Here is a 114,135-nt window from a genome sequence, read left to right as displayed (position 1 = left end):
ACGGAACCGTAAGTTACGAATCAGTGCGGACCGAGAAGCGGTCAAGAGTGGCCATCATCTCACGGCGGTCGGCGGTCGGCGTATACCGCGCAAAGAAACGGTCACTTGAACCCTAGGTGCACGCAAATAAACGCGTCGCACACAAAAGAGACGTGACGATCCCCACTCCGCTCACCTGTGAGGCCCTCTGGACATATGGGCACTTGCGTCGGATGATCAAATGAGTGCGGTCGGCACCGGATGAGCGCTGAAGATCCAGCCACGAAGCATCCGGGCCGCAGCCCCCACGGGGCCTCCAAACACAAAATCCCTCATTTAGGAGCAATCGTGGCGCGCGACAACGCGGCTCCCCCCGTCATTCCCACCCAGCATCAGGAACTGGTCTCGTGGGTGAACGAGATCGCCGAACTGACCCAGCCGGACAACGTGGTCTGGTGTGACGGATCCGAGGCCGAGTACGAGCGCCTGTGCGAGGAGCTCGTCGCGAAGGGCACCTTCAAGAAGCTCGACCCGATCAAGCGCCCCAACTCGTACTACGCGGCCTCCGACCCGACCGATGTCGCGCGCGTCGAGGACCGGACCTTCATCTGCTCGGAGAAGGAGCAGGACGCGGGCCCGACCAACCACTGGAAGGACCCCGCTGAGATGCGGGAGATCTTCTCCGGCGACAAGGGCGTCTTCCGCGGCTCGATGAAGGGCCGGACGATGTACGTCGTCCCGTTCTGCATGGGCCCGCTCGGCTCGGACCTCTCCGCGATAGGCGTCGAGATCACCGATTCCGCCTATGTCGCGGTGTCCATGCGGACGATGACCCGCATGGGACAGCCCGTCCTCGACGAGCTCGGCTCGGACGGCTTCTTCGTCAAGGCCGTGCACACGCTGGGCGCCCCGCTCGCCGAGGGCGAGGCGGACGTACCGTGGCCGTGCAACTCCACCAAGTACATCTCGCACTTCCCCGAGACCCGCGAGATCTGGTCCTACGGCTCCGGGTACGGCGGCAACGCCCTGCTCGGCAAGAAGTGCTACGCCCTGCGCATCGCGTCCGTCATGGCCCGCGACGAGGGCTGGCTGGCCGAGCACATGCTGATCCTGAAGCTCACCCCGCCGACCGGTGAGTCCAAGTACGTCGCCGCCGCCTTCCCGAGCGCCTGCGGCAAGACCAACCTCGCCATGCTGGAGCCCACCGTCTCCGGCTGGACCGTGGAGACCATCGGCGACGACATCGCCTGGATGCGCTTCGGCGAGGACGGCCGGCTGTACGCCATCAACCCCGAGGCCGGCTTCTTCGGCGTCGCGCCCGGCACGGGTGAGCACACCAACGCCAACGCGATGAAGACCCTGTGGGGCAACTCGGTCTTCACCAACGTGGCGTTGACGGACGACAACGACATCTGGTGGGAGGGCATGACGGAGGAGACCCCGGCCCACCTCACCGACTGGAAGGGCCGGGACTGGACGCCGGAGTCCGCCGAGCCCGCCGCGCACCCCAACGCCCGCTTCACCGTGCCGGCCTCGCAGTGCCCGATCATCGCGCCCGAGTGGGAGGACCCGAAGGGCGTGCCGATCTCGGCGATCCTCTTCGGCGGCCGGCGCGCCTCCGCCGTTCCGCTGGTGACGGAGTCGTTCGACTGGAACCACGGTGTCTTCCTGGGCGCCAACGTGGCCTCGGAGAAGACCGCGGCCGCCGAGGGCAAGGTCGGCGAGCTGCGCCGCGACCCGTTCGCGATGCTGCCGTTCTGCGGCTACAACATGGGCGACTACATGGGGCACTGGATCGACGTGGCCAAGGACAAGGACCAGTCCAAGCTGCCGAAGATCTACTACGTCAACTGGTTCCGCAAGAACGACGAGGGCAAGTTCGTCTGGCCGGGCTTCGGCGAGAACAGCCGGGTCCTGAAGTGGATCGTGGAGCGGCTGGACGGCAGGGCGGAGGGTGTCGAGACGCCGATCGGTGTCCTCCCGGCCAAGGGCGCCCTCGACACCAAGGGGCTCGAACTGTCCGAGTCCGACCTGGAGTTCCTGCTCACCGTCGACAAGGACGTGTGGCGGGAGGAGGCGGCGTTGATTCCCGAGCACCTCAACACGTTCGGGGACCACACGCCGAAGGAGCTGTGGGACGAGTACCGGGCGCTGGTGCAGCGGCTGGGCTGACGTCCGGCTCGTGAGGCTCCGCGGCCGGTTGGGATGTGCCCTGACCAGTGATCGTCACGGCCGGCCGCGGTGTTGTACGGCGAGGCCGCGCACAACGGCGTGCGCGGCTCGGGCCTGCCCTTGTCCTTCCGTCCGCCCCGACGGGAGGGAAGGGGCAGGCCTTCGCCGTTGCCTCAAGGAGAACGTTCTTCGAGATAGCGGGTGTGCGTCTCCTGGCGGCGGGCCTCGGTCTCTCTCAGTGCCGTCGCCAGTCTCTCCGCCTCCTCCTGCAGCAGCGTGAGCTGGCGTTCCAGGTGGCGTTCCGGGGGTTCGGAGCCCGGGGTCATACGGGTCCACCAGCGGGTGCGTACGTAACTGTCGACCGCTTCCGGAATGTCCTGGCGGACCGTCCGGGACAGGGTGTGGACGCCCTCCGGGTCCTGGGCCAGGACCTCGGCCACCCAGCCCGGGTCCAGCAGCGCGGTCAGCAGATCGGTCAGCTCGGTGAGGCGGCCCGCGGCGGCCGGAGGGAGGTCGACCTCCGCCAGATAGGTGCCCAGCTTGTCGAAGTCGGCCCGCAGTTCCTCCAGTTGGGCCGACGGGGACGGGAAGTCCGGCAGGGGCGGTCGTTCCGGCGGGGCGATGAGCGCGCCCGCGCCGTAGAGCCCGGCCACGACCACCGGCCAGTACGGCCCGGCGACCCCCGTGAACGTCAGTACCAGGCCCGCCAGACCGCCCGCGCTTCCCGCGATGTTCTTGCGGGACTCCAGGAACCTCATCAACCTACTGGTAGCCACGGATCTCCTCGAAGGCGCCGTCCAGTGAGCCGTGTTGCGCGTCGAAGAGGCGGCCTCCGGTCAGGTCGGCGATGTGGGTCAGTTCCCTGCGGTCGGAGTCGCCGAAGAGGATCGGGAAGACCGGGGTGTCCCGCTGGGCGCCGGTCAGCGAGCGGTAGAAGGTGTCGAAGTCCTTCGGCTTCACGCCGGTCGTGTTCTCGCCGTCCGTCATCAGCACGATCGACGTGAACGTGTCGCCGCTGGTGCCGAGATGCTCGTACGCCTTCTCCAGGGACGTGTAGATCGCGGTGTCGCCGTCGGCGGACAGCTTCTTGGTGTCCTTGCGGATCGCCTTCAGGCCGGCCTGCGGATCGGCCGGGTCGACCACATGGGTCCGTACGCTCTTCACGTCCGAGCCGAAGGGCATCAGCGTCACCTCCTCCCGTTCGCGGAAGTCGCCGGTCAGGTCCGAGAGGGCCTTCTTCAGCCGGCTGAGGCGGTCGCCGTCCATCGAGCCGGAGGTGTCGAGGACGTAGACGGTGCGGGAGGGGCGGCGCAGTTCGTTCTCGTAGGAGTGCAACAGGCCGTCGGCGACCGAACGCGTGCCGGGGAAGGCGAGTTCGCGGCGCCGGGAGGTGTCGAGGCCGGGTGCGGGAGGCACCGAGGGGATCACCGGGCGGCGGTGGGTGTCGGCCGTGATCTCGCGCTGGATCCGCGGCGTGCGCAGGGCCTCGGTCAGGCGCCGGACCTCCTCACGGGTCGCCGCGTCGGTGTCGGCGAGGGAGGAGAGCGGGTAGTCGGCGGTGACCACCCCGTCCTTGGGGCGGATCACGGTCAGGCCCGGGATGCCCTTGAGGACGGACTCGTAGTTGAGGAGCGCCTCGACGTTCCCGCGCCGCTTGTAGGCCGTCGCCAGCCAGCCCGACGAACCCGACGTCAGCTTCTGCCCCTTGAAGAACTCCTTCAGACGGGGCGTCGCCTTGGCCACGTCCGCGTCGGTGAGCGCCGACTGGGCGCCGGAGAGGGCGGAGGCGACCGAGATGAGCGTGGAGAAGCCGGAGTTGGAGCGGGCCGGGTCCGTCATGCCGTACGTCAGTTTTCCGTCCTGTACGGCCTTCTCCACCTGGGACCAGGTGACGTTCTCCGGCGTCCAGCCGAGCGCCTGCGCGGAGGCCGTCCTGACGCCGATGGCCACCGGGCTCGACATGACCGGCGTCTCGGAGACGACCTTCTTCGCCGCCTCCGGGCGCAGCCGCAGATAGTCGTTCGAGGACAGCCACACGGCGTCGTAACGGCCGTCCGCCCTGCCGGACGCCAGCAGGTTCACGGCGTCGAGAGTGCCCATGTAGGTGGGCCGGACCGTGAGGCCGATGTCCTTGCGGACCTGGTCCAGGACCGGGGCCATGTCCGCGAGTTCGCTGGAGGCGAGGACCCGCAGGGTGCCGGGCCGTGGGGCGTCGGGGTCGGTCTTGTGCGCCGAGGAGCAGGCGGTCAGCAGGGCCGCCGCCGACACGACGGCGGTGAGGGTCCGTCTCATGCGAGACCCCCTTCCAGCGCGCCCCGCGACCGGCTGCGCTCCAGGTAGGCGCTGGCCGACTGGAGTTCGGCCGTCAGGTTCTCGACGGTCGTCGCCATCGCCTCGGTCGCCTGGACCTTGTAGGTGTCGATCGCGTCCAGCGTCCGGTAGATCTGCTGGAACGCCGAGCGCAGGGTCTCGGCCCCCACGGCCGGGTCCGCGGCGATCCGCTGGATCTCCCCGCTCTGCGTGGACAGCATCTCCGCGTTGCCCCGGATCAGGTCCTCCGTGGTCCCGCGCAGGGCGTTGACCTGCTCGACGACCTTCTTCTGGTTGTCCAGCGCGGACGCCAGCATCACCGAGATGCGCAGGGCGGACACGGTGGTCGTGGCGGCCCGGTCGACGCCCTTGATCAGCTCGTCGTTGTTGCGGCGTACGACGTCCATGGCGAGGTAGCCCTGTGCGCACACCGCGAGCTGGGTGAGCAGGTCCTGGTGCTTCTGCCGGACCGGGAAGAGCACGTCGGCGCGGAGACCGTCGGCCTCCTGGGGGTCCCGGATCCCCGCGAGGTGCTGCTCCACGGCCGCGTCCAGGGCCTCGGTGAGCACCACGTACTCCTGCAGTTTGCCCATGGTCTCCCACAGGCGGACCCGCTCGGTCTGCAACGCGGCGTTGTCCCGGCGCAGTTCGTCCTGGCCGCCGCGCAGCGAGCCGACGATCCTGTTCAAGGTGCCCTGCGCGGAGGCGTACTTGGCGACGTGATCGCGCAGCTTGTTCCCGCCGGGCAGCCGGGAGAGGAACTTCCGGCCCTTGTTCGCGGGCAGATCCCGCGGATCCAGGTCCTCGACCACCCGCCGGAGTTCGACCAGCGAGCCGGCGACCTGCGACTGGGCGTCCCCGCCCTTGCTCGGCAGGCTCTTCACGGTCCGTTCCAGCATCCGGTTGGACTGCGTGGCCGCGGTCCGCATCTCTCCGGCGCCGAGTCCGGTGATCTCGCCGACCTTGCCGGCGAACTCGGGCGAGCGGGCGTCCAGGGCGGCGAGACCGGCGACGTAGGCGGAGGCCTTCGCGGCCATGTCGGTACGGACGCTGTCGTCCACCGGCACGAGCCCGCCGGCCTTCTCCCGCGGCACCGGCGCGACGGCCTCGGGCGGGGTGAGCGTGAAGACGTCGTCGCCGCTCAGGGTGTGCTGACTGCCGCTGTTCTGACTGGTGTTGAAGCTGTTCATGGGGTCCCCCGTGTCATCCGCGCGCCCGGCGCGCCATCTCGTGCAGCACCGCGGAGGTGGGCACGGGCGCCTGCCGGACACCGGTCAGTTCCTGCTTCAGATAGGTGGTCGCCGAGGCGAACTCGGTGGCGGTGCCCTGCGGCCGGAAACCGTGCTTCACGGCGAGCTTGCGCAACTCCGGGTCGGTGGAGAGGAGTTGGGCGAGTGCCTTGCCGTTGTCGGTGAACGGCACGACGGTGTGGTCGCTGTTGACCGTGGTGTCCGGGTAGAGCACGACGAGGTCACCGGGCTGCTGTCCGCCCGCCGGCAGCGAGGCGACCTGGGACTCGTAGACCACCACCAGCGGATTGCCGGCGCCGCTGACGAAGTCCCGGAACACCGCGTCCGAGCTGGACTGCTGGGCGCCCTGGACCTGCACCAGCTTCTTCATCAGCGGCTCGGTGCGGTCGAGGTCGGTCTTGCTCGCCACCACCCGGCCGCCGTTCGCCACGTAGGAGGCGGCGGCGAGGTAGAGGGCGCCGGAGTTGGAGGTCTCCGGGTCGGTGGAGGAGAGGAAGAGCGTGCCCGTCAACTCCCCGTACTTGCTCGCCCCCTTCAGCTGCTGCCACGTACGGTCGTGGCGGGCGGCGTCGAGATAGGCGGCCATCTTCAGGGTGCCGCGGTGCTCGGTGTCCAGGGTCGCGAGACCGTTGGCCGCGAGCACCTGGGCGGCGTTGCGGTGGGCCACGACGACGAGCGGCGAGTAGAAGGGTCGGGCGAGGGTGCCCTGCACCTTGTAGCGGGTGGCCAGTTCGACGGCGGGCGCCTGACTGGACGGGAACGCGAGGTCGTACCCCTTGAGGTCGAGCCCCTCCATGGCCCAGGACCCGGAGGTCTCGGCCTTCACGGTGAATCCCTTGGTGGCGAGGGCCTTCACCACGGCCGGGTCCGCGAAGTACTCCGCCTTCTCGGACCCGATCACCATGCGCACGGTCTTCGTTGCCGTGCCCTTGTCGTCCGCTTCCCGGCCCGCCACGACGGCAGCCACCACGCCGCCGATCAGCAACACCGCGAGGACGATTCCTGCGATACGTCTCACGCCGGGGAGCGTGCTCCCGGAACCCAACATTCCCGGATGTGTGGGGTGAACGGGGAGTGTCGCGATCGCTCCGGCCCTGCAACGCGCCCCAAGGGGCGCGGGGAACGGCGCGACAAGCCACAACCAGCCCGCAGCCGCCGAACGACACGCACCCCTACGGCGAAGCGCACCGCGGCCCACCGCACTTCACAACCCGGCGACACAAAGACCCGCGGCCCAAGCCAACGCAGTGTGTGGCGCCCGGTCCGCGCGTCGCTGCGGGTGCACGCGGACCGGGGCCGTCGGGGGAGCCCTCGTGGGGCTCAGCGGGACGCGAGTTCGCGGGGGTCGAGGGCCTCCGTGTGCGCGTCCATGCGTTCCGCGGCGAGGATCGCCGCCGCCGTGTCGGCCCGTGAGGCCGCCACGACCAGGGCGCGGCCCGCGAGGGCGTGCGCCCGCTCGTGCAGGGTGGTGAGGTCGACTTCGGTCGGTGCCACCTGCATACGCACCGGTGTCACCCCGCCTCGCAGCCGGGCCACCTGTTCGGCGAGCCGCTCGGCCGCCTCGTCCAGGTCGGCGGAGGGAGCCGCCGCCCGCAGCTCGTCCGTGACGGCGAGCAGTGCGGCGAGGTGTCCCGCGAGCTGGATGTCCAGCTCCTCCTCGCGGGAGCGGTGCGGAAAGTCGGAGCTCGTGCCGGCCATCGTGCTGTGGACCGACTTGGTGCGGATCGGTTCGTACATGGGATGGCCTCCAGAAGCTGTCAGGAAACCATCCTAGCTTAGATTTCGTCTAAAGTTGAGCGAATCCAAGAAGATCCCGGAATCCGCGGCGCGAGAGAGGTTTAGGGCTGGCCGTAGCCGTCCAGGAACCGCCCGATCCGCCCTACCGCGTCCCGCAGGTCCGTGACGGTCGGCAGTGTCACGACCCGGAAGTGATCGGGCTCGGGCCAGTTGAACCCGGATCCCTGCACGACCATGATCTTCTCGCTGCGCAGCAGGTCCAGCACCATCCGCCGGTCGTCCTTGATCTTGAACACCTTGGGGTCGAGCCGCGGGAAGAGATACAGCGCCCCCTTCGGCCGTACGCAGCTCACCCCCGGGATCCGCGTCAGCAGCTCGTACGCCGTGTCCATCTGCTCCTTCAGCCGGCCGCCCGGCAGCACCAGGTCGTTGATGGACTGCCGCCCGCTGAGCGCGGCGACCACTCCGTGCTGTCCGGGCATGTTCGCGCACAGCCGCATGTTCGCCAGGATCGTCAGACCCTCGATGTAGGAGTCGGCGTGCGCGCGCGGCCCGGAGATCGACATCCAGCCCACCCGGTAGCCGGCCACCCGGTAGGCCTTGGACATGCCGTTGAAGGTGAGAGTCAGCAGGTCCGGCGCGACCGCGGCGGTCGGGGTGTGCGTGGCGCCGTCGTACAGGATCTTGTCGTAGATCTCGTCCGAGCAGACGAGGAGGTTGTGGCGGCGGGCGATGTCCGTCAAGCCCTTGATCATCGCCTCGTCGTACACCGCGCCCGTCGGGTTGTTGGGGTTGATGATGACGATGGCCTTGGTGCGGTCGGTGACCTTGCGCTCGATGTCCGCGAGGTCGGGCATCCAGTCGGCCTGCTCGTCGCACCGGTAGTGCACGGCCGTACCGCCGGACAGGGAGACCGCGGCGGTCCACAGCGGATAGTCCGGGGCCGGTACGAGCACCTCGTCGCCGTCGTCCAGCAGGCCCTGCATCGCCATCACGATCAGCTCGGAGACGCCGTTGCCGATGAAGACGTGCTCGACGTCCGTCTCGATGCCGAGGGTCTGGTTGTGCATGACGACCGCGCGGCGGGCGGCCAGCAGGCCCTTCGCGTCGCCGTAGCCGTGTGCGGTGGAGACGTTGCGGAGGATGTCCTCCAGGATCTCCGGGGGGCACTCGAAGCCGAACGCCGCCGGGTTGCCGGTGTTCAGCTTGAGGATCCGATGCCCGGCCGCCTCGAGCCGCATCGCCTCCTCGAGCACCGGGCCCCGGATCTCGTAACAGACGTTGGCGAGCTTGGTCGACTGGATCACCTGCATGTCTGGGAGCTTACGGCCCGGTAACGCCTCTGGGACCGTGTTTTCCACCACGCGAGACGCCTGGGTTTGGGCTGTTATCGCCGGTAACTGTCTCAGTGGTCCCACCAGTCCCTAGAATGCGCGGTCATGTCCGGGTCACCTCAGCACGCGAACAGGAAGAACGGCTCCCCGCAGGATCCGCCGAACGTGTACCACCCGATCCCGGAATCGACGCCCGCGTACGAGGGCTACGCGGACCCGGCGGCCGCGCACGGCTGGCAGAACGCGTACGACCGGACGGCGGAGCTGCCCAGGGTGCCCGAGACCGACCCGGCCCTCCCCGCCGGTGGCCGGGCCGCCGCACGCCGGCGCGAGCGCGGGACGCGGGGACGGCGGCGGATGCTGGTCGCCGCGGGGGCGGTGGGTGCGCTGTCGGCGGCCGTGATCACCGCGCTGTCCCTCTCGGGCGCGTCCTCGGGCGGACCGGAGGGGAAGGGCGGACGCCCGGCACCGTCGGCGGACGCTTCCCCGACACCCACGGCGTCCCCGCGCGGCGCCGGGGCCTCGGCGGCCCCCGCCGGTACGCGGCCGTCCGCCCCCGCGACCGCGAGCGAGTCGACCGCCCGCGGCACGGCGACGACCGGGACGTCGGCCACCGCACCGCAGCCCTCGACCGGAACAGCCACCGCCCCCGTCAGCTCGGCCCCCACCACGACCACCGCGGCCCCGGGCAACTCCGGCAACAGGCAGGGGCGAGGACAGGGCGCCACGAAGCACCCCAAGTGAGGCCCGGGACACGGCCGTTCCCCAACCGGCCGGTTCCCATCGAGGAATGGATGCGGCTTCCGCAGGCCGACCAGCTGGTGCGGCGGTTGCAGGAGGGCGGCGCGGCTCCGGTCGCGATGATCCGGGAGGACGAGGAGCCGCCCGCGGGGGAGGCGCGGAGCGACTACACCGGCGTCAGCATCCTGTGGGTCGACGACTACCCGGAACAGAACTTCCAGCGGGTGCGCCGACTGCAGGGCCAGGGTGCCGCGGTGATCCTGGCCCAGGACCGGCCGAGCGCCGAGGTCTTCCTCGGCTCCTTCGGGTTCGACTTGCTGATCTCCGACGTCTCACGCGGTCCGGGCGGGGACGAAGGACTCGTCGACCTCGCGCGCTGGAGGGAGAGCGGCCTCTTCGGGCCCGCGGTGTTCTTCGTCAACCGTCTCACCCCCGCCCGCCTGCAGCGAGCCGGTGAGCTCGGTGCGCGGATCACCGACAGTCCCAGGACCCTCGCCCAGTACGTCGACACCGCCTGCGCGGAAATCCGCCAACGCCGGTCCTGAAATCGCTCCTTGCCCCACCACCCCCCTCCCCTCACAATGCCCATGACAAAATCTGTCGCAATGAGGGGACCCCCACATGAAGAAGCCTCTCGGCGCCGTGGTCACCGCGCTGGTGCTCGCCGGATCCGGCGCGGCACCGGCGGTCGCGGCGTCCGCGCCGGCCCCCGCGGTCAAGGCGGTCAACTTCGCCGGCACCGTCTCGCTCAGCAACTGCTCCGGCTCGGTCATCCGCTTCCCGAACTCCGCGGACACCGACCCGGCGCTGGTCATGACCAACGGCCACTGCCTGGAGACCGGCTTCCCGGAGCCCGGCGAGGTCATCACCGGCCAGTCCTCCAGCCGTACCTTCGGTCTGCTGAACTCGGCCGGCACCAAGGTCGCCACGCTCCGCGCCAACCAGGTCGTCTACTCGACCATGACCGACACGGACGTCACGATCTACCGTCTGACGACCACGTACTCCGCGATCAAGAGCTCCTACGGCATCAGCCCGCTCACCGTGCAGGACACCCACCCGACCGCCGGCACCGCGATCACCGTCGTGTCCGGCTACTGGAAGCGGACCTACGCCTGCAACATCGACGGGTTCGTCTACCGCCTCAAGGAGGGCGACTGGACCTGGAAGGACTCCGTCCGCTACACCTCCGCCTGCCAGACCATCGGCGGCACCTCGGGCTCCCCGGTGATCGACAACGCCACCGGCAAGGTCGTCGCCGTCAACAACACCGGCAACGAGGACGGCGAGCGCTGCACGGAGAACAACCCGTGCGAGGTCGACGCGAACGGCAACGTCACCGTCCGCGAGGGCATCAACTACGCCGAGGAGACCTACCAGATACCCGCCTGCTTCACGACCGGCAACAAGCTCAACCTCAACGCCGGCGGGTGCGTGCTGCCCAAGCCGTAGATCAGGCCCGGGTGGCGTTCCGTCGTACGGGACTACGACGGACCGCCCGTCCCGCGAGCACGTCCGTGCGCCGGCCGTCCTCGATCACGAACTTCCCGTCGACGAAGACGTGGGGAATGCCCGTCGGCAGGGTGCGCGGCTCCTCGAAGGTCGCCCCCGGCGCCACCGTCGCCGGATCGAAGAGCACCAGGTCGGCCCGGTAGCCCTCACGGACCAGTCCCCGGTCGGGCAGCCGCAGCCGCGCCGCAGGGCGTGAGGTGAGGTGCGCGACGCACTCCTCCAGCGACAGCACCCCCAACTCCCGCACATAGCGGCCGAGATACTGCGGGAAGGTGCCGTAGGCCCGTGGATGCGGCTTGGTGCCCTGCAGGATGCCGTCCGAGCCGCCGGTGTGGACGCGGTGCCGCATGATCTGCCGGACGTTCTCCTCGTGCCCGACGTGCTGGAGGATCGTCGAGCCCAGCCGGTCCGCGAGGAGCAGGCGACGGGCGGTGGTCCAGGGAGCCTCGCCGCGCGCGTCCGCCGACTGCCGGACCGTACGGCCCACGAAGTCCGCCAGCCCCGGGTCCGTCACGCCGGAGATCTCGATCGTGTCCCACTCGATGGGCACGCCGTGACAGCCGTCCGAGCCGACGACCTCCAGGTCGTGCCGGATGCGTTCGGCCGTGTCGTCGTCCTCCAGCCGCTTGAGGATCGCCTCCGGCCCGCCCTCGCTCGCCCAACTGGGCAGCATCGCCACCAGGGTTGTGCAGCCCGGGGTGTAGGGGTACGTGTCCAGGGTGATGTCCGCCCCGGACGCCAGCGCCTCGTCCAGCAGCGACAGCAGCTCGGGCGCGCGGCCCTTGTTCACGCCGAAGTTCATGGTGGCGTGGGCGAGATGCAGGGAGCAGCCCGCCTCGCGGGTCAGGGCCACCATCTCCTCGTACGCCTCCAGCGCGCCGGCCCCGTAACTGCGGTGGTGCGGGCAGTAGTAGCCGCCATACGACGCCACCACACGGCACAGCTCGGTCAGTTCGGAGTCCTTGGCGTACATGCCGGGCGTGTACGTCAGCCCGGAGGACATGCCGACCGCGCCCTGCTCCATCCCCTCGGCGACCAACTGCCGCATCCGGTCCAGCTCCTGGGGCGTCGCCTCCCGGTCCTCCCAGCCGACGGCGAGCATCCGGACCGTGCCCTGGGGCACGAGATAGGCCGCGTTGACGGCGATTCCCCGGTCGAGCCGGTCCAGGTACTCGCCGACCGACCGCCAGTCGAAGTCGATGTCGTCGCCGTGGCCGTTCCAGCCGGTGATCGCGCTGCGCACCTCGGCGAGGGTGCGGTCGTCGACGGGGGCGTACGACAGCCCGTCCTGGCCCAGGACTTCGAGGGTGACCCCCTGCGCGGCCTTGGCGCTGTGGTCGGGGTCGCGCAGCAGGGCGAGGTCGCTGTGGGCGTGCATGTCGATGAAGCCGGGGGAGAGGACCAGCCCCTCGGCGTCCAGCTCCCGCACGGCCTTGGGCCGCAGACAGCCGGCCGCGGCCGCCTCCTTGACGATCGAGACGATCCTGCCGTCGTCGATCACCACGTCCGCGCGGTACGACGGCTCACCGCTGCCGTCCACGACGTCCGCGTCCCGGATGACGAGCTCCTCCATCGCGGGCTCCCTCTAGAAGAACGTACGGATGTAGTCGACGACCGTGCCGTCCGCCTCGACCAGCGGGATCAACTGCCACTTGTCGAAGGACGTGCACGGGTGCGACAGCCCCATCCCCACCCAGTCTCCGACCTCCACGTCCGCCTCGCCGGTCGTCCGCAGCCATGCGTGCTGGTCGGACAGACCGGTCACCTCGATCCCGGTGGCCGGGCGCTCGGTGCCGTCCCGGCGGACCACCTGGGCGAAGGGCAGGTCGAGGTCGTGGGCCGCGTCCCGCTTGCCCGCGTTGGCGAAGGCCTGCTCGGCGGAGGGCCGCGAGACGACCTGCGCCCAGAGCCGGAACGCCGGCTCCAGGGCGCCCTCCTCGGGCACCCGGTTGAAGGGCGTGACCTTCCGGTAGTGCCCGTCGTCGTGCGAGACATAGGCGCCGGAGCGCAGCAACTTCAGAACGGGGGAGGACAGTTCGGGGATCCGGGCGAACACGTCGGACACCGCGTCGAACCAGGCGCTGCCGCCCGCGCTGACGACGATCTCGTCGAGGCCGGTGAAACGCCCCGCCTTGTCGAAGTCGACGGCGAGCGCGACCAGCCGCCGCAGCCAGGCGTGCACCCGCTCCGGATCGGCCCGCGGCACCTCGCCCTCGTAGCCCGCCACCCCGACGAGCCGCAGCGTCCGCGTCCCGGCCACCGCGTCGGCGACGGCCGCGCACTCCGCCTCCGTACGGACACCGGTACGGGCGCCCTCACCGGCGCCGAGCTCCACCACGACGTCCAGTGGGCGGACGGCCCCCTTGAGCGCCGCGTCCATGAGCTCGACCCCGCGCACGGAGTCGACGTAACAGACGAACCGGAAGTCCGGGTCGGCGTCCAGCTCGCCGGAGATCCAGCGCAGGGCGGCGGCGTCCACGAGCTCGTTGGCGAGGAAGACCCGCCGGATCCCGAACCGTCGGGCCACCCGCACCTGGTGCGGCACCGCCAGCGTGATGCCCCAGGCGCCGCGCTCGATCTGCTGCCGGAACAGCTGGGGCGCCATGGAGGTCTTGCCGTGCGGCGCGAAGGAGAGGCCGTGGCGGACGGCGTACGTCTCCATGAGCGCGAGGTTGTGCTCCAGGCGCTCGGCGGACAGCGCGAGGACGGGGGTGGGGAAGCCGTCGGTGAAGAGGTTGCGGCGCTGGGCGGCCAGCTCGCCGACGGTGAGGCCCTCGGCGTCCGGCGGGAGGCCCTTGAAGCGGTGGTCGACACGTTCCCCGGAGAGGCTCGCAAGGGCTTCGGAGGGACTGTCGGCTGTCATGGAAGCCTCCCTGATCTGGCCTGTTGCAGTGGGTGCAACATCCATTGCGTATATCGCTCACCGCTGTCTAACATCTCGGCCAACGCGGGGTCAACGGAGCCGTCCCCGCATCCGACCCGGGAGCCACCACCATCGTGACCGCCAGCGGACCCAGCAGTACCGGCGACGGCGTGGACGTCGTCGCGCTCGGCGAGTCCATGGTCGCCTTCCTGCCCTCCCGCCCGGGCCGCCTCGCCGACGTCCCCTCCTTCGACCGCGCCATCGGCGGCGCCGAGTCCAACGTGGCGTGTGTCCTGGCGGCCGCCGGTCATGCCGTGCGGTGGGTGAGCAGAGTGGGCGCCGACGGCTTCGGCGACCACCTCGTCGATACCGTCGCGAGCCACGGCGTCGACGTCTCCGCCGTGCACCGGGACCCGGCCCGCCCGACCGGCGTCTACTTCCGCACGGCCGGCGACCGGGCGACCGACGCGCACGAGGTGGCGTACTACCGCGCCGGCTCGGCCGCGTCCGCGATGACCGTCGAGAACGTCGACCTGGCGGCGGTGCGGGCGGGCCGGATCCTGCACCTGTCCGGGATCACGGCGGCACTGTCCGACGGCTGCCTCGCCCTGATGCGCGAGCTGACCGCACCGCGTCCGGCGCGCCCGCTGATCTCCTTCGACGTGAACTACCGCGCGGGACTGTGGCCGGACGCGGACGGCGCGCGCGTGCTGCGGGACCTGGCCCGCCGGTCCGACCTCGTCTTCGTCGGCGAGGACGAGGCCGAGCACGCCTGGGGCGTCACGGGCGGACCGGCGGCCGTCCGGGAGACGCTGCCCGAACCGGCGGTCCTGGTGGTCAAGCAGGGGGAGCGGGGAGCGACGGCGTTCACCGGCCCGACGACCACCTTCGTGCCCGCCCTCCACGTCGACGTCGTCGCCACCGTCGGCGCCGGTGACGCCTTCGCCGCCGGGTTCCTCTCGGCCACCCTCCGCGAACTGCCCGTGCCCGCCCGCCTCCGCCACGGCCACCTCGCGGCCGCCGCCGCACTCACCGTCCCCGGCGACCTCGCCGCACCCCCCTCCCGCGACACCGCCGACCGCCTCGCCGCCCTCGACGACGACACGTGGGGGAGACTTCGACTCGGCCCCGGCTGGACCCGAGCCGAGCAGGCCCCGGAGGAGGAACGCACCCCATGAGCCAGACCGTCGACCGAGCGCTCAGCATCCTGCCACTGCTCGCCGAGGGCCCCGCCGACCTCGGCCAGGTGGCCGACCGCCTCGGCGTGCACAAGTCCACGGCTCTGCGCCTCCTGCGCACCCTGCACGAACACGGCATGGTCTACCGCCAGTCCGACCAGCGCTACCGCCTCGGCGCCCGCCTCATCGCCCTCGCCCAGGAGGCGATGGAGAACCTCGACATCCGCGAGATCGCCCACCCCCACCTCGTACGCCTCAACGAACAGTGCGGACACACCGTCCACCTCGCCGTGTACGAGGAGAACGAGGTGCTCTACATCGACAAGGTGGAGAGCCGCTATCCGGTACGGATGTACTCCCGGATCGGCAAACCCGTCGCCATCACCGTCGCCGCCGTCGCCAAGCTGCTCCTCGCCGACCTGCCGGAGGCCGAGCGGCGGGCCCTGGCCGACAAGCTGGACTACCCCGCGTACACCGCCCGCTCCACCCCCAACGCCCCCGCCTTCCTGAGGGAGTTGGAGAAGGCCCGGGAGCAGGGCTGGGCCACCGACCTCGGCGGCCACGAGGAGTCCATCAACTGCGTCGCGGCCCCCGTCCGCGGCGCCGACGGCCGGGTCGTCGCCGCGATGTCGGTCTCCGCGCCCAACGTCGTCGTCACCGCCGACGAACTCCTCACCCTGCTCCCCCTGGTGCGGCGCACGGCCGACGCCATCAGCGGCGAGTACTCCGGCAGAACCCCCGTGAAGGACAGCGAAGCGAAGGACCCCGTATGACCGACAAGATCGCGCTCACCCCCAAGACCCACACCACCCCGCCCGCGAAGTTCTCCCACGGCGTCAAGAAGGGCAACATCCTCCAGGTCGCCGGACAGGTCGGCTTCCTGCCCGCCGAGGAGGGCAAGCCCCCCACGCCCGCCGGCCCCACCCTGCGCGAACAGACCCTCCAGACCCTGGCCAACGTCAAGGCGATCCTCGAGGAGGGCGGCGCGAGCTGGGACGACGTGATGATGATCCGCGTCTATCTGACCGACGTCGACCACTTCGCCGAGATGAACGACATCTACAACGCGTACTTCGAGGAGCAGGCGCTCACCGCCCCGCCCGCCGCGCGCACCACGGTCTACGTCGGCCTGCCCGCGGGTCTCCTCATCGAGATCGACGCGCTCGCCGTCCTCGGCTGACGGCCACTCAACTCCCGCACGCAGTACACGGCACGGCACCCAGGACTTCCTGGGTGCCGTGCCGCGATCCCCCCTGCCCGAAAGCCCGATGCACTGACCCAGAGGACCCCCATGTCCCTCCCGCTCGCCGCGACCACCCCCACCCAGGCCCCACCCCACACCGGTGGCCTGCTCCTCCTGATCGACGGAACACCCGGCCTCCTCACGGTCGCCGCCCTCGGTATCGCGCTCCTCCTCTTCCTGATCATCAAGGTCAGGCTGCAGCCCTTCGTCGCCCTGCTCGCCGTCTCCATAGCCGTCGGCCTGCTCGCCGGGCTCTCCGTCACCGAACTCTTCGGCACGGTCCAGCGGTCGGACGCCGTGTCCACCATCGAGTCCGGCATGGGCGGCATCCTCGGCCATGTCGCGATCATCATCGGCCTCGGCACGATGCTCGGCGCGATCCTCGAAGTCAGCGGCGGCGCAGAGGTGTTGGCGTCACGACTGCTCGGGCTGTTCGGCGAGAAGCGAGCCCCCCTCGCCATGGGCCTCACGGGCCTGATCTTCGGCATCCCGGTCTTCTTCGACGTCGGCATCTTCGTCCTCGCGCCGATCGTGTACGCGGCGGCGAAGCGGGGCGGCAAGTCGATCCTGCTGTACTGCCTCCCGCTGCTCGCGGGCCTGTCCATGACCCACGCGTTCCTGCCCCCGCACCCGGGTCCGGTGGCGGCCGCCGGCCTTCTGCACGTGGACCTCGGCTGGGTCATCCTGATGGGCGTCGTCTGCGGCATCCCGGCGGTGCTCGCCGCATGGGCCTACTCGGCGTGGATCGGCAACCGCGTCTTCGTGGCCGTACCGCAGGACATGGTGGAGGCGGCGGCGGAGGCCCGGCAGGCGGTGATCGACGAGCAGCGCGCGTCGGGCGTCGAGCCGCAGGAGAGGCCCGTGCCTCTGGGCACCGTCCTGGGCATCATCGGCACCCCGCTGATCCTGATCCTGGCCGCGACCTTCTCCTCCATCGCGCTGGACCCCTCCACGGGCCGCTCGGTGATCGAGTTCTTCGGCCACCCCTTCGTGGCGCTGACGATCGCCCTGCTCCTCGCCTACTACCTGCTGGGCATACGACGGGGCTGGTCCCGCAAGTCCCTCGAGACCGTCTCCACCGCCTCCCTCAAGCCGGTCGGCAACATCCTGCTGGTCGTCGGCGCGGGCGGGATCTTCGGCGCGGTCCTCAAGGCCAGCGGGGTCGCCCAGGCGCTCTCCGACACCTTCCACGACGTGGGCCTGCCGGTCCTGGTCCTCTCCTACCTGATCTCCCTCGTCCTGCGCGTCGCCCAGGGCTCGGCGACAGTCGCCATCGTCACCACGGCCGGCATCGTCGCGCCCCTCCTCGCGGGGGGCCACCACTCCCAGGCCTTCGTCGCCCTGGTCATCATGGCCATCTCGGCCGGCTCCATCTTCGCCTCCCACGTGAACGACGGTGGCTTCTGGATGGTCGCCAAGTACTTCGGCATCACCGAACGCGACACTCTCAGGACCTGGACGGTCCTGGAGTCGGTCCTGTCGGTGGCGGGGTTCGTGGTGGCGCTGGTGCTGAGCTGGTTCGTGTAGGCGTCTCATAACGAAGTTGGGGCTGGCTGTGTCGGACACAGGATCGTCGACCATACTGCCCGCTGTGGAGCAGCGCATAGGTTCGAGCAGTCAGCCCCTGAAGGCAGAGCCCGTGAAGGGCGCCGGGTTCGACCCGGCGTTCATCCCCGGGTTGACCTCACCCGTGGCCGAGGAGCCGGAGGACGCCACGTCCGAGGGTGGGGACGTCGAGGCGGAGGAGGCGGAGACCCCGGCGGTCGTGGCCGAGACCGACGAGACCGACGCCGACTCCGGTGAGGAGGAGGTCGAGGACGGGCCCGTGTTCGAGGCCTCCGACCGGCGGGCCAGAATCGTCGCCGACCGCCGGGGCATCCGTCTCAGCCTCGACGAGGAGAAGTGCGAGTTCCGCTGGGACGAGATCGGCGCCGTCGAGACGGAGTCCCCCCGCTTCGGCAAGCGGTACACCGTCACCGTCCACACCCCGGACCGCCGTTGGTATCCGATCGAGATCGAGGCGCCGGCCCGGTCACGCTTCCAGGAGTGGGACGAGCAGTTGGACGCGGTGCTCGACGCCTACTTCGACGAGGACGCGTCGGACGCGTAGCACATCGGCCACGCGCCCCCGGACGCCCGGGTGAGCGCGCGGCCGGTTTCGAGTGACTCCCGCCGCCCGGCAGGCGTGGTGGGGCCCGTACCCGGGGGGCCGGGGTCCCTCCGCGCCCGCCGGGGCCCCGGAACGCCTCCACGCGTACGGCGACCCGAGCGTCCTGCGGTGTACGAGGCCGCCCTTGAGGGTGCCCTCGACGCCCGGGCGGCTCCGGACTTCACGAGCCGTTGGCGGTCCGCGGGCGGTGACTCTCCCTCGGGACTGCGGAGTTCGCGCGGGAGCAGCCGTGGCGGCCGGTCGACCAGCGGGATCCGGTCCGCCGTCGTCGTCGCTTCCGTCACCTCCGCCACGCCGGCCTGCGTCGGGCAGCCACGGGGCGAGCGCGCTGTCGACCTTGCCCGCCACGACGTCGTGGCCGAGCCGTTCGCCGAGCATCGAGCGCCGGAAGAACAGCGAGCCGGCGATGCGGGCCATCAGCTGCCCGGCGTGCGCCTGGACACCGGGGCGCAGTTCACCGCGCCGGGCGGCGGCGTCGAGCGCGTCCGTGAAGTGCCGGCCGACGCGGCCGAACATGTCCTCGCGGATGCGAGTCGGCATCCTGGGCGGACCGCTGGGCGTGCTGATGGACTGGGGCGTCGGCGCGATGAATCGGCGGAGGCTACGACTTCAAGCGGGCCGGTGAGGCCACCGAGGCCCTCGGCGCCTTCACCCCCCACGTCGCTCCCGGCGGCACGGCGATCCTGGCCGAGGTCGAGGAGAGTGACACCCAGGTGCTCGACCTGCTGGCCATGCGCTACGACACCGTTCTCGAGCGCCGCCCGGTCGACGACGTACGTGCCGAGCTGAAGGCGATGGAGGAGGCCGCCGAGCAGGTCCGCAAGGAGGAGGCGAAGGCCAGGCGCGAGCAGAAGAAGGCCGAGGTCGCGCAGAAGTTCCGCCGGCTCACCGGCGGACGCCGGGAAGGCGAGGCGGCACCCGAGGAAACGCCCGCCGGGTGACACCGCTTCTCCGCTGCCGCGACTCGTGCCGCTGTCCGGTCGGTCCGCGCGCTCGGTCGGGCTCGGCCGGCGCTCCTCCAGCCGCCGGACAGGGGCGCGCGCAGTGTACGCGCGCCCGTTCTCCCCGCACGGACCTCCGGCAAAGTGCACTCGCGGGTGTGACCGCGACGTGCATATATGCCGAACCAAGAGGAAAGTGAGGTTCCGTTGCCAGGGGAGGCTGATCATGGGCGGATCAGCGCCGCGACGGGACCGTCAACTGCCGGTCGAGACCACTAGCTTCGTCGACCGGCGCGGCGAACAGACCAAGGGCCACGAGCTGCTCGACAGGGCACGACTGGTCACGCTGACCGGACCGGGCGGCGTCGGCAAGACGCGCCTGGCTGCACGCATCGCGGCCCGCGTCGAGCGCACCTTCCCCGACGGCGTCCGCTTCGTGCAGCTGGCCGGGCTGGACGACCCGGCGCTCGTCCCGGTCGCCGCCGCCGACGCCCTCGGCCTGCACGACCACTCCAGCCAGCCCCCGCTGGACGCCCTCGTCGAGCAGGTGCGCGACCGGCGTCTGCTGCTGGTCCTCGACAACTGCGAACACCTCCTCCAGGCCTGCGCGGACCTGTCCGCCGCCCTGCTGCACGGCACCACCGGCGTCCGCGTCCTCGCCACCAGCCGCCACCGCCTCGGTCTGACCGAGGAACACCTGCTGGAGGTACGGCCGTTGCCGGTCCCCGACCCGGACGGCGACCTCACCTCGGCCGACGGCTACCCCGCCCTCGCCCTGTTCGCCGACCGGGCCGCCGCCGTCGTCCCCGGCTTCCGGCTGACCGCCGCCAACCGTGCCGCCGTCGCCCGGCTGTGCCACCGCCTGGACGGCCTCCCGCTCGCCATCGAACTGGCCGCCGTCCGCATGCGCGTCCTCGGCGTGGAACAGCTTCTGGAGCGCCTCGACGACCGCTACCGCCTCCTCACCGCCGGCTCCACCGCCGCCCTGCCCCGCCACCAGACCCTGCGCGCCGCGGTCGACTGGAGCCACGAACTCTGCACCGAGCAGGAGCAGTTGGTCTGGGCGCGGGCGTCCGTGCTGGCCGGCGGCTTCGACGCGGAGACCGCCGAGGCGGTGTGCGCGGACGGTGAGCGGGTGCACGCGTACGAAGTGCTGGAAGCCGTCGCCGGTCTCGTCGACAAGTCCGTGCTGGGCCGGGAGGAGGGCCCCGGCGGGGTGCGCTACCACCTGCTGGACACCCTGCGCCACTACGGCCTGGAGAAGTTACGGCAGGAGGCGGGCGAGGAGGTCGCAGCGCGGCGCCGGCAGCGGGAGTGGGTGCAGCGGCGGGCCGCCGGTTTCGAGAGCGCCTGGTTCGGGCCGGGGCAGCGGGAGATCGTCGCCCGGCTCCGCGCCGACCAGGACAACCTGCGCGCCGCCCTCGACTTCAGCCTCACCGAACCCGGCGAGGCCCGTGCCGGACTGCGCCTCGCGGGCACCCTGTGGTTCTACTGGCACGCCTGTGGGGCGCCCCGCGAGGGCCGCTACTGGCTCGACCGGGCCCTGGCCGCCTGCCCCGAGCCGACCCGTGAACGGGCCCGCGCCCTGTGGATCGTGGGCCTGCTCGCCGGCTCCCAGGAGGCCCTGACCTCGGGGCTGGCACGCGCTGAGGAGGCCCGGGACCTGGCCCGCTCCCTCGGCGACGAGGCCGAGGCCGCCCACGCCGAGTACGTCATCGGCGTCCTGCGCCTGTTCAACAACGACGTGTCCGGCGCCCTGGAGCACTACCGCGCCACCGTCGCCCGCGGCCGTGTCCTCGGCCAGCACCTGTCCCTGGTCGGCCTGGACCGGGTCGAACTCGCCTGTGCGCTCGGCTTCCTGGGCGAGGCGGACCAGGCCATCGAGGTGTGCGTGGAGACCCGCCGGCTGTGCGAGGAGCACGGCGAGGAGTGGGTGCTGTCGTACGTGCTGCGGATGCTCGCCCTCGCGCACACCGTGAAGGGCGAGTGGGAGCAGGCCGAGCGGCACGCCCGGGACGCCCTGCGACGCAAACTCGCCGTCCGCGACATCATCGGCATCGGCCTCACCCTCGACCTGCTCGCTCAGACCGCCGCCCGCCGCGGGGCCGCCGAGCGCGCGGCGGTCCTGCTCGGCGGCGCCGACCGCGTCTGGGCCGACGTCGACCGGTTCCGCTGGGGCTCGCAGGCCCTCGGCGCCACCCGGCTGGAGAGCGAGTCCCGCGCCCGGGAGGCCCTCGGCAGGGCCGCGTACGAGCGGTCGTACGCGCGCGGCGCGGCCCTCGGGCTCACGGCCACCGTCGGCTATGCGGTGGGGGAGCCCACCGGTGAACTCCCGCCGCAGCGGCCCGAGCCGGCGCCGGCCGAGCGGTGCGACGCCGTCCGTCTCACCCGCCGGGAGAGCGAGGTCGCCCAACTCGTCGCCCAGGGCCTGGCCAACCAGCAGATCGCCGACCGTCTCGTCATCGCCCGCCGGACCGCCGAAGGCCATGTGGAACGCATCCTCAGCAAGCTCGGCTTCAGCAACCGCAGCCAGATCGCCGCCTGGGTGACCGCCCAGCGGTGAACCGATCCCCCTTCCCACGGAGATCCCGTCCCCACGGAGATCCCACGGAGATCCGCCCCCACGAAGGAGAACCATGACCGCTCGACCAGCCCCCACTCCGACCCCGTTCGACCACCGCATGGGCGTTTTCGGCGCCGACGACGAGTTCGTGGCCGCCGCCGTGGCCTTCCTCACCGAGGGCCTCGGCGCCCCCGGCGAACCCCCGCCCGCGGCCATCGCCGCCCCGGCCAAGCTGGACCTCCTGCGCGACGCCCTCGGCAGCGACACCAAGGAGGTCGCGCTCATCGAGCACACCGACTGGTACACCGGCTCCGCCGCCAACGCCGTCGCCCAGGGCGCCGGTTACCTCGCCGCGCAGGCCGGACCCGGCGGCCGGGTCCACCTCCTGATGGAACCCGTCTGGGACGGCCGCGCCGGGCGCTCCGCCCGGGAGACCACCGAGTGGATCCGCTACGAGGCCCTCGCGAACCTGCTGTTCGCGCCGATGGCGACGACGGTCCTGTGCGCCTACGACACCCGTACCGCCGGTGAGGCGATCGTCGAGGCGGCCCGCCGCGCCCACCCCGGCTCGGGCGTGTACGAGGACCCGGTCCGCCTCACCGCCGAGCTGGACACCGTGCCGCTCGCACCGCCTCCGCCGGACGCGGAACTCCTCCGGGAACCGTACGCCGACGCCGTACGCTCACGGGCGGTGGCCCGTGGACTGACGCGGGTGGACGCCGAGTTGTTCACCGAGGCGGTGACCGCGGCACTCGGCACGCTCGGGCCCGTCACCGCCGTACGGCTGTGGGGCGAGGCGCCCGGCTGTGTGTGCGAGCTGCGCGCCGCGCGCCGGGTCGGTGACCCGCTGGCCGGGTTCGTGCCACCGCCCACGCCCGAACTGGAGCCGGAGCAGGGGCTGTGGTTCACGCGGCAGGTGTGCACATACGTCGACGTCCGCGACGAAGAGCACGGGGCCACCGTACGGCTGCAGTACGCGTAGGGCACGGGAGGGTACGCAGGTATGGAATCAGGTAGTCCTCCCCGTGTGCCGTGCCCGGGGGGAGATCATCCTGTCCGCATGCTGCAACGCTCCGGGAGCACTCGCCCGGATCCCGACCCGCATCATGCCGCGTACCCTCAACCGCCCCTGGGTGCCGGTGACCTGAGTGTCCAGTACGGCCCCCTTCCCTCGTCCGCGCGGCGGGCCCGGTCGGAGGTGCGAAGACAGCTGGAGGCGTGGGGGATCGCGGACCGGGACGGCGAGGTGGTGGAGGTGGCGGAGCTGCTCGTCAGCGAGCTGGCGACCAACGCGCTGCTGCACTCCGGCGGCGGCTTCCGGCTCACCCTGTCCGCGGCCCACGGAGTGCTGCGCTGCGAGGTGAGCGACTCGGGCCGGCGTGTTCCGCGGGTGCTCGACGCGGGCACGGGGGAGAGCGGGCGGGGGCTGTTCCTGGTGGAGGCGCTGGCGCTGCGCTGGGGCTGGCGTCACGACGGACCGGGCAAGAGCGTGTGGTTCGAGCTCGGTACCTGCGGGGCGGACGGCTGTGGTCGGCGATAGCCGTCCGCCCGCGCGGGCTGCCGTTCGGTCCGTTACTGCCACCACTTGGGGCTGAGGGCGATCGCCCTCAGCTGCTTCATGGTCAGCGCGGGGGTCTTGCGGGTCGCGGGGGTGTCCTGGGCGCCGGAGTTGAAGGCGCTGATCACCACCCGTCGCCCGTCCTTGCGCAGTGTGTCGACGGTCCACCACACGACGCCCGCGCCGCCCTTCTCGCCGGGCCGCTGGTGCAGGGCGACCTTCGTGCCGTCGGGCAGCGTCTCGGAGTCGGAGCCGAACAGCTCGGCCCCGACGTCCGACTGGTCGGCCTGGACGTTGACCTGGACGAGGCTCCTGCCCTTGCCGTCGTCCAGGACGAGGTAGCCGAAGCCGGTGTCCTGGCCGCTGTCCTCGGACACCGTGAACTTCCCCGCGGGCAGCAGGCTCCTGAGCATCGGGGCGACGGACACCGTGCTCCGGGCGGCGGTCGCCGTCGGCTCGGCGGCCGGGGCGCTCGTGTTCCGCGGGATCGCGTCGACGGCGTCCCGCCAGGTGCCGGCCGCCGCCAGCCGCCTCAACTGCGCGGCGGACAAGGGAGGCTCGGGCCGGGTGACGGGCGAGTTCTTCTCCGCCGCCGCGTTCCATTCGCCGACGCTGATGTGCCGGCCCTCGGGCGTGACGAGTTCGGCGGTCCAGTACTTGGTGTCGACGCGGCGGTCCGGATACTCGTACCCCTGCAGCACCATCACCACCGAGCCGTCCGACAGCCGGGTCGTGCCGCACGCGTCATAGTGCACATACGCCTTGCCCGGGCACTCGGTGGTCTGCCGTGCCTCGTCGCTGCCCGGCTCGATCCGGTCGAGGCCCACCTCGATCGCGGCCGCGCCCTTCCCGTCGTCGTACACGAGGTGCACGAACGGACCCGGCTTCTCGTTCGTGCCGCGCGCCTGCGCCTGGCTGAACTTGCCGTGCGGGAGCAGCCTTTCGAGGGTGCGGATCAGCTGGTCCCCGGAGACGGGGGCGGGGGCCGGCTCGGGGGTGTGCCGGGAGGTGCCGACCGTGGCGGTGGCCCGCGGTGGAGATCCGGCGCCCGGCAGGAGCAGCGCCCCGCCCACCCCGACGAGCGCGAGGGAGGCGGCGCCGCCCACGACGGCGGCCCGGCGCCGCAGCAGGCGCCGGCGGCCGATGCGGACACCGGCGGCGACGAGTTCGGCCCGGTCGGTCGCGAAGGCGCTGCCCGCCTCGTGCAGTTCGGCGGTGAGCCGGTCCTCGAAAGGGTCGCTGTGCTGTTCGACGGGCATGGGGAGCCACCGTTTCGCTGAGGGTTGAAGTGAGGTGGGTTGAAGTGAGGTGGGTGGGCTGAGGTGCGGCGGATCAGGGGCGCGCGTACTCGCCGAGGTCCTCGCCGAGCAGCTCGCGCAGCCGCCCCAGCGCCCGCACGCACCGCGTCCGTACGGCGGCCGAGCTGGCGTTCATGACGTCGGCGGTCTCCTCGACGGAACGGTCCTCCCAGTACCGCAGGACGACCACGGCCCGGTCCTTGGCGGCCAGCCGGGCGAGCGCCTCCAGCAGCGTCAGCCGCAGCGAGGGGTCCCCGTCGGGGGCGCCGTCGGGCAGCTCGGGGAGTGTGTCGGTGGCCTGCTCGGTGCTGCTGCGCCGCCGCTGGTGGGCGAGGAAGGTCCGGGTGAGCACGGTCTGGGCGTACCCCGCGGGGTTGCCCACCCGGGACACCCGTCCCCATCTGACGTAGAGCCGGCCGAGGGTCTCCTGCACCAGGTCCTCGGCGAGATGCGTGTCCCCGGCGGTCAGCAGACAGGCGGAGCGGTACAGATGCCCGGCGCGCGCTGCCGCGAACTCGCCATACTCGTCCGCACGTGCCTGTCTCATACGTCTTCCCCCTGCCGCGGCGCCGTTCTCACTTCATTGATGCGGTGGCACCGGGGAAATGTTTCACACGGGATCGAGGGTCGGCGGGATCCGCGTCGACGGCACGTTCTGCGCGTGTGCCGTCGACGCGAAACGCCGGGAGCGGGTGCCTACGGCAGCGCGTGCACGTGTGGGCCCACCGAGCCCGACCACGAACCGCCCGCGGCAGCGTCCCAGTTGGTGGACCAGGTCATCGCGCCCCGCAGGTCGGGATACGTCTTCGACGGCTTGAAGGAACCGCAGTTCGTGCCCTTCGTGAGGCAGTCGAGGGCGTTGTTCACGACCGTCGGGGAGACATAGCCGCTGCCCGCGGCGCTGGTCGAGGCGGGCAGTCCCAGGCCCACCTGGGACGGGGAGAGGCCGCCCTCCAGCTGGATGCAGGCGAGCGCGGTGAGGAAGTCCACCGAGCCCTGCGAGTAGACCTTGCCGTCGCAGCCCAGCATGGAACCGCTGTTGTAGTACTGGGTGTTGACGACGGTCAGGATGTCCTTGACGTTCAGCGCGGTCTGGAAGTAGCCGGCCGACGTCGACTGCATGTCGATGGTCTGCGGGGCCATGGTGATGACCAGGGACGAGCCGGCCTTCGCCGACAGGGACCGCAGCGCCTGGGACATGTACGTCGGGTTGAGGCCGTTCTCCAGGTCGATGTCGACGCCGTCGAAGCCGTACGTCTGCATCAGCGAGTACACCGAGTTGGCGAAGTTCGTCGCCGAGGCGGAGTCGCTCACCGACACCGTGCCGTTCTGCCCGCCGACCGAGACGACCACCTTCTTGCCGGCCGCGTGCTTCGCCGCGATGTCCGCCTTGAACTGGTCGACGCTGTATCCGCCGAGCCCCGCCGAGTCGAGCGTGAAGCTCACCGCGCCCGGCGTGGACGTCGCGTCCGCGAACGCCACCGCGATGATGTCGTACTGCGCGGAGACGTCCGAGATCTTCTGGACCGTGGCGCCGTTGTTGAAGTTCTGCCAGTACCCGGTCACCGCGTGCCTGGGGAGCGAGCCCCCGCCCGTGCCGCTGGTCGCCGTCGTGCCCGTGACCGCCGCCGACTTCGCCGACTCACCCGCCGAGTTGGTCGCGGTGACCTGGAAGGAGTACGAGGTGGCGGCCGCGAGCCCGGTCACGGTCGCCGAGGCGCCGGTCACCGCGGTCACCTTCGTGCCGTTGCGGTAGACGTTGTAGCCGGTGGCGCCCGACACCGCGTTCCAGGACAGGGAGACCGACGAAGACGTCGTACCCGAGACCGCGAGGCCGGAAGGCGTCGCCGGGATGGTCGGGGCCGGGTCGCCGCCCCCGCCGCCGTCCGGGCCGAGGACGGACACGTCGTCGGCGTAGTAGGCCGCCTGTCCGTACCAGCCGTGGGTGTAGACCGTGACGGACGTGGTGGCCGCGCCCGTCGTGAAGCTCGTCGTCAGCTGCTTCCACGAGGACGAGTCCGGCGTCCAGGTCGACACGTCGGTCGTGCCCGTGCCCGTGACGCCCAGGAAGGCGTAGCCGCCCTGCACCCAGGCGCTGAGCGAGTACGTCGAGTTCGGTTTCACGGCCACCGTCTGGACGCACTGGGCGTCGTCCTGTCCGGCCGGCGTCGCCTTCAGCGCGGCCGAGCCGCCGTGCACCGGGGAGGAGACCGTCGTACCGCTGCCGGCGGAACAGGTCCAGTTGCTCAGGCCGGACTCGAAACCGGCGTTCTTCGCGTTGTTGACGTCCGCTGCGGACGCCTGGCCCGCGCCCGCGAGGGACAGGGCGAGGGCGGCGGTGACGGCTGCGGACCAGAGCCGTGTCGATCGTCTCAGTGGGGACATGACAACAAGTTGGTCCAGACCAATCCGACTGTCAAGAGGTCCAGACCAACTCGGCCGTCCGGCGCCGGATCGCTTCGGCACCGGCAAGATGCTCAACCTGCCCCGTTTTGACGTGTCTTGTGAAACGGCAGTTGCCCATCAGCTACAGAAACGCTGTTCTCCGGTCACAGAGGCGTGGATACAGTGCTGAGGTAGTCACGCAGTGAAGTCATATCGGTGTACCGGAGTAACCCCGCCCCGGTGGGCCGACGGCGTAACACGGGGAGCTGCGCGTGCCAACTGCCATTGCCGTGACCAGTGCCGACATGGCGCTGCCGCCGCTGGACGAACGGACCCTGCCCGCCGTCGTCCTGCCGGACCTCGACCGACAGCCGCTCGACCAGGCGCTGTCCGCCGTCCAGGCCCTCGTCGACCAGCACGGGCATCTCGTCGTCGTGTCCTCGCGCGCCGCCCCGCCCGGAGTGGAACGCCGGCTGCACACCATCCGCTCCCTCCTGGAGAGCGACCGTATCGCCCTGTTCCGGCCCGATCTGCCCCCGCTCGGACTGGCCGTCCTGGCACGGCAGTTGCGGCAGCTGGCGTCCTGCGACCTCTCCCCGGGCGTCCTGGCCTCCGCGGGCCGGCTGCTCACCCACTACATCCACGCGGGCGCGCTGCTCGGCTCCGTGGCCCGCCTGGACCGCGTCCCCGTGGGCCTGAAATCCCACGCCAAGTCCTGGGTGCCCGGCAGTCACTTCGCGGTCCTCGCCCATCCCGAGCCGCAGTTGGTGAAGCTCGGTCCCGCGGCCGCCCTGGCGGGACCGGAGTTCGGCACCTGGATGCTGGTCGGCAAGGGCCAGCTCCAGTCGGACTGGGTGAGCGCGACGCTGGCCAAGCAGTGGAACGTGCAGGGACTGAGGGAGACCGTCCCGCCCGCCGAGTCGGCGACCTGGTGGGGGACGAACAAGCTGGTCGAGTTCGCGACCTTCCTCCCCGACCTCTCGGTCCTCTACCAGCTGGTGACGTCCGTCCGGCAGGGCAGCTGCCACTGGTGCGGGATCGACGTCATCGGCGACCGCTGCGTGTTCTGCTCCGCCACGCCACCGCTGCTGGAGAACCAGCTCCCGGCCGGGTGAGTCCCGAACGCCCCCCGCACCGCCCGCCCGATCCCATTCCGCTCGACCGATATCCCCAATGAGGTTGTACGGCACATGAACTCCCGTCAGCGCCGCGGCGTGCTCCTCCTGCTCCTGTCGGTCCTGTGCGCCCTCGGCGCGTTCGCCGGCGTCCTGTCCGTCATCAGCGACGTGAAGTCCAAGGTCGGCCCCGAGGTCGCCGCGTACCAGGTGAAGGACAACATCGCGCCGTACACCCAGCTGACCGCGGGCCAGTTCGAGAAGATCAAGATGCCCAAACGGTGGCTGTCGCACAACGCGATCACCGATCTCGACGCCGTCCGGGGCAAGATCGCCGTCACCACACTGCGGGCCGGGTCCCTGCTGCAGAGCGACATGATCGTCGACCAGCCCGCTCTGCAGCCGGGTCAGCAGGAGGTCGCCATCATGATCGACGCGGCGACCGGTGTGGCGGGCAAGATCACGCCTGGTTCGACGGTCAACGTGTACGCCACCTTCGCGGGCGAGAAGGAGGGTGATCCCGCCCAGTCGAAGATCATCGTAACAAACGCGAAGGTGCTGGACGTGGGCGAGATCAAGGCACTGGACCCCTCCGCGAGCGACAAGAACAACCAGCAGCCCACCGACGAGGTCCCCATCACCTTCGCCCTCTCCACCCTCGACGCCCAGCGCATCACCTACGCCGAGTCGTTCGCCCAGCGGGTCCGGCTCGCCCTGGTGGCGCCGGGCGGCAGCACCACGGTCCCCGACAAGGACCGGACGTACCAGCTCGCGAAGGACAAGTGAGAGGCCCCCATGCCCACCAGGATCCTCCCGGCAGTCGGGGACGCGGACGCGGTCCGTTCCATCACGACGCTGCTCAGCCAGCTCCCGGACGCAGAGCCGGTGGCCCCGGTCGTCGACTCCACCCAGCTCGTCGACACCCTGGCCCGGCTGGCCGCCGAGTCCATCGACGAACTCCCCGAGGTCGTGGTCGTCCACGAGCGCATCGGCCCCGTCCCAGCCCTGGAACTCATCCGCGAAGTGGCCCTGCGCTTCCCGGCGGTGGGCGTCATCCTCGTCACCTCGGACGCGAGCCCGGGACTCTTCCAGGCCGCGATGGACTACGGCGCACGCGGGCTGGTCGCCCTCCCGCTGAGCTACGAGGAGCTGGCGAGCCGCGTCCAGGCGGTCGCCCAGTGGTCGGTGGGCGTACGGCGCCATCTGGGCTCCGGCGGTGACGTGTTCACCGGAGTCGGCGGCACCGTGGTCACCGTCAGCGGCGCGAAGGGCGGGGTGGGAGCCACCCTGGCCGCGATCCAACTGGCGCTGGCGGCCCAGGCCTCGGGCCGGAGCACGGCTCTGGTGGACATGGACCTGCAGACCGGGGACGTGGCGTCCTACCTCGACGTCCAGTTCCGCCGCTCGGTCGTCGACCTGGCCGCGATCACGGACATCTCGCCCCGGGTGCTGGCCGACGCCGTCTACCGGCACGACACGGGGATCGCCCTGCTCCTCGCGCCGGGCGAGGGCGAGCGGGGCGAGGAGGTCACGGACCGGGGCGCGCGGCAGATCGTCAGCGCGCTGCGGTCACGGTACGAGATCGTGGTCATCGACTGCGGGGCGCAGCTCAGCGGGGCGGGCGCGGCGGCCGTCGAGATGGCGGACATGGCCCTGCTCGTCACCACCCCGGACGTGGTCGCGGTCCGTGGCGCCAAGCGGGCGGTACGGATGTGGGACCGGCTGCAGATCCGCAAGGCCGAGGAGACGACCGTGGTCGTCAACCGGCACAGCCGGGCCACCGAGATCCAGCCGCAGCTGATCCAGAAGATCACCGGCACCGCGGTGGCGGGGACCGTGATCCCGGCCAACTTCAAGGAGTTGCAGGGCGCGGTGGACGCGGGCCGGGTCCATGAACTGGACAGCAGGGGCGTGGTGAAGCAGGCGCTCTGGTCGCTGGCCGGGGAGTTGGGGCTGGTCAAGGCGGCCGAGGCGGCTCACCGGGGCGGCGGGCGGTTCCGGGGCGACCGGGGCGCGGTGAGTTTCCGGCGCCGGAGGGAGGGCGGGGGATGAGGAGGCCCGGGGCCGTGCGGAGAGGGGACAGCGGTCAGGTCGCCATCGAGTTCCTCGGCATGACCCCGCTGATCATCGTGACGCTGGTGGTGCTGTGGCAGCTCGTGCTGGTGGGATACGCGTACACGCTCGCGGGGAATGCTGCGGACGAGGGGGTACGGGCGGGCACGGCCGCTCCCCGGGGGGAGCGCTTCGGCGTGTGCGAGCAGGCGGCGCTGAAGGACCTCTCGGCGTCCTGGCGGGGAGGAACCACGGTGGACCAGTGCGGCGGCACCGGCTTCGTGACCGCGGACGTGTCGATACGGGTCCCGCTGCTCTTCCCGGGCGCGGTCTCCGTCCCCATCACCGTGCACGGACACGCGGGCGCGGTGGAGGAGGTGAAGAACTGAGATGCCGTACGACCGCACACGTCGCGACCGGGGCCAAGTGGCCATCGAGTACCTCGGGTTCATCCCGGTGCTGCTGCTCGTCGCCCTCGCCGGCATCCAGCTCGGCCTCGTCGCCTACGCCGCCCAGCAGGCCGGCACGGCGGCCCGGGCGGGCGCCCGTGCCGCCTCGCTGCGCCAGGACGCGGGCGCGGCCTGCGCGGACGCCGTCAGCAGCCGGCTGACGGTGCGCTGCGAACCCTCGGAGGGAAGCGGGTCGGTCACCGTCGTCGCGCACGTGGACATCCCGAAGCTCTTCCCCGGACTGGGCAACTACCAGGCCAGCAAGGCCGCCACCATGCCGCTCGACCACTGAGGCACGCGAGGAGCACGCACCATGAGCCTGCGGGCACGCATCAACTCCCCCGAGGAGAACGGCCATCGGGGCGAGGACGGCCATATGGTCGCCTCGTACCGGGCCAAGCTCCTGGAGGAGATCGACCTCGCGGAGATGTCCTCGCTGGCCGCCGCCGAACGCCGGGCCCGGCTCGAGCGGGTCCTCGGGCACATCATCAGCCGCGAGGGCCCGGTGCTCTCCACGGTGGAACGCTCCCAGCTGATCCGGCGGGTGGTGGACGAGGCACTGGGCCTCGGCATCCTGGAGCCGCTCCTCGAAGACGCGTCCATCACCGAGATCATGGTGAACGGACCCGACGCGATCTTCGTCGAACGCGGCGGCCGGGTGGAGCAGTTGCCGATCCGCTTCGCCTCCCACGACCAGCTGATGCAGACCATCGAACGCATCGTCTCCACGGTCAACCGGCGGGTCGACGAGTCGAACCCGATGGTCGACGCCCGTCTCCCCTCCGGCGAGCGCGTCAACGTGATCATCCCGCCGCTGTCCCTGACCGGCGCGACCCTCACCATCCGCCGCTTCCCCCGCTCCTTCACGCTCCAGGAGATGATCGGCTTCGGCTCGCTCGACGAGCACATCCTGTTCCTGCTCGCGGGCCTGGTGCAGGCGAAGTTCAACATCATCGTCTCCGGCGCCACCGGCACTGGCAAGACCACCCTCCTCAACGCCCTCTCCGGCCTGATCCCGGAGGGCGAACGCATCATCACCATCGAGGACTCCGCCGAACTCCAGCTCCAGCAGTCCCACGTCATCCGGCTGGAGTCCCGCCCCCCGAACGTCGAGGGCAAGGGCCAGATCACCATCCGCGACCTGGTCCGCAACTCCCTGCGCATGCGCCCCGACCGCATCGTCGTCGGTGAGGTCCGCGGCGGCGAGTCCCTCGACATGCTCCAGGCGATGTCGACGGGCCACGACGGCTCACTGGCCACCGTGCACGCCAACAGCGCCGAGGACGCGCTGATGCGCCTGCAGACCCTGGCCTCCATGTCCGACGTCGAAGTCCCCTTCATCGCCCTGCACGACCAGATCAACAGCGCCGTCGACGTCATCATCCAGCTCACCCGCTTCGCCGACGGCGCCCGCCGCATCACCGAGATCGCCCTGCTCGACAGCCACGGCGGGGAGCCGTACCGCCTCGCCACCGTGGCCCGGTTCAACGCCCAGCCCATGGCCCCGGACGGCCGGATCTACGGCGCCTTCCAGCACTTCCCGCTCACCCGCCGCACCGCCGACCGCCTCTACATGTCCAACCAGCCCATCCCACAGGCCTTCGGCGTCGCCCGGTCCGCGGACGAGCTGGCCACCCGAGAAGCCAGGTAGGTGCCGTTCCATGGATCTGCAGAACCTCGTCACCCTCACCACCGGCATCACCCTGCTGACCTGCGTCCTGGCCGTCGTGGGCGTGCACACCTACGCCACCGGCAGGGCCGAACGGGCCGCGCTCGTCGAACGGCTCGCGCACACCGGCCAGATCCCGGTCGGCGGCCGCGCACGCCGCTTCCGCACCCTCGACCGCCGGCTGCGCCGCACCAGGCTCGGCAAGAAGCTGGAGCTGCGGCTCGCCGCCACCGGCCTCGACGTCACCCCCGGCGAGTTCTTCGCCTACATGCTCGCCACCGTCGCTGCCCTGTGGCTCATCGGCCAGGCCTCCCTCGCCCCCTTCTTCGGCCCGCTCGCCGGGCTGCTGGGCATCGGCGTGGCCGTGCAGTTCCTCAACTGGCAGCGCCAGAAACGCATCGAGAAGTTCATCAACCAACTCCCCGAACTGGCCCGCATCCTGGCCAACGCGACCCAGGCCGGACTCGCCCTGCGGACGGCGATCGGGATGGCCGCGGAGGAACTCGAGGCACCGGCCGGTGAGGAACTGGGCAAGGTCGCCGACCAGTTGGCGATCGGCCAATCCATGGACGAGGCGCTCGGCGACCTCGCCGACCGGCTGCCCTCACGCGAACTGGTCGTCCTCGTCACCACGTTGGTGCTGTCCAACCGGGCCGGCGGCCAGGTCGTCGGCGCGCTGCGCAACCTCACGGAGACGCTGGAGGAGCGCAAGGAGACCCGGCGCGAGATCCGTACCCAGCTCTCCCAGGTCACCATGACCTCGTACGCCGTCCCCGCCCTAGGCGTGGGCGCCCTGTTCCTCATGAACGGGGTCAAGGACGGCGCCCTGGACCGGATGACCGGTTCACCCGTCGGCCAGGCCTGCGTGATCATCGCCTTCGCGCTCTACGCCGTCGGCTTCGTCCTCATCCGCCGTATGTCCCGCATCGACGTCTGACCCGTCCGACAGTTCTCCGCCGAGGGGAGGAAAAAATGGCACTTCTGCTCGCGGCCGTCATGGGCCTGAGCGTCTGGGGCGTCTTCGCCGGGATCCGCATGTACCGCGCGGAGGCCAAGCTGCCCGGTGACCTGGTGCTCGCCCTGGAGGTGGGCGCCACCCGCACCGGTGCGGTCGACTCGCTCATCGACCGGCTCGGCATGCGGTACGCGCCCGCCGTCCTGCGCCTGATGGGCCCCACCCTGGTCGCCAAGTACCGCCGCAGGATCGACCTCGCGGGCAACCCCGGCGGCCTGACCATCGACCGCTACGCGGCCCGCCGCGCGGTCTACGGCTTCCTCGGCGCCGTCGGCTTCCTGGTCTTCCTGATGCGGGGCCAGTACTTCGTGGCCCTTCTCCTGCTCGCCTTCGGCGCGTTCTGGACCGAGGTCGGCATCTGGGCGGCGATCCGCATCCGCAAGGACGTGATCGAGCGGACCCTGCCCGACTTCCTGGACGTGCTCGCCGTCGTCGTCAGCGCCGGCCTCGGCTTCCGCCAGGCCCTGGACCGGGTGGCCTCCCGTTACGAGGGCCCGTGGGCCGACGAACTCCGTATCACCCTGCGTCAGATGGACCTCGGCATGAGCCGCCGCCAGGCCTTCGCCGAACTGCGCCGGCGCAACGACTCCGAGCAGGTGGCGATGTTCGTGACGGCGCTGCAACAGGGCGAGGAGCTGGGCGCGCCGATCGTCGACACCCTGGTCTCCCTGGCCAAGGACATGCGCCGTACGGACGCCCAGAACGCCCGTCGCAAGGCCGCGCGGGCCGTCCCCAGGGCCACGCTGATGATCACCACGTTCATGGTGCCGGCCACCCTGCTCCTGCTCGGCGCGGGTCTGCTGCTCGGCTCGGGCACCGACTTCGGCACGATCACGGGCAAGTAGCGGGGGAGGGCGCGGACATGGCGACGACGAGGGAGGTCACCGGGCTGCTGTGGCGCCGGCCGAGGACGCCGGAGATCACCACCCCGCCGGCCGGCACGGTACTGCCGGACCACGTGCGCACCGGCGCGCCCGACATCCCGGTCACCTCGGTGACTCCCGCGCTGCCGCCGGGATGGGCCCCGGCGGACGTGTCCCCCCTGCCGGGCGTGCCACGGCAGGCCACCCGGGCGGACCGCGAGCCGCGGACGCCCCAGGAACCGGCCTCCGAGGCACCCGCACCCGCCACCGAAGGCCGTCGCCGCAGGGCCCCCGAGGCCCCGACGCTGCCCATCCAGCTCAACGCTCTCCAGGCCATGTGCCGTCAGGTCTTCGGCTTCCGTCTGGCCATGATCAGCCTCGCGGCGCCGGCGGCCCTGCTCAACGCGTCCCCCGGCCTGGCGACCCGCCTCGTCGGCGCCGCCGTCGTCGTCACGTTCATGGGCTCCTACGTCCTCTTCCGCGACTGGGAGCGCTTCGGCCCGCTCCTGCTGCGCCACCCGTCCCTGCTCGTCGTGGACAGCCTCTTCGGCTTCCTGCTCCTGGTCTCCGCGGGCCCCGACACGACCCTCGCCTACGTCGGCGTCTGCACCCCGCTGCTGGCCGGCATCGTCTACAGCTGGCGCGGCGCGGCCTGCTTCGCCTCGCTGCAGTCGCTGATCCTGCTGATGGTCTACGCGACGAGGAAGGACCTGCACGGCAACCTGGCCGAGGCCCTGCTGCTGCCCGGCCTCTGCGTGATCGCCGGCGCGGTCGGTTCCTCCCTCCGTGGCCTGATGCTCCGCTTCGGCTCCGCGACCCAGGCCCTGACCAAGGTCCAGGCCCGGCTGGCGGTCACCGAGGCGGTCAGCGCCGAACGCGCCCGGCTGGCCCGCGAGATGCACGACTCGGTCGCCAAGACCCTGCACGGCGTGGCCCTCGCCGCCGACGGCCTGGCCGGCTCGGCCGGCACCGAACGCATGGACCCGGCCCTGGTCAGACAGCAGGCGGAACTGGTGGCCCGCTCGGCCCGCCGCGCCGCGTCCGAGGCCCGCGAACTCCTCGCCGACCTGCGCCGCGAGAACGACCCGGACCACGGCACGGACGTCCTGGTCGAACTGGCGGCCCGCACCCGCGACTTCAGCGCCCGCAACGGTCTGCGGGCGGCCTACCGCCCGATCGGAGAACACGCCGTACCCCCCGTCCCGCCCGCCGTCGCCCGCCAACTCCTCACCATCGCCACCGAGGCCATGGAGAACGCCCACCGCCACGCCGACCCGACCCGGGTGGAGGTCAGCGCGGGCGTCCACGAGGGCCTCCTGCGCATCAGCGTGTACGACGACGGCAGGGGCCTGCCTCCCGGCACAACCCTCGAACAGCTCCGCCGCGCGGGCCACTTCGGCCTGGTCGGCATGGTCGAGCGGGCCGCCTCGGTGGGCGCCCGCATCCGCATCGGCCGCGGCGGCCGCCCGACGGGCACGGAGGTCCGCCTGGAACTGCCGCTGGCCGCACTGACGACGGAGACCGAGTGAGTACGACCGAGTAGGACTGAACAGGACCGAGTGGTCCCGAGTAGTCCCGAGTACGACCGCGTAGGACCGAGTAGGACGTCCGAGTCCCCCACATCCACGAGAGGAGGCCGCAGATGCCGGAACAGACCTTCCCCCACCCCGGCGCGCCGCAGCCGCCGCCGAACCCGTTCCAGGAACGCCCGGTCCCCGCACCGTTGAAGGTCGTCGTCGCGGACGACAACCCCGTGGTCCGCGCGGGCCTCACCGCCCTGCTCTCCGGCCGCGAGGACATCACGGTCGTGGCGGAGGCGGCGGACGGCCGCGAGGCCTACGAGGCGGCCCGTCGACACCGCCCCGACATCGTCCTCCTGGACGTCCGGATGCCCGGGGTGGACGGCATCTCGGCCCTTCCGTACCTGGTGCCGATCGCGCCGGTCGTGATGCTCACGTACAGCCGGGAGTCGGAGATCGTCCAGGAGGCGCTGCGCCGGGGCGCGGTGGGTTACCTGGTCCACGGCGAGTTCACGGCGGACGAACTGGTATCTGCGGTACGGGACATCAGACAGGGTCGGCCCCACCTCACGGCGACGGCGACGGGGGCACTGCTGGCGCAACTGCGCGAGACACGCCCGACGTCGGCGGAACCGTTGCCGGAGGGCCTGGGAAGTGCGACTGCATACACTGACACTCCCTCATTCCCCTTGTCGTACAGCAATCAACCCAAAACCTCTTCGCAAACGCAACCAACTATGGCACAGTTGAGGAAGCGCTACCAACTCAGCACGAGGGAGGCGGAGATCATGGACCTCATCGCGTCCGGCATGACGAACCAGCAGATCGCCGCCACGTGCTTCATCAGCGAGAAGACGGTCAAGAACCACATCAACCGCATCTTCGCCAAGCTCCACAGCACCAGCCGCGCCGAGGCGGCGGCCAAGTGGCTCGGCACGGCGCCCGGTTCGGGCCGAGGGCTGGGGTGAGCGGCCGTGCCGGGATGGGGGAGCGCCTGGGTCCGGGATTGGGCCCGCGATTGGGCCCTGGGGCCCTCTGGTGAGCGGGGTGCCGCGGCGTACGGTTCCGGCGTCGGAAGCGAACCCGGAGGGGACCACCATGAGCGACCTGATGCTGAAGAAGGCCGTGGCGGCCAAGGTGCGTGTGAACGGCTGGAAGAACACGACGGTCGAGGCCATGCAGCGTCGCGCCGCCGACAAGGGGCAGACCGCGGTGGAGTATCTGGGGATCATCGCGGTGGTTGTGGCGATCGTGCTGGCGATCACCGGTACGAACATCGGTCAGACGATTCTCACCAAGATCACGGCGCAGATCGCCAAGGTCGCTCCTTGATCCGACCTCGTCGGTACGGCGACGCAGGGCAGGCCTTTCCCATCTACATCACTGTGGTGGGAGGCCTGCTCTTTCTTGCGTTCGCCTACTTCGCGGTCGGCCAGGCCGCGGTGAACCGGAACGGCGCCGAGACGGCGGCTGACGCGGCGGCGCTCGCGGCGGCACAGCAGACCCGGGACCAACTCGCGGGCGATTGGGTGAAGAACGTACTGGATCCGAAGAAGTGGCAGGACATCTTCGACGGTGAGGGGGCGCAGCCGATCGGTTGCGGGCGGGCGGCTCAGCTCGCCGGTCAGAACGACGCCACCGTGGACGGGTGCGCGATGCAGACCGTGCCGCTGGGCTACAAGGTCACCGTCGAGACGAACAAGCCCATCGGAGACTCCATCGTGCCCATCACGACGGACAGGCGATCGCACGCGACCGCCACCGCCGTGATCAAGTCCCTGTGCACCTTCGTCCCTCCCGCCGCCGCTGGAGACGCCGAGCTGCCACGGCTCACCTGCAAGGACGACAAGATATGGGACCTGGATCCGAACGATCTCACCGATCTACCGGAACCCCAGGACCTCTTCGATGTCCACCTGGCCGACTGACAAGCGAACGACGAGTGGTGAAGGAAGCAGAGCGATGAGCATTCGGTTCACTGCGAAGGCCCGCAGGGGGATGGTCGCGCTGACCGTAGCGGCCGGACTGGCGGTCGGGGTGGCCGGCTGCGGTGGCGGTGACAGCGGCGGCGGAGACAAGAAACCGGGCACATCCGCGTCCGCGTCGGAGAGCAGTGGATCCGATCCGAGCACGCAGGAGGGGCAGTCGCAGACACCCCTGGCGGAACTCAAGGGGACGGACGGGTTGCTCCTGCAGATCACCTCCGCCACAAGGGACACGGGCGGGTTCGTCACCGTGAACGGCACCATGAAGAACGACGGGGCCCAGTCGGTCGCCATCCCGGCTCAGGTGACCGGCGACGAGACCGAGATCATCAAGCACGGCACCTCACTCGGCGGCGCCACGCTCGTGGACTCGCAGGGCAAGAAGCGCTATTACGTGCTGCGGGACACGGACGGACGGCCGCTCACGACGATCGGGCTGACGACACTCGAAGCCGGCCAGAGCATTCCGGTCTTCATGCAGTTCCCCTCCCCGCCCGCCACCACTACCGACGTCACCCTGCAACTGCCCACCTTCTCCAGCGGCACGATCAAGATCTCAGGGTGAGGCCGACCGTGACCACCACTCCACGCCTCCCCCTCGTCGTCGCGGCGGCGGCCCTCATGGTCGCCACGAACCTGGCCGGCGTCGTCACGGCGCACGCCGACGACAGCCCCACCACCGCCCCCGACACCGAGGCCTCCGCCTCCGCCCCGGTCAAGATCGACCCCAACGACCCCGACCTCAAACTCCCCGAGGGCGCCACCCTCGCCGCCGCCAAGGTCCTCGACATCAAGTCGGTCGTCGAGGACCAGTCCGGCGACGAACGCCGGGAGGACACCAACACCGAGGTGACCTTCGCGCTGCAGGCCGAGGTGCTGTTCGCCAAGGACAGCGCCAAGCTGAACGCCGACGCGAAGGCACGCATCGCCGCGATCGCCGAGGAGATCAAGAAGCAGAACGCGACCCAGGTACGCGTCTTCGGCTTCACGGACAACCTCGGCACCCACGCCCACGGCGTCGTCCTGTCCAAGCAGCGCGCCAACGCCGTACAGGCCGTCCTGGACGACGACCTGAACGACCCGAACATCACCTTCGACGTACGCGGCTACGCCGAGCAGTACCCGATCGCCGACAACTCCACGGAGGACGGCCGCAAGAAGAACCGCCGCGTGGAGGTGACATTCCCCCGCTCGGAGAGCTGACGCCAACCATCCCCGACGAAAATCCACTCTCACGCCACGCCCCAAAGCGCAGACCGCAACCGCCCCGTTTTGGGCGCCGATTTGGGCCCCCGGACCCATCTCGGGCGCCCCGCCTCCTCCCTACCCTCGGCCAATGTCGTGGACCAACAGCGGTGCAGCCGCGGGAGGTTGAGGAGGAGGGGGCATGGCGTCGGTCGGGGGAGTGGCGGAGTGGCCGGGGATGGGGCGTGAGCCCGCGGAACGTGGGGAGCCGCCGCGTTCACTGTCGGTGGCCTTCGTCCTCCTCCACGTCCTCCTCGCCTTCACCGTCCTCGGCGCCCTCGGGATCCTCCTCACCGCCGCCTCGTACGACACCCTCGACGCCGGAGTCCTCGCCCGCGTCGCCTACGCCGCGGCCCCCGGCACCCTCGGCTGGTGGCTCGCCCGTCGCAGCCGACAGGGCGGCCCCTGGATCCGGCGCGGCCTCGTCGCCGTACAGGCATGGCTGATCCTCGGCGGCCTGGCCAACCTCGCCGCCGGTTCCGGCCGCGCGGGCCTCCAGCTCTTCCTCCCCACCGTCATCCTCTGCCTCCTGCTCCAGCCGGAGAGCAGACAGTGGTACAACACTCCCGCCCGCGACCGCGCCGACCGCCGCCCCTTCTCCCTCGCCCGCATGATCCGCTGGCGCCGCGACGACGGCCAGACGGCCGTCGAGTACGCCGGCCTGGTCGCCATAGTCGCCGCCATCATCACGGCACTGCTGGTCAGCAGCCTGGGCACGCAGATCTACGGCGGCATCGAGGCCCAGGTCTGCAAGGTCACCGGCATGGCCTGCCCGGCCCCCGCCGGGGGCGGCGGAACGGACGTCAGGGCGGGCAAGGGCGACGGCACAGGCTCGACGGCAGGCACCGGCAACGGCCAGAACCCCACCGGCGACAAGAAGACCGCGCCCACCACCGGCGGCAATGACGGAGACAAAGATCCCGGCTGCTTCTCAGGCGTCGGCGCCTTCTTCGGCTGCGCCGGAGACCAGATCAAGCAGGTCGGCGAGGGAGTGTTCGTCGACGGCGTCTGGGGCGACCTCACCGGCATCTACGACATGGCCCGCCACCCCCTCGACACCCTCAAGGGCATCGGCGACTACGGCAAACAGCTCGGCCACGACTGGATGAACAACTCCAAGGACGCCCGCGACAAGTGGTCCAAGGGCGACTACCTGGGCGCCGTCCTGGGCTGGGGCGGCTCCTCGCTCAAGACCGGCGGAACCGTCCTCTACGACATGTTCATCGGCAAGGACACGGCGAACGACTGGAACAACGGCCACAAGACCCGCGCCGTCAGCCACGTCCTGTGGAACATCGGCTCCCTCTTCATCCCCGGCTACGACGGCGCCAAGGTCGTAGAGAAGGTCGGCGACCTCGGCAAACTCGGCAAACTGGGCAAGCTCGCGGAGGAGGCGGCCGAGGCAGCGGAGGACGCGAAGCGAGCCGCCAAGGCGGGGGACGTGGCGGGCGCCGAAAAGGCGGCGAAGGAGGCCGACGAAGCAGCCGAGGAAGCCGAGAAGAAGGCCAGACAGGCCGGCTGCACGATCTCAGCACCGCGCCACCGGATCCCGTACGACGGCACATCCCCGGACGTCGGCGGTGTCCTCACCGGCTCGGCCGGCAACGGCACCACCATCCTCGCGGCCGACGGCGGCGGGTACGTCGTACTCGCCGAGGACGGCTGCGACGAGGAAGCCAAGAAGGCGGCCGAGGAGGCGCGTAAGAAGGCCACCGAAGCCGATCACGCCGCCGGCCGCATGAGCAAGGAGGAATCCGAGGCGGCCAGGAAGCCGACGGTGGGGCAGGGGGATCCGAAGAAGTTCAAGGACCATTTCCTGCGGCACAAGAAGCTGGTGGAGGACGCGCTCGGAACGAAATACAAGAAGCTCAAGGATGATGGTCCGCGTTTCCTGAACGACATCCAGGAGAACATCAAGAACGGCACCTTCAAGCTCGTAGGCAAGGGCACGCTGAAGAAGGGCGAGGCCGCAGGGCTCATCTACCGTGGCAAGGGTGTGACCATCGTGCTGCACGAGAACGGCGACTTCTGGACCGCCCTGAAGTCGGGCGAAGGCCTGGACACATCGATCGAGATCACCTTGAAGGCGCAGTGACCGAGTGACAGGAGCAGCGGTGCCCTCTTCGAGTACGACTCCCTGGAGCGGAGTCGAGGAGATCCTGCGGCGGCGGTACGTGACGGATGTCCTGGTCCCTGGACGGATCGACCGCGAGGAGCGGATCACGCGGTTCGCTCCGCAGCCGCTCGTTGTGTTCGTCGTGCTCGACGTGGGAGCCCTGCGCCTGGAATCGGTCGGAGGAAACGGCCAATTGGCGGTTCGAGTCGTGGAGTCGGTGTCCCTGGACGGTCTCGAGCTCTTCGCTGCGATCGAGGAGGAGGGCGACGAACTCGCCCTGGCCTCCCACGGCGAGCAACTCTTCGGCGACAGCTGGGACCGCTTGCGCTGCACCACGGTCCACCCCTTCACGGACACGGCGTCGAAGCCCGACGAGGGCGTCATCAAATGCCTCGCCATCGAACTCGAGTCCCGTTACTGGCTCTTCTTCGACCCGACCTGGCCCTTCGGCATCAGGATCGGAAATGCTGAGGACATGCGCCGCTGGGAACGGGAGTACGGCGACCGCGACCGAAGCCGTTGAAACAGCGAGTCGACCACCGATGTCCAGCGCGCCCTGACGAAGCGAGTCAGAGCGCGACCACATCCACTCGAACCCCGGCTGTGATCCCCCATCCCGCCATGGCCCCCGCCTCCGCCTCCAGCACATGCCGTGCCCGGACCCGCGGCAGCCCCAGCCGCCCTGGCTTCATCGTCCGTACGGCGATGACATTGAGGCGGCGGTCGAGATAGGCCACGTCGATGGGGATGCGCATACGAAAGGTGTGGATGCTGTTGGCCGGCGACAGCAGGAGAACGCCGTCAACGGAGTCCCGTCCCAACAACCCTTTGGTGCGAGCCCGATAGGAGGTGGCGATCTCCAACGCGATGGCTTCCCTACCGGGTTGACCATCCCCATACACGATCAACTGTCCCCACCCATCCTGCCAACGCCGCGCCATATCCAGGAGCCTCCCAGCCCGCGTATCGCCCTGCCCGCCCACTCGGCGAACTGACCGTATGAGCAGGGCAGTAGGACTCGCATGGGCCCAGAGACCCATGCTGCGTCGAGGATGGAGAACAGACAGCATGTCATGCTCACGAGTTTCTCTGCGATTCGAAACTATTGTGGTGTCAACTGGCCGCCCAAGGCATCCGTCCGCTTGATTCGCCCAGTTGGGACCTCGTGTCGGACGAAAACCCGGATGGTATCCCCCAGGCTCTGTCGATAGCGTTGGCAACTCATGCAAACCCTCGCCTCGCCGGGAGTCCTCTGTGAACCGCCGTCCCACCTTGTTCGCAGCCGTAGCGCTGGCCGCTGCAGCGGTCGTGTCGATGTCCGCCTGCGGGAGTGGAAGTGACGGCTCGAAGGGCAATGACAAGATCGCGGGGGCGGATGTAGGTGACGAGAAGACCGCGTCGCCCAGCGCCAGCTCGTCGGACTCGGCTGAACGCCCGGAGATCAAGCTTCCGCCGGACCTGAAGCTGACCTTCACACCGGAGGAGACCGGCGACTCCGTCAAGGACGCGATCCTTCATGACAATGCGGAGTTCCTGCGCGCGCTGGATGCGGCGATTGCCGCCCAGAATCCGCGACTTCCCGCCCTGGAGTTCTACACGGAAGGCGAAGGTGCAGCTGCTGCCCAGAAGTGGGTCCAGCAGTTCAAGAACGCGGGCTGGACAGTGACGGGCACCGTTCGGTTCTTCAACCGTACCGTCAGGGTGAAGTCCAAGACCATCGCCGCGATCGGCTACTGCGGCGACGAGAGCAAGGGCTACAGCAGAGTCATCAAGACTGGCGAGCTCAAGGGAACGAAGGTGACCAAGGACAGCTACGTCGCCTACGGCGCTCAAGTGGCCATGAACAAGCAGGGGGTCTGGCAACTCGTGAAGATCACGTCGACTCGCGGCGCCGTGGGCTGCCAGCCGTGATCAAAGCACTTCGACTCGCCGTGGTCACCGTCGCCGCGGCAACAACCTGCTTGTGCTTGGCGCCCAGCGCCCTCCCCGCGCAGGATCCCCCCGGCGGGGGGCTTGGTGGAGGGTCGGATTCGAGTTGGGACGCCAACGCATCGGCCGGGGTCGACGGCAACAAGGTCTCCTCGACCGTCTCCGCAGGGATCGTCTTCGACACATCGAAGAACGGCAGCGGTGAATCTACCGGAGCTGTCACGTCGACCACTGGTGGACTCCGCCCGCCTGCTACTACGCGCCGAAGTACGCGCCCAAGGAACTCGAGTCGCAGATGCGGCAGGTATGGGAGAGCAGCGCGCCCAGCCCCGAGTGGTCCCTGAAGACCCGGAACTACTTCGTCAACGGCATGCCGTACAAGGACTTCAACAAGGACAAGGCGGGCAAGGGCTACTGGTGGGACGCGTACGTAACCGAGGGGCGTGAGAACGCCCCGGCCTCTCAGGACTGCGACAAGTTGCCGTTCTGGGTCGACAAGGGCGACGCTCCGCCGGCTGATTACCCGCAGGCGATCACGTCCGAGATGCTCGCCCAACTCGCTTACGGCGAGATCCGCGTCCCGTCGACCAAGGTTGACCTCGCCCCGGAGGGCACCACGAAGCTGAACCTGCCGACTTGGGCGTGGCTGGACACGGCGAAGTTCAAGCCGGTGTCCGTCACAGCGTCCGTTCCTCTGCTCGGCTTGAGCGCGACCACCGCCGCCGAGCCGGCCTCGCTGAAGATCACTCCGGGTACGGACGACGCGGTCACCTACCCCGCCTTCGGCGAGTGTGCGATCCGCGACGGGAGGATCGGTGAGTCCTACGCCAAGGGCAAGACCGAAAGGACCCCGCCTTGCGGGGTGAAGTGCGTGCGCTCCTCCGGCGACGGCTCGTTCAAGCTGCAGGCGACCGTTACCTGGCTGATCCACTGGACGAGCACGACGGGCCAGGGCGGCGAACTCCCGAACGGCACGTTCGGCGCCGACCAGGACGTCGTGGTTCAGGAGATCCAGGCCGTCAACCGCTGACGGGTCAAACACGTGGAGCGAGTATGTCGAAGGGATCGGACCTCCAGGTCGACTACGACCTGCTGTCCACGAGCGCGAAGCAACTCGCGCAGATCCGCCGGGAGTTCAAGGAGCTGGACCACTGGAACCAGGACGTCAGGTCTCTGCTGGGTGACAGCCGTGTGCAGAGCGCGATGGGTGACTTCGTGGACAACTGGGACAAGAACCGCAAGCGGTTGGTCGAGGAGATCGAGGAGGTCGGGAAGATGGTCAAAACGACCAGTGACGCCTTCAAGGACCTCGACTACGACCTGGCCAACGCCACCAAGGGCAAGAAGGAGTAGTGCCATGGACGCGCGCGAACTGACGGCACTACACCGGGGGGCAACTATGGCGCGGCCGGCTGACTGGGCGCCGCTCGCAGAGGCCGATCCCGTTCCGGGCGACCCGGAAGGGATCCGGCGCGAGGTCACGCACATGAAGAAGGTGGCCGAGAAGCTGCGCACGCAGGCTGCCGCCATGCAGGCGATCGCGGACTGCGACGGGCTGAAGGGCAAGTACGCGGACGAGCTTGGCGACAAGGCGCGTGGCCTGGGGCGCAGATTGGACCTCGCCGAAGACCGGTACCGCAAGGTGAAGGGACACCTCGGCGGCTGGGCGGATGACATGGAGCACGCCCAGAAAAGGGCGGATCGTGCCCTGGACGACGCGAAGGACGCCCAGCGGATCCTCGACGCCCACAAGCCCCACGACGGAGCCAAGAAGAGCCCCGACAAGCCCGACAAGGGCGCGCCGTCCGCGGATCCGGCCGTCACGCGGGCGAAGGAAGACCTGGAGACGGCCCGTCGGAAGCTGAACTCGGCGGTGAACTTTTACGGCGATCGCGCGGACCACTACGCGGGCAGGATCCGGTCGTCGATCGACGACGACATGGAGGACAGCTGGTGGAACGTCCTCGAGGCGTGGGTGGCGGACGCAGATTGGTTGGGTGAATGGGCCGACAGGTTGAGCTGGCTCGCGACAGCGTTGTCCATTGTCGCGGTGTTCTTTCCTGCGGTGGGTGGTCTTGTCGTCGTCCTCACCGCGATCGTTGCCGGGGTGCATCTACTCATGGCTCTGACCGGCAACGGCTCCTGGCTGGACGTCGCCATGGACATCGGTGCGTTCAAACTGGCGCGGGACGGCGTCAAAGCAGCAAAAGCCGTGAAGGTGTTGCAGCAGGAATCCCGGGCCATTTCGGAGGGCCTCGCAAAAGAGGAGGCCAAGCGGACCGCCACCTGCGCGAGTGCCTCCCGCCGAGCGGCTGTCGGCGGCAGGGCGGCCAGACTCCACAGGCTCGCGGACGGAAACAAGGCGCGTGCTGCGGCGCGGGAAGTACGGGAGGCTCCGCTACCCGAGGCGACAACGGCCGGCACCGCCAGTGCGATGGGAGACAAGCTGATGAAACAGCGCATTGATGACATCCGCCGAGCCCGAGATGCCTTTCCAGGTAACGCGAGGTTGCAGAAGAACGTCACCGAAGCCGGGCGGCAACTCACCATCCAACGTGCCTCATGGGGAGTCGGAACCGGACTGGACCTCGGTGACAAGTCCTCGGACCAGTGGGACCCCCTGATCGGGGGAACGTACGGGCGGACCAAGGGTGACTTGACCACCTCAGTTGCCGGGGCGTCACAGTGGTGAGACGCCGCCCTGCGATGCGGGAACCGTCGAGCCCGGAGGCGGCCCGCGCACGGAAGGTGCGGCAGGCCCGGGGGCGCGTACGTTCTCCCGGTTCGCAGAGTCCCCGGATCGCGCCGTCCCTTTTGCGTCGTGGCAAGGCAATGCAGGGTGCGGCCGTTCAGAATCGGGAGCGGGAGGGCGGGAAACCGCAGGTGACCGAGGCAGAACGTGCGGTCATGAGGCGAGGAGAGAGACTGCGATGGCTGATCTTCGTCACGGGAATCCTTGCTCTGCTTCGCCTGTTCGTAAGTGACGGATTTCGCGGCTCGCTGGATCTGCTGCCACTGCCCACGTGGGAGTGGGATCTGGCTGCGTTCACGCCCCTGCTGGCGCTCCTCCTGCTGTGGGACGACCACAGACGCGAGCGGGTCACCCTATTGTCCGGAGAAATTCAGTGGATGAGTGGCTTCTACCTGTTCTATGCGATTCCCGCCGTGCTCACGGGGCACTGGCAACTCTGGCCCGCGGTTGCCTTCGGCATCGCTGTCTTCGGCGGTAACTGGTACCCGAAGAGGCGGGCGCTGGACCGTGGTTGAGCCGACATCACCCCCCACCGGCTACCAGCTTCTCCTGCCTTCCGACTGGGTCCAGGTCCCCCTGAGGAAAGGAGAGACGGAGGACGCCGTACGCTCCGTCGTGGCCTCCGCCTTCGCCCGCGTACCGGCCGACATTCCGCGTGACAAGCTGACGCCCCTCCGGGTGGAACTGGAGCGGCGGCTGCGAGCGGCCGTGGCCGAGGCACGGAAAGCCAATGCGCTGGAGCTGTATCTCCCCATGCGGCTTGCGGGCGATGTGAATCTCGGTGCGTCGATCATCATTTCCGAGGCGCTGCTCCCCGCACGCGCCCGCTCCGACGGCGCAGCCGACAAAGCGTCCGCCCCTGCGGAGATCGCCTTGCAACTGCTCTCCGGAGACACGGCCGCCAACATGGACGTGAGCAGTGGTGAGGTCGACGGTGCTCTGGCCTTGCGCCGGGAACGTGTTGCGCCTGCGGTCGCCGACCGAGGAGCCGAGATGGCCAGTCGGCGGGTCGACTACTTCGTGTCCGTTCCCGGCGATCCCGGCCGCTGGTTCGTGGCTGCCTTCTCGACCGTCGGGGCCGGAGACCCGCGGGACGATCTCGCCGACGCCCTGGTCGAGTGGTTCGACGCGTTGATGACGACCTTCCGGTGGAGCTGGACATGACTGAGCCCCGGGTTGAGCTGGAGCACGAGTTCAGCCTCGACATCGGATACGACCCGAACCGATGGCTGGAGCTCCCTCCACGCTGGGACACCACCGAGTGGCCGGATATCAGCGTCTGGGCGCGGCACTGTGCCCAGCTGTTCTGGCGGGCGTACCGACTGGACCCCGGCCAGTCGGGCATCCCCTTCCTCGCGGACACGCTGAGACGCTTCGCGGAAGCCTTCGCCCCGGAGCCTTTCGACACCCGGGTGCTGCTCCGCGTGTGGGAACCGACGAGCATGCCACTCCAGCTCTTCACCATGGTCAAGCCAGCACAAGGCGACCGCCAGGAAACCCTGCGGTTCCTTGTCGGAGCGGACGACCCGGACGTCGTCGAACCACCGGTCGTCGAGCCCTTCCGCACGGAACTTCTCGGTGAAGGGCTACGGTCGTTTCGCTACCTCCGCCAGGACGACGCCCCTGAGGTGATCGCCGTGGTTCGCTACGCCTGGCGCGACGAAGAAGCGGGCGCCGATGTCGTGCTGTGGACAGCCACGGACGACACCGCGCAGGTCATCCGGGCTGCTCCCGACATCGAGGAACTGGCTCACACGGTGAGCGTGGCAGTGTTGGATTTCGAACCGGGCGACGAGGAATAGCGGGACTCGACCTGTTGTCCGGGGCCGGGCTCCCGGGTAGGAACGCCCCATGACCGGACTTGGCGCTGTGTTCCGTCCCCAGCTTCCCCCCGAGCGGCTTCGGAGTGTTGCTCGTGTTGCGGATGAGTGTGGGCTGGAGCAGTTGTGGTTGTGGGAGGACTGTTTCAGGGAGGGTGGGATCTCTTCCGCCGCTGCCGCCCTCGCCTGGACCGAGCGGGTGCGGATCGGGGTCGGGCTGCTGCCCGTCCCGTTGCGGAACGTCGCCGTCACCGCCATGGAGGCCGCCGCGCTGCACCGTATGTTCCCCGGCCGGGCCATCCTCGGCGTCGGTCACGGCGTGCAGGACTGGATGGGTCAGGTCGGCGCGCGGGTGGAGTCGCCGGTGACGTTGCTGCGCGAGCACCTCGTCGCGTTGCGTGCCCTGTTGCGCGGGGAGCGGCTGACGTCCAGCGGGCGGTACGTCCGTCTCGACGACGTCGCTCTCGACTGGCCGCCCGCCGAACCCGTACCCGTCCTCGCCGGCGCCACCGGGCCCCGTACGCTGCGGCTGACCGGCGAGGCCGCCGACGGCACCATCCTGACCGCCTCCACCACCGCGGACGGGGTACGACGGGCGCGGCAACTCATCGACGAGGGACTGGAGTCGAGCAGCCGCATCGACGCCGGCGCAGGCGACGACGCACCGCACGAAGTCGTCGTCTTCCTCCTCGCCGCCACCGGCGTCGACGCCGCCGCCCGTCTGCGCGCCGCACTCGTCGACGAGGGTGTCGAGAACGTCCCCGACCTCGGCGTCGCCGGAGACGCCGGCGCCGTCGCCAAGGCCGTTCAACGGCTGGCGGAGGCCGGCGCCGACACGGTGATCCTCCAACCGACCGGGGACGAGCCCGACCCGGAGGGATTCGTACGGTTCGCGGCTACGGAGGTAAGGCCGCTCGTCCCATGACCGACAAGGCCGACAAGGCCGACAAGGCCGGCGGGGCGGCCAACACCACCAGCCCATCCCCCCAGCCTGGCACCTCCCCTTCGAGCTCGCCTGGGAAGCTCTCCAGGCCGGGAGTCGGCCCGTCGGTGCCGTCGTCGTGGACCGTGGTGGGCGGGTCGTCGCCGTCGGGCGCAACCGTAGTCAGGAGTCCGTCGCCCCGCCCGGACAGCTCGCCGGCACCAACATCGCCCATGCCGAGATCAACGCCCTGGCCCAGTTGCCGGCCCGTGGTGACACCGACGGACACCGGCTCTACACCACCCTCGAGCCCTGCCTCCTGTGCAGCAGTGCGCTTATCCACAGTCCCATCCGCCATGTGGTGTATGCCGCTCCCGACCCGGTCTGGCGTGGTATCGAGCACGTCCCGGGCGTGGGTGGGCTCATCGCCGATCGGTGGGCGCGGCGGGAGGGGCCGGTCGAAGGACCGCTCGCCGTGTTCGGCGCCCTGCTCATGCAGATGTGGGAGGTGCTGCACAACGGGGGTGGTGTCGAGGGCGACGCGGGACGCACGGTCCGCCGCTGCCTCGCCGTCGACGGGCTCCTCGACGCGCCGACAGTGCACAGGGCGTACACCCTCCTGCGACCGCACCTGTGAGAGGAGGCGGTCCGACCCAACGAAAAGCTCCGACCGAACGAAAAGCTCCGACCCAACGAAAAGCTCCGGCCCGCCGCAAAGCTCCTGCCCCCGCAAAGCTCCTGCCCCCGCAAAGCTCCGGCCCCCCAAAAGGCTCCGCCCCCGAAAAACTCCAGCCCCCGAAAAACCAGCAGCGCCGATCAGCAACTCCTTGCCAGGATCGACCCATGGCCCCTCAACACCGAACCAGTGAACCTCGCACTTTCGACGACCTCCTCGCCGAAGGCGTCGCCGTGCCCACCGACGGATGGGACTTCTCCTGGTTCGAGGGGCGGGCCACCGAGCAGCGGCCCTCGTGGGGCTACGCCGTCTCGCTCGCCGAACGTCTCGCGCGGGCCTCCGCCGCACTGGACATCCAGACCGGGGGAGGGGAGGTCCTGGACTTCGCCCTCGGGCGGGCCCCGAAGACCCCCGTGCTCACCGTCGCCACCGAGGGCTGGCCGCCCAACGTCGCCAAGGCCACCGAGCTGCTGCGCCCTCGCGGAACCGCTGTCGTCGCCGCCCACGAGGACGCGCCGCTGCCCTTCGCGGACGGTGTCTTCGACCTCGTCAGCAGCCGGCACCCCGTCACCCCGCACTGGACGGAGATCGCCCGGGTCCTGCAGCCCGGTGGCACGTACTTCGCCCAGCACGTCGGCCCACGCAGCGTCTTCGAGCTCGTGCAGTACTTCCTCGGCCCCCAGCCGGAGGCCTCCCTCAGCGACCGTCACCCCGACCGCGAACGCGCCGGCGCCGAGGCCGCCGGCCTGGAGATCGTCGACCTGCGTGCCGAGCGGCTGCGGATCGAGTTCCACGACATCGCGGCCGTCGTCCACTTCCTGCGCAAGGTCATCTGGATGGTCCCGGGCTTCACCGCCGAGGCCTACGAGCCCCAACTCCGCGCCCTGCACGAGCGGATCGAGTCCGAGGGCCCCTTCGTCGCCCACAGCACCCGACACCTCGTCGAGGCCCGCAAGCCCCTCCGCTGACCCACGCGGGGCCATGTACCAACCAAAGGGGGCAACGGTCAGCAACACCTACGCGTGCGGCCCCACCCCCACCTTCCCCACCACCAACTCCGCCGCGGTTCCCAGCACTTCGCCCAGCCGGTTCACCTGCTCGCCCAACTCCCGCTCATCCCGCGCCGAGAGCTGCCCGAGCGGCTCCACCGTCACCGTCGTACGGCGGCCCCGGCGCCGCTGGTGCCAGACGCCCGCCACCACGCCGTCGACCAGCAGCACGGGGTAGTTGCCGGCCTGCCCGCCCGCCAGGGCCCTCCGGTAGGCGTCCCCCGGGAACAGTGACTCCCGGGGTTGCGCGGCGATGCCGTACGCGTCGAAGTAGGGCAGCAGCCGGACCCCGCGCACCCGCTCCTCGGGGAACTCCGTGTCGCCGGCCGCGATCCACCAGTCCCCGGCGCCCTCGAAGACGACCTCCTCGATCGCGCCCGCCTCGGCGAGCCTGCCGAACAGTTCTGTGGCCCAACCCGGCTTCGCCGCCAGCCACTTCGCGAAGGTCCGCGGGGTCGCCGGGCCGTACGCGCGCAGGTAGCGTCGCACCAGCTCACCCAGCGCCTCGTCCGCCGGGAGCGGGGTGAAGCGGGGCGGGCGGGTGTACGTGGCCCTGCGGCCGCGGTCGGGGGCGAAGCACAGTGCGCCGGACTGGCCCGCCCGGTGCATCACCTGGCGCCAGCGCGGCCAGAGGTCCTGGAAGGCGGGCATCACCCGGTCGCCGGCCCAGGAACCGGTGCGGGCGACGACCTCCTCGCCCAGTTCGTCCAGGGTCAGACACGCCCCGTCGAGCGAGTCGGCGATCGCGGCGAGGATCTGCTCCGCCTGTTCCTCGCTCACCCGCACGTGCGGCGCGGGCGGACTCGCCGCCGAGCGCACGGCGGGCAACGCCGAGCTCCACAGGGGGAGCTCGGCGGCCGACAGCAGATGGACGGTGCCCCGCGGGCCGTACGTCTTCACGAGCGCGCGCTCCTCCCACAGCGCGCCGCGCACCTCGTCCCGTGCCACCCCCGTCGCCCTCACCCCCACCGACAGCTCGGCGGCGGACAGCACCTGCGCATGCGCGCCGAGCATCGCGGCGACGATGTCGGCGACCGGAGTGCCCCGCTCGGCAGGGTTGGCCAGGAACTGCCGCTCCAGTCGTCGTGCGCTCGCCTCGTTCCAGCTGATCCTCAGGGTCATGGGGCGACCGTACGGGCGCATTAGGACGGTTTCTGTCCTAGACCTGCCATGAGCCCGAGATCCCTCCTGGATCGCGGTTTCCGCATTGTTATGACCGCGAGTGGCATTCAGCCCCACGTGTCACGTAAGTTCAGACCAAGGTAATTCGCGTGAGCAAAGCTGCGCGGGCGGCACCGCGCAGTGGAGGGGGCTGCGCGGTGCCGTTTTCCCGGTGACGCGACCCGCTCCGGCGTCAAGCGGACGTTCGCGGCCCGGGTCACCCACCCGGGCGATGCCGACACCGTTCAGCCAAACGCCGCACACCCTTCCGCTTTCCTTCACATCCCCGCGTTTTCCCTGGGAAACCGCAGTGATCCGGCCATGAAACCCCTCCGGAACCCCCTCGCGACGACCACCCGGGCGTCGCCGTTCGATTCCGGAGAGTAGTTGTGGCACGCCGATGCACGCAGCATCACTTACGAAGGGTTATGGTGGAAACCCCCCCTCGGGCCGGTCCGTCTCCCCCCCACGGACCGGCCCGTTTTTTGTGCGCTCACCCACCCGGTTTCGTGCCCGCACCCACCCGATTTCGTGCACACACCGACCCCGGGTTTTCGCGCCCACACGGGGTACTCCCCAAGAGGGCTCCCGCCGTCGGCACCAGCAGCCCGCCAACAGGCCGCCGAGCCCTCAAATAGGCGCCTGCTACAACCACCGGTAGGCTGCGGGCCGCGGGGACCGCATCGGTACGGAGGGGCTGACGATCACGTGAACCTGCGCGACAAGCTGCGCGGCCTGTTGGTCAGGCTGTACGCACGCCGGGTGGAAGGCCACCTGGACCACGCTCAGGTGCCCAAGCACATCGGCGTCATCATGGACGGCAACCGCCGCTGGGCGAAGGCGGCCGGCTCCACGACCGTGCACGGTCACCGCGCCGGCGCGGAGAAGATCGAGGAGTTCCTCGGCTGGTGCACGGAGACGGACGTCGAGGTCGTCACCCTCTGGCTGCTGTCGACGGACAACTTCGACCGTCCGCAGGAGGAGCTCGGCCCGCTGCTCGGGATCATCGAGGACGTCGTACGGACGCTCGCGGCGGACGGCCGCTGGCGGGTGCACCACGTCGGCACCCTCGACCTGCTGCCGCCCCGGATGCAGACCACCCTGAAGGAGGCCGAGGAGGCCACCGCCGGTGTCGACGGGATACTCGTCAACGTCGCCATCGGCTACGGCGGCCGCCAGGAGATCGCCGACGCGGTGCGCTCCATGCTCCTGGACGCCCACGACAAGGGCACCGCGATGGAGGACCTGGCCGAGGCCGTCGACGTCGACATGATCGGCCGCCACCTCTACACCGGCGCCCAGCCCGATCCCGACCTGGTCATCCGCACCAGCGGCGAGCAGCGACTGTCCGGTTTCATGCTGTGGCAGACCGCTCACTCGGAGTACTACTTCTGCGAGGTCTTCTGGCCGGCCTTCCGCAAGGTCGACTTCCTGCGCGCATTGCGTGACTACGCGGCGCGACACAGGCGTTACGGCGGCTGACGTACGGATCGGGGCGTCTACCCCTTTTGGGGTGGAAGTAACAATGAGTTCACCGGAGCGCCGTCATTCGTGTCGGCATGGTGACGCATGTTCGAGGGCATAAGCCAGTCAGGTCGACACCCGAACCACGGGTGTCGGATCTCAGCGGACGGCACGGGGCCGTCCGCCCGGGAGGCCCTTTGCACCAGCCCGACCGTGCGGTTCCAGCGCGGAAGACAAGGCGGAGGGCCGGTTCTCGGCCCGTGCATCGCGGCCGTCGACCGGTCCAGCTCCACTCCGTCGCTCCCCGACCTCATCCGAGGGGGTACGTCCTTCCGTGGTGACCAGCACAAAGCGCCACAAGCCAGACCGGCGCACCTATGTTCTCGACACCAGTGTCCTGCTGTCGGACCCCAACGCACTGAACCGCTTCGACGAGCACGAGGTCGTGCTCCCCATCGTCGTGGTGACGGAACTGGAGGCCAAGAGGCACCATCCCGAACTCGGCTACTTCGCCCGGCAGGCCCTGCGCCTGCTCGACGACTTCCGGGTCCGGCACGGCCGCCTCGACGCCCCCATCCCGATCGGGGACCTCGGCGGGACCGTGCGTGTCGAGCTCAATCACTCGGACCCCAACGTGCTGCCGAGCGGCTACCGCCTGGGGGACAACGACTCCCGCATCCTCGCGGTCGCCCGCAACCTGCAGGCCGAGGGGTACGACGTCACCGTCGTGTCGAAGGACCTCCCGCTCAGGATCAAGGCCTCGTCCGTCGGTCTCCTCGCCGAGGAGTATCGCGCGGAGCTCGCGATCACCGGTTCCTCCGGCTGGACCGGGATGTCCGAGCTGACCCTGCCCGCCGAGCAGGTGGACGTCCTCTTCGAGGAGGGGCACGTCTATGTCCCCGAGGTGTCCGACCTGCCCGTGCACACCGGTCTGACCATCCACTCCGAGCGCGGCAAGGCGCTCGGCCGGGTCACGGCGGAGGGCAACGTCCGCCTGGTGCGCGGCGACCGGGAGGCGTTCGGCATCAAGGGCCGCAGCGCCGAGCAGCGGATCGCGCTCGACCTGCTGCTCGACCCGGACGTCGGGATCGTCTCGATGGGCGGCCGGGCCGGCACCGGCAAGTCGGCGCTCGCGCTGTGCGCGGGTCTGGAGGCGGTCCTGGAGCGCCGCCAGCACCAGAAGGTGATGGTCTTCCGTCCGCTGTACGCGGTGGGCGGGCAGGAGCTGGGCTACCTGCCGGGCTCCGAGGCCGAGAAGATGAGCCCCTGGGCGCAGGCGGTCTTCGACACGCTGTCCGCGGTCACCAGCCGCGAGGTCATCGAGGAGGTCACCGCGCGCGGGATGCTCGAGGTCCTGCCGCTCACCCACATCCGCGGCCGTTCGCTGCACGATGCATTCGTGATCGTGGACGAGGCGCAGTCGCTGGAACGGAACGTCCTGCTGACCGTTCTCTCCCGGATCGGCGCCAACTCACGCGTGGTTCTCACCCATGACGTGGCACAGCGGGACAATCTGCGCGTAGGCCGTTACGACGGTGTCGTCGCCGTCGTGGAGAAGCTGAAGGGGCACCCGCTCTTCGCCCATGTGACCCTGACGAGGTCCGAGAGGTCCCAGATCGCGGCTCTCGTGACCGAAATGCTGGAAGACGGGCAAATCTGACCGATCGCGCACCAGTTGGCGCCGTCCCGCAAAGGCTGTGAGCCTAGTGGGGCGGCGCTTTCACGTGTGGCGGTTTCGCGAAATCCCCAGGGCCAAACCGGATGTGAGCTTTCACACGCAACTCTGAATTGCCACCCGGCGTCCGCGTACGGCAGAGTCTCACTCCTGTCAGGCCCCGCATACGACACAGCTGTACCCCCAGCGGTACGGCGCCACAGAAGCACCACCCATCAACTCCATACCGGTCGTCGTATGCCGCCCGAGCACCACGCGGCGCTCCCCGCACGGGAGTTGCCCACCGGGCCCGTGCCTCCCGTGACCCCGCAGTTGGGAGGCCAGCGTCTAGGGGCACGATTGCGTCCGCCAGGGTCACCGAAGCGGGCGATGCTGGAAGGAAACCGTGTGAGCCGGATTTCGGTCCGGGGATTCGCAGTGGCCTCGGCCACCGCGGTCACCGCCGTCGGAAGTGTCGTGGGCGTTGCCTCGGGCAGCGTCGCGCAGAACAACGACGCCGAGGCGACGGCAGCCGACACCACGCTGCTCGCGGACATACCCGCGGGGCAGCAGGCCCAGGTGCAGACCGCGTCCCTGACGCAGCAGGCCGACGCCCAGGCCATCCAGGCGGACGCGAGCGCCAAGAAGGACGCCGAGGCGGCCGCCCGCAAGGCCGCCGCCGACACCGCCGTGGCCAAGAAGGCCGCTGCCGAGAAGGCGGCGAAGGAGGCCAAGGAGCGCGCCCAGGCCAAGTCCGCGGCGAGCCGTAGCAGCTCCTCCTTCCCGGTCCAGAGCTCGTACAGCATCGCCGAGATCCAGTCGATGGCCCGGCAGATGGTGCCGTCCGGCCAGTTCCAGTGCTTCAGCTACATCGTGGACCACGAGTCCAGCTGGAACTACCACGCGGTCAACGCCTCCTCCGGCGCCTACGGTCTCTTCCAGGCCCTGCCCGCCTCGAAGTACTCCTCGGCGGGCTCCGACTGGCAGACCAACCCGGCCACGCAGATCAAGTGGGGCCTGAACTACATGAACAGCCGCTACGGCAGCCCGTGCGCGGCGCAGTCCTTCTGGGAAGCCAACCACTGGTACTGAGCCGCCGGGGCCCCGCCCCGCTCTCAACCTTCGACAGCCCCTCCCCGTCCTAGGGGGAGGGGCTGTCGCCCTGTACGGTCGGACGCGAACGACTCCAGGGGGGAGTGGTGGCCAGCACCCGGGTACGCGGGGGAAGAGGACGGATCATGTCGCGAGTGCCAGGGTGGCTCGGTCGGCTCGGCGCCGGTCTCACCGAGGTGAGCGAGCGGCTGGACGAGCGCCGCGCCGAGGTGGAGCGGGAGGAGGCCGAGATCGGCCCCCCGCCCCGCAGGTCCGCCCGGGCCGCCCGCACCGAGAAACAGCCCGCGCGGGCTGGTGACCGCGTCGAGCACGTCGACCACGTCATCGAGGTCCACCCCGCCCCTGCCCCCGCCCGTCCCGACCCTGCCCAGGCCGTGCCATGGGGTGTCCGGGTGGCCGCCGAGGCCGGCTGGCGGCTGCTGGTGCTCGCGGGCACCGTCTGGGTGCTGATGCGGGTCATCAGCGCCGTACAGCTCGTCGTCTTCGCCTTCGTCATCGCGCTGCTCATCACGGCGCTGCTGCAGCCGACGGTGGCCCGCCTGAAGCAGCACGGCGTCCCGCGCGGGCCCGCCACCGCCCTCACCGCGATCTTCGGCTTCGTCATCCTGGGGCTGCTGGGCTGGTTCGTGACCTGGCAGGTCATGGAGAACATCGACAACCTCTCCGACCAGATCCAGAACGGCATCGACGATCTGCGCAACTGGCTGCTGAAGAGCCCCTTCCACGTCACCGACAAGCAGATCAACCAGATCGCCAAGAACCTGCGGGAGGCGGTCGGCGCCAACACCGACCAGATCACCTCCTTCGGGCTGGAGGGCGTCCAGGTCGTCGTCGAGGCGCTCACCGGCATCCTGCTGACGTTCTTCTCGACGCTGTTCCTGCTCTACGACGGCCGGCGCATCTGGGAGTGGTCCCTGAAGCTGGTCCCCGCGGCGGCCCGGCCCGCCGTGGCCGGCGCCGGCCCGCGCGCCTGGCGGACGCTGACCGCCTACGTCCGCGGCACGGTCCTGGTGGCCCTCATCGACGCCATCTTCATCGGCATCGGCATCTACTTCCTCGACGTCCCCATGGCCGTACCGCTGGCCGTGTTCATCTTCCTGTTCTCCTTCATCCCGCTCGTCGGCGCGGTGGCCTCCGGCGCGCTCGCGGTGGTCGTCGCGCTGGTCACCCAGGGCGTGTTCACCGCGGTGATGACGCTGGTCGTGGTCCTCGCGGTCCAGCAGATCGAGGGCCACATCCTGCAGCCCTTCATCCTTGGCCGCGCGGTCCGCGTCCACCCCCTCGCGGTGGTCCTCACGGTCGCCGCGGGCGGCATGGTGGCGGGCATCGGCGGCGCGGTGGTCGCCGTACCACTGGTGGCGGTGACGAACACGGTGGTGGGGTACCTGCGCGCGTACGACGCGGAGCGCCAGGCGGCCGCCGGTACTGACGCCGCCGAACCCGCCGATGCCGGGCCAGTGATCGAGGACGCTGCGGTTCGGACCGAGGGGGAGCCGGTGGGGGCGGCCCCGGGTTCCGTGGCGGACGACGCAGGGGAATCCGCCCGGGAGGAGTGAGCGGGGAGTGAGCGGAGCCGCGCCCGTCCGGGCCGGACGAGGTGCTCCCGCCGCCTGCGTCAAGAACCGCTGGTGCGCCGCTGCTCCCGCCGTCCTGCGTCAGGAACCCCCTGCGTCGCCGTTCCCGTCAGGCCCCGCCCGGGTGCCGACCGGCCTGTCCGCCGACACCGGAGAGGTCGTTCGGCAGGCTTCTGAGGCGCCGTGACCGGCGTTCGAAACACCCCCGGCGTTCGATCAAATGCGCGCCGAACAAAGCTATTTGCGCGGCCCCCGGGCTCAACTTCCGCCATCCGGGGACAGGTCGGAAATCTCCGGCCGGAATATGCGCGCGGACTGATACACATTCCCCCCTCAGCGCTACGCGTCAGGCGTATGTGCGACCAGCGGCAGGGCGAGGGGCGTGATGTCGGGCTACGAGCTGCTGGCGCGGTCCCTGGCCGCATGCGGGCGTGAGGGGCTCACGGGGGAGCTCCGGGTGGCCGGGACACCGGGCGGGGTGTTCCATCTGCGGGGCGGTCTCGTCGTCTCCGTCGAGTCGCCGGGGGCACCCGGCGCCGAGGCGCTGCTGCTGCGTTCGGGGCGGGTGAGCGGGGAGCAGTGGGCCGCGCTGGTGCGGGAGGCCGGGGGAGCGCGCTGGCCGGGCACGGGGCTGATCGCGCACGGGTTCGCCGGGGCCGCCCAGCTCAGGGTGGTGTGCACGATGGCCCTGCGGGACGCCGCGTTCGCGATCGTCGCGGGCCGGGTGGAGGACTGTGAGCACGCCGCTCCCGGCCTGGAACCGCCCGCTCCGGTCGCCGTCGGCGAGCCGCCCTCCCGGCTGCTGCAGGACGCCTCCCGCAAACTCGCCGCGCTCGCCGCTATGCCCCACCCCGTCCACCCGGACCGCGAACGCCCCCGGCCCGTCGGGGAGTTGGACGGCCCGTTCAGTGAGCTGCGGTGGGACCTGCTCACCCATGCCGATGGCCGCCGTACCTCCCGCGACCTCGCCTTCCGCACCGGTCGCGGGGTCTACACCGTCACCGTCGAGGTGGCCCGCATGCTCGCCGAGGGGCTTCTGGAGTGCGCGTCGGCGCCCGCGCCGATCCCGGTCCACACACCCCCCGAGGGCCTGCGGCACCGCACACCGCCGCCGCCGAGCCCGCCCCCGCCCGAGCAGCCCTCGCCCGTCGACCTGCCACGCCGCCGCCCGGGCGGCTTCTTCCGCCTCAGGAACACCAGCCCCAGATGAACGAATGCCCAGCAGTAAAAGGGAGTTGATTACATGGATCACGAAGCCCTGGCGCACGAGATGCGCGGCCTGCGGGAGCAGGTGACCGGCATCACCGATACCGCGGTCGCGGCGTCCGACGGGCTGCTCATCGCGGCCGACACCGCCGACTCGATCGACCCGGAGGGACTCGCCGCGCTCGCCGCGGCCGGCCTCGGCCTCGCCCGGCGCACCGCCCAGGCGACCGCCCGGGGCACCCTGCGCCGGACGGTGACGTACGGCAGCCACGGCTGTGCCGCCTTCTACGCCGTCGGCGACACGGCCCTGATGGTCGTCCTCGGCGACGAGGGACTGGACGTCGACCGGCTGCACCGGGCGACCCAGCCGGCGCTCGACCGGATCGGTTCGATCCTGATGAACAAGACGGCTGAAGGAGTCTGAAGGGATGGCGACGAAGCGTATGACCCCCGGTTTCTCCGACCAGGTGATGGGCCTGGTCAAATCACTCCGTACGGACGCGCCCGACTGTGTGGCCTCGGGCGTCGTCGACATGTCGACCGGCATGCTGCTGTCGTACGAGACGGTCGACAACCACCCGCCGGAGGTCCTGGACCTGCTCGCAGGCGCCACCCTCGACCTGTTCCAGGGACGCACGGTGGTGATGATCGAGGACGTCTTCAAGGAACGACGCGGGATGCCGAGCGAGAACCACTTCTTCCAGGAGATCCTCGTCAACAGCGAGAACCTCACCCACCTGTTCGTGCGGATGAACGAGCAGCAGGACGTCGTCGCGGTCGTGGTCTGCCGCAAGTCGGTCAACGTGGGGATGCTGTTCGCGCAGGTACGACGGGTGGTGCAGAGCTACAGCCTGTGAACGGGCCGGGCCCCTCCCCGTCGCAGGGGGAGGGGCCCGGCGGCCGGGAGGCGTCTACTCGGTGCGCAGGCCGTCCGGGCGCATCAGCCGCAGCAGCGGCGGCAGACTGAGCACGGTCACCGCGAGGACCACGGCGGCGCCGATGCCCGTCATGGACAGCACGCTCGCCCAGTCCACGGTCACCGTCTCGCCGGTCATCCGCAGCAGCACCGCGCCCAGGGTCAGCCCGACCACCGAGGCCAGCACCAGCCCCAGCGAGACCGGGATGGCCGTCTGCCAGAGCACGGACAGGCTCAGCGTGCGGCGGCGGGTGCCGAAGGCGACCAGCGACGACAGCAGCTTCTTGCGCTCCCGCAACTGCTCCAGCTGGGAGACCAGCAGACTCGCGCCGATCAGCATCAGGACGCAGGTCGCGCCGACGAACAGGCCGGTGCGGATGGAGCGGAACTGCAGATCCACCTTGCCGGCCGTCAGGGTGTACACATCGGCCAGCGGATCGAGCCGCGCGGCGGTGTTGCGTGCGTACTCGCGGGCGTCCGGCACCGAGGAGTCCACCGCGACGAACGCCTCCTGGCTCAGCTCGGCCACCGCGGCCCGGGGCAGTGCGGCCGACGTGAACAGCAGCCCGCCGCGCGCGTAACCGGTCGGGTCCTCGCGCATCCCGGCCGTCTTGATCCCGGCGGGCGTCTTCACCGACACGTGACTGGCGTCGGAGTAGCCCTCGAACCAGAGGGTGGTGCCCGGCTTGGCGAACTTCGCGGCGTCGTCGTACTCGCGGCCGGCGATCCGGAAGACATCACCCTCGCGGCAGGACGTCAGTCGTGCCACCTCGCGCAGTTCGGCACAGCTGCCGACGGCCACCTCGGTCGAGTTCTGCGGGTCCTTCGCCCGGTCGCCCACCGAGCCCGTGGCCAGGGCCAGCGCACTGCGCACGCCCTTGGTGTCGGCGAGCCGAGCGCGTAGCCGCTCCGGCGCGACATCGCGCTGGAAGTTGATCTGGAGCTGCGCACGGCGCAGATCGTCGGAGGTCGACTTGACGTAGTCGTGCTGCACCCCCGAGAACAGCATCTGAAGCGCGATCGCCCCGGCCACCGCGACCGCGATGCCGTTGACCATGCGGGCTGCCGAACCGCTGCTCAACTGCAGTCTGCGGACGGCCAGTTGCCAGGACACGGACCCGGCGTCGAGCCGGTTCACCACGGCCTCCACGACCCACGGCAGCAGCGCGGTGACGCCGATCAGCAGCAGTACGGTGCCGCTGATCACCATCCACTCGTTGAAGTCCCCGTTGCGGTTGCCCTGTCCGACCATCGGGTACAGCAGGGCGAGTCCGCCCAGCGGCAGCAGCAGCCGCCACCACAGCCTCCGGCGCGGCGGCTTCGCCGTACGGACCACACCGAGCGGTTCGATGACGACTCCGCGCAGCGCGAACAGCGTCACCAGCACGGCCGCGGCCGGCACGGCGACGGCGACCAGCGCGACGAGCGCGGGCGAGGGATTGAGGTCGCTCGGGAACACGCTGATGTCCCGAACCACGAGCACCCCCGCCGACTGCCGTCCGGCCAGGAAGAAGACACTGCCCAGCACGAGACCGAGCAGCGCCCCCGCGAGCGCCTCGCCTCCCGCGACCCGGCGCGCCATCCGCCCGTCCGCCCCGACCAACCGCAGCGCCGCGAGCCTGCGGTCGCGCCGCTCGCCGCCGAAGCGTACGGCGGCCGCGATGAACACCCCGACCGGCAGCAGCAGCACCACGAAGATGATCATGATGAGCAGCAGCAGGATCGGGTCGAGCTGCTCCGGCTGACGGTGGGCCGAGGGACCGAAGTAGTCGATCCGCTCGACGGAGCCACTGGCGAGATGGTTCTCCAGCCCGGTCGCGCCCGCGTAGTAGGCGAGTTCGGCGGGCCCGATGATCCCGGAGTGTCCGATCGTCCCGACCACCCGGTAGGGCAGGCGGTCCCGCAGAAGCCTGCCGGAATCGGACTTCAGCAGCTTCTCCAGCGCGGGCGAGACGACCATCTCACCCTTCGCCGGGAACTTGGCGACTCCCGGCGGCAGCGGGGCCCGCGTCCCCTCCGGTTCCAGCAGCCGCCCCCGTACGTCGTTGCTGCGGAACGTCGTTTCGGCCTTGCCGATGATCAGCGTGTCGTCCGCCTTCGGGAGCACCTTCCCGCTGTACGTGAAGTCGTCCCGGTCGGTGCCCCGCTGGTTCCGCGCGGACAGCGCGCTCGGTATCGCCGTGGTCAGCAGCAGCAACGCCACACCGAGACCGACGCCGACGGCCGTCAGCACGGCCCGCGTCCACCCCTCTCGGCCGCCCGCGAAGGCGAACCGCACCCCCATGGCCAGATCCCCGGCCCACCCCCGCAGTGTCATACGACCCGCTCCATGTCCCGGGACTTGCCGTCCCGTACGACGATCTCGCGGTCCGAGTAGGCGGCCACCCGCGCCTCGTGCGTGACGAGCACGACGGCCGCGTTGGTGGACCGGGCGGCATCCGTCAGCAGGTCCATCACGCGCTCGCCGTTGAGCGAGTCGAGTGCGCCGGTCGGTTCGTCGGCGAACAGCACGCGCGGGCTGGTGACGAGCGCCCGCGCGACGGCGACCCGCTGCCCCTGACCGCCGGAGACCTCGCCGGGCCGCTTCTTGCGCAGATCGTCGACCTCGAGGCGCTCCATCCAGGTCAGCGCGGTCCGCTCGGCCTCCTTGCGGGAGGTGCCGTTCAGCCTGAGGGGCAGGGCGACGTTCTCGACGCAGGTCAGTTCCGGCACCAACTGCCCGAACTGGAAGACGAACCCGAACTCCGAGCGCCGCAGCGCACTGCGCTCGGCGTCGCTCATGGTCGCCATCTCGCGCCCGTTGTAGATGATCGAACCCGAGTCGGGCGGCACGATCCCGGCGAGGCAGTGCAGCAGCGTCGACTTTCCGGACCCGGAGGGGCCCATCACGGCGACGACCTCGCCCGGGTGGATGGAGAACTCGGCGCCGTCGAGGGCGACCGTCGGACCGTACGCCTTGTGCAGGTCGTCGGCGATCAGCAGGGAACCGGCAGGAGTCACTTGGCCACCACCTCGGCGAGTTTGTCGAGACGCGCCGTGGTGAGCTCCAGCCACCGCAGGTCGGCCTCGAGATGGAAGAGGGCGTGGTCGCAGATGAGCTGGTCGGCGAGGTCGCCCTTCCTCTTCCGATCCGTCAGGATGCGCATCATCCGCAAGTGCTCGGCACGCTGGGTGTCGAGGATGTCGGCCGCGTTGCGGTGTGTCAGCAGCGCGAGGACGACCTTGGTGTAGAGCGTCGACTGCAGGTACGGCTCGGGGGCCTCCGGCGTCGCGAGCCACCGCTCGACGTCGGTGATCCCGGCATCGGTGATGGCGTACCGCTTGCGCTCGGGCCCGCCGCCCGCCTCGATGCCGTCGACCTCGACGAGGCCGTTCTTCAGCAGCCGGGACATCGTCGAGTAGACCTGGCCGTAGTGCAGCGGCCGGTCGTGACCGAACTTCTCGTCGAAGGCCCGCTTCAGGTCGTAACCGTGACGCGGCCCGGACTCAAGGAGCCCCAGAAGGGTGTGACCAATGGACATGGCGAGGACTGTACACGGCGTGTATACGCATCATGTATACGCACTGTGTGTAGATCATGGCGGGGCGTGGGGCCCCGCAGGTGAGGGCCGAATGTCACAAGTCCGTCACTGGGGTGGCGCGGGTGGCCGGCCCCTTCTGGGGAGGGGCCCCGCGTCCCCGGGGAGGCGCCCCGCCTCCTTCAGTGCCCTGCGCAGCAGGAACTCGATCTGGGCGTTGGCGGAGCGCAGCTCGTCGCCGGCCCAGCGGGCGAGCGCCTCGTAGACGGCCGGGTCCAGCCGCAGCAGCACCTGCTTGCGCTGCTGCGGCCGGCGCCCGGGTGTGGCGCTCTCGGTGGGTTCCGTCACTGGTAGAGGGTCCCGGTGTTGAGTACGGGCTGCGGCGCGCGGTCCCCGCACAGCACCACCAGCAGGTTGGACACCATCGCCGCCTTGCGCTCCTCGTCCAGTTCCACGATGTCGCGCTCGGAGATCCGGGCGAGCGCCGCCTCGACCATCCCGACCGCTCCGTCCACGATCTGACGGCGGGCCGCCACGACGGCTCCCGCCTGCTGCCGCTGGAGCATCGCCGAGGCGATCTCGGGAGCGTACGCGAGATGCGTGAAACGGGACTCGATGATCTGCACACCGGCCGCCTCCACGCGCGCGTGCAGTTCGAGGGCGAGCTTCTCGGTGATCTCCTCGGCGTTGCCGCGCAGCGACAGCCCGCCCTCCTCGTGCGCGTCGTAGGGGTACTCGATGGCGATGTGCCGTACGGCCGCCTCGGTCTGCGTGGCGACGAACTCCAGGTAGTTGTCGACCTCGAACGTCGCCTGCGCGGTGTCCCGCACCTTCCAGACCACCACGGCGGCCAGTTCGATCGGATTGCCGTACGCGTCGTTCACCTTCAGCACCGCGGTCTCGTGGTTGCGTACACGGGTGGAAATCTTCGTGCGCGAAGTGAACGGGTTCACCCAGCGCAGCCCGTCCTGCCGGATCGTCCCCCGGTAGCGCCCGAAGAGCTGCACCACCCGCGCCTCGCCCGGTGCCACCGTGTTCAGGCCACGCAGGGAGATGAGCGCGGCGATGAGGACGAAGACGCCGCCGACCGCGAAGCCGGGGTTTACGGAGGCGGCCACGAACAGTGCGGCGGCGATCAGCAGTCCGACCAGCCCGAGCAGCAGCGCGAGCGCCCCGCCGATGCTGTGTGCGGTGACCTCCCGCACCCGCGGCGCGGGCATCTCCGGTATGTCGGCGGTGGGTGTGGAGTCCTGTGCGGACATAGGTGGTCCCCCGTTCTCGTACGTCTCTCACGATCTGATTGGCCGAATTCTTACCTAGCTCGGTTCTAGCTAAGTGATATCACTTTACCCCCGCAGAGCAACCCTGAACCGCTCTGATCCGTCGGTTCCTTTGGGACGGGTGCTGATTGTCACGCCCGCAAAAGGCCGGATCGACGGACCTTTGCCCTATCTCCTGGTGTTAGCTTTCTGAGCTGACCTGAGCGGCGAACCTGTGTGACTCGTGAGCACACATGAACGAAGCGGAGCGGATCGGACTCATGGGACGGGCGGAAGAGAGACGAGCGCGACAGCGCGGTGGCCGCCGCGCGGCGCCCCCTACGCGCTCCTCCGCACCGGCGGCGCCGGCGGGCGGCACGGACACGATGGAGCCCACCGTCATCGGCGGCCGGGCGGCGGCCCGCAAGGCGGCCAAGGGCCGGGGCAAGCCCAAGGGCAAGGGGAAGGGCAAGGACGGCCGGAGCTTCATACGCCGGCTCTTCACCTGGAAGAAGATCGTCGGCACGATCTTCGCCCTCTGCCTGCTCGGCATGGGCGCCTTCGTCGCGCTGTACCTCATGACCCCCATACCGGCCGCGAACGCCGACGCCACGCTGCAGAGCAACGTGTACAAGTACAGCGACGGCTCGATCCTCACCCGCAGCGGCAAGCTCAACCGCGAGACCGTCGACCTCGCCGAGGTCCCCAAGGACGTCCAGCACACCTTCGTCGCCGCCGAGAACAAGACCTTCTACAAGGACTCCGGCGTCGACCTGAGGGGCACGGCCCGAGGTCTGCTCAACACGCTCTCCGGCAAGGGCGCGCAGGGCGGTTCGACGATCACCCAGCAGTACGTCAAGAACTACTACCTGACTCAGAACCAGACCGTCACGCGCAAGCTGAAGGAACTGGTCATCTCGCTGAAGCTGGACCGCCAGAAGTCCAAGGACTACATCCTCGCCGGCTACATCAACACCAGCTACTACGGCCGGGGCGCCTACGGCATCCAGGCCGCGGCGCAGGCGTACTACCACAAGGACGCCCAGAAGCTGACGGTCCAGGAGGGCGCGTACCTCGCGGCGCTCCTTCAGGCGCCGAACCAGTACGACTGGGCGATCGCCACCGACACCGGCAAGAAGCTGGCGCAGGCCCGGTGGAACTACGTCCTGGACAACATGGTCAAGATGAACTGGCTGGACGCGAGCAAGCGCCAGGCCCTGAAGTTCCCGGTGCCGAAGGCGCCCAAGGCGGCGCCCGGCATGGAGGGGCAGACCGGCTATCTGGTGGACGCGGCCAACGCGGCGCTGGAGCGGCAGCTCGTGGCCAACGGCACCGCCTCCAACCTCAATGACGCCGAGGCGCTGGTGACCCAGGGCGGCTGGACCGTCACCCTGAACATCGACAAGAAGAAACAGAAGTCGCTGGAGCAGTCGGTCAAGCAGCAGCTGACCAGCAAGCTCGACGCGAAGAAGCGGAAGGTCGACGGCGTCGTCCAGGCCGGTGCCGTCTCGGTCGACCCGAAGACGGGCAAGGTCGTCGCCCTGTACGGCGGCGTCGACTACTTCAAGCACTACACGAACAACGCGACGCGCAGGGACTACCAGCCCGCCTCCACCTTCAAGCCGGTCATCCTGGCCGCCGCCCTCAACGAGGGTGCGAAGACCCAGGACGGCCGGGCCATCGACGCGAACACGATCTACGACGGCACGAGCGGCCGCCAGGTGGTCGACAACGGCACCAAGGTCGGCTTCGCACCGCCCAACGAGGACAAGCAGAATTACGGAAAGATCACCGTCCAGAAGGCGATGAACGACTCCGTGAACTCGGTCTTCGCGCAGATGGGCGTCGACGTGGGCATGAACGAGGTGATGACCGTCGCCGGCAAGCTCGGCATGGACACCAAGGGCATGCAGGCGGTTCCCGCGCAGACGCTGGGCTCCATGGGAGCCAGCCCGATGGAGATGGCGGGCATCTACGCCACCCTCGACAACCACGGCAAGAAGGTCACCCCGACGATCATCAAGTCGGCCGAACGCAAGAACCAGCCGGTCAGCTTCCCGAACCCGATCGGCGACCAGGTGATCACCCCTGAGGCCGCCGACACGGTGACCTCGGTCCTCACGGGCGTGGTCGACGACGGTACGGCGAAGACGTCGGTGGCGAGCAACCCGGAGCGCGACGGCCAGCAGGTGGCCGGCAAGACGGGTACGTCCGACAAGAACAAGTCGGCCTGGTTCACCGCCTACACGCCGAACCTGGTGACCTCCGTCGGCCTGTTCGGCGAGGATCCCAAGTCGCACGCCCAGGTCCCGATGACGGGTGCCACGGGCAATGTTCCCGGAAGCCCGAGCGGCCGTATCAACGGTGGCAGCTACCCGGCCCGGATCTGGGCCGCCTACACCTTCGGGGTGATGGGCAGCGTCACCAAGTTCGAACTGGACACCACCCAGGGCGCTGCGGTCCAGCCGTCGGACACGCCGTCGAGCACGCCGAGCAACACGCCGTCGAGCACGCCGAGCAACACGCCGTCGAGCACACCCAGCAACACGCCGTCGAACTCTCCCAGCAACAAGCCATCGAACTCTCCCAGTAACAGCCCGTCCAACTCCCCCAGCAACAGCCCGTCCAACTCCCCGTCGTCCCCGGTGGACAACCCGCTCAATCCGAACGACGGCCAGTAGACGGCAAGAAGAAGGGGCGCCCGGTGATCACACCGGGCGCCCCTTCCTCACTTCGTCAGCTCGGTACGGCCGTCTTGCTGAGCTCGAACCAGACGACCTTCCCGGTGCTCAGCCGGGTGGCCCCCCACCGCCGCGCCAGACGGTTGACGAGGTACAGGCCGCGGCCGCCCTCGTCGGTGGCGCGGGCCTGGCGCAACCGCGGCAACTGGGGCACGTCGTCACCGACCTCGCAGCGCAGCACGTCGGTGCGCAGCAAGCGCAGGGTGACCGGACGCGACGCGTACCGCACCGCGTTCGTGACGACCTCGCTCACCAGCAGCTCGACCGAGTCGCTCAGGTCCTCCATGTCCCAGCGCGCCAGCGCCCGCCGGGCCAGGCGCCGGGCACGGCCGGGGGCCGCGTCCTCCGGCTCCAGGAACCAGTACGCCACGTCACTCGGCGCGATCCCGTCGAAGCGGGCCGCGAGCAGCGCGATGTCGTCGTCCCGGTCGCCCGGGCCGAGCATGTCGAGCACCTCGTCGCACAGCGCCTCCAGCGGCGGCGGATGGTCCGGCCCCGTCAGCGCCGCGGTCGCGGCGAGCTTCTCGCGCAGCTGCTCTATGCCGGTCCACACGTCCCGCAGCCGGGACTCCACCAGCCCGTCGGTGTACAGCAGCAGCGTCGCCCCGGCCGGCGCGTCCAGCTCCACGGCCTCGAAGTCGACGCCGCCGACGCCGATCGGCGCGCCCGGCGGCACCCGCAGCACCTCGGCCCGCCCGCCCAGATGCAGCAGCACCGGCGGCGGATGGCCCGCGTTGGCGATGGTGATGCGGTGCGAGACGGGGTCGTAGACGGCGTACAGGCAGGTCGCCATGCGGTCCGTGCCGAGGCGCTGGGCCTGCTCGTCGAGGTGGTGCAGGACCTCCTGCGGGGGCAGGTCCAGTCCCGCGAGGGTCTGGGCCGTCGTCCGCAGCTGGCCCATGATCGCCGCCGACGTCATGGAGTGGCCCATGACGTCACCGACGACGAGCGCGACGCGGCTGCCCGGCAGGGGGATCGCGTCGTACCAGTCGCCGCCCACCCGTGCCGTCTCCGCGGCCGGCAGATAGCGCGAGGCCAGCCGGACGCCCGTCGGGCGCGGGAGGGTCTCCGGGAGCATCGTGCGCTGCAGCTCGTCGGCGATGTACGCCTCGCGGCCGTACAGCACCGCCTTGTCGATGCCCAGCGCGCTGTGCGTGGCCAGCTGGGCGGCGACCAGGAGGTCGTCCGGTTCGAAGGGGATGCGCTCCGGGCGGCGCAGGAACAGCGCGGCGCCGATCACCCGGCGCCGGCCCCGCAGCGGGGCGAGGATCGCGCGCTGGCCGCCGGGCACGGCCAGTTCGCCGCCGTCGCCGAGCAGTTCGGGCAGCGCGGCGTGGGCGCCGGGCGCGTCCGTGAAGACCGGCCGCACCCCGCGCAGCACCTCCGCGAGCGCGCTGCCGGGCCGCACCTCGCACAGCTCGGCGCCCAGCGTGTCCAGCTCCGACAGCTCGGCCGGCTCCGGCTGGAGCGCCGGTGAGAAGCCCTCGGTGTCCCGCTCGGTCGGGATGCGGTCGGTGCGCCGCAGCCGCAGCACCAGCGGGCCCGTGGGGCGCTCGTCGCCGACCGGCAGCGGATCGCGCAGATAGACCAGGATCGCGTCGGAGAACGTCGGCACGGTCGCCCGGCACAGACCCATGACGATCTCGTCCAGGTCGATGCCCCGGGCGATCCGCCGGGTCGCCGCGCCCACGAACCTGAGCCGGTCCCCGTCCCGCCGCATGGGCGTGGGCCGCCCGGGCGGCAGCCCCTGTCCGGTACGGCGCTCGGGGCCGTCCTGCGGCCGGTCCGGCTCGGTTCCCGGCTGGGCCGGGATGGACTCCGGCACGGGCCGCGGGCGATGGGTGTCGGGTTCCACGGCCGCGGGCTGGGAGTGCTCGGGGCCGCTGATGTCGGAGGGCGAGGCCGGTTCCTTTCCCTTGGCGCACGGCGTGGCCGTACCCGGCGTCGACGGAGTCTCCCCGGTGCGTGCCTGTGCGGGTAAGGCGGCCGAGGGCGTGGCCACCGGTGCCTGGGTGTGCAGGAGCGCCCCGCGGGCGTCCGCGGGGTCGGCGCCCGGCTGCGGGCGCTCGAAGGAGATCGGATGCTCCGTCACGCGTGTCGAATCCGTCCGTCCGGGGCTGCGCGCCGTACGCGCGGTTGGTCCCGCCGAAATCCCGATACCCGGAATACATGCACCCGGAACGGAATTCCCGCGTGGTCAGAGGATGTTCCTGTGCCACCGGCGAACCGTTCACGGCCCGTTCCGGTGTTGCCCTCGTACCCCTCGCTCACGTCCTGCCGCCCCTCGGTGACGATCGGTCAAGCCCGGCGCATGCTCCGCCCGTTGCTACTGCGCGCCCACCCGTCACCCGACCACCGCCCCTCGACGACGGTGCTGCGCACCGACCCCTGACTACTTTGTGGAGGACGATCCTACGGTTGCGGACCGGGGGCGCATCAAGGGTCTCATGTGGACACGTGCGCGGGCGTACGGTCCCAGTCCTCCGGCAACGAAGGTACAGCCCAGGACGGATCCGGGCGCCAGTGCTGCCAGCCGTCGCTGTACGGCGGGCCCCAGGCGCGGATCACCTCCACCGCGGACAGTCCCGCCCGGCGTACCTGTTCGGCCACGTGATCGTCCATCAGCCCGTCCTGCCGGGCCTGCGCGAACTCGTCCTCGTCGCGCCAGGCCCAACTGCGGTCCGGATACACACAGATGTCCAGGAAGTGGTCCTCGGAGTCGACTCCACCGGCCCAACGCTCCAGCGGGGTCTCAAGGTTGACGTACCAGTTCTTGAACCGCCAGCCCGGCTCCCAGAACAGCCACACCGACCAGGGCTCGCCGGGCCGGGCCAGCTTCAGCACACCCGTGCCGAACCAGCGGTCGAGCTGGACGGTCCGGGGCTTGGTGTAGCGCGAACCCAGCGGTTCCTGGTGCACCGGCGTGCCGTCGGCGAGCACCGGTTTCACGCACTCCGTACCGGGCGCCAGCCACACGGCGAGCAGCTCGGCGTCGTCCCGGACGACGGTGACGGGACGCGCGATGTGGACGCGGTCGCCGGCGTTCTCCCGGTACCGCCACAGGACCTGTGTCCCGGGGGCCCAGAAGCCCGTCGACCCGCCCGCCACGTCCGCACTCACCGCTCCACCGTCCGTCATGCACAGATATTAGGTGCCGCAGGCATACGACGCTGCGGCGCGCGTCACGGTTCTCGCCACGGCGACGATCGGTTACGGGCGCGTCATCCGCAGGACATCCAGCGCCTCGTCGAGCTGCTGTTCGGTCAGGTCGCCGCGCTCCACGTACCCGCTCTCCAGCACCACCTGACGGATGGTCTTCCGCTCGGCCAGCGCCTTCTTGGCGACCTTCGCGGCCTCCTCGTACCCGATGTACTTGTTCAGCGGCGTCACCACGGACGGCGACGACTCGGCGTACTCGCGGGCCCGCTCCCGGTTCGCGGTGATGCCGTCCACGGTGCGGTCGGCGAGCAGCCGGGAGACGTTGGCCAGCAGCCGGACCGACTCCAGGATGTTCTTCGCGATCACCGGCAGCATGACGTTCAGCTCGAAGTTGCCGGCCGCCCCGGCGGTGGCGACCGTGGCGTCGTTCCCGATGACCTGCGCGGCGACCATGAGCACCGCCTCCGGGATCACCGGGTTGACCTTGCCGGGCATGATCGAGGAACCGGGCTGGAGATCGGGCAGCGCGATCTCGGCGAGCCCCGTGCGCGGGCCGGACGACATCCAGCGCAGATCGTTGGCGATCTTCGTCAGCCCGACCGCGATCGTCCTGAGCTGCCCGCTCGTCTCGACGATGCCGTCCCGCGCGCCCTGCGCCTCGAAGTGGTCGCGGGCCTCGGTCAGCGGCAGCCCGGTGACCCGGGCGACCTCCTCGATGACGGCCGCGGAGAACCCGGGCGGGGTGTTGATGCCGGTGCCGACGGCGGTGCCGCCCAGGGGCAGCTCCGCGAGCCGGGGGAGCGAGGCGTGCAAGCGCTCGACGCCGTACCGGATCTGGGCCGCGTACCCGCCGAACTCCTGACCGAGCGTCACGGGCGTGGCGTCCATCAGATGCGTCCGCCCCGACTTCACGACGTCCGCGAACTCCTCCGACTTGCGCTCCAGCGAGCCGGCCAGGTGCTCCAGGGCCGGGATCAGGTCCTGGGTGACGGCAGCGGTCGCGGCGATGTGGATGGAGGAAGGGAAGACGTCGTTGGACGACTGCGAGGCGTTGACGTGGTCGTTGGGGTGGACGTCCCGGCCCAGCCGCTCGCTCGCCAGCGTGGCGACGACCTCGTTGGTGTTCATGTTGGACGAGGTGCCCGAACCCGTCTGGAAGACGTCGATCGGGAAGTGCTCGTCCCAGTCGCCCCGGGCGACCTCCGCGGCCGCCTCCTGGATCGCCTCGGCGATGTCCTTGTCGAGCACCCCGAGCCGCGCGTTCACCTTCGCGGCGGCGCCCTTGATCCGGGCGAGCGCCTCGATGTGGGCGCGCTCGATGTGCTGGCCGGAGATGGGGAAGTTCTCGACGGCGCGCTGCGTCTGGGCCCGCCACTTGGCCTCGGCGGGGACGCGTACCTCACCCATGGAGTCGTGCTCGATCCGGTATTCGCTCATGTCCCGTACAGCGATCGGGAGGGCGGGGATGTTCCGGCCCCTGGGCCACCCGGGTGCTGTGACCCACGTCTCACCACGGCCGTGCAGCAGACCGGGGGGCGTGCGCGTCGAGGACGGGTGACAGGAAGGGAGGAGCGTGTGGAGACGGACTTCGACGCTTTTGTCGCCGCCCGGTCGGCCGCGCTGTTCCGGGGTGCCCTGGTGCTCACGGGCAACCGTGACGCGGCCGAGGACCTGGTCCAGGAGACCCTGGAGCGGGCCTGCCGCAAGTGGCGCGCGATCTCGGCCAAGGACGCCCCCGACGCCTATGTGCGGCGGATCATGGTGAACCTGGCCAACGACCGCTGGCGCAGGTTCCGCAGGACCGTGCCGGACAGTGGCGAGCGCGTGGCGCCGGGGGACGAGTACGGACAGGTAGACAGCAGGGACCAGTTGGTGCGCGCGCTGCAGCAACTGCCCATGCGGATGCGGACGGTCGTGGTGCTGCGGTACTTCCACGACCTCTCCGACAGCGAGATAGCGGTCGATCTGGACATCTCCCCGAGCACGGTGCGCTCGCAGCTGGCCCGGGGGATCGAGAAGCTGAGAAGCCAGTTCCCCGCACTCTCCGACCCTTCACCGCGGCAGCCCCAGGGAGGAATCCGATGACGTCGCACGAGGCGCGGCCCTCCGGCTGCGCACCCTTCGAAGAGGAACTGGTGAACGCCATGAACCGTTACGCGAACTCCGCCGACGCGCCCGACTTCGACGCGCCCGGCATCGTCCGCCGCACCCGGCGCAGGCGGGCCGTCGGCATCGCCGCGGTCGCCACCGCGCTGATCGTGGCGGGCGGGGGCACGGCCCTGGCCGCGATGTCGGACGGCACCGGCCACAGGGCGCGGCCTGCGGCGAGCAGCACGGTCGCCAAGAGCGACGCCGCCACCATGCTGATCCAGTTCGATGACGGCGCGACGCTGCCGATCGACTTCTCGAGGTGGAACCTGAAGGAGGCCAAGGCGTACTTCGACAAGACGCAGAACAAGCTCGGCACCGTCACCCGCAAGGCCGTCAAGGGCTGCAAGCCGGGGCTGGTGGTCGGCCTGGACCCGCACGCCCCGACGGTGACCAACCCGGGCGACACCGTCAACGTGACCCTGTGCGCGGGCTGACGTGAGACGCCCGCCCCTGCCGCAATCAGGGGCGGGCGTCCGTCCGGGAGGTCAGGCCAACCCCCGGCGGCACCCGTCAGCCCGTCCGGCGTTTGAGGACGAGGCCCTTTCGGCCGATCGGGGGTCCAGGGGACGGAGCCACCTGGGAGCGAGCGGGGTTGGAGGGGCGGCAGTCCCTGGGGATGGGACGGGTAGGGGCGGCGGGGGCGAGAATCCGTCTCCCGCCGCGCCCGAGGTACTACGCCAGCCCGGGCCCCCGAACCGGAATCGACGTGAACGTCGGCGCCGGGGCGGGGTCCTGGAAGAAGTCGTTGCCCTTGTCGTCCACCACGATGAACGCCGGGAAGTCCTCGACCTCGATCTTCCAGACCGCCTCCATGCCGAGCTCCTCGTACTCGACGACCTCGACCTTCTTGATGCAGTCCTGGGCGAGGCGGGCGGCCGGGCCGCCGATGGAGCCGAGGTAGAAGCCGCCGTGGCTGCCGCAGGCGTCCGTGACCTGCTTGCTGCGGTTGCCCTTGGCGAGCATCACCTTGGAGCCGCCCGCGGCCTGGAACTGCTCGACGTAGGAGTCCATGCGGCCGGCGGTCGTCGGGCCGAAGGAACCGGAGGCATAGCCCTCTGGGGTCTTCGCCGGGCCCGCGTAGTACACCGGGTGGTCCTTCAGGTACTGCGGCATCTCCTCGCCCGCGTCGAGGCGTTCCTTGATCTTGGCGTGCGCGATGTCCCGGGCCACGACCAGCGGACCGGTGAGCGAGAGGCGGGTCTTCACCGGGTACTTGGTGAGTTCGGCGAGGATCGACTCCATCGGCTGGTTGAGGTCGATCTTCACGACGTCCGAGGACTCGTCGAGGTGCTCGTCGGTCGTCTCCGGCAGGAAGCGCGCCGGGTCCGTCTCCAACTGCTCCAGGAAGACGCCCTCGGGTGTGATCTTGGCGAGCGCCTGGCGGTCGGCCGAGCAGGAGACGGCGATGGCGACCGGGCAGGACGCACCGTGCCGCGGCAGCCGGACGACCCGTACGTCGTGGCAGAAGTACTTGCCGCCGAACTGCGCGCCGATGCCGATCTTCTGCGTCAGCTCGAAGACCTTCTGCTCCAGCTCCTTGTCCCGGAAGCCGTGCCCGAGCTCGGAGCCCTCGGCCGGGATCTCGTCCAGGTAGTGCGCGGAGGCGTACTTGGCGGTCTTCAGCGCGTACTCGGCGGACGTACCGCCGACGACGATCGCCAGGTGGTACGGCGGACAGGCGGCCGTGCCCAGCGAACGGATCTTCTCCTCCAGGAACTTCATCATGGAGGCCTCGTTCAGGACGGCCTTGGTCTCCTGGTACAGGAACGACTTGTTGGCGGAGCCGCCGCCCTTCGCCATGAACAGGAACTTGTAGGCGCCGCCGTCGGTCGCGTACAGCTCGATCTGGGCCGGGAGGTTGGAGCCGGTGTTCTTCTCGTCCCACATGGTCAGCGGGGCCATCTGCGAGTAGCGCAGGTTCAGCCGGGTGTAGGCGTCGTAGATGCCCCGGCTCAGGGCCTCCTCGTCGCCGCCCTGGGTGAGGACGTTCTGCCCGCGCTTGCCCATGACGATCGCCGTACCGGTGTCCTGGCACATGGGGAGCACGCCCGCGGCCGCGATGTTGGCGTTCTTCAGCAGGTCCAGCGCGACGAACTTGTCGTTGGCGGACGCCTCGGGGTCGTCGATGATGCGGCGGAGCTGGGCGAGGTGGGCGGGCCGCAGGTAGTGCTGGATGTCGTGGATGGCCTCCTCGGCGAGCTTGCGCAGCGCCTCCGGCTCCACCTTGAGGAACGTCCGCCCGTCGGCCTCGAAGGTGGAGACACCCTCGGAGGTCACCAGCCGGTAGGGGGTGGTGTCCTCTCCCATGGGGAGCAGATCGGTGTACGCGAACTCAGGCATCGCAGCCCATTCCTCACTCGACAGACGACGACCCGCCGACGTTGGCGGGCCTCACCAGCCTAGAACCTGTCCAAGGCCGGAAGTCTGTGAGGTAAGGCTCAGTCGGGGGTGTCGCGATCTATCGTGTTTGGGTACGCTGCTGCCGTGGACCTTCAGAAGCACACCGAACCCGCCCCCGCGGCGCCGGAGCTGCGTGCCTCGGACGCCGACCGGGACCGTATCGCCGACATCCTGCGCGAGGCCCTCGCCGAGGGCCGCCTGACCGCCGACGAGCACGCCGAGCGGGTGGAGGGCGTTCTCGCCGCCAAGACGGTCGGCGAGCTGGAGGTCTTCATCCGGGACCTGCCGGCCGCCCACCGCCATCGCGCGGCCCCCGCCTTCGCCGCGGCCCCGAGCCGCCCCACCCTGGGTGCGATCCCGGTGGACCCGGACGACAACGTCGTGGCGGTGTTCAGCAGCGCCATGCGCAAGGGCCGCTGGCGGGCCGGCCGCCGTATCCACGCGTACGCGATCTTCGGCAGCGTGGAGATAGACCTCAGTGAGGCCCTCTTCGAGTACCAGCAGGTCGTGGTCAAGGCGGTCTCGGTCTTCGGCAACATCGAGGTCCGCGTCCCGGAGAACGTGTCGCTGCGCGGCACCGGCGGCGGTGTGCTCGGCAACTTCGAGGTGGCTCCGCTGGATTCGTCCGACCCTGACGCCCCGGTCGTCTACGTCGACGGCTGGGCCGTGCTGGGCAACGTGGAGGCGCGGCCCAAGCGGGGCAAGCTCGTCGCCGACATCCTCGATCGGGTTCAGCACAAGGTCGACCGGAGTTTGCGCAAACACCTGGGCCATTGACAAGTGTGAATCGTGGATTCCAGCGGTTCGGAACTCAGTGCATAGGCGCGCGCACAGCGGGTAGGGCTTGCTGCATCGTCTCTCGCTCGCGAAGCCGTCGTCAGGAGTAGACCGTGCTGCAACCGCCGCATACGTCCCTGCAGGTAGCTGCCGTACCGGCCCAGCGGGGGCCCGTGCGGGACAGGGACCAAGACGCTCCATGGCACACCGAGGCGGTGTGCCGGCGCGACGAGGCCGGCCTGTTCTTCGCCCCATCCAAGGAACCCACCGCCGCCCGGCTCTCCCGCGAGGAGGCGGCCAAGCGGGTCTGCGCCCGCTGCCCGGTCATGGTCGAGTGCCGCGAACACGCCCTGGTGCAGCCCGAGCCCTACGGCGTCTGGGGTGGCCTCACCGCCGCCGAACGCCGCGTGGTCCTGGCCCGCCGCCGACGCCGCGAGATGGAGCTGAAGAAGGCCGCGCGGGCCCAGGGCCGTATAGCGCAGGCGGGCTAGGGCCAACAGGCCCCAGGGCCAACCGGCCCTCGTGGCGAGACGCACGTGAGCCGGGCGCCCCCTCCGCACCAGGGGGCGCCCCCTTGTTCACGCGCCGGCCGCCGCCGCTACTTGGCGCGGTCGAAGTCGATCGCGCTGTAGGCCCGCAGCTTGCTCAGCCGGTGGTCGGAGGCGATCCGCCGGACCGTGCCCGACTTCGAGCGCATCACGATCGAGTCGGTCGTCGCGGTCTCCGAGCGGTAGCGCACCCCGCGCAGCAGCTCGCCGTCGGTGATGCCGGTCGCGACGAAGAAGACGTTCTCCCCGGACACCAGGTCGTCGGTCATCAGCACCCGGTCCAGATCGTGCCCGGCGTCGATCGCCCGCTGCCGCTCCGCGTCGTCCTTCGGCCACAGCTTGCCCTGGATGGTCCCGCCCAGGCACTTCACCGCGCAGGCCGAGATGATCCCCTCCGGCGTACCACCGATGCCGAGCAGCATGTCGACGCCGGTGCCCTCGCGCAGCGCGTAGATCGACCCGGCGACGTCTCCGTCGGAGATCAGCTTGATCCGCGCGCCCGCCTCGCGGATCTCCTTGATGATCCCCTCGTGCCGCGGCCGGTCCAGGATCACCACCGTCACGTCCTCCGGGGTCGAACGCTTGGCCTTGGCGACCCGCCGGATGTTCACGGACACCGGCGCGTCGATGTCGACGAAGTCCGCCGCCTCGGGCCCGGTGACCAGCTTGTCCATGTAGAACACGGCCGACGGGTCGAACATCGACCCGCGGTCGGCGGCCGCCAGCACGGCGATCGCGTTCGGCATGCCCTTGGCCGTCAGGGTCGTGCCATCGATCGGGTCGACGGCGATGTCGCACTCCGGCCCCGTGCCGTCTCCGACACGCTCCCCGTTGAAGAGCATCGGCGCCTCGTCCTTCTCGCCCTCGCCGATGACCACGATGCCGTTCATCGACACCGTGTGGACGAGGGTCCGCATGGCGCGCACGGCGGCACCGTCGGCGCCGTTCTTGTCGCCCCGCCCGACCCAGCGGCCGGCGGCCATCGCGGCGGCTTCGGTCACCCGGACGAGTTCCAGGGCGAGGTTGCGGTCGGGGGCTTCGCTGGGGACTTCGAGCTCGGACGGCAGGTGATGATGCTCGGTCATCGAGGCGCACCTTTCTGATACGACGACGGCCGGATGAGGGTTCGACCCTCGACTCTATCGTCAGTCCGACAAAATGAGCAGGGGACCCCACGGATGAGCGGACCGGGCACCTGCGACGATAGGGGGCGTGGCAGGTTCGAACGGCAAGCAGAAAACGGTCCGGGACATGATCCTCTCCCTGGGCCTGATCGGGATCGCGGCGGCGCTCATCTACGTGTTCATCCCGCACGACGACTCCGCTCCCGACATCCCCCGGGTGGACTACCGCGTCGAGCTCCTCACGGCGCGCCGTTCCGCGGCCTACCCGGTGGCCGCCCCCGAGGGCCTGCCGACGGCCTGGAAGGCGACCTCGGTCCGCTTCGACGGCGCGAACTTCGACGCCTGGCACCTGGGCTTCCACGCCCCCGACGGTCAGTACGTGCAGATCGAGCAGTCCACTCAGAAGCCGTCGGAGTTCATCGACCAGGCCACCCAGGGCGCGGCGGCCACCAAGAACACCCAGCGGATCGACGGCCGGACCTGGACCCGCTACACCGGCGGACGCTACGACGCCCTGGTGCTGCCCGCCAAGGGCTCGACCACGGTGGTCGCGGGCACCGGCTCCTTCCAGCAGTTGACCGAGATGGCGCAGGCATTGAAGACGTCGTGACCGCGTCCGAGCGTGCGAGAGGCCCCCGGCGACACCGCCGGGGGCCTCTCGTCGTACGGAACCCGCTCAGACCGTGGTGACGACCTGCTCGTACTCCAGGCGCGGGGAGCGCGGGAACCAGGCGTCCTCGCCCGGCTTGCCGATGTTGACGACCATCAGCGGGGTGTGGTCGTCGTCCAGGAACTCCTTCTGGATGCCCGCGAGGTCGGCGCCGGTCATCGGGCCCGCGGCGAGGCCCGCGGCGCGCACGCCGATGATGAAGTAGGCGGCCTGCAGGGCGGCGTTGAGGCCGGCGTTCTTCTCGCGGGCCTCGCGGCTGCCGGCGAACATGTCCTTGGCCTGCGGGAAGTGCGGGAAGAGGTGCGGCAGCTCCTCGTGGAACTCGTTGTCCGCGGAGAGGATCGCGACCAGCGGAGCGGCGGCGGTCTTCTTCTGGTTGCCCTCGGCCAGGTGCTTCACCAGACGCTCACGGGCCTCGGCGGAGCGGACCAGCGTGACCCGCAGCGGCGACTGGTTCATGGACGTCGGGCCGTACTTGACCAGGTCGTAGATCGCCTGCACCTGCTCTTCGGTCACCGGCTCGTCGGTGAAGGTGTTCGCGGTGCGGGCCTCACGGAACAGCAGGTCCTGGGCGGCGGGGTCGAGAACGAGAGACATGCGGGATCTTCCTCGGGGTGGCGTCGGACTCCGTACCGGACCGCGGTCCGGATAGGCTGACGTCACGAAGGTACGTCAAGGAATTTCAAGCTTCAACAAAAACCGGGTCGGGGTGATCCGCTTCACACGAACCCCTCCGTGTACGGCTACTCGCCTTCCTCGTCCGCGGTCTCTTCCTCCTCCGCCAGTGCCGCGTCCAGCCGGGCCCGCGCCCCGTCCAGCCAGCGCCGGCAGACCTTGGCCAGCTCCTCGCCCCGCTCCCACAGCGCCAGGGACTCCTCCAGCGTCGTACCGCCGGCCTCCAGCCGTCGTACGACCTCGATCAGCTCGTCCCGGGCCTGCTCGTACCCGAGCGCCTCTTCCGCCACCTTGCTGCTCATCCGCCCACCCTAGACATCGACTCGTACGGAGAACTCACCCTCGGAGACCCGCGCCCGCAACGGCTCCTGAGCCGCCACCTCGGCCGGGTCCCGCACCACGTGCCCGTCGGCCTTCTGCAGCACGGCGTAACCGCGCTTCAAGGTGGCGGCGGGGGAGAGGGCCACCACGCGCGCGTGCGTGTGCGTCAGCTCGGAGTCGGCGCGGTCGAGGAGATGCCCGAGGGTCCGCCGGGACCGCTCGACCAGCGAGGCCACGTGGTCGGCCCGCTCGTCGATCATCCGGTGCGGATCCTCTATCGAGGGCCGCGCGAGGGCGTGCGCGAGCCCCCGCTCCTCCCGCTCGACGAAGGCCTCCATGCACCGCCGCGCCCGGTCCCGCAGCTGCCGCACCCGCTCGTACTCCTCCCCGACGTCCGGTACGACCTTCTTGGCCGCGTCGGTCGGTGTGGAGGCCCGCAGGTCGGCCACGTAGTCGAGAAGGGGGTTGTCCGGCTCGTGGCCGATGGCCGACACCACCGGCGTACGGCACTCGGCGACCGTGCGCACGAGCTGCTCGTCGGAGAAGGGCAGCAGATCCTCCACGCTGCCCCCGCCGCGCGCGACGATGATCACGTCCACGTCGCCCAGCTCGTCGAGCTCCTTCACGGCCTGTACGACCTGCGGGACGGCGTGCACGCCCTGGACGGCTACGTTGCGCACCTCGAAGCGGACCGCGGGCCAGCGGTGCCGGGCGTTCTCCAGCACGTCCCGCTCGGCCGCGGAGGCCCGTCCGCACACCAGCCCGATCAGCTGCGGCAGAAACGGCAACGGCTTCTTCCGCTCCGTCGCGAACAGGCCCTCGGCGGCCAGCGTCTTCTTCAACTGCTCCAGCCGCGCGAGCAGTTCACCGACCCCGACGGGCCTTATCTCGGCGGCGCGCAGCGAGAGCTGGCCGCGGGGCGCGTACCACTCGGGCTTGGCGTACACGACGACCCGCGCGCCCTCGCTCACGATGTCGGCCACCGCGTCGAACGTCTGCCGATAACAGGTGACCCCGATCGAGATGTCGTACGAGGGGTCGCGCAGCGTCAGGAACACCACCCCGGCGCCGGGCCGCCGCGACAACTGAGTGATCTGCCCCTCGACCCAGACAGCCCCCAGCCGGTCGATCCACCCGCCGATGAGCCGCGACACCTCACCGACGGGCAGGGGAGTCTCCGCGGACGTGTTGAGAGCCATGCCGCGAGGGTAACGGCCGCGGCTGACACCCCGGGCCGGCTCCGCCGACCGGACATGATCTTCGGCCTCCCGGGCGCGGCCTTACGATGGTTCGCATGACCGCTTCGCCTGGCCGCCGTGTCCTGCTCGCCGCCCCCCGGGGCTACTGCGCGGGTGTGGACCGCGCCGTGATCGCCGTCGAGAAAGCCCTGGAGCAGTACGGGGCTCCGATCTATGTCCGGCACGAGATCGTGCACAACAAGTACGTGGTGCAGACCCTGGAGAAGAAGGGCGCGATCTTCGTCGAGCGCACGGAGGAGGTCCCCGAGGGGAACATCGTGATGTTCTCCGCGCACGGCGTGGCCCCCGTCGTCCACGAGGAGGCCGAGCGCGGCAGGCTGGCCACCATCGACGCGACCTGCCCGCTGGTCACCAAGGTCCACAAGGAAGCCGTCCGCTTCGCCAAGGAGGACTACGACATCCTCCTGATCGGGCACGAGGGCCACGAGGAGGTCATCGGCACCTCCGGCGAGGCCCCCGACCACATCACGCTGGTCGACGGCCCCGGCGACGTCGCCGGGGTCGAGGTCCGCGACCCGTCCAAGGTCGTGTGGCTCTCCCAGACCACGCTCTCCGTCGACGAGACCATGGAGACCGTCGACGCCCTCAAGGAGAAGTTCCCGCAGCTGATCTCCCCGCCCAGCGACGACATCTGTTATGCGACCCAGAACCGTCAGCTCGCGGTGAAGCAGATGGGCGCCGAGGCGGACCTGGTCATCGTGGTCGGCTCCCGCAACTCCTCCAACTCCAAGCGCCTCGTCGAGGTGGCCAAGCTGGCCGGCGCCCGCGAGGCCCACCTGGTGGACTTCGCCGACGAGATCGACGAGGCCTGGCTGGAGGGCGTCTCCACGGTCGGCGTGACCTCCGGCGCCTCCGTCCCCGAGGTCCTGGTCGAGCAGGTCCTTCAGTGGCTGTCGCAGCGCGGCTTCGAGGACGTGGAGATCGTCAAGGCGGCCGAGGAGTCCATCACCTTCTCGCTGCCCAAGGAACTCCGGCGTGACCTCCGCGAGGAGGCGGCGGCACTGATCGCCGAGCGCACCGGAACCTCGGCCGAGTGACCGCCAGTCGTCCGTCGTAACGTAGGGCCATGCAGATCTTCGGCGTTGACATCGGCGGATCCGGGATCAAGGGCGCCCCTGTTGATCTCGACAGGGGCGACCTGGCCCAGGAGCGGTTCAAGGTGCTCACCCCGCACCCTTCGACACCCGACAGCGTGGCCGACGGGGTCAAGCTGGTCGTCGACCAGTTCGGGTGGACCGGCCCGGTGGGCCTGACCTTCCCGGGCGTGGTCACGGACGGCTCCCACATCCGTACGGCCGCGAACGTCGACAAGAGCTGGGTCGACACGGACGCGCGCGCGTTGTTCAGCGAGCGCCTCGGCGGCCTCCCGGTGACGGTGGTCAACGACGCGGACGCGGCGGGCGTCGCCGAGATGCACTTCGGCGCCGGCAAGGACCGCAAGGGCGTGGTCATCCTGCTGACCTTCGGCACCGGCATCGGCAGCGCCCTGTTCGTCGACGGGATCCTCGTCCCCAACAGCGAGCTCGGCCACCTCGAACTGCACGGCCACGACGCGGAGAAGCGCGCCTCCAGCAAGGCCAAGGACGACGAGGAACTCTCCTGGGAACACTGGGCGCACCGCGTCCAGAAGTACCTCGCCCACGTCGAGATGCTCTTCTCGCCCGACCTGTTCATCATCGGCGGCGGCGTCAGCCGCAAGGCGCAGAAGTTCCTGCCGCACATCGAGGGCATCGCGGCGGAGATCGTCCCGGCCCAGCTGCAGAACAACGCGGGCATCGTGGGCGCGGCGATGCACGCGGCGACGGACGGCTAGCGGAACGGGTCGTTCCGATACCTCAGCGCCTGCCGGCGCCGTAGGGCGATCTTGCGCACGGTGACGACGACTCCCGCGACCAGCGTCCCCCCGTACAGCCACAAGGCCTGCGTGGCGAGCGCCGTCACCAGGCCCATCAGGCGGCCCAGCAGCCCGCCGCCACCGTCGTCGGCGATCGGCAGCAGGCCCACGGCGAAGGCGATCGGTACGACGACGGGGGCGCTCACCAGGTCGTTCCTGCGCACCCAGATCGCCGTCAGCAGGCACACCGGCAGGAACAGCACGCCGTAGAAGGCCGTCGACGACCCGAAGAGCAACGCGTCCAGGCAGCCCAGCACGAGCATCGCCGTCCCGCTGAACAGACCGCCGCCCAGCCCGGTCAGCCGCGGGTTCGGCAGCCGCCGCACCGCCTCGTCCGGCAGCGGACCCGGCTGCCGCGACGCCGGACGGGCGGCCGGACGTTGCTGCGCGGGACGGGCGCCGGCCTCGGCGGCCCCGCCCTGCGCCGCCTGTGGGGGCAGCGGGGGCGTGCCGCGTCGCGTTCCGTCGTGCGGGGGTCGCGTCCTGTGTTGCTCCACACGACCAACCTAGGTCGGTTTATGTGCCGAATCGCGTCTCGGACACGCCGGAGGGCAGAGCTTGGCCATGCGTTCGATCGGTCGCCGGAGCGGGGGCGGGCACGCCGTAGACTGGGGGATCGGCCCAGCCCCTCCAGTCCCCTCCTCTCACGTACGGGAAGTCGCAACGTGTCGCTCACGATCGGAATCGTCGGTCTGCCGAATGTCGGCAAGTCGACCCTGTTCAACGCCCTGACCAAGAACGACGTGCTCGCGGCCAACTACCCGTTCGCCACGATCGAGCCGAACGTGGGCGTGGTCGGCGTCCCCGACGCGCGGCTCACCAAACTGGCCGAAATCTTCTCCTCGCAGCGCGTCCTGCCGGCGACCGTCGACTTCGTCGACATCGCGGGCATCGTGCGCGGCGCCTCCGAGGGCGAGGGCCTGGGCAACAAGTTCCTCGCCAACATCCGTGAGTCCGACGCGATCTGCCAGGTCATCCGCGCCTTCAAGGACGAGAACGTCGTCCACGTCGACGGCAAGGTCTCGCCCAAGGACGACATCGAGACGATCAACACCGAGCTGATCCTCGCCGACCTCCAGACCATCGAGAAGGTCCTGCCGCGCCTGCAGAAGGAGTCGCGGATCAAGAAGGACATCGCGCCGAAGGTGAAGGCCGTCGAGGAGGCCAAGGAGATCCTGGAGAAGGGCGACACGCTCTTCGCGCACGGCATCGTCCAGGGCAGCGAGCGCGCGGAGCCTCTGCACGACCTGCACCTGCTGACGACCAAGCCCTTCCTGTACGTCTTCAACGTCGACGAGGACGAACTGGTCGACGAGGACTTCAAGAACGAGCAGCGCGCCCTGGTCGCCCCCGCCGAGGCGATCTTCCTCAACGCCAAGCTGGAGTCGGACCTCGCCGAGCTCGACGAGGAGGAGGCGCTGGAGCTGCTCCAGTCCGTCGGCCAGGACGAGCCCGGCCTCGCGACCCTGGCCCGTGTCGGCTTCGACACCCTCGGCCTGCAGACCTACCTCACGGCCGGCCCGAAGGAATCCCGCGCCTGGACCATCAAGAAGGGCGCCACCGCCCCCGAGGCCGCCGGCGTCATCCACACCGACTTCCAGAAGGGCTTCATCAAGGCGGAGGTCATCTCCTTCGACGACCTGGTGGAGACCGGCTCGGTCACCGAGGCCCGCGCGAAGGGGAAGGCGCGGATGGAGGGCAAGGACTACGTGATGCAGGACGGGGACGTGGTCGAGTTCCGCTTCAACGTGTGAGTGGTCGTTGCCGTGAGCTAAACGGTTCGTCACACGTGCAGGTCAGATGGGGCCGGGCTCTGTGAGTCCGGGCCCATCTGCGTTCCCGTGCTGACGTGGTGCTGACTCCTACTTGCTCCTCGGCGGGGTGAGCTTGTCGAGATCCAGGCTGATCTCGTACGGCACAGGCCGCTTCAGGGTGCCCCGGAAGATGCCGGCGGGCGCGTAGGCGCCAGTCGGTTTGTCGAGTTCATAGACGTGGACGACGGGGGCGCCGTCCTCGTCCTCGATGCACCAGTAGTGCGGGATGCCGGCCTCCGCGTACTTGCGGAGCCTGACCGTGCGGTCTCGGTGCGCGGACTCGGGTGAGACGACCTCGATGACGAGTCGCACCTCATCGGGTGCGAACCAGGTTCGGTCGCCGTCGTAGGGGGCCGTCGTCAAGAGCAGATCGGGCTCGGGCCGGTTTCGCTCGTCGAGCTTTATGGTCATCTCGCGGCCGACGCTGACATCGCTGGGCGCCTGTTCCATGAGGGCGACAGTGAGCATGGTGACGAGGTGGCCATGCCACCACCGCTGGGGCGACATCACGAAGACGAGGGCTCCGTCGATCAGCTCGGTGTGGCGGGGTGCCTCGGGGAGGCGGTCCAGGTCCTCCGCGAACCAGCCTTCCTCGCGCGGGGGGCGCATCCAGTCGGGCAGTGCGGTCATGGCTAAACCGTAGCGACTCGGCGAGGTCCGGGCCACGAGAGCGTCTCAGAAGCTCGTTTCCACAGGTGAGAGCGTTGCGGTGGGCGTTCCGGTTCAACGTGTGAGCGGTCCCCGCACCGGGACGCGGACCGACTGTCAGTGGTGGCTGCCATCATCCCGGGCATGCTTCACGACACGCTCATGCGCGCGCTGACCGGACCGGGGGTCCCGGTCGAGGTTTCGTACGACGAGCTGGCGCGGCTCTCCGACGAGGAGCTCGGCAGCCTCCTTCCGGAGGTCTACGCCGTGCCTCTCACGGCGTCGCAGGAGTTGACGGGCCTCGCGGCCGCCGTCGAGAGGGCCGCGAGGGGCCGTCGGCCGCGCTACACGCCCGAGGCGTGCCGTCGGATGTTCGACGTGCTCGTCGCTCAGAGCGAGGAGGGGAGCTGGGCGGACCTGGAGCGGGGCGTGGACGCGCTGGAGCACTGCACCGGCCCGCTGCCGGATGTCTCCGAACATGTCCGAGCCCTGGTCGGGTTGCGGCTGGCGAAGGACGCCGTGCACCAGCCGTTCGTGTTGGTCGTGATGGCCCGTCTCCTGGGCGAGGAGACCCTGCGCGCGGTCGTGGAGCGGTTCGCCCGGGACGCGGGTCCCGTCGTCGGCGACGAGATCGCCGTCGTCGCCGGCCTCGACGCGGCCGGACAGGCACGGCTGTCCGAACTCGCCCGGCAGGACAGGTACGGCTCGCCGCCGCCCGACACGGACGCGTGGCGCGGCGCCGCCGAGAACCCCGCCTATGCCGCGTTCGCCCGCCGCGCGCTGGAGACGGCGGCCGACCGGACCGACGCCGTCCGGGCCGGCGAGATCCCCTACCGGGCGGACAAGGCGTTCACCGACGGGGAGGTCGCCGCACTCGGCCGGGCCGCCCGCATCGCCCTGCTGCGCGACGAGCCCTGGCTGCCCGCCCTCCTCGACCGGCTCCTCCCCGGCATCGCCCTCGCCCCGACCGCCGCGAGAACCCTCCCCTCCCAGGCGCTGCTGTACGAACTGGTCCGGGCCGCACGGGACTTCCCGACGCCCGAGCTGGTGACCGCGATACGCCAGGTGCGCGCCGTCGTCCGGCACGCGGGCGTGCCCAAGCAGCTCGACAAAATGCTCAAGCACGTCGACGCGGCCCTCGCCGAGCGCACCGACGTGGCGCTACGGATGCCGGCCCTCGGCTTCGGCGCCGACGGGGTGCTGCGCCGGGAGGCGGGCGAGGAGTACGCCGTCGTCGTCACCGTCGAGGGCACCACCGCCACCCTGACCTGGGAGAAGGACGGCCGCCCCCTGCGCTCGCTGCCCGCTCCCGTCCGTCGCGACCACGCCGGGCTGGTCAAGGAGACGCGCGAGCTGGTGAAGCGCGTGGGCGTCCAACTGGCCACGCTCGTGCGTGCGTTGGAGGGCGGCTACACGGTGGACGCCGTGCACTCCTACGGCTGGTGGCGGGCCGAGCTGGCCGGGCATCCGCTCGCCCGGTCCGTCGTGCGCCGGCTGATCTGGGAGGTCGAAATCGCGCCGGGCACCTGGCGGGCCGTCCTGCCCGAGACCGGCGACCTGCCCGATGCGCCGGAGGACGCCGCCGTACGGCTGTGGCACCCGATCCGCGCCACGCCCGAGGAGGTGCGCGCCTGGCGGGACCTGCTGACGGAACGTCGGCTCAGGCAGCCGTTCAAGCAGGCGTTCCGGGAGATCTATCTCCTCACCCCGGCCGAGGAGGAGACCCGCCTCTACTCGAACCGTTTCGCGGCCCATCTCGTCCACTACCGGCGGCTGTTCGCGCTGTTCCGCGCGCGGGGCTGGAAGAGCGACCTGCTCGGCCCCTGGGACGGCGGGGAACAGGACGTGGCCGTGCGGACCCTGGCCGGCGGCGAGTGGCAGATCCGCTTCTTCCACGCCCTGGCCGATGCCGCGGGCGAGGAGCAGCTGGCCGCGACCGATCAGGTGCGGTTCGCCCGCAGGGACGGCGCCGCCTGGCGGGAGGCGCCGCTCGTCGACGTTCCGCCGCTGGTGTTCAGCGAGGCGATGCGCGATGTGGATCTCTTCGTCGGCGTCACCTCCGTGGCCGCCGACCCGGAGTGGACCGACGGGGGGCCGGTGCGTGCCTACTGGGAGCGGGCCGGCTTCGGCGAGCTGACCGCGAGCGCCGAGGCCCGCCGGGACGCCCTGGAGCGGATCCTGCCGCGCCTGAGGATCGCCGACCGCTGCTCGCTCGACGGCCGTTTCCTCGTCGTCCGCGGCGACCTGCGCACGTACCGGATCCATCTCGGCTCGGCCAACGTCCTGATGGATCCGGACGGCGCCTATCTGTGCGTCGTCCCCGCTCGTGACAAGGGCGACGGGAAGGTGTTCCTGCCGTTCGAGGACGACCGGCTCTCGATCGTCCTCAGCAAGGCGTTGCTGCTGGCCGGTGACGCCGGGATCACGGACCCGTCCGTCCTCCGGCAGATCGAGCGCGCCGCCTGACCGGCGACCGGCGGCTCAGCCGCCCCGCGCCACCTGCCGGCACGCCTCGACGTAGCCCGCCACCAGTGCCCGCCGGTCCTCCCGGCGCCACGCCAGCACATAGCGGCTCGGCCCCAGTCCGGCCACTGGACGCGTCACCACACCGCCCATGGTGACCAGCGGGACGTTGCCCGTGGCCACCAGGCACACGCCCAGGCCGGCGACCAGGGCCTCGTACGTCTCCTCCGCGCTGGCGATCTCCGCGCCCACCCGGGGCGGGCGGCCGCCGCGTTCCTCGAGCGCCAGCCAGTAGTCGCGCAGGGGGCCCGCGCTGGGCGGCAGGGCGAGGAAGGGCTCCTCGGCGAGGTCCGCGAAGTCGATCTCGGGGCGGGCGGCGAGGGGGTGCGTGTCGGGGAGAGCGACCAGGCGGGGCTCCTCGGCGACCACCGTCCAGGCGTACCGCTCCTGGTCGGGCAGGGGCAGCCAGACGAACGCCACGTCCGCCTCGCCGTCCGCGAGCCCCGCCGTCGGATCCTCCCAACTGACCTGACGCAGCCGGACCGTGGCCCCGGGGTGCGCCGCCGTGAAGCGGGAGCGGATCGCCGGGAGCAGACCGCCACGGCCGGGGCTGGTGCTCATCCCGACGACCAGCGTGCTGCGCAGCGCGGTCCGCGCCTCCTGCATCGCCGACGCGCCCTCCGCCCACGCCTCGATCACCCTCCGGGCATACGGAAGCAGTTCCGCGCCGGCCGGGGTCAGCTCCACACCCTGCCGGTCCCGGCGCAGCAGCTGCACCCCCAACTGCCGCTCCAGCGCCCGGATCTGCTTGCTCAGGGCGGGCTGGGAGACGTACAGCCGTTCTGCCGCGCGGGTGAAGTGCAGTTCCTCGGCGACCGTGACGAAGTAGCGCAGGTCGCGAACATGGACGTCCGTCGTCATAACCATCGGTTGTCAGCGTAGGTCTTGGACGGGCCGTGGGCGCCGGGAGCAGCCTGGACGTGGACCGATTCAGGAGAGGTGTCATGAACAAGGTGTGGTTGATCACCGGTGCGAGCAGCGGACTCGGGCGGGCCCTCGCGGAGGCGGCGGTCGCCGACGGCGACGTGGTGGTGGGCGCCGCGCGGCGGCCCGAGGGCCTCGACGACCTCGTCGCCGCGCACCCCGACCAGGTGGAGGCGCTGCGGCTCGACGTCGCCGACGTCTCCGCCGCCGAGCCGGCCGTACGGGACGTGATCGCACGGCACGGACGGATCGACGTGCTGGTCAACAACGCGGGCCGGGGGCACGTCGGTGCCTTCGAGGAGACCACGGACGACGAACTGCGCGATCTGTTCGACGTGCACGTGTTCGGGCCCGCTGCGCTCGTGCGGGCCGTGCTGCCGTCCATGCGGGAGCGGCGCTCGGGGGCCGTCGTGCAGATGAGCAGCATGGGCGGGCAGATGTCCTTCCCCGGCTTCTCGGCGTACAGCGGCACCAAGTTCGCCCTGGAGGGCATGTCCGAGGCGCTCGCGGGTGAGGCCGCCGAGTTCGGCGTCAAGGTGCTGATCGTCGAGCCGGGCGCCTTCCGGACCTCGCTCTACGCCGGCACACGGGCCAGCGCCGACGGCGGCGCCTACGCCACGGTGGGCAGTACGCGCGCGATGGTCGACGCCGGCTTCGACGAGCACGCCGGCGACCCGGCCAAGGCGGCCGCGCTCGTCCTGCGCGCCCTGGAGTCGGACCGCACGCCCCTGCGCCTGCCCCTCGGCGACGACGGGGTGAGCGCGGTCCTGGGCCACCTGGACCAGGTGCGCGAGGACGTCACGGCCTGGGAGAAGCTGACCCGGCGGACGGGGTTCGGGGACTGAGCACCCGTTGTCCACAGGCCGCCCCGTTGTCGGTCCCCGGTGCCAAGATGTGCGTACCGGGCAGGACGGCGGGCGAGGGGCGGCATGGTGGACGTGGGGGAGGCGCGCACCGCGCCGGTGGGGCGGCGGGCGCGGGAGGTGTGCGCGCGGGGCACACGGCTGTACGACGCCGCCCGGACCGTCCTCGAGGACCACGCCCGCGCCCTCGAAGCGGTCCGCTCCGCGCTCGCCCCGCTGCGGGACGAACTGGTCGCCAAGGAGCTGGAGTCGATCCCCGTCGCCCGTCTCAAGGACGCCACCGAGGGCCGGCTGCGGCTCGCGGCCGTGGAGGCGGCCGGGTTCACCACGGTGCGGTCGGTGTACGAGGCCGGACGCTTCCAGCTGCGGCAGATCCCCGGCGTCGGCGCCCAGACCGCCGACCAGGCCCTCGCCGCCGCTGGGCAGATCGCGCGGGCGGTCGAGGAGACCGTGTCGGTCCGCATCGACGTGGACCACCCCGAACCCCGGACCACCGCCCTCGTCGTCGCCCTGCACCGCCTCGTCGAGGCCGGCCCGGAGCTGCGCAGGGCCGTGGACACCGCCGCACAGCTCGACGGCGTCCTGCGCGAACTGCTGCCCGCGGCCCGTCCCGCCACCGGCCGCCTCCGTCTCGCCCTCGCCGGACGCCGCCGCAAGGAGGCCGCCCTCGCGGCGACGGCGCGGCTGAGCGAGCTGGTGGCCGACGCGGACGCGAAGGGCACCCCCCTCCAACTGGCCCAGGCGTCCACCGACCTGCTGCGCGGCCCGGCGTCCGACATCGAGGCCTGGGTCGACTTCGAGCTGCGCTCCGCCGAGTACTACAGCCAGCTCGCCGAGGTCTCCGAGCACCGTACGGACGAGGCGGCCGCCGAGGGCTTCCTGCCCTCGGAGGTGGCCCGGCGCGTGCACGCCCAGCCGCTCGACGACACCCACCGCCGGGTCTCGCTGCGCGGCTACCAGTCCTTCGGCGCCCGCTTCGCCCTCGCCCAGCGCCGGGTCGTCCTCGGCGACGAGATGGGCCTCGGCAAGACGGTCCAGGCGATCGCCGCCCTCGCCCATCTCGCGGCCCAGGGGCAGACCCACTTCCTGGTGGTGTCCCCGGCGAGCGTGCTGATCAACTGGACCCGGGAGATCCGCTCCCGCAGCACCCTGCGCGCCGTGCCCGTGCACGGCCCCGACCGGCAGGACGCGTACGCCGAGTGGCGTGAGCGCGGCGGCGTCGCTCTCACCACCTTCGACCTCCTGCACACCCTGCCGGCACCCGAAAGGGCCGCTCCCGGCGGCACGGCCCGCGACGGCAGCGTTCCCGGGATGCTCGTCGTCGACGAGGCGCACTACGTCAAGAACCCCGACACCCGCCGCGCCCGCTCCATCGCCGCCTGGACGCGGGCCTGCGACCGTGTCCTGTTCCTCACGGGCACACCGATGGAGAACCGCGTCGAGGAGTTCCGCACCCTGGTCCGCTACCTCCAGCCCGACCTCGTGCCCGAGATCCACGACAGCCACGCGGTGGCCGGCCCGCATGTCTTCCGCAGATCCGTCGCGCCCGCCTATCTGCGGCGCAACCAGCAGGACGTCCTCACCGAACTGCCCGCGCTGCTGCAGACCGACGAGTGGGAGGAGTTCAGCGCCGCCGACCAGGACGCGTACCGCACGGCCGTCGCCGCGGGGAACTTCATGGCCATGCGCCGGGCCGCCTATGCCGACCCGGAGAAGTCCGCGAAGCTCCAGCGGCTGGGCGAACTGGTCGCCGAAGCGGCGGCCAACGGTCTGAAAGTGGTCGTCTTCTCGTACTTCCGGGACGTCCTGGCCGCCGTTCAACAGGCGCTCGGCGAGGACACGTTCGGGCCGATATCGGGCGGTGTCCCGGCCGCCCGCCGCCAGCGCCTGGTCGACGACTTCACGGCCGCCGACGGGCACGCCGTGCTGCTCGCACAGATCGAGGCCGGCGGCGTCGGCCTCAACCTCCAGGCCGCGTCCGTCGTCGTCCTGTGCGAGCCGCAGGTCAAACCGACCCTGGAGCACCAGGCCGTGGCCCGCGCCCACCGCATGGGCCAGGTCCGTCCGGTCCAAGTGCACCGCCTGCTCGCGACGGACAGCGTGGACGAACGCCTGCTGCGCATCCTCGAGAACAAGGACCGCCTCTTCGACGCCTACGCCCGCCGCAGCGACACCGCCGACGCCACCCCGGACGCGGTCGACATATCGGACGCCACCATCGCCCGGCGCATCGTGGAGGAGGAACAGCGCAGGCTGGCGGTCGAGAAGGCTGAGTGACGCGGGGCGGCCACCGTTCCACCCCCGCTCACCTCACGCTTACCATGCGCCCAGGCAGGTACGCCGGCGCAGCACGTCGGCGCGTACGCCTCGCCCGCCCCCAAGCGCACCCCCGGCGCCGCCCCGAAACAGGAGCACGGTACCCGTGTCCATACCCCCGCCCCCTGTGCCCCCGCAGCCGCAGGAGCCGCAAGGGCCTTACCCGCAGGGCCAGTTCCCGCAGCCGCCGTACGGGCAGCCGCCGTACCCGCAGGGGCCGTACGGCGCGCAGGGGCCGCACGCCCAGCCGTACCCGTACCAGCCCTGGGGGCAGGGATACAGCCCGTACAACCGGCCCGCGCCGGTCAACGGGCTCGCCGTCGCCTCTCTCGTGCTCGGCATCCTGTGCTGCGTTCCGGCCGCCGGGCTGCTGCTGGGGCTGATCGCGCTGGGGCAGATCCGGCGGACGGGGGAGCGGGGCAGGGGGATGGCCGTGACGGGCTCCGTGCTGTCCTCGCTCGGGATCGCCCTGTGGGTGCTGACGCTGGCCACGGGTGGCGTGTCCGATTTCTGGGACGGCTTCAAGGACGCCGCGAAGGACAACGGCAGTGCCTACAGCCTGGCCAAGGGGGAGTGCTTCGACGTGCCCGGCGGCTCCCTGGAGGGCTTCACCTACGACGTCGACAAGGTGCCGTGCAAAGGCAGGCACGACGGTGAGGTCTTCGCCGCGTTCACGATGGGCGGATACCCGTCCTTCCCCGGGGACGCCAAGGTCAGCCAGGTCGCCGAGACCCGGTGCTACGCGCTGCGCTACACCTACGCCATGGACGCCTGGGCCGTACCCGTCGACGTGGACGTGTACTACCTGACGCCGACCCGGCAGAGCTGGCGGCTCGGCGACCGCGACGTCACCTGCGTGTTCGGCAACACCGACGAGACGGCTGGTCTCACCGGCTCACTGCGCAACGACGGCCGGTCGCTGAACGCCCATCAGCTCGCCTACCTGCGGGCCGTCAACCTCGGCAACGTGGCCCTCGACGGTCAGCCCGCCGTCAGCCCCGGGGAGGACCTGCGGGCCAACACGGCATGGGCGGGGCGGGTGTCGGACGCGTTCACCAAGGAGGCCGGACTGCTCCGGCAGCACGTGTGGCCGACGGACGCGAAGAGCCCGGTCTCCGCCGTCGCCAAGGAGGTGGACTCCCTGGGCAAGCAGTGGGCACAGGTCGCCGCGGCCACCGACGCGGACGGCTTCTACGCCGCCTACGGCCCGATCACGGTGGAGGAGTCCCCGCGCCGCTCGGTCACCGCCCGCAAGGCTCTGGGCCTCGCCACGACCCCGCCCGCGACGGACGATCCGGGCGCCCCGGAGGGCGGCGGCGGAGGAGGTTCCGATGTCGAGGTGTGACGGCGGCCATAGCGGGGAGAAAGTGCCTGCGTAAAGGCTTCAGGGGCCGCATGTCACCACATCGAGTGATTCTCTGGCCTTTGCTTGCATGGCGGAACCCACGGTTGCCACGCTGTTGCTGTCTGTACAACCTGATGGGAGCGGCCAGTGACTTTCGGTGAGCAGCCGGCGTACCTGCGCGTCGCGGGTGATCTCCGCCAGAAGATCGTCAACGGATCGCTGCCACCGCACACCCGCCTCCCGTCCCAGGCCAGAATCCGCCAGGAGTACGGCGTCTCGGACACCGTGGCACTGGAGGCGCGCAAGGTGCTGATGGCCGAGGGTCTGGTCGAGGGCCGCTCGGGCTCGGGGACGTATGTGCGCGAGCGGCCGGTGCCCCGCAGTGTCGCCCGCTCCGGCTTCCGCCCGGCCGGCGGGGCCACCCCCTTCCGTCAGGAGCAGGCGGACGCCGACGCGCGCGGCACCTGGGAGTCCAGCAGCGAGCAGACCGAGGCGAGCGGCGCCGTCGCCGAGCGCCTGTGCATCAGGCCCGGCGACCGCGTGATGTGCACGCGGTACGTGTTCCGGGAGGCCGGCGAGGCGATGATGCTCTCCACCTCCTGGGAGCCCCTTGCGGTCACCGGGCGCACGCCTGTGATGCTCCCCGAGGAGGGGCCGCTGGGCGGCATGGGTGTCGTCGAGCGCATGGCGGCGATCGACGTGATCGTGGACAACGTCACCGAGGAGGTCGGTGCCCGCCCCGGCCTCGCGGAGGAACTGCTCGCCCTGGGCGGCGTCCCGGGCCATGTCGTCATCGTCGTGCAGCGCACCTTCTACGCCTCGGGCCGCCCCGTGGAGACCGCCGACGTCGTCATCCCGGCCGACCGCTACCGGGTCGCGTACCACCTCCCGGTGAAATAGCGCACACCTTCACGGCGGTTACCCCCGGCAACCATGCCCGGAGCCGCGACGACCGCCCCCCGGAACCCGTCCCTCCGTCGCTGAAATCCGGACGTTCTCGCAGGTCGTCGCAGGTGCCTCTGGCATGTCGCCAAGTGGATGCGCGCACGCCCGGAGGCGGCGCGTTCCTTTTCGCGCGCCCCCCTCGATCTGGCCGGTTGCGTACCTCTTTGTGAAAAGCCGTATTCGCTGCGTGAAGGTAAGGCGTAGGCTCGGGCATATGCGGATTGCGGTTTCCTTAGAGGGCGGGGGCGGTGGGGCGCGATGAACGACGGCACGATCACTCTTCCCTGGCTCGTCATACGGCAGGACGACAACGGCAATCGCTACCGCGTGGGCCGGTACGCGACCCGGGCGGAGGCCCAGAAGATCGCCGACAGCCTCGACGACCGCGGCCACAAGCAGCTCTACTGGGTCGAGCGCATCGGTCAGAACGGCCAGGGCGGCGCGGTCAACTGACTCCCGTAGGCTCCCGCCCATGAGTGAACGGATCGTGGTGGTGGGAGCCGCCCTCCTCGACGACGGCCGCCTCCTCGCCGCCCGCCGCAGCGCCCCACCCGAGCTCGCCGGCCGCTGGGAACTGCCGGGCGGCAAGGTGGAGGCGGGGGAGACCCCCGAGGCGGCCCTGGTGCGCGAACTGCGCGAGGAACTGGGCGTGGACGCGGAGGCCGTGCGGCGCGTACCGGGGGAGTGGCCGCTGAGGCCGCCGTACGTCCTCCAGGTCTGGACGGCCCGCCTCCTGCCGGGGTCCCCCGCTCCCAAGCCGCTCCAGGACCATGACGAACTGCGCTGGCTGTCCCCGGACGAGACCTGGGACGTGGACTGGCTGGACCAGGACGTGGAAGCGGTCCGCAAGGTGCTGGAGCCGAGTCCGTAGACATACTCGACAGACGTACTCGACCCCCTCTGTACGCCGTTCGTGCCACAGTGCGCCCCCCTGGACGGTACTGCCCCCTGGATATCGGGTATGTGCCCATTAACCCCACGAAACCGGACATGCGTGGGGCGAGCTCCTGGCCCGGGAAGTGATCGGCGTGATCGACACCGAAGGCGACTGCGCCGAGTGGTCCTTTCCCGCGGAACCGGACGCCGTGAGAACCGCCCGCACCGCGGTCCGCGGCCAGCTCCACACCTGGCGCCTGGACGTCCTCGGTGACCTCGCCGCCCTGCTGGTCAGCGAGCTGGTGACCAACTCCCTGAGACACGCCACCGGCCCCATCGGTGTCCGTCTGGTCCGCTCGCCCCGCCTCCCCGCCGTGCTGCTGGTCGAGGTCTCCGACCCGCTTCCCGACCCGCCCCGCGAACGCGTCGCCCACCTCGAGGACGAAGGGGGCCGAGGACTGCAGCTGGTGGCCCATTCCTCCCGCCGCTGGGGTACCCGGCCCGGCGCGGCGGGAAAGACGGTGTGGTTCGAGCTCGCCGTGCCGAAGTGAGACGGCGGAGGCTGTACGGCGGCCCCCGCTCTGTAGAACTCGGGCGCGCGTCGGCACAAGCCACGGACGGGTGTGATTCGACGGCGTGTCCGCTGGTTAGAAGACTGGAAGTGTTCTCACAGCCGGGACCGAAAACCGCCGGGACCGTGCTGTGATCGTGAACACCGTGTTGTGCGGCGCCGTAGTGCTGGATACTGCGGGCAGCCGCCCCCGGTGACCGGTACCGGACGCGGTGAGCTGGAGGGGACGGTTCGCGTGAGCGAGATACCAGCGAAGGCCACGGAGTCCGAGGACCCGTCGGACGGCGCGAGGGCGGAGGCCGCGGCAGCCGCCGCGGCGGACGGCACGGGCCGGGCGACGGGTGGCACGGGGCTGTCCTCCTTCGACGGGACACCGCCCGGTGACGCGATGTGGCAGAGCAGCCCGCCCGGCTCGATCTACGACTACATCAAGGTCGCGTCCTTCTCGATCGGCCCCGACGGCCTGGTGGACCAGTGGAGCCTGCGCGCCGAGCAGCTCTTCGGCATCGCCGCGGAGCGGGCCGTCGGCATGGACCCCATCGAGGCCTTCATCGACCCCGACCTGCGCGAGCAGGGGCAGCGGAAGATGGCCGAGATCCTCGACGGGCGGGAGTGGACCGGCGTGGTGCCGTTCCGGGTGCCCGCGACCGCCGAGGAGGACGCGGGCGGGCAGGGGCTCGCCGAGGTCTACGTCATGCCGACGCAGACCGAGGACGCCCGCCGGGGTGCCGTCTGCATCGTCGTCGACGTGCGCACTCTGCGCAGCATCGAGACCGACCTTGCCGCGTCGCAGGCGATTTTCGGTCAATCTCCGTTCGGGTTCCTGCTGATCGACACCGATCTGCGGGTGCGGCGGGCCAACCAGCGGTTCGCCTCGCTGTTCGGCGGCACCCCCGACGACCACCGCGGCAAGGGCGTCCACGACTATCTGCCCCGGCCCGAGGCCGAGCGGGTCTCGGCGACTCTGCGCCGGGTCCTCGAGACCGGTGACTCCATCACGGACATGCACGTCACGGGCTTCCTGCCGGGCTCCGACGAGCGCCGCCACTGGTCCATCAACCTCTACCGCGTGCACAGCGGATCGGGCCGCCCCATCGGCATCGCCTGGCTCGGAACCGACATCACCGCCCGCCGCGCCGCCGCCCGCGAAGCGGCCGCCGCACGGCGCAATCTCGCCCTGCTGAACGAGGCGGGTGCCCGCATCGGCAACTCCCTCGACCTGGAGACCACGGCCCGCGAACTCCTCGACGTGGTCGTCCCCGGCTTCTGCGACCTCGCGACGGTCGACCTCTACCAGGGCCTGCTGGCCGGTGACGAGACCCCGCCCGGGCTCGCCGACGGCAGCGCGCAGCTGCGCCGGGTCGCCTTCGCCAGTGCGGTCTCCGACGCCCCGTTCGTCGGCGGCGGCGCGCCGGTCGCCGTGGGCGCCGTCCACCACTACCCGTTCAACTCGCCCTGTGCGGACGCCCTGCGCACCGCCCGCACCCAGCTCGTGCCCGCGGAGGACGGCGGGGTCGTCCAGTCCACGCTGGCCGTGCCGATGGTCGCGCACGACACCGTGGTGGGACTGGCGCAGTTCGCCCGTACGAAGGGCAGCGAACCGTTCGGGGACCGGGACCGCGACCTCGCGGTGGAGCTCGCGGCCCGGGCCGCCGTCTGCATCGACAACGCCCGTCTCTACCGGCGCGAGCACGAACGGGCGTTGATACTGCAACGCTCGCTGCTCCCGCCCGGTGACCCGGTCGCCTCCGGACTGGACATCGCCTGCCGCTACCTGCCCGGCAACTCCTCCTCCGACCGGCCCAGCGAGGTCGGCGGCGACTGGTTCGACGTGATCGAACTGCCGGGGCACCGCACGGCGTTGGTGGTGGGCGACGTCATGGGCCGCGGTCTGCGGGCGGCCGTCGCGATGGGCGAACTGCGCTCCGCCGTGCGGACGCTGGCCCTGCTGGACCTCGAACCGGCCGAGGTGCTCTCGGCGTTGGACGAGATCGCCCGCGGGCTCGGCGCCCCCGGCGGTGTCCAGCAGGCCACCCGCGCCGCGCGCCGCCCCCGCGAGGCCGACCTGTCCGAGGTGTACCTGGCGACCTGCGTGTACGCCGTCTACGACTCCGTCACCCGTCGCTGCACCTTCGCCAACGCCGGCCATCTGCCGCCGGTGCTGGTCGAACCGGGCGAGGACGCGCTGATGCTGGACGTGCCGCCGGGCATGCCGCTGGGCGTCGGCGGGGAGCCCTTCGAGGAGGTGGAGGTCGAACTACCCGAAGGCGCTCTGTTGGCGCTCTACACGGATGGACTGGTCGAAAGCCGCGACCATCCGCTGGACGAGGGCCTGCAGGCCTTCGTGGGCGCGCTGACGGACCCCAGCAGGCCGCTGGAGGACGTCTGCGACCACGTCCTGAACACCCTCGACACCCACCACGGCGAGGACGACATCGCGCTGCTGATGGCCCGGGTGCAGGGGCTGCCCGCCGACTCGGTCGGCGACTGGACGCTGCCGCGGGAGCCGCGGAGCGTGGGCCGGGCGCGGGAGTACGCCCGCGGACAGCTGCTGTCGTGGGACCTGGAGCCGCTGGTTGACACCACCGAACTGCTGGTCAGCGAGCTGGTGACGAACGCCCTGCGCTACGGCGAGGGCGAGATCAGGCTCCGTCTGCTGCTGGACCGCACGCTGGTGTGCGAGGTCTGGGACTCCGGGCTGGTCCAGCCACGGCGCCGACGCGCCCGGGACACGGACGAGGGCGGCCGCGGACTGCAACTGGTCGGCCTGCTCAGCGCCGCGTGGGGCTCCCGGCGGACACCGCGCGGCAAGACGGTGTGGTTCGAACTGCCCCTCCCGGACGGGGAGACGGGCCTGACGGACCCCGCGGAGGCGTTGCTGAGCCTGTTCTAGGGGCTCTGCATCGACTGGTCGGCCCGGACGGCGGCCGACCAGGGATCGGTGAGCAGCAGCCGGCGTGCCTCCGCGACACGGGTGCGCGCGGTGCTGCCCACGAACTCCCGGCGCACCGTGATGTGGGTGTCGGCGGTGGCGACGGCGTTCCGGGCGACCAGGAGGGCCGCTGCCGACAGCACACCGTCCCGGCCCGCCCCGAGCGGCACGGTCGCCCCCACCACGCGACGAAGGGCGTCCAGGGGGTCGTACGGCCGTGCCGTCACCTCTTCCCTCGCGGCGGCCAGCACGCGGTCGGCGTCGGCGCGCTCGCTCACTCCCGTGAGTTCCGCCTCCGCGCCGGTCAGGGCGGCCGGGAGGAGGCTCTCGGCGGCCGACAGGTCGGAGGCGAGCCGGTCGACGGCGGTGAGCAGGGCGTCGGCCCGGGCTGTGGAGGTCTCGGCGGCCCGCAGATGCCGTACCGCGCTCTCCTCGTCGTCCTGGTCCATCGACTGACGGACCTGGTTGAGGTGGGTGGTGGCGATCACCAGGCGGTCCTTGGCCTGTTCGACGTACCCGGTGACCGGGCCGGTCGCCGTGGGTCCGTAGCGCTCGGCGAGGCGGGTCAGGGTCGTCTCGGTGGCTCCGGTGCGGGCGGTCAGGTCACGGAAGCGGGTCTCGGCGAACTCCAGCGCCTCTGCCAGGTCCCCGCGATCGAACCCCTCCAGCCGCCGCCGCGCCTCCTGACACCGGCCGACGATCCCGGTGAGCGTGTGCCGACGGGAGGTCTCGTCCTCGGGTACGCCGTCCTCGTACTGCTGCCGTATCCGGAAGGCGGCCGCCAGTTCGGCCTCGGCGTCCCGCAGGCCCTGCGCGTGGGGCTCCGCGGCCTCCGGACCGATCCGGGCCCGAAGGAAATCGAGTTCCTCGCGACGGGTGCGTACGGCGTCGTCGGCCTCGACCAGCAACTGCCGCGCCCGTTCGTCGAGTTCGTCGAGTTCGGCGAGGGGGGAAGTATCCGGCGTCATGGCGGCGGCGGCCGCCGGTGTCGTCCGGGTCCGTGCCCGTCGGGTCCGCCGTACGTACCCGTACACGGCCAGCACGAGGGCCGCGCCCCCCGCGACCAGCGGCAGCACCAGGTCGGCGGTCGACGTCTCGTCCGTGCTCGCCGACGCGCCCACGGCGGCCGCGTGCGTCTCGGGCACCGTCGCCCTCGGCAGCACCAGCCACACCACCCCGACCAGCGCGCCGATCAGGGTGTACGTCACCCGGGCGCGTATGTGGGAGGTGGCCCGCCGCGGCCGGCCCCGGATCAAGGATGGCGTCACATTTCGGAGCGTATGGGTGGTGATGCGGGGGCGCGAGCGGGGTGCGGCCAGGGGGCGGAAGGGGCAGCGGCAGGAAAAGAGGAGGCCGGGGCCGGGGTGTACGGGGGAGACTCGGGCCGGTGAGCGCCACACGTCAGCACGCCACCCCCGCCGACCTCGCCCCACTCGCCCGTGCCGCCCTCGGCCCGGGCCGCACGCTCACCGCCGTGCGCCGGCTGCGCGGCGGCAGCAAGAAGGGCGTCTACCGTCTCGCCCTCGACGACGGCACGACCGCCGTCGCCTACCTCTGGTCGGCCGACGAGGACTACTGGGACGCGGGCCCCTCCGACCTCCGCGACCCCTTCTCCCACGGCACCGGCCTCGACCTGTTCACCGCGGCCCACGACCGGCTCACCGCCGCCGGCGTCCGCACGCCCCGCCTGTTCCACGTCGACGCCACGCACACCCACCTCCCGGCCGACGCGGCGATCGTCGAGGACGTCACCGGCGGCAGCCTGGAGGAGGCGCTGGAGCGGGATCCGCACGCGGCGCCCGCCCTCATGGAACGCCTCGCCGAGCTGCTCGCGACGCTGCACGCCCAGGACGCCCCGGCCTTCGGCAAGGTGGCCTTGGTCGACAACGGCGGCTTTTCCTACGGGGATTCGTGCGAGCAGCGGGTCACCGAGGGCGCCCTGCGCTCCATCGAGCAGGCCGCCGCGCTCGAACCCCGCGTGGCGGCCGCCCGCGACGAACTCGCCGACAGAGTAAGGACGTTGGCCGCCGAGGTCCGGCCACGAACCCGTCCCCACACCCTCATCCACGGCGAACTCGGCCCGGACCACGTGCTGCTCACCGCCGACGGTCACCCGGCGCTCATCGACATCGAAGGCCTGCTCTACTTCGACGTGGAGCACGAGCACGTGTTCCTGGAGATCCGCTTCGGCCCGCACTACGACGCCCTGCGCGTCCCGGACCTGGACCCCGACCGGATGCGTCTGTACCGCCTGGCCATGCACCTGAGCCTGGTCGCGGGCCCGTTGACCCTCCTCCAGGGCGACTTCCCGGAACCGGAGCCGATGCGGGCGATCGCGGAGGGCAACCTGTTGCGGGCGCTCAGCCTGCTGAGGAACGCCTCCTGATCTTCGACCCCAGCCACACCAGCGGGTCGTACTTGCGGTCGACGGCCCGTTCCTTCAGCGGGATCAGTGCGTTGTCGGTGATCTTGATGCCCTCGGGGCAGACCTCCGTGCAGCACTTGGTGATGTTGCAGTAGCCGAGGCCGTGTTCGTCCTGAGCGGTCTTCTTGCGGTCCAGGCCGGTGTCGGCGGCCGCGTCCAGCGGATGCATGTCCAGTTCGGCGACCCGCATCAGGAAGCGGGGGCCGGCGAACGCCGGCTTGTTCTCCTCGTGGTCACGCACGACATGGCAGGTGTCCTGGCACAGGAAGCACTCGATGCACTTGCGGAACTCCTGCGAGCGGTCCACGTCCTCCTGCATCATGCGGTACTCGCCGGGACCGAGGTCCGCGGGCGGCACGAAGGCCGGGACCTCGCGTGCCTTCTGGTAGTTGAAGCCGACGTTCGTGACGAGATCGCGGACGACCGGGAAGGCCCGCAGCGGCGTGACCGTGATCGTCTCCTCCCGCGTGAACACCGACATACGGGTCATGCACATCAGGCGTGGGCGGCCGTTGATCTCCGCGGAGCACGAACCGCACTTGCCCGCCTTGCAGTTCCAGCGGACCGCAAGGTCGGGGGCCTGGGTGGCCTGGAGGCGGTGGATGATGTCGAGCACCACCTCGCCGTCGTTGACCTCGACGGCGAAGTCCTCCAGGCCGCCGCCCTTGACGTCGCCCCGCCACACCTTGAAGCGGGCCTCGTAGCTGCTCACTCGTACAGCTCCTCTTCGGCGAGGTACTTGACCAGCTCTTCCTTGTCGAAGAGGGCGAGCAGGTCGGAGCGGATGGGTTCGGTGCTCTCGCGGGTGAGGTCGATCTGACCGCGGACGGGGTCCGTGGCCGCGAGCCCGCCCGTGGGGTCGGTCAGCCGGCACAGCAGGTTCACGTTGCGCCACTTGCGGTCCATCGACGGGAAGTCCTCCCGGGTGTGGCCGCCGCGCGACTCGGTGCGCTCCAGCGCGGCCCGGGCCACGCACTCGCTGACCAGCAGCATGTTCCTGAGGTCCAGCGCGAGGTGCCAGCCGGGGTTGAACTGACGGTGGCCCTCGACGCCGGCGCGGCGGGCCCGTACCCGCAGATCCGCCAGCTTCTGCAGGGCCTGCTCCATCTCGCCCTCGCGGCGGATGATGCCCACCAGGTCGTTCATGGTCTGCTGGAGTTCCTGGTGCAGGGTGTACGGATTCTCCGGCGGGCGTCCGTCGTCCTCGCCGGGGGCCGGGCCCTCGGCGGAGAAGGGGCGCAGGGCCTCCGCCGCGGCCGTGTCCACCTGGCCGTCGTCCACGGGCGGGCGGTTCTCCGTGAGGCCGGTCGCGTACTCGGCCGCGTGCCAGCCGGCCCGGCGCCCGAAGACCAGGAGGTCGGAGAGGGAGTTGCCGCCGAGACGGTTGGAGCCGTGCATGCCGCCGGCGACCTCGCCGGCCGCGAACAGTCCGGGCACCCCGCGGGCCGCCGCCGAGTCCGACTCGACCGCGATGCCGCCCATCACGTAATGGCAGGTCGGCCCGACCTCCATCGCCTCCGCCGTGATGTCGACGTCCGCCAGCTCCTTGAACTGGTGGTACATGGAGGGCAGCCGGCGCCGGATGACCTCGGCGGGCATCCGGGTCGACACGTCCAGGAAGACACCGCCGTGCGGGGAGCCCCGGCCCGCCTTCACCTCGGAGTTGATCGCGCGGGCGACCTCGTCACGCGGGAGCAGCTCGGGCGGACGCCGGTTGTTGTCCGGGTCCTCGTACCAGCGGTCGCCCTCCTCCTCCGACTCGGCGTACTTCTCCTTGAAGACGTCGGGGACGTAGTCGAACATGAACCGCTTGCCCTCGGAGTTCCTGAGCACCCCGCCGTCGCCGCGGACCGACTCGGTGACGAGGATGCCCTTCACCGACGGCGGCCAGACCATGCCCGTCGGGTGGAACTGCACGAACTCCATGTTCAGCAGGGGCGCTCCGGCGAGCAGGGCCAGCGCGTGGCCGTCGCCCGTGTACTCCCACGAGTTCGACGTGACCTTGAAGGACTTGCCGATGCCACCGGTGGCGATGACGACGGCGGGCGCCTCCAGGACGAAGAAACGGCCGGTCTCGCGCTCGTAGGCGAAGACTCCGGAGACCCGTGAGCCGTCCTTGAGGATCCGGGTGACCGTGCACTCCTGGAAGACCTTCAGCCGCGACTCGTAGTCCCCGGTCTCGCGGTGGTCCTCCTGCTGCAGGGAGACGATCTTCTGCTGGAGGGTGCGGATCAGCTCCAGGCCCGTACGGTCGCCGACGTGCGCCAGGCGCGGGTACTCGTGGCCGCCGAAGTTGCGCTGGGAGATCTTCCCTTCCTTCGTACGGTCGAAGAGGGCACCCCAGGTCTCCAGCTCCCACACCCGGTCCGGGGCCTCCTGGGCGTGCAGCTCCGCCATCCGCCACTGGTTGAGGAACTTGCCGCCGCGCATGGTGTCGCGGAAGTGGACCTGCCAGTTGTCGTGCGCGTTGACGTTGGCCATGGCCGCCGCGATGCCGCCCTCGGCCATCACGGTGTGCGCCTTGCCGAACAGCGACTTGCAGATGACTGCCGTACGGGCGCCTCGCTCGCGCGCCTCGATGGCGGCCCGGAGGCCCGCGCCCCCGGCGCCGACCACGACGACGTCCCACTCCTGGCGGTCGACCACGGACATCAGTTAGGCCCCACTCATCTCAGTCAGAAGAAGCGCGGATCGTCGAAGGCACCGGATGCGAGCAGATAGACGTAGAAGTCGGCGAGCGCCACGCTCACCAACGACGCCCAGGCCAGGAGCATGTGCCGGGCGTTGAGCCGCCCGACGAACTGCCATGCCTTGTAGCGCACGGGGTGTTTGGAGAAGTGCTTGAGCTTCCCGCCGACGATGTGCCGGCAGGAGTGGCAGGAGATCGTGTACGCCCAGATCAGCGTGATGTTGACCAGGAAGACGACGGTGCCGAGGCCCATGTGGCCCCAGTTCTCGTCCGTGTCGCGGAAGGACAGCACGGTGTCGTAGGTCAGCACGCCCGCGACCAGGATCGCCGCGTAGAAGAAGTACCGGTGGATGTTCTGCAGGATCAGCGGGAAGCGGGTCTCGCCGGTGTACTTCTTGTGCGGCTCGGCCACCGCGCAGGCCGGGGGAGAGGCCCAGAAGCCCCGGTAGTAGGCCTTGCGGTAGTAGTAGCAGGTCAGGCGGAAGCCCAGCGGGAAGATCAGGATGATGATCGCCGGGGAGATCGCCCACCAGCTGCCGAAGAGGTCGGCGTTCGGGCCCGAGGGCATGTTCTTGCAGTTCTCCGCCAGACACGGCGAGTAGAACGGCGAGACGTACGGCGCCGAGTAGTAGTCCGCGTTCGCGAAGGCCCGCCACGTCGAGTACACGATGAAGGCCAGCAGGCCGGCCGCGGTGGCGGCCGGGGCCAGCCACCAGCGGTCGGTCCGCAGATGCGGGGCGTCGATCGCGGCGCGCGTACCCGTTCTCACGCCGCCGCTGTTCAGATGGGGTTCCGTACCAGTGGCCAACTCTTGACTCCGGTCGGGTTCAGGGGGCGCGGCGGTCTCGGGCGCCGAGTCCTTCGTCGTCCGTGTCGACCCACAGCGAGGGGTCGTACGGGGTGTCGGGGATGGTGACGAGCTCGGGCTTGCGCATTCCGCCCGGGATCGCGGCCGCCTCCCGCAGGAGCGCGACGCTCTCCCGCAGGTGGTCGGCGTCGGCGCGGACACGACGGATGTCGAGCCCGCCACTGCCGAGCTGCTGCTCCAGGCGGCCCACGGACCGGGACAGGTCGTCGAGGCAACGCTGGACTGACGTCAGGTCGTCTTGCACGGACATGACGTGACCTCACTTCCATGGGCCATCAGGCCTCAGGTGGCAACGTTCATGCGCCTGCGAGTGTTGCGCGTCACACCTGTCGGTGGGAAGGGATGTGCAGCGATTGGCGGATTGCACGCCTCCAGTGCACGCCCGCATGCGCTATTTGTGCGCCGGGGGCGCACGCCGCGCCCGGCCCGCTTCTCAGTCTGGCTCCAGGCGGATCCCCCGGCAACCGAGGCCGAAGACCGGCGTGAGATAGGCCGCACGGGTGGGCTTTGATGCCCTCGTCGCCGTGTCGTCCCGGCCAGGCGAACCGTTTCCCTTTCAGTGGGGCCGTACATCTGATCAACTCCAAATACCGCCAAACGTGATCAGACCCGCCCGCACCGGCGGCGAGAGCGGCTTCCCCCGGAGGTAGCAGAGATGTCCTACGACGGCGCCGGACTGCAGCGCCCTGAAGGGGCGCGGGAGAGCACCGACCAGCGGCTGCGCCGCGGGGCGCGACCGGCCACGACGGCGTCGCAGACGAACGACGGCCCACTGCGGCGCCCCCGCCGACGCAGCGTGACACGCTCGGTCGCCTTCCTCGCCGCGAGCGCACTCACCATGCCCGTGCTGGCCGGGTGCGGTTCGGACGACCCCGCCGGCAAGCCGCTCGCCGGGCAGGACATCGCCTCGTCCGGCCGGCAGCTGATCGCCGACGGCGGCACGCTGCACTGGGCAGTCGACGACGTGCCGGACACCCTCAACACCTTCCAGTCCGACGCCGACGCGACCACCACCCGCGTCGCCCAGGCCGTGCTGCCCGCCATGTTCCGGCTGGACGCCCAGGGCCGGCCGGTGCGCGACGCCGACTACCTGGCGTCCGCCAAGGTCGTCAAGACCGAGCCCAAGCAGGTCGTGGTCTACCGGCTCAACCAGCAGGCCGTCTGGAGCGACGGCCGGGAGATCGGCGCCGCCGACTTCGCCGCCCAGTGGCGCGCCCTGTCCGGCAAGGACAGCGCCTACTGGACCGCCCGCAACGCCGGCTACGACCGCATCGAGAAGGTCGAGCGCGGCGCCAACAACCTCGAGGTCAAGGTCACCTTCGCCCGGCCCTACGCCGACTGGCGCTCACTGTTCTCCCCGCTGTACCCCAAGGACGTCATGGGCACCCCGGACGCCTTCAACGACGGCGCCCGCCGCAAGCTCAAGGTGACCGCCGGGCCCTTCACCCCGCGCCAGGTCGACCCGAAGGACGAGAAGGTCACCCTGGTCCGCAACGCCCGCTGGTGGGGCCGGCCCGCCAAGCTGTCCGAGATCGACCTCACCGTCGTACCGCGCGACAAGCGCGCCGCCGCGCTGGCCGACGGGAAGATCGACCTGGCCGAGATCGATCCCTCCGACGCCCAGCGCATCGACCTGGCCGCCCGCTCCAAGGGCACCGGCACCCCGCTGATGGGCCCCGGCGGCGGACGTCTGGCCGCGAAGTCCCTGCGCTCCTGGGCCCTGAAGCACGACACCGACGACGAGTCGGCCGGCAAGGAACTGCGCACCCTCAAGAAGCAGGTCAGGAAGATCATCGGGTACGAGCTGCAGCAGCAGGCCCTGCGCGGCTTCGAGGTCCGCAAGTCCCTGGAACCGGCCTACACCCAGCTCGCCCTCAACGGCTCCGCCGGCCCCCTCACCGACGAGCGGGTACGCCGTGCCGTGGCCCGCGCCATTGACCGCGCCGCCCTCGCCAAGGCCGTACTCGGACCGCTCGGCCTGCCCGCCGTGCCGGTCGGCAGCCATCTCGCCCTCGCCGGGCAGGCCGCCTACGCCGACAACAGCGGCGCGCTGGGCGGCCAGGACACCGCCGAGGCCCAGGCGCTGCTCGCCGACGCCGGCTGGGTCCGGGGCGGACCGGTCAAGGAGGAGAAGGAAGAGAAGGAAGAGAAGGGAGAGAAGGGAGAGAAGGGAGACACGGAGAAGAAGAGCTCCAAGGCGGCCGGATCCGAGAGCAAGAAGTCACGGGACGAGTCCGACGGCGACGACGACGGGAAGTACATCGTCGGCGAGGACGACAAGGCCCCCGCCAGGGACGACCGCAGGCACCAGGGCGAGGACGGCGCGAGGCACCTCGCCGACGCCAAGCAGTACGGCGACGCCCAGCTCAGACAGGGCGGTGCGCCGGGGGCGTACGCACCCAAGGGCACGGCGGCCCCGGCCGGGGCCGCGGCCGGCGTGCTGGCCAAGGACGGCAAGGCGCTGGACCTGCGCCTTGTGATCCCCTCGGGCGCCGGGTCGGAGAGCCTGCGCACGGTGGCGGACCGGATCAGCGGGATGCTGGCCCGGGTCGGGATCCGTACGCGGATCGTGAAGGTGTCCGACGACAGCTACTTCAAGGACCACGTCGCGTCCGGCGACTACGACCTCGCGCTGTACTCGTGGCCCGCCTCCGCCTTCCCGGCGACCGACGCACGGCCGATCTACGCCAAGCCGGTGCCCGCCGCCGACGGATCGCTGAACGTGGAGCAGAACTACACCCGCGTCGGCACCGACCAGGTGGACCAGCTGTTCGACCAGGCGGCCTCCACCCTCGACGACGACGAGAACCACGCGCTGATCCGCAAGGCCGACTCACGGATCTGGGCGGCCGCCGGATCGATTCCGCTGTACCAGCGGCCACAGCTGGTCGCCGCACGGAAGGACCTGGTCAACGCGGGCGCGTTCGGCTTCCGGGCGCCGGTGTTCGAGGACATGGGATTCCTGCGGAAGGGCGCGAAGGCCTCGCCCAGTCCGAGCGGGAACTGAGGCCGGGCGAGCCCCTGCCCGGGACGGCACGTACCATGGGGTGAGGCCGTGGCATGTTGCGCCCGGCAGGGGCCGCGTCACACAGACGTACGCGACGGCCCGTTCCTCACACTCCGGGAGTACGCCTCACTATGGCCACGCGCCACGACATCCGCAACGTCGCCATCGTCGCCCACGTCGACCACGGCAAGACGACCATCGTCGACGGCATGCTGAAGCAGGCCGGCGCCTTCGCCGCGCACCAGCTCGAGGGCGTCGACGACCGCATGATGGACTCGAACGACCTGGAGCGTGAGAAGGGCATCACGATCCTCGCCAAGAACACGGCGGTGAAGTACCACCCCAAGGACGGCGGGGAACCGATCACCATCAACATCATCGACACCCCCGGCCACGCCGACTTCGGCGGCGAGGTCGAGCGCGGTCTGTCCATGGTGGACGGGGTCGTCCTGCTCGTCGACGCCTCCGAGGGTCCGCTTCCTCAGACCCGGTTCGTGCTGCGCAAGGCCCTCCAGCAGCGCCTGCCGGTCATCCTGTGCATCAACAAGACGGACCGCCCGGACTCCCGCATCGACGAGGTCGTCAACGAGACCTACGACCTCTTCCTCGACCTGGACGCCGATGAGGAGCAGATCGAGTTCCCGATCGTCTACGCCTGCGGCCGTGACGGCATCGCCTCGCTGACCAAGCCGGAGAACGGCACCGTGCCGGCCGACTCCACCAGCCTGGAGCCGTTCTTCTCCACGATCCTGGACCACATCCCGGCCCCCACCTACGACGAGGACGCGCCGCTCCAGGCCCACGTCACCAACCTGGACGCCGACAACTTCCTCGGCCGTATCGCGCTGCTCCGCGTCGAGCAGGGCGAGCTCAGGAAGGGCCAGACCGTCGCCTGGATCAAGCGGGACGGCTCCGTCGCCAACGTCCGCATCTCCGAGCTGATGATGACCGAGGCGCTCACCCGCAAGCCCGCCGAGAAGGCGGGTCCCGGTGACATCTGTGCCGTCGCCGGTATCCCGGACATCATGATCGGCGAGACGCTGGCCGACACCGAGAACCCGGTCCCGCTGCCGCTGATCACGGTCGACGAGCCCGCGATCTCCATGGTCATCGGCACCAACACCTCCCCGATGGTCGGCCGGGGCGGCTCCGGCAAGGGCGCGGACGCGAAGGCGGCCGTCAAGGACCGCAAGGTGACCGCCCGTCAGGTCAAGGACCGTCTCGACCGCGAGCTCATCGGCAACGTCTCGCTGCGGGTGCTCGACACCGACCGCCCCGACGCCTGGGAGGTCCAGGGCCGTGGTGAGCTCGCGCTCGCCATCCTGGTCGAGACCATGCGCCGGGAGGGCTACGAGCTCACCGTCGGCAAGCCCCAGGTCGTCACCAAGGACGTCGACGGCAAGGTCTACGAGCCGGTCGAGCGCATGACGATCGACGTGCCCGAGGAGCACATGGGCGCGGTCACCCAGCTCATGGGCGTCCGCAAGGGCCGGATGGACAACATGTCCAACCACGGCTCCGGCTGGGTCCGCATGGAGTTCGTGGTGCCCTCCCGCGGTCTCATCGGCTTCCGTACGGAGTTCCTGACCCAGACCCGTGGCACCGGCATCGGCCACTCCATCCACGAGGGCCACGAGCCCTGGTTCGGCACCCTGCAGACCCGCAACAACGGCTCCCTGGTCGCCGACCGCTCCGGCGTGGTCACCGCGTTCGCGATGACGAACCTCCAGGAGCGCGGCGTGCTGTTCGTCGAGCCCGGCACCGAGGTGTACGAGGGCATGATCGTCGGCGAGAACTCGCGCTCCGACGACATGGACGTCAACATCACCAAGGAGAAGAAGCTCACCAACATGCGCTCCTCCACGGCCGATGTGGCCGAGTCGATCGTCCCGCCGCGCAAGCTCTCCCTGGAGCAGTCCCTGGAGTTCTGCCGGGACGACGAGTGCGTGGAGGTCACCCCGGAGGCCGTCCGCATCCGCAAGGTGAACCTGGACGCCCGCGAGCGCGCCCGCGCCGCGAGCCGCGCCAAGCACGGCTGACACCGCGTCAGTACGAACATCCCGGGCACCGCGTCTGACGCGGTGCCCGGTTTCGGTTTCGGGGAAGGTAGGGAAAACCCTTCATCTTGGTTCGAGGGCCCCACAGGTCGGGTCATTGGCACTACCCTGCGCTGATATCGGTCCTGCCTGTACTCCGGCTGTGCGACGAACGGCCGTGGTCTGACGACCCGTTGGAGTCCCTGTTGGCGCAGGCACGCAAGCCGACTCTTTCGCAACTGATTTATTACAGCCATGTGTCCGGAATGCGGACAGCCGTGACCGGTAGATGTGTAACAAGTCCGTTTCGCAGGGATCTTTCAGCAAACCCTTTGTCCGGATTTTGGAAGATGTTCGTTCAAGGTGTGATCGAACCGAGACCTTGGGGGAGTGGTTCGGCCCCGGCGCATGGCAGATAGTTAGGCGCGTAGAGCTCGGATCAACGGGTCACGCGCTGCAGCGGCGCCGACTCATCGAGCGCGGGGGCACCTGACCATTTCAGGCACCGGTAACGGTGATGTGTCATGTGCTCCCCCATGCGGTGAACCAATGGACTCATGAGGAGGAGCCCCATGCGTGGTGCCAAGAGCGCCAAGTGGGTTGCGATAGCCGCCGTAGTGGCGCTGGGTGCGACGGCCTGTGGCGGCGGCGGGGACAACGGCAGCTCGGGCAGTGGCAAGGGCAAGGGCAACGGCATCGTCTCTGTGGAGATCGGTGAGCCGCAGAACAGCCTGGTCCCGACCAACACGTACGAGACCGAGGGCGGCCAGGTCATCAACGCCCTCTTCACGGGTCTGACCAAGCTTGACGCCGACAACAAGGTCGTCAACGCCATGGCTCAGTCGATCGAGTCCAAGGACAACAAGGTCTGGACGATCAAGCTGAAGCCGGGCTACACCTTCCACAACGGCGAGAAGGTCACCGCCCAGTCCTTCATCGACGCCTGGAACTACGGCGCGAACCAGACCAACGCCCAGAACACCAACCCCCTGTTCAGCCACATCCAGGGCTACGCGGACCTGAACCCGGGCGAGGGCAAGAAGCCGAAGACCGACAAGCTCTCCGGTCTCAAGGCCATCGACGACAACACCCTCCAGGTCACCCTGAGCGGCGCGTTCTCCGCGTTCCCGTCGCAGCTGTCCTTCACGGCGTTCGTCCCGCTGCCCAAGGCGTTCTTCAAGGACCCGAAGGGCTTCGGCGAGGCCCCGATCGGCAACGGCCCCTTCCAGATCAAGGGCACGTTCAAGCACAACGAAGAGATCGACACCACGAAGTACGACAAGTACCCGGACGCCTCGAAGATCGAGGCCAAGGGCGTCAACTTCAAGATCTACTCGAACCTCGACACGGCCTACAAGGACCTCGTCGCCGGCAACCTCGACACGCTGCTGACGATCCCCACCTCGGGTCTGCCGACGTACCACAAGGATCTGCCGGGCCGTTACATCGACGAGGCCGACTCGGCCGTCGGTTACATCGGCTTCCCGATCAAGTACAACAAGGCCTTCCAGAACGCGGACCTCCGCAAGGCCATCTCCATGTCGATCGACCGCAAGACGATCGCGGAGAAGATCTTCCTCGGTGCCCGTACCCCCGCGGACGACTACATCAGCCCGATCATCGACGGCTACCGCAAGGGCGCCTGCGGCGACTCCTGCACGTACGACCCGACCAAGGCCAAGGCGCTCTACAAGCAGAGCGGCGGCCTGCCGGGCAACACGCTGGAGATCGGCTACAACGCCGACGGTGACCACAAGGCGTGGGTCGAGGCGGTGGCCAACCAGATCCAGCAGGCCCTCGGCATCAAGGTGACGGCCAAGCCGTTCGAGCAGTTCCAGACCATCCTGAACGACCTGCAGGCCAAGAAGTACCAGGGTGCGTTCCGTATGGGCTGGAGCATGGACTACCCGGACATGGAGGACTACCTCCGTCCGATCTTCTCCAAGGAAGCCATCACCAACGGCTCGAACTACTCGGGTTACGTCAACGAGGACTTCGAGAAGCTCCTCGTCCAGGGCGACCAGGCCCCGACGCACGAGGATGCGGTCAAGATCTACCAGCAGGCCGACGACGTCCTGCTGAAGGACCTGCCGTACATCCCGGTGTACTTCTACACGATGAACGCCGGCTTCAGCGACAAGATCAAGTCGATGAAGGTCGCCGGTCACCAGATCCTGTGGGACCAGGTCAAGCTCAGCTGACCAGGTTCTGAGCAGTCCTGAACGGTACGGGGTGAGCAGGGGGAGGAATACCCTTCCCCTGCTCACCTCTGCGCCGTCTCCCGTCCGACCGTGCTCTCCCCTCGGCCACGGTCGGGTCGAGCACCCCCTCTGGAGTACCCATGGGCCGATACGTCGTGCGCCGCCTGCTGCAGGTGATCCCTGTGGTCATAGGCGTCACGTTCATCATCTTCTGCCTGGTCTTCGCTCTGCCCGGCGACCCGATCCAGGCACTGGCCGGCGACAAGCGGGCCGACCCCAACATCGCGGCGGTCCTCCGCGCGCACTACCACCTCAACGAGCCGTTGTACCAGCAGTACTGGCACTACATCAGCGGCGTCTTCACCGGTGACCTCGGTGAGACGTACAACGGTCGTGCCATCTCCGACATCGTCTCGGAGCGGTTCCCGGTCACCCTCAAGCTGGGGCTGACCGCCTTCGCGATCGAGGCCGTGATCGGCATCGTCGCGGGTATCTTCTCCGCCCTGAAGAAGGGCAAGTTCCTCGACAACGTCGTGCTGATCTCGACGCTGGTGCTGATCTCGATCCCGGTGTTCGTGCTCGGCAGCGTGCTCCAGCTGGAGTTCGGCGTGAACCTCAAGATCACGCCGGTCGCGGGTATCGAGAAGGGCTGGCCGCAGAGCTACATCCTGCCGGCCATCGTCCTCGCCTCGACCTCCATGGCGTACATCTCGCGCCTGACCCGGACGAGCATGGGCGAGTCCATCCGCGCCGACTACGTCCGCACGGCGATCGCCAAGGGCCTGCCCATGCGGCGGGTCATCGGCCTGCACGCGCTGCGCAACTCGCTGATCCCGGTCGTCACCTTCCTGGGCTTCGACCTCGGCGCCCTGATGGGCGGCGCGATCATCACCGAGCGCGTGTTCAACATGCCCGGTATCGGTGGCCAGTTGGCGCAGTCCGTCTATCTGCGCGAACGGCCCGTCGTGGTCGGTCTGGTGACCCTGCTGGTGCTGATCTACCTGGTCGCCAACCTCCTCGTAGACCTGATGTACGCCGTGCTCGACCCGAGGATTCGCTATGAGTGAGAAGACGATAGAGAGGCCCACCACCGACGAGGCCGCCATCGCCAAGGAGATCGAGGCCGAGGAGAAGGCGGCGGCCCGGCAGGCCAGCCTGCTCAAGGACGGCTGGACGGACCTGCGCAAGCGGCCCATGTTCCTGGTGACGGCGTTCATCATCGTGTGCCTGCTCGCCCTGGCGATCGCGCCGAGTCTGTTCACGGCCCGCTCCCCGTACTCCGACGGGTTCTGCCAGCTGCAGAACTCGATGAACGCACCCTCGTCCGGGCACCTGTTCGGCTTCGACGTGCAGGGCTGCGACATCTACACCCGCACCGTGTACGGCACCCGCAACTCGATCGTCGTCGGTGTGGTGACGACCGTGGTCACCACCCTGATCGGCGGTCTGCTGGGCATGCTGGCCGGTCTGGTCGGCGGCTGGATCGACGCGGTCCTGTCCCGGATCACCGAGGTGTTCTCGGCGCTGCCGCTGATCGTCGGTGGTCTGCTGATCATGTCGATCTGGGGCGGCGGCGACGTCTGGTCGGTGTCGTTCATCATGGCGATCCTCGGCTGGCCGCAGGTCTTCCGGATCATGCGCGGCGAGGTCATCTCCAACAAGTACAACGACTACGTGACGGCCGCCCGGGCGCTGGGCGCGGACTCGTGGCGGATCGCCTTCCGGCACATCCTGCCCAACACCCTCGCCCCCGTCATCGTCATCACGACGATGAACCTCGGCGTCTACATCTCCGCCGAGGCCGCCCTGTCCTACCTGGGCATCGGCATCCAGTCCCCGAACATCTCCTGGGGTCTGATGATCAGTGACGCCCAGGACCGGTTCCTGACCTCGCCGCACGCGCTGCTGTTCCCGGCCGGCGCGCTGAGCCTCACCGTGCTGGCGTTCATCGTGCTCGGCGACGTGGTCCGCGACGCCTTCGACCCCAAGATGCGCTGAGGGAGGCGTACGTGACCATCATCGACCCGACCGACGCCGCCCCGGCGTCCCTGTCCGGCGACGGCAAGGGCAAGGGCCCGCTGCTCGACGTGCGCGATCTGCACGTCGAGTTCCAGACCCGCGACGGCGTGGTGAAAGCCGTCAACGGTGTCAACTACTCGGTGAACTCCGGGGAGACGCTGGCCGTGCTCGGCGAGTCCGGCTCCGGCAAGTCCGTGACCGCGCAGGCGATCATGGGCATCCTCGACATGCCGCCGGCCCGCATCCCCCAGGGGGAGATCCGGTTCTACGGCGAGGACATGCTCACCATGTCCGCAGAGGAACGGCGCAAGCTGCGCGGTGCCCGCATCGCGATGATCTTCCAGGACGCGCTCTCCGCGCTCAACCCCGTGCTCAGCGTGGGCTTCCAGCTCGGTGAGATGTTCCGCGTCCACCAGGGGATGTCCCGCAAGCAGGCCAAGGCCAAGGCCATCGAGCTGATGGACCGGGTGAAGATCCCGGCCGCCGCGGCCCGGGTGAACGACTACCCGCACCAGTTCTCCGGCGGTATGCGCCAGCGCATCATGATCGCGATGGCGCTCGCCCTGGAGCCGGACCTGATCATCGCCGACGAGCCCACCACGGCCCTCGACGTGACCGTGCAGGCCCAGGTGATGGACCTGCTGGCGGAGCTCCAGCGCGAGTACCAGATGGGCCTGATCCTCATCACCCACGACCTCGGTGTCGTCGCGGACGTCGCCGACAAGATCGCGGTGATGTACGCGGGCCGGATCGTGGAGACGGCGCCGGTGCACGAGCTGTACAAGCGCCCCGCCCACCCCTACACCCGCGGTCTGCTCGACTCGATCCCGCGCCTGGACCAGAAGGGCCAGGAGCTGTACGCGATCAAGGGTCTGCCGCCCAACCTGCTGAAGGTGCCCAGCGGCTGTGCCTTCAACCCGCGCTGCGAGAAGGCGCAGGACATCTGCCGCACCGACCGTCCGCCGCTGGTCCCGGTGACCGAGGCGGACGGCAGCGAACTGCCCGGCCGCGCCAGCGCGTGCCACTTCTGGAAGGAGACGATCCATGGCTGAGACGACCCCGGCCGACGAGCCGCAGGACGCCACGCCGAACGTCTCCGACGTGGAGGTCGCCGACGTCAACTCCGAGACGGAGGCGG

Annotated in this window: 106 protein-coding genes and 1 pseudogene (1 of these 107 cut by a window edge); 72 read left to right on the top strand and 35 right to left on the bottom strand. The window is 70.3% G+C overall.

Annotated features, from left to right (window positions below):
• The first annotated feature begins 327 nt into the window (after positions 1-327).
• Positions 328-2,151 carry a phosphoenolpyruvate carboxykinase (GTP) gene (locus ABZZ74_RS06795; protein ID WP_356762238.1) on the top strand — a complete coding sequence of 608 codons (1,824 nt, stop codon included), beginning with the start codon at positions 328-330 and terminating at the stop codon, positions 2,149-2,151.
• A 173-nt stretch (positions 2,152-2,324) separates the two neighbouring features.
• Here ABZZ74_RS06795 and ABZZ74_RS06790 read toward each other — a convergent pair whose 3' ends face one another.
• The 6 genes from ABZZ74_RS06790 to ABZZ74_RS06765 all read right to left on the bottom strand — a co-directional run bounded on the left by ABZZ74_RS06790 (position 2,325) and on the right by ABZZ74_RS06765 (position 8,761).
• Positions 2,325-2,909, bottom strand: a complete 585-nt coding sequence (locus ABZZ74_RS06790) for a hypothetical protein (RefSeq protein ID WP_356762309.1) — start codon at positions 2,907-2,909, stop codon at positions 2,325-2,327.
• Positions 2,910-2,913: 4 nt separating this feature from the next.
• On the bottom strand, positions 2,914-4,443 hold the full coding sequence (locus ABZZ74_RS06785) for a VWA domain-containing protein (protein WP_356762237.1): 1,530 nt from the start codon (positions 4,441-4,443) through the stop codon (positions 2,914-2,916).
• Entirely contained in the window at positions 4,440-5,651 is a 1,212-nt protein-coding gene (locus ABZZ74_RS06780) for a toxic anion resistance protein (protein ID WP_356762236.1), read from the bottom strand. The genes ABZZ74_RS06785 and ABZZ74_RS06780 overlap by 4 nt, the downstream gene beginning before the upstream one ends.
• A 13-nt stretch (positions 5,652-5,664) precedes the next feature.
• Positions 5,665-6,759 carry a hypothetical protein gene (locus ABZZ74_RS06775; protein WP_356762235.1) on the bottom strand — a complete coding sequence of 365 codons (1,095 nt, stop codon included), beginning with the start codon at positions 6,757-6,759 and terminating at the stop codon, positions 5,665-5,667.
• Between the two features lie 272 nt (positions 6,760-7,031).
• Entirely contained in the window at positions 7,032-7,448 is a 417-nt protein-coding gene (locus ABZZ74_RS06770; RefSeq protein ID WP_356762234.1) for a hypothetical protein, read from the bottom strand.
• Between the two features lie 101 nt (positions 7,449-7,549).
• A complete protein-coding gene (locus tag ABZZ74_RS06765; RefSeq protein WP_356762233.1) occupies positions 7,550-8,761 on the bottom strand; it encodes a pyridoxal phosphate-dependent aminotransferase in 1,212 nt (403 codons plus the stop codon).
• Between the two features lie 126 nt (positions 8,762-8,887).
• Between ABZZ74_RS06765 and ABZZ74_RS06760 the strand changes: the two genes are divergently transcribed.
• From ABZZ74_RS06760 to ABZZ74_RS06750, 3 genes are all read left to right on the top strand, one after another.
• Entirely contained in the window at positions 8,888-9,526 is a 639-nt protein-coding gene (locus tag ABZZ74_RS06760) for a hypothetical protein (RefSeq protein WP_356762232.1), read from the top strand.
• Between the two features lie 50 nt (positions 9,527-9,576).
• Positions 9,577-10,068, top strand: a complete 492-nt coding sequence (locus tag ABZZ74_RS06755; protein WP_356762231.1) for a hypothetical protein — start codon at positions 9,577-9,579, stop codon at positions 10,066-10,068.
• A 76-nt stretch (positions 10,069-10,144) separates the two neighbouring features.
• Positions 10,145-10,975, top strand: a complete 831-nt coding sequence (locus ABZZ74_RS06750) for a serine protease (protein WP_356762230.1) — start codon at positions 10,145-10,147, stop codon at positions 10,973-10,975.
• Between the two features lies 1 nt (position 10,976).
• On the opposite strand, the gene ABZZ74_RS06745 is transcribed toward ABZZ74_RS06750, so the two are convergent.
• Both ABZZ74_RS06745 and ABZZ74_RS06740 read right to left on the bottom strand, forming a co-directional pair.
• Positions 10,977-12,608 carry a D-aminoacylase gene (locus tag ABZZ74_RS06745; RefSeq protein ID WP_356762229.1) on the bottom strand — a complete coding sequence of 544 codons (1,632 nt, stop codon included), beginning with the start codon at positions 12,606-12,608 and terminating at the stop codon, positions 10,977-10,979.
• Positions 12,609-12,620: 12 nt separating this feature from the next.
• Positions 12,621-13,898, bottom strand: coding sequence for an amino acid deaminase (locus ABZZ74_RS06740; RefSeq protein ID WP_356762228.1), 1,278 nt, complete (start codon positions 13,896-13,898; stop codon positions 12,621-12,623).
• 197 nt (positions 13,899-14,095) lie between these two features.
• Between ABZZ74_RS06740 and ABZZ74_RS06735 the strand changes: the two genes are divergently transcribed.
• The 5 genes from ABZZ74_RS06735 (at position 14,096) to ABZZ74_RS06715 (ending at position 18,429) form a co-directional block, all read left to right on the top strand.
• Positions 14,096-15,076, top strand: a complete 981-nt coding sequence (locus ABZZ74_RS06735) for a sugar kinase (RefSeq protein ID WP_356762308.1) — start codon at positions 14,096-14,098, stop codon at positions 15,074-15,076.
• A complete protein-coding gene (locus tag ABZZ74_RS06730; protein ID WP_356762227.1) occupies positions 15,073-15,849 on the top strand; it encodes an IclR family transcriptional regulator in 777 nt (258 codons plus the stop codon). Before ABZZ74_RS06735 ends, ABZZ74_RS06730 begins: the two co-directional genes overlap by 4 nt.
• Complete coding sequence (locus tag ABZZ74_RS06725; protein WP_356762226.1) at positions 15,846-16,256, top strand: RidA family protein; 411 nt, start codon at positions 15,846-15,848, stop codon at positions 16,254-16,256. The genes ABZZ74_RS06730 and ABZZ74_RS06725 overlap by 4 nt, the downstream gene beginning before the upstream one ends.
• Before the next feature lie 111 nt (positions 16,257-16,367).
• Positions 16,368-17,846 (top strand): gluconate:H+ symporter, encoded by a 1,479-nt coding sequence (locus ABZZ74_RS06720; RefSeq protein WP_356762225.1) that lies wholly within the window; start codon positions 16,368-16,370, stop codon positions 17,844-17,846.
• A gap of 64 nt (positions 17,847-17,910) precedes the next feature.
• A complete protein-coding gene (locus ABZZ74_RS06715; RefSeq protein ID WP_356762224.1) occupies positions 17,911-18,429 on the top strand; it encodes a hypothetical protein in 519 nt (172 codons plus the stop codon).
• Here the strand turns inward: ABZZ74_RS06715 and ABZZ74_RS06710 are convergent.
• Entirely contained in the window at positions 18,352-19,029 is a 678-nt protein-coding gene (locus ABZZ74_RS06710; protein ID WP_356762223.1) for a hypothetical protein, read from the bottom strand. The genes ABZZ74_RS06715 and ABZZ74_RS06710 overlap by 78 nt on opposite strands.
• 173 nt (positions 19,030-19,202) lie before the next feature.
• Here ABZZ74_RS06710 and ABZZ74_RS06705 point away from each other — a divergent pair, with 173 nt between their 5' ends.
• The 4 genes from ABZZ74_RS06705 to ABZZ74_RS06690 all read left to right on the top strand — a co-directional run bounded on the left by ABZZ74_RS06705 (position 19,203) and on the right by ABZZ74_RS06690 (position 23,533).
• Positions 19,203-19,430, top strand: a complete 228-nt coding sequence (locus ABZZ74_RS06705) for a hypothetical protein (protein ID WP_356762222.1) — start codon at positions 19,203-19,205, stop codon at positions 19,428-19,430.
• Between the two features lie 226 nt (positions 19,431-19,656).
• Entirely contained in the window at positions 19,657-21,993 is a 2,337-nt protein-coding gene (locus ABZZ74_RS06700; protein WP_356762221.1) for a LuxR C-terminal-related transcriptional regulator, read from the top strand.
• A 73-nt stretch (positions 21,994-22,066) separates the two neighbouring features.
• Positions 22,067-22,975, top strand: a complete 909-nt coding sequence (locus ABZZ74_RS06695) for an MEDS domain-containing protein (protein WP_356762220.1) — start codon at positions 22,067-22,069, stop codon at positions 22,973-22,975.
• Positions 22,976-23,122: 147 nt separating this feature from the next.
• On the top strand, positions 23,123-23,533 hold the full coding sequence (locus ABZZ74_RS06690; RefSeq protein WP_356762307.1) for an ATP-binding protein: 411 nt from the start codon (positions 23,123-23,125) through the stop codon (positions 23,531-23,533).
• 32 nt (positions 23,534-23,565) lie between these two features.
• Here the strand turns inward: ABZZ74_RS06690 and ABZZ74_RS06685 are convergent, their stop codons facing one another.
• The 3 genes from ABZZ74_RS06685 to ABZZ74_RS06675 all read right to left on the bottom strand — a co-directional run bounded on the left by ABZZ74_RS06685 (position 23,566) and on the right by ABZZ74_RS06675 (position 27,234).
• Complete coding sequence (locus tag ABZZ74_RS06685; protein WP_356762219.1) at positions 23,566-24,810, bottom strand: hypothetical protein; 1,245 nt, start codon at positions 24,808-24,810, stop codon at positions 23,566-23,568.
• 73 nt (positions 24,811-24,883) lie between these two features.
• Positions 24,884-25,396, bottom strand: coding sequence for a SigE family RNA polymerase sigma factor (locus ABZZ74_RS06680; protein ID WP_356762218.1), 513 nt, complete (start codon positions 25,394-25,396; stop codon positions 24,884-24,886).
• 149 nt (positions 25,397-25,545) lie between these two features.
• Positions 25,546-27,234 (bottom strand): glycoside hydrolase family 18 protein, encoded by a 1,689-nt coding sequence (locus ABZZ74_RS06675; RefSeq protein ID WP_356762217.1) that lies wholly within the window; start codon positions 27,232-27,234, stop codon positions 25,546-25,548.
• Between the two features lie 305 nt (positions 27,235-27,539).
• Here ABZZ74_RS06675 and ABZZ74_RS06670 point away from each other — a divergent pair, with 305 nt between their 5' ends.
• From ABZZ74_RS06670 to ABZZ74_RS06595, 16 genes are all read left to right on the top strand, one after another.
• Complete coding sequence (locus tag ABZZ74_RS06670) at positions 27,540-28,349, top strand: hypothetical protein (RefSeq protein ID WP_356762306.1); 810 nt, start codon at positions 27,540-27,542, stop codon at positions 28,347-28,349.
• Between the two features lie 75 nt (positions 28,350-28,424).
• Positions 28,425-29,135 carry a Flp pilus assembly protein CpaB gene (gene cpaB / locus ABZZ74_RS06665; protein WP_356762216.1) on the top strand — a complete coding sequence of 237 codons (711 nt, stop codon included), beginning with the start codon at positions 28,425-28,427 and terminating at the stop codon, positions 29,133-29,135.
• Between the two features lie 9 nt (positions 29,136-29,144).
• On the top strand, positions 29,145-30,401 hold the full coding sequence (locus tag ABZZ74_RS06660; protein WP_356762215.1) for an AAA family ATPase: 1,257 nt from the start codon (positions 29,145-29,147) through the stop codon (positions 30,399-30,401).
• Complete coding sequence (locus ABZZ74_RS06655) at positions 30,398-30,790, top strand: TadE/TadG family type IV pilus assembly protein (RefSeq protein ID WP_356762214.1); 393 nt, start codon at positions 30,398-30,400, stop codon at positions 30,788-30,790. The genes ABZZ74_RS06660 and ABZZ74_RS06655 overlap by 4 nt, the downstream gene beginning before the upstream one ends.
• A 1-nt stretch (position 30,791) precedes the next feature.
• Positions 30,792-31,142, top strand: coding sequence for a TadE/TadG family type IV pilus assembly protein (locus tag ABZZ74_RS06650; protein WP_356762213.1), 351 nt, complete (start codon positions 30,792-30,794; stop codon positions 31,140-31,142).
• A gap of 21 nt (positions 31,143-31,163) precedes the next feature.
• Entirely contained in the window at positions 31,164-32,501 is a 1,338-nt protein-coding gene (locus ABZZ74_RS06645; protein WP_356762212.1) for a CpaF family protein, read from the top strand.
• A gap of 10 nt (positions 32,502-32,511) precedes the next feature.
• Positions 32,512-33,456, top strand: coding sequence for a type II secretion system F family protein (locus tag ABZZ74_RS06640; RefSeq protein WP_356762211.1), 945 nt, complete (start codon positions 32,512-32,514; stop codon positions 33,454-33,456).
• Between the two features lie 35 nt (positions 33,457-33,491).
• Complete coding sequence (locus ABZZ74_RS06635; protein WP_356762210.1) at positions 33,492-34,379, top strand: DUF5936 domain-containing protein; 888 nt, start codon at positions 33,492-33,494, stop codon at positions 34,377-34,379.
• A 17-nt stretch (positions 34,380-34,396) separates the two neighbouring features.
• Positions 34,397-35,926, top strand: coding sequence for a histidine kinase (locus ABZZ74_RS06630; RefSeq protein ID WP_356762209.1), 1,530 nt, complete (start codon positions 34,397-34,399; stop codon positions 35,924-35,926).
• Positions 35,927-36,039: 113 nt separating this feature from the next.
• The gene (locus tag ABZZ74_RS06625; RefSeq protein ID WP_356762208.1) at positions 36,040-36,885 is read left to right on the top strand and encodes a response regulator transcription factor; all 846 of its coding nucleotides are present in this window, start codon (positions 36,040-36,042) and stop codon (positions 36,883-36,885) included.
• 130 nt (positions 36,886-37,015) lie between these two features.
• Positions 37,016-37,249 (top strand): hypothetical protein, encoded by a 234-nt coding sequence (locus ABZZ74_RS06620; protein ID WP_356762207.1) that lies wholly within the window; start codon positions 37,016-37,018, stop codon positions 37,247-37,249.
• Entirely contained in the window at positions 37,249-37,845 is a 597-nt protein-coding gene (locus ABZZ74_RS06615; RefSeq protein WP_356762305.1) for a pilus assembly protein TadG-related protein, read from the top strand. The genes ABZZ74_RS06620 and ABZZ74_RS06615 overlap by 1 nt, the downstream gene beginning before the upstream one ends.
• Before the next feature lie 34 nt (positions 37,846-37,879).
• Entirely contained in the window at positions 37,880-38,467 is a 588-nt protein-coding gene (locus ABZZ74_RS06610; RefSeq protein ID WP_356762206.1) for a hypothetical protein, read from the top strand.
• Positions 38,468-38,523: 56 nt separating this feature from the next.
• On the top strand, positions 38,524-39,105 hold the full coding sequence (locus ABZZ74_RS06605; protein ID WP_356762304.1) for an OmpA family protein: 582 nt from the start codon (positions 38,524-38,526) through the stop codon (positions 39,103-39,105).
• Positions 39,106-39,289: 184 nt separating this feature from the next.
• Positions 39,290-41,242, top strand: a complete 1,953-nt coding sequence (locus tag ABZZ74_RS06600; RefSeq protein WP_356762205.1) for a hypothetical protein — start codon at positions 39,290-39,292, stop codon at positions 41,240-41,242.
• A 19-nt stretch (positions 41,243-41,261) separates the two neighbouring features.
• Positions 41,262-41,786 carry a hypothetical protein gene (locus ABZZ74_RS06595; RefSeq protein ID WP_356762204.1) on the top strand — a complete coding sequence of 175 codons (525 nt, stop codon included), beginning with the start codon at positions 41,262-41,264 and terminating at the stop codon, positions 41,784-41,786.
• A 46-nt stretch (positions 41,787-41,832) separates the two neighbouring features.
• On the opposite strand, the gene ABZZ74_RS06590 is transcribed toward ABZZ74_RS06595, so the two are convergent.
• Entirely contained in the window at positions 41,833-42,204 is a 372-nt protein-coding gene (locus ABZZ74_RS06590; protein WP_356762203.1) for a DUF192 domain-containing protein, read from the bottom strand.
• A 313-nt stretch (positions 42,205-42,517) separates the two neighbouring features.
• Between ABZZ74_RS06590 and ABZZ74_RS06585 the strand changes: the two genes are divergently transcribed.
• The 10 genes and pseudogenes from ABZZ74_RS06585 to ABZZ74_RS06540 all read left to right on the top strand — a co-directional run bounded on the left by ABZZ74_RS06585 (position 42,518) and on the right by ABZZ74_RS06540 (position 50,330).
• The gene (locus tag ABZZ74_RS06585) at positions 42,518-43,174 is read left to right on the top strand and encodes a hypothetical protein (protein ID WP_356762202.1); all 657 of its coding nucleotides are present in this window, start codon (positions 42,518-42,520) and stop codon (positions 43,172-43,174) included.
• Between the two features lie 188 nt (positions 43,175-43,362).
• Positions 43,363-44,222 (top strand): annotated as a pseudogene (locus ABZZ74_RS06580) (hypothetical protein).
• A 23-nt stretch (positions 44,223-44,245) separates the two neighbouring features.
• On the top strand, positions 44,246-44,545 hold the full coding sequence (locus ABZZ74_RS06575; protein WP_356762201.1) for a hypothetical protein: 300 nt from the start codon (positions 44,246-44,248) through the stop codon (positions 44,543-44,545).
• 4 nt (positions 44,546-44,549) lie between these two features.
• The gene (locus tag ABZZ74_RS06570; protein WP_356762200.1) at positions 44,550-45,884 is read left to right on the top strand and encodes a putative T7SS-secreted protein; all 1,335 of its coding nucleotides are present in this window, start codon (positions 44,550-44,552) and stop codon (positions 45,882-45,884) included.
• 191 nt (positions 45,885-46,075) lie between these two features.
• Positions 46,076-46,459: a hypothetical protein gene (locus ABZZ74_RS06565; RefSeq protein ID WP_356762199.1), complete on the top strand. Its 384-nt coding sequence runs from the start codon at positions 46,076-46,078 to the stop codon at positions 46,457-46,459.
• A gap of 100 nt (positions 46,460-46,559) precedes the next feature.
• Positions 46,560-47,108 carry a hypothetical protein gene (locus tag ABZZ74_RS06560; RefSeq protein WP_356762198.1) on the top strand — a complete coding sequence of 183 codons (549 nt, stop codon included), beginning with the start codon at positions 46,560-46,562 and terminating at the stop codon, positions 47,106-47,108.
• A complete protein-coding gene (locus ABZZ74_RS06555; protein WP_356762197.1) occupies positions 47,105-47,746 on the top strand; it encodes a hypothetical protein in 642 nt (213 codons plus the stop codon). Before ABZZ74_RS06560 ends, ABZZ74_RS06555 begins: the two co-directional genes overlap by 4 nt.
• Positions 47,747-47,795: 49 nt before the next feature.
• Positions 47,796-48,689: an LLM class flavin-dependent oxidoreductase gene (locus ABZZ74_RS06550; RefSeq protein WP_356762196.1), complete on the top strand. Its 894-nt coding sequence runs from the start codon at positions 47,796-47,798 to the stop codon at positions 48,687-48,689.
• A gap of 55 nt (positions 48,690-48,744) precedes the next feature.
• Positions 48,745-49,323 (top strand): nucleoside deaminase, encoded by a 579-nt coding sequence (locus ABZZ74_RS06545; protein WP_356762303.1) that lies wholly within the window; start codon positions 48,745-48,747, stop codon positions 49,321-49,323.
• A gap of 206 nt (positions 49,324-49,529) precedes the next feature.
• A complete protein-coding gene (locus ABZZ74_RS06540; protein WP_356762195.1) occupies positions 49,530-50,330 on the top strand; it encodes a class I SAM-dependent methyltransferase in 801 nt (266 codons plus the stop codon).
• A 48-nt stretch (positions 50,331-50,378) separates the two neighbouring features.
• On the opposite strand, the gene ABZZ74_RS06535 is transcribed toward ABZZ74_RS06540, so the two are convergent.
• Complete coding sequence (locus ABZZ74_RS06535) at positions 50,379-51,533, bottom strand: winged helix DNA-binding domain-containing protein (protein WP_356762194.1); 1,155 nt, start codon at positions 51,531-51,533, stop codon at positions 50,379-50,381.
• Positions 51,534-52,280: 747 nt separating this feature from the next.
• Between ABZZ74_RS06535 and ABZZ74_RS06530 the strand changes: the two genes are divergently transcribed.
• The 7 genes from ABZZ74_RS06530 to ABZZ74_RS06500 all read left to right on the top strand — a co-directional run bounded on the left by ABZZ74_RS06530 (position 52,281) and on the right by ABZZ74_RS06500 (position 59,440).
• Entirely contained in the window at positions 52,281-53,054 is a 774-nt protein-coding gene (locus ABZZ74_RS06530) for an isoprenyl transferase (RefSeq protein ID WP_356762193.1), read from the top strand.
• 316 nt (positions 53,055-53,370) lie between these two features.
• Positions 53,371-54,696: a PhoH family protein gene (locus ABZZ74_RS06525; RefSeq protein ID WP_356762192.1), complete on the top strand. Its 1,326-nt coding sequence runs from the start codon at positions 53,371-53,373 to the stop codon at positions 54,694-54,696.
• Positions 54,697-55,098: 402 nt separating this feature from the next.
• Positions 55,099-55,782, top strand: a complete 684-nt coding sequence (locus ABZZ74_RS06520; protein ID WP_356762191.1) for a transglycosylase SLT domain-containing protein — start codon at positions 55,099-55,101, stop codon at positions 55,780-55,782.
• A gap of 146 nt (positions 55,783-55,928) precedes the next feature.
• The gene (locus ABZZ74_RS06515; RefSeq protein ID WP_356762190.1) at positions 55,929-57,359 is read left to right on the top strand and encodes an AI-2E family transporter; all 1,431 of its coding nucleotides are present in this window, start codon (positions 55,929-55,931) and stop codon (positions 57,357-57,359) included.
• Between the two features lie 403 nt (positions 57,360-57,762).
• Positions 57,763-58,587 (top strand): MarR family transcriptional regulator, encoded by an 825-nt coding sequence (locus ABZZ74_RS06510; protein ID WP_356762189.1) that lies wholly within the window; start codon positions 57,763-57,765, stop codon positions 58,585-58,587.
• 33 nt (positions 58,588-58,620) lie between these two features.
• Positions 58,621-59,007: a roadblock/LC7 domain-containing protein gene (locus ABZZ74_RS06505; RefSeq protein ID WP_207929805.1), complete on the top strand. Its 387-nt coding sequence runs from the start codon at positions 58,621-58,623 to the stop codon at positions 59,005-59,007.
• 4 nt (positions 59,008-59,011) lie between these two features.
• On the top strand, positions 59,012-59,440 hold the full coding sequence (locus tag ABZZ74_RS06500) for a hypothetical protein (RefSeq protein ID WP_356762188.1): 429 nt from the start codon (positions 59,012-59,014) through the stop codon (positions 59,438-59,440).
• A 54-nt stretch (positions 59,441-59,494) separates the two neighbouring features.
• On the opposite strand, the gene ABZZ74_RS06495 is transcribed toward ABZZ74_RS06500, so the two are convergent.
• From ABZZ74_RS06495 to ABZZ74_RS06475, 5 genes are all read right to left on the bottom strand, one after another.
• Positions 59,495-61,816, bottom strand: a complete 2,322-nt coding sequence (locus tag ABZZ74_RS06495; protein WP_356762187.1) for an ABC transporter permease — start codon at positions 61,814-61,816, stop codon at positions 59,495-59,497.
• Positions 61,813-62,499, bottom strand: a complete 687-nt coding sequence (locus ABZZ74_RS06490) for an ABC transporter ATP-binding protein (RefSeq protein WP_356762186.1) — start codon at positions 62,497-62,499, stop codon at positions 61,813-61,815. The genes ABZZ74_RS06495 and ABZZ74_RS06490 overlap by 4 nt, the downstream gene beginning before the upstream one ends.
• Positions 62,496-63,020, bottom strand: coding sequence for a PadR family transcriptional regulator (locus tag ABZZ74_RS06485; protein WP_356762185.1), 525 nt, complete (start codon positions 63,018-63,020; stop codon positions 62,496-62,498). Before ABZZ74_RS06485 ends, ABZZ74_RS06490 begins: the two co-directional genes overlap by 4 nt.
• 105 nt (positions 63,021-63,125) lie before the next feature.
• A complete protein-coding gene (locus ABZZ74_RS06480) occupies positions 63,126-63,365 on the bottom strand; it encodes a hypothetical protein (RefSeq protein WP_356762184.1) in 240 nt (79 codons plus the stop codon).
• A complete protein-coding gene (locus ABZZ74_RS06475) occupies positions 63,362-64,279 on the bottom strand; it encodes an SPFH domain-containing protein (protein WP_356762183.1) in 918 nt (305 codons plus the stop codon). The genes ABZZ74_RS06480 and ABZZ74_RS06475 overlap by 4 nt, the downstream gene beginning before the upstream one ends.
• Positions 64,280-64,557: 278 nt before the next feature.
• On the opposite strand from ABZZ74_RS06475, the gene ABZZ74_RS06470 reads away from it, so the two are divergent.
• Entirely contained in the window at positions 64,558-66,957 is a 2,400-nt protein-coding gene (locus ABZZ74_RS06470) for a transglycosylase domain-containing protein (RefSeq protein WP_356762302.1), read from the top strand.
• Positions 66,958-67,012: 55 nt separating this feature from the next.
• On the opposite strand, the gene ABZZ74_RS06465 is transcribed toward ABZZ74_RS06470, so the two are convergent.
• The 3 genes from ABZZ74_RS06465 to ABZZ74_RS06455 all read right to left on the bottom strand — a co-directional run bounded on the left by ABZZ74_RS06465 (position 67,013) and on the right by ABZZ74_RS06455 (position 71,613).
• Positions 67,013-69,109 carry a SpoIIE family protein phosphatase gene (locus tag ABZZ74_RS06465; protein WP_356762182.1) on the bottom strand — a complete coding sequence of 699 codons (2,097 nt, stop codon included), beginning with the start codon at positions 69,107-69,109 and terminating at the stop codon, positions 67,013-67,015.
• Between the two features lie 353 nt (positions 69,110-69,462).
• Positions 69,463-70,155 (bottom strand): DUF402 domain-containing protein, encoded by a 693-nt coding sequence (locus ABZZ74_RS06460; protein ID WP_356762181.1) that lies wholly within the window; start codon positions 70,153-70,155, stop codon positions 69,463-69,465.
• Between the two features lie 72 nt (positions 70,156-70,227).
• On the bottom strand, positions 70,228-71,613 hold the full coding sequence (locus tag ABZZ74_RS06455) for a class II fumarate hydratase (protein WP_356762180.1): 1,386 nt from the start codon (positions 71,611-71,613) through the stop codon (positions 70,228-70,230).
• Positions 71,614-71,751: 138 nt separating this feature from the next.
• On the opposite strand from ABZZ74_RS06455, the gene ABZZ74_RS06450 reads away from it, so the two are divergent.
• Both ABZZ74_RS06450 and ABZZ74_RS06445 read left to right on the top strand, forming a co-directional pair.
• On the top strand, positions 71,752-72,261 hold the full coding sequence (locus ABZZ74_RS06450; RefSeq protein ID WP_356762179.1) for a SigE family RNA polymerase sigma factor: 510 nt from the start codon (positions 71,752-71,754) through the stop codon (positions 72,259-72,261).
• The gene (locus ABZZ74_RS06445) at positions 72,258-72,761 is read left to right on the top strand and encodes a hypothetical protein (protein WP_356762178.1); all 504 of its coding nucleotides are present in this window, start codon (positions 72,258-72,260) and stop codon (positions 72,759-72,761) included. Before ABZZ74_RS06450 ends, ABZZ74_RS06445 begins: the two co-directional genes overlap by 4 nt.
• 238 nt (positions 72,762-72,999) lie before the next feature.
• On the opposite strand, the gene ABZZ74_RS06440 is transcribed toward ABZZ74_RS06445, so the two are convergent.
• A complete protein-coding gene (locus ABZZ74_RS06440; RefSeq protein WP_356762177.1) occupies positions 73,000-74,667 on the bottom strand; it encodes a fumarate hydratase in 1,668 nt (555 codons plus the stop codon).
• A gap of 144 nt (positions 74,668-74,811) precedes the next feature.
• Here ABZZ74_RS06440 and ABZZ74_RS06435 point away from each other — a divergent pair, with 144 nt between their 5' ends.
• Positions 74,812-75,504, top strand: a complete 693-nt coding sequence (locus tag ABZZ74_RS06435) for a DUF1707 domain-containing protein (RefSeq protein WP_356762176.1) — start codon at positions 74,812-74,814, stop codon at positions 75,502-75,504.
• Between the two features lie 113 nt (positions 75,505-75,617).
• Positions 75,618-75,995 (top strand): WhiB family transcriptional regulator, encoded by a 378-nt coding sequence (locus tag ABZZ74_RS06430; protein WP_356762175.1) that lies wholly within the window; start codon positions 75,618-75,620, stop codon positions 75,993-75,995.
• 107 nt (positions 75,996-76,102) lie between these two features.
• Here the strand turns inward: ABZZ74_RS06430 and glpX are convergent, their stop codons facing one another.
• On the bottom strand, positions 76,103-77,137 hold the full coding sequence (glpX, locus tag ABZZ74_RS06425; RefSeq protein WP_356762174.1) for a class II fructose-bisphosphatase: 1,035 nt from the start codon (positions 77,135-77,137) through the stop codon (positions 76,103-76,105).
• Between the two features lie 127 nt (positions 77,138-77,264).
• Between glpX and ABZZ74_RS06420 the strand changes: the two genes are divergently transcribed.
• On the top strand, positions 77,265-77,786 hold the full coding sequence (locus tag ABZZ74_RS06420; RefSeq protein WP_356762173.1) for a DUF4245 domain-containing protein: 522 nt from the start codon (positions 77,265-77,267) through the stop codon (positions 77,784-77,786).
• 66 nt (positions 77,787-77,852) lie between these two features.
• On the opposite strand, the gene ABZZ74_RS06415 is transcribed toward ABZZ74_RS06420, so the two are convergent.
• The 3 genes from ABZZ74_RS06415 to xseA form a co-directional block, all read right to left on the bottom strand.
• Entirely contained in the window at positions 77,853-78,443 is a 591-nt protein-coding gene (locus ABZZ74_RS06415; RefSeq protein ID WP_356762172.1) for a malonic semialdehyde reductase, read from the bottom strand.
• Between the two features lie 146 nt (positions 78,444-78,589).
• A complete protein-coding gene (locus tag ABZZ74_RS06410) occupies positions 78,590-78,823 on the bottom strand; it encodes an exodeoxyribonuclease VII small subunit (RefSeq protein ID WP_356762171.1) in 234 nt (77 codons plus the stop codon).
• Between the two features lie 9 nt (positions 78,824-78,832).
• The gene (gene xseA / locus ABZZ74_RS06405; protein ID WP_356762170.1) at positions 78,833-80,041 is read right to left on the bottom strand and encodes an exodeoxyribonuclease VII large subunit; all 1,209 of its coding nucleotides are present in this window, start codon (positions 80,039-80,041) and stop codon (positions 78,833-78,835) included.
• Positions 80,042-80,127: 86 nt separating this feature from the next.
• Between xseA and ABZZ74_RS06400 the strand changes: the two genes are divergently transcribed.
• Both ABZZ74_RS06400 and ppgK read left to right on the top strand, forming a co-directional pair.
• Positions 80,128-81,138: a 4-hydroxy-3-methylbut-2-enyl diphosphate reductase gene (locus tag ABZZ74_RS06400; protein WP_356762169.1), complete on the top strand. Its 1,011-nt coding sequence runs from the start codon at positions 80,128-80,130 to the stop codon at positions 81,136-81,138.
• A 29-nt stretch (positions 81,139-81,167) separates the two neighbouring features.
• Positions 81,168-81,914, top strand: coding sequence for a polyphosphate--glucose phosphotransferase (gene ppgK, locus ABZZ74_RS06395; RefSeq protein WP_356762168.1), 747 nt, complete (start codon positions 81,168-81,170; stop codon positions 81,912-81,914).
• Here the strand turns inward: ppgK and ABZZ74_RS06390 are convergent.
• A complete protein-coding gene (locus ABZZ74_RS06390) occupies positions 81,911-82,492 on the bottom strand; it encodes a DUF6542 domain-containing protein (protein ID WP_356762167.1) in 582 nt (193 codons plus the stop codon). The two genes, ppgK and ABZZ74_RS06390, sit on opposite strands and share 4 nt — an antisense overlap.
• A gap of 168 nt (positions 82,493-82,660) precedes the next feature.
• On the opposite strand from ABZZ74_RS06390, the gene ychF reads away from it, so the two are divergent.
• Entirely contained in the window at positions 82,661-83,749 is a 1,089-nt protein-coding gene (ychF, locus tag ABZZ74_RS06385) for a redox-regulated ATPase YchF (RefSeq protein ID WP_356762166.1), read from the top strand.
• Positions 83,750-83,857: 108 nt separating this feature from the next.
• Here the strand turns inward: ychF and ABZZ74_RS06380 are convergent, their stop codons facing one another.
• On the bottom strand, positions 83,858-84,439 hold the full coding sequence (locus tag ABZZ74_RS06380; protein WP_356762165.1) for a Uma2 family endonuclease: 582 nt from the start codon (positions 84,437-84,439) through the stop codon (positions 83,858-83,860).
• A gap of 162 nt (positions 84,440-84,601) precedes the next feature.
• Here ABZZ74_RS06380 and ABZZ74_RS06375 point away from each other — a divergent pair, with 162 nt between their 5' ends.
• Positions 84,602-86,923 (top strand): DUF4132 domain-containing protein, encoded by a 2,322-nt coding sequence (locus ABZZ74_RS06375; protein WP_356762164.1) that lies wholly within the window; start codon positions 84,602-84,604, stop codon positions 86,921-86,923.
• A gap of 15 nt (positions 86,924-86,938) precedes the next feature.
• Here ABZZ74_RS06375 and ABZZ74_RS06370 read toward each other — a convergent pair whose 3' ends face one another.
• Positions 86,939-87,847 (bottom strand): LysR family transcriptional regulator, encoded by a 909-nt coding sequence (locus ABZZ74_RS06370; protein WP_356762163.1) that lies wholly within the window; start codon positions 87,845-87,847, stop codon positions 86,939-86,941.
• Positions 87,848-87,924: 77 nt separating this feature from the next.
• On the opposite strand from ABZZ74_RS06370, the gene ABZZ74_RS06365 reads away from it, so the two are divergent.
• From ABZZ74_RS06365 to ABZZ74_RS06330, 8 genes are all read left to right on the top strand, one after another.
• Complete coding sequence (locus ABZZ74_RS06365) at positions 87,925-88,749, top strand: oxidoreductase (protein ID WP_356762162.1); 825 nt, start codon at positions 87,925-87,927, stop codon at positions 88,747-88,749.
• Positions 88,750-88,833: 84 nt separating this feature from the next.
• Positions 88,834-91,044 (top strand): DEAD/DEAH box helicase, encoded by a 2,211-nt coding sequence (locus ABZZ74_RS06360; RefSeq protein ID WP_356762161.1) that lies wholly within the window; start codon positions 88,834-88,836, stop codon positions 91,042-91,044.
• 145 nt (positions 91,045-91,189) lie between these two features.
• Entirely contained in the window at positions 91,190-92,428 is a 1,239-nt protein-coding gene (locus ABZZ74_RS06355; protein ID WP_356762160.1) for a DUF4190 domain-containing protein, read from the top strand.
• 147 nt (positions 92,429-92,575) lie between these two features.
• On the top strand, positions 92,576-93,328 hold the full coding sequence (locus tag ABZZ74_RS06350; protein ID WP_356762159.1) for a GntR family transcriptional regulator: 753 nt from the start codon (positions 92,576-92,578) through the stop codon (positions 93,326-93,328).
• Positions 93,329-93,631: 303 nt separating this feature from the next.
• Entirely contained in the window at positions 93,632-93,826 is a 195-nt protein-coding gene (locus ABZZ74_RS06345; RefSeq protein ID WP_208785890.1) for an SPOR domain-containing protein, read from the top strand.
• Positions 93,827-93,845: 19 nt separating this feature from the next.
• The gene (locus ABZZ74_RS06340; protein ID WP_356762158.1) at positions 93,846-94,244 is read left to right on the top strand and encodes a (deoxy)nucleoside triphosphate pyrophosphohydrolase; all 399 of its coding nucleotides are present in this window, start codon (positions 93,846-93,848) and stop codon (positions 94,242-94,244) included.
• A gap of 148 nt (positions 94,245-94,392) precedes the next feature.
• The gene (locus ABZZ74_RS06335; protein ID WP_356762157.1) at positions 94,393-94,800 is read left to right on the top strand and encodes an ATP-binding protein; all 408 of its coding nucleotides are present in this window, start codon (positions 94,393-94,395) and stop codon (positions 94,798-94,800) included.
• Between the two features lie 255 nt (positions 94,801-95,055).
• Positions 95,056-97,713: a SpoIIE family protein phosphatase gene (locus tag ABZZ74_RS06330; RefSeq protein ID WP_356762156.1), complete on the top strand. Its 2,658-nt coding sequence runs from the start codon at positions 95,056-95,058 to the stop codon at positions 97,711-97,713.
• Here ABZZ74_RS06330 and ABZZ74_RS06325 read toward each other — a convergent pair.
• Positions 97,710-99,020, bottom strand: a complete 1,311-nt coding sequence (locus tag ABZZ74_RS06325) for a hypothetical protein (RefSeq protein ID WP_356762155.1) — start codon at positions 99,018-99,020, stop codon at positions 97,710-97,712. The two genes, ABZZ74_RS06330 and ABZZ74_RS06325, sit on opposite strands and share 4 nt — an antisense overlap.
• 119 nt (positions 99,021-99,139) lie before the next feature.
• Here ABZZ74_RS06325 and ABZZ74_RS06320 point away from each other — a divergent pair, with 119 nt between their 5' ends.
• Positions 99,140-100,138: an aminoglycoside phosphotransferase family protein gene (locus ABZZ74_RS06320; RefSeq protein WP_356762154.1), complete on the top strand. Its 999-nt coding sequence runs from the start codon at positions 99,140-99,142 to the stop codon at positions 100,136-100,138.
• Here ABZZ74_RS06320 and ABZZ74_RS06315 read toward each other — a convergent pair.
• Genes ABZZ74_RS06315 through ABZZ74_RS06300 form a run of 4 tightly spaced genes read right to left on the bottom strand, consistent with a single transcriptional unit; the run spans position 100,113 to position 103,984 of the window.
• Complete coding sequence (locus ABZZ74_RS06315) at positions 100,113-100,889, bottom strand: succinate dehydrogenase/fumarate reductase iron-sulfur subunit (protein WP_133044436.1); 777 nt, start codon at positions 100,887-100,889, stop codon at positions 100,113-100,115. The genes ABZZ74_RS06320 and ABZZ74_RS06315 overlap by 26 nt on opposite strands.
• The gene (locus tag ABZZ74_RS06310) at positions 100,886-102,829 is read right to left on the bottom strand and encodes a fumarate reductase/succinate dehydrogenase flavoprotein subunit (protein WP_356762153.1); all 1,944 of its coding nucleotides are present in this window, start codon (positions 102,827-102,829) and stop codon (positions 100,886-100,888) included. Before ABZZ74_RS06310 ends, ABZZ74_RS06315 begins: the two co-directional genes overlap by 4 nt.
• A 23-nt stretch (positions 102,830-102,852) precedes the next feature.
• On the bottom strand, positions 102,853-103,674 hold the full coding sequence (locus ABZZ74_RS06305; RefSeq protein ID WP_356762152.1) for a hypothetical protein: 822 nt from the start codon (positions 103,672-103,674) through the stop codon (positions 102,853-102,855).
• A 19-nt stretch (positions 103,675-103,693) separates the two neighbouring features.
• Positions 103,694-103,984, bottom strand: coding sequence for a hypothetical protein (locus ABZZ74_RS06300; protein WP_356762151.1), 291 nt, complete (start codon positions 103,982-103,984; stop codon positions 103,694-103,696).
• Positions 103,985-104,389: 405 nt separating this feature from the next.
• Here ABZZ74_RS06300 and ABZZ74_RS06295 point away from each other — a divergent pair, with 405 nt between their 5' ends.
• The 7 genes from ABZZ74_RS06295 to ABZZ74_RS06265 form a co-directional block, all read left to right on the top strand.
• Positions 104,390-106,741 (top strand): ABC transporter family substrate-binding protein, encoded by a 2,352-nt coding sequence (locus ABZZ74_RS06295; protein ID WP_356762150.1) that lies wholly within the window; start codon positions 104,390-104,392, stop codon positions 106,739-106,741.
• A 131-nt stretch (positions 106,742-106,872) separates the two neighbouring features.
• On the top strand, positions 106,873-108,780 hold the full coding sequence (typA, locus tag ABZZ74_RS06290; protein ID WP_356762149.1) for a translational GTPase TypA: 1,908 nt from the start codon (positions 106,873-106,875) through the stop codon (positions 108,778-108,780).
• A gap of 569 nt (positions 108,781-109,349) precedes the next feature.
• On the top strand, positions 109,350-110,978 hold the full coding sequence (locus ABZZ74_RS06285; protein WP_356762148.1) for an ABC transporter substrate-binding protein: 1,629 nt from the start codon (positions 109,350-109,352) through the stop codon (positions 110,976-110,978).
• A 140-nt stretch (positions 110,979-111,118) separates the two neighbouring features.
• Positions 111,119-112,045: an ABC transporter permease gene (locus ABZZ74_RS06280; protein WP_356762147.1), complete on the top strand. Its 927-nt coding sequence runs from the start codon at positions 111,119-111,121 to the stop codon at positions 112,043-112,045.
• The gene (locus tag ABZZ74_RS06275) at positions 112,038-112,976 is read left to right on the top strand and encodes an ABC transporter permease (RefSeq protein ID WP_356762146.1); all 939 of its coding nucleotides are present in this window, start codon (positions 112,038-112,040) and stop codon (positions 112,974-112,976) included. The genes ABZZ74_RS06280 and ABZZ74_RS06275 overlap by 8 nt, the downstream gene beginning before the upstream one ends.
• 17 nt (positions 112,977-112,993) lie before the next feature.
• On the top strand, positions 112,994-114,049 hold the full coding sequence (locus ABZZ74_RS06270; RefSeq protein WP_356762301.1) for an ABC transporter ATP-binding protein: 1,056 nt from the start codon (positions 112,994-112,996) through the stop codon (positions 114,047-114,049).
• Positions 114,042-114,135, top strand: partial view of a dipeptide ABC transporter ATP-binding protein gene (locus ABZZ74_RS06265; protein WP_356762145.1) — the 5' end (the start) only. The gene runs 1,052 nt beyond the window's last position; the window shows 94 of its 1,146 coding nt (coding positions 1-94); the start codon lies at positions 114,042-114,044; the stop codon falls past the right edge of the window. The genes ABZZ74_RS06270 and ABZZ74_RS06265 overlap by 8 nt, the downstream gene beginning before the upstream one ends.

The organism is Streptomyces sp. NPDC006476, from assembly GCF_040612015.1.
Lineage (GTDB): Bacteria > Actinomycetota > Actinomycetes > Streptomycetales > Streptomycetaceae > Streptomyces > Streptomyces griseorubiginosus_B.
This window is presented reverse-complemented; position numbering and strand designations above follow the sequence as displayed.

Coding starts and splice junctions, on each gene's coding strand:
- ABZZ74_RS06790 (WP_356762309.1), bottom strand. CDS start 2,909: ATGAGGTTCCTGGAGTCCCGCAAGAACATCGCGGGAAGCGCGGGCGGT.
- ABZZ74_RS06785 (WP_356762237.1), bottom strand. CDS start 4,443: ATGAGACGGACCCTCACCGCCGTCGTGTCGGCGGCGGCCCTGCTGACC.
- ABZZ74_RS06780 (WP_356762236.1), bottom strand. CDS start 5,651: ATGAACAGCTTCAACACCAGTCAGAACAGCGGCAGTCAGCACACCCTG.
- ABZZ74_RS06775 (WP_356762235.1), bottom strand. CDS start 6,759: ATGTTGGGTTCCGGGAGCACGCTCCCCGGCGTGAGACGTATCGCAGGA.
- ABZZ74_RS06770 (WP_356762234.1), bottom strand. CDS start 7,448: ATGTACGAACCGATCCGCACCAAGTCGGTCCACAGCACGATGGCCGGC.
- ABZZ74_RS06765 (WP_356762233.1), bottom strand. CDS start 8,761: ATGCAGGTGATCCAGTCGACCAAGCTCGCCAACGTCTGTTACGAGATC.
- ABZZ74_RS06760 (WP_356762232.1), top strand. CDS start 8,888: ATGTCCGGGTCACCTCAGCACGCGAACAGGAAGAACGGCTCCCCGCAG.
- ABZZ74_RS06755 (WP_356762231.1), top strand. CDS start 9,577: ATGCGGCTTCCGCAGGCCGACCAGCTGGTGCGGCGGTTGCAGGAGGGC.
- ABZZ74_RS06750 (WP_356762230.1), top strand. CDS start 10,145: ATGAAGAAGCCTCTCGGCGCCGTGGTCACCGCGCTGGTGCTCGCCGGA.
- ABZZ74_RS06745 (WP_356762229.1), bottom strand. CDS start 12,608: ATGGAGGAGCTCGTCATCCGGGACGCGGACGTCGTGGACGGCAGCGGT.
- ABZZ74_RS06740 (WP_356762228.1), bottom strand. CDS start 13,898: ATGACAGCCGACAGTCCCTCCGAAGCCCTTGCGAGCCTCTCCGGGGAA.
- ABZZ74_RS06735 (WP_356762308.1), top strand. CDS start 14,096: ATGGTCGCCTTCCTGCCCTCCCGCCCGGGCCGCCTCGCCGACGTCCCC.
- ABZZ74_RS06730 (WP_356762227.1), top strand. CDS start 15,073: ATGAGCCAGACCGTCGACCGAGCGCTCAGCATCCTGCCACTGCTCGCC.
- ABZZ74_RS06725 (WP_356762226.1), top strand. CDS start 15,846: ATGACCGACAAGATCGCGCTCACCCCCAAGACCCACACCACCCCGCCC.
- ABZZ74_RS06720 (WP_356762225.1), top strand. CDS start 16,368: ATGTCCCTCCCGCTCGCCGCGACCACCCCCACCCAGGCCCCACCCCAC.
- ABZZ74_RS06710 (WP_356762223.1), bottom strand. CDS start 19,029: ATGCCGACTCGCATCCGCGAGGACATGTTCGGCCGCGTCGGCCGGCAC.
- ABZZ74_RS06700 (WP_356762221.1), top strand. CDS start 19,657: ATGGGCGGATCAGCGCCGCGACGGGACCGTCAACTGCCGGTCGAGACC.
- ABZZ74_RS06695 (WP_356762220.1), top strand. CDS start 22,067: ATGACCGCTCGACCAGCCCCCACTCCGACCCCGTTCGACCACCGCATG.
- ABZZ74_RS06685 (WP_356762219.1), bottom strand. CDS start 24,810: ATGCCCGTCGAACAGCACAGCGACCCTTTCGAGGACCGGCTCACCGCC.
- ABZZ74_RS06680 (WP_356762218.1), bottom strand. CDS start 25,396: ATGAGACAGGCACGTGCGGACGAGTATGGCGAGTTCGCGGCAGCGCGC.
- ABZZ74_RS06675 (WP_356762217.1), bottom strand. CDS start 27,234: ATGTCCCCACTGAGACGATCGACACGGCTCTGGTCCGCAGCCGTCACC.
- ABZZ74_RS06670 (WP_356762306.1), top strand. CDS start 27,540: ATGGCGCTGCCGCCGCTGGACGAACGGACCCTGCCCGCCGTCGTCCTG.
- cpaB (WP_356762216.1), top strand. CDS start 28,425: ATGAACTCCCGTCAGCGCCGCGGCGTGCTCCTCCTGCTCCTGTCGGTC.
- ABZZ74_RS06660 (WP_356762215.1), top strand. CDS start 29,145: ATGCCCACCAGGATCCTCCCGGCAGTCGGGGACGCGGACGCGGTCCGT.
- ABZZ74_RS06655 (WP_356762214.1), top strand. CDS start 30,398: ATGAGGAGGCCCGGGGCCGTGCGGAGAGGGGACAGCGGTCAGGTCGCC.
- ABZZ74_RS06650 (WP_356762213.1), top strand. CDS start 30,792: ATGCCGTACGACCGCACACGTCGCGACCGGGGCCAAGTGGCCATCGAG.
- ABZZ74_RS06645 (WP_356762212.1), top strand. CDS start 31,164: ATGAGCCTGCGGGCACGCATCAACTCCCCCGAGGAGAACGGCCATCGG.
- ABZZ74_RS06640 (WP_356762211.1), top strand. CDS start 32,512: ATGGATCTGCAGAACCTCGTCACCCTCACCACCGGCATCACCCTGCTG.
- ABZZ74_RS06635 (WP_356762210.1), top strand. CDS start 33,492: ATGGCACTTCTGCTCGCGGCCGTCATGGGCCTGAGCGTCTGGGGCGTC.
- ABZZ74_RS06630 (WP_356762209.1), top strand. CDS start 34,397: ATGGCGACGACGAGGGAGGTCACCGGGCTGCTGTGGCGCCGGCCGAGG.
- ABZZ74_RS06625 (WP_356762208.1), top strand. CDS start 36,040: ATGCCGGAACAGACCTTCCCCCACCCCGGCGCGCCGCAGCCGCCGCCG.
- ABZZ74_RS06620 (WP_356762207.1), top strand. CDS start 37,016: ATGAGCGACCTGATGCTGAAGAAGGCCGTGGCGGCCAAGGTGCGTGTG.
- ABZZ74_RS06610 (WP_356762206.1), top strand. CDS start 37,880: ATGAGCATTCGGTTCACTGCGAAGGCCCGCAGGGGGATGGTCGCGCTG.
- ABZZ74_RS06605 (WP_356762304.1), top strand. CDS start 38,524: ATGGTCGCCACGAACCTGGCCGGCGTCGTCACGGCGCACGCCGACGAC.
- ABZZ74_RS06600 (WP_356762205.1), top strand. CDS start 39,290: ATGGCGTCGGTCGGGGGAGTGGCGGAGTGGCCGGGGATGGGGCGTGAG.
- ABZZ74_RS06590 (WP_356762203.1), bottom strand. CDS start 42,204: ATGGCGCGGCGTTGGCAGGATGGGTGGGGACAGTTGATCGTGTATGGG.
- ABZZ74_RS06575 (WP_356762201.1), top strand. CDS start 44,246: ATGTCGAAGGGATCGGACCTCCAGGTCGACTACGACCTGCTGTCCACG.
- ABZZ74_RS06570 (WP_356762200.1), top strand. CDS start 44,550: ATGGACGCGCGCGAACTGACGGCACTACACCGGGGGGCAACTATGGCG.
- ABZZ74_RS06555 (WP_356762197.1), top strand. CDS start 47,105: ATGACTGAGCCCCGGGTTGAGCTGGAGCACGAGTTCAGCCTCGACATC.
- ABZZ74_RS06550 (WP_356762196.1), top strand. CDS start 47,796: ATGACCGGACTTGGCGCTGTGTTCCGTCCCCAGCTTCCCCCCGAGCGG.
- ABZZ74_RS06540 (WP_356762195.1), top strand. CDS start 49,530: ATGGCCCCTCAACACCGAACCAGTGAACCTCGCACTTTCGACGACCTC.
- ABZZ74_RS06535 (WP_356762194.1), bottom strand. CDS start 51,533: ATGACCCTGAGGATCAGCTGGAACGAGGCGAGCGCACGACGACTGGAG.
- ABZZ74_RS06515 (WP_356762190.1), top strand. CDS start 55,929: ATGTCGCGAGTGCCAGGGTGGCTCGGTCGGCTCGGCGCCGGTCTCACC.
- ABZZ74_RS06510 (WP_356762189.1), top strand. CDS start 57,763: ATGTCGGGCTACGAGCTGCTGGCGCGGTCCCTGGCCGCATGCGGGCGT.
- ABZZ74_RS06505 (WP_207929805.1), top strand. CDS start 58,621: ATGGATCACGAAGCCCTGGCGCACGAGATGCGCGGCCTGCGGGAGCAG.
- ABZZ74_RS06500 (WP_356762188.1), top strand. CDS start 59,012: ATGGCGACGAAGCGTATGACCCCCGGTTTCTCCGACCAGGTGATGGGC.
- ABZZ74_RS06495 (WP_356762187.1), bottom strand. CDS start 61,816: ATGACACTGCGGGGGTGGGCCGGGGATCTGGCCATGGGGGTGCGGTTC.
- ABZZ74_RS06485 (WP_356762185.1), bottom strand. CDS start 63,020: ATGTCCATTGGTCACACCCTTCTGGGGCTCCTTGAGTCCGGGCCGCGT.
- ABZZ74_RS06475 (WP_356762183.1), bottom strand. CDS start 64,279: ATGTCCGCACAGGACTCCACACCCACCGCCGACATACCGGAGATGCCC.
- ABZZ74_RS06470 (WP_356762302.1), top strand. CDS start 64,558: ATGGGACGGGCGGAAGAGAGACGAGCGCGACAGCGCGGTGGCCGCCGC.
- ABZZ74_RS06460 (WP_356762181.1), bottom strand. CDS start 70,155: ATGACGGACGGTGGAGCGGTGAGTGCGGACGTGGCGGGCGGGTCGACG.
- ABZZ74_RS06455 (WP_356762180.1), bottom strand. CDS start 71,613: ATGAGCGAATACCGGATCGAGCACGACTCCATGGGTGAGGTACGCGTC.
- ABZZ74_RS06445 (WP_356762178.1), top strand. CDS start 72,258: ATGACGTCGCACGAGGCGCGGCCCTCCGGCTGCGCACCCTTCGAAGAG.
- ABZZ74_RS06440 (WP_356762177.1), bottom strand. CDS start 74,667: ATGCCTGAGTTCGCGTACACCGATCTGCTCCCCATGGGAGAGGACACC.
- glpX (WP_356762174.1), bottom strand. CDS start 77,137: ATGACCGAGCATCATCACCTGCCGTCCGAGCTCGAAGTCCCCAGCGAA.
- ABZZ74_RS06415 (WP_356762172.1), bottom strand. CDS start 78,443: ATGTCTCTCGTTCTCGACCCCGCCGCCCAGGACCTGCTGTTCCGTGAG.
- ABZZ74_RS06410 (WP_356762171.1), bottom strand. CDS start 78,823: ATGAGCAGCAAGGTGGCGGAAGAGGCGCTCGGGTACGAGCAGGCCCGG.
- xseA (WP_356762170.1), bottom strand. CDS start 80,041: ATGGCTCTCAACACGTCCGCGGAGACTCCCCTGCCCGTCGGTGAGGTG.
- ABZZ74_RS06400 (WP_356762169.1), top strand. CDS start 80,128: ATGGTTCGCATGACCGCTTCGCCTGGCCGCCGTGTCCTGCTCGCCGCC.
- ppgK (WP_356762168.1), top strand. CDS start 81,168: ATGCAGATCTTCGGCGTTGACATCGGCGGATCCGGGATCAAGGGCGCC.
- ABZZ74_RS06380 (WP_356762165.1), bottom strand. CDS start 84,439: ATGACCGCACTGCCCGACTGGATGCGCCCCCCGCGCGAGGAAGGCTGG.
- ABZZ74_RS06375 (WP_356762164.1), top strand. CDS start 84,602: ATGCTTCACGACACGCTCATGCGCGCGCTGACCGGACCGGGGGTCCCG.
- ABZZ74_RS06370 (WP_356762163.1), bottom strand. CDS start 87,847: ATGGTTATGACGACGGACGTCCATGTTCGCGACCTGCGCTACTTCGTC.
- ABZZ74_RS06365 (WP_356762162.1), top strand. CDS start 87,925: ATGAACAAGGTGTGGTTGATCACCGGTGCGAGCAGCGGACTCGGGCGG.
- ABZZ74_RS06360 (WP_356762161.1), top strand. CDS start 88,834: ATGGTGGACGTGGGGGAGGCGCGCACCGCGCCGGTGGGGCGGCGGGCG.
- ABZZ74_RS06345 (WP_208785890.1), top strand. CDS start 93,632: ATGAACGACGGCACGATCACTCTTCCCTGGCTCGTCATACGGCAGGAC.
- ABZZ74_RS06340 (WP_356762158.1), top strand. CDS start 93,846: ATGAGTGAACGGATCGTGGTGGTGGGAGCCGCCCTCCTCGACGACGGC.
- ABZZ74_RS06310 (WP_356762153.1), bottom strand. CDS start 102,829: ATGTCCGTGGTCGACCGCCAGGAGTGGGACGTCGTCGTGGTCGGCGCC.
- ABZZ74_RS06300 (WP_356762151.1), bottom strand. CDS start 103,984: ATGTCCGTGCAAGACGACCTGACGTCAGTCCAGCGTTGCCTCGACGAC.
- ABZZ74_RS06295 (WP_356762150.1), top strand. CDS start 104,390: ATGTCCTACGACGGCGCCGGACTGCAGCGCCCTGAAGGGGCGCGGGAG.
- typA (WP_356762149.1), top strand. CDS start 106,873: ATGGCCACGCGCCACGACATCCGCAACGTCGCCATCGTCGCCCACGTC.
- ABZZ74_RS06285 (WP_356762148.1), top strand. CDS start 109,350: ATGCGTGGTGCCAAGAGCGCCAAGTGGGTTGCGATAGCCGCCGTAGTG.
- ABZZ74_RS06280 (WP_356762147.1), top strand. CDS start 111,119: ATGGGCCGATACGTCGTGCGCCGCCTGCTGCAGGTGATCCCTGTGGTC.
- ABZZ74_RS06275 (WP_356762146.1), top strand. CDS start 112,038: ATGAGTGAGAAGACGATAGAGAGGCCCACCACCGACGAGGCCGCCATC.